The sequence below is a fragment of the Staphylococcus agnetis genome, assembly GCF_002901865.1.
Taxonomy (GTDB): Bacteria; Bacillota; Bacilli; order Staphylococcales; family Staphylococcaceae; genus Staphylococcus; species Staphylococcus agnetis.
Map to the genome: position 1 here is coordinate 1 of NZ_PPQF01000016.1, position 80,894 is coordinate 80,894.

The 80,894-nt window shown below is 36.2% G+C and carries 73 protein-coding genes and 3 pseudogenes; 23 read left to right on the plus strand and 53 right to left on the minus strand.

The features are described from left to right. Together CD172_RS12855 and CD172_RS02830 are read right to left on the minus strand one after the other, a co-directional pair. A pseudogene (locus CD172_RS12855) lies at nt 1-518 on the minus strand (hypothetical protein); the annotation flags it as partial. Between the two features lie 11 nt (nt 519-529). Beyond that, entirely contained in the window at nt 530-1,477 is a 948-nt protein-coding gene (locus CD172_RS02830; protein WP_103345417.1) for a KxYKxGKxW signal peptide domain-containing protein, read from the minus strand. Nucleotides 1,478-2,382: 905 nt separating this feature from the next. On the opposite strand from CD172_RS02830, the gene CD172_RS02835 reads away from it, so the two are divergent. Further along, a complete protein-coding gene (locus CD172_RS02835) occupies nt 2,383-3,975 on the plus strand; it encodes an L-lactate permease (protein WP_103345418.1) in 1,593 nt (530 codons plus the stop codon). A 35-nt stretch (nt 3,976-4,010) separates the two neighbouring features. On the opposite strand, the gene CD172_RS02840 is transcribed toward CD172_RS02835, so the two are convergent. Genes CD172_RS02840 through bioD form a run of 4 tightly spaced genes read right to left on the minus strand, consistent with a single transcriptional unit; the run spans nt 4,011 to nt 7,815 of the window. Then, a complete protein-coding gene (locus CD172_RS02840; protein WP_103345419.1) occupies nt 4,011-4,691 on the minus strand; it encodes a 6-carboxyhexanoate--CoA ligase in 681 nt (226 codons plus the stop codon). Further along, entirely contained in the window at nt 4,684-5,796 is a 1,113-nt protein-coding gene (locus CD172_RS02845) for an aminotransferase class I/II-fold pyridoxal phosphate-dependent enzyme (RefSeq protein WP_103345420.1), read from the minus strand. Before CD172_RS02845 ends, CD172_RS02840 begins: the two co-directional genes overlap by 8 nt. 2 nt (nt 5,797-5,798) lie before the next feature. Then, nucleotides 5,799-7,148, minus strand: a complete 1,350-nt coding sequence (gene bioA / locus CD172_RS02850; protein ID WP_103345421.1) for an adenosylmethionine--8-amino-7-oxononanoate transaminase — start codon at nt 7,146-7,148, stop codon at nt 5,799-5,801. Continuing rightward, a complete protein-coding gene (bioD, locus tag CD172_RS02855) occupies nt 7,123-7,815 on the minus strand; it encodes a dethiobiotin synthase (protein WP_103345422.1) in 693 nt (230 codons plus the stop codon). Before bioD ends, bioA begins: the two co-directional genes overlap by 26 nt. Nucleotides 7,816-8,028: 213 nt before the next feature. On the opposite strand from bioD, the gene CD172_RS02860 reads away from it, so the two are divergent. Both CD172_RS02860 and CD172_RS02865 read left to right on the plus strand, forming a co-directional pair. Next, nucleotides 8,029-8,469: a LytTR family DNA-binding domain-containing protein gene (locus CD172_RS02860; protein WP_103345423.1), complete on the plus strand. Its 441-nt coding sequence runs from the start codon at nt 8,029-8,031 to the stop codon at nt 8,467-8,469. Beyond that, entirely contained in the window at nt 8,466-8,924 is a 459-nt protein-coding gene (locus CD172_RS02865) for a DUF3021 domain-containing protein (RefSeq protein WP_103345424.1), read from the plus strand. Before CD172_RS02860 ends, CD172_RS02865 begins: the two co-directional genes overlap by 4 nt. A 120-nt stretch (nt 8,925-9,044) precedes the next feature. Here the strand turns inward: CD172_RS02865 and uidA are convergent, their stop codons facing one another. The 8 genes from uidA to CD172_RS02905 form a co-directional block, all read right to left on the minus strand. After that, entirely contained in the window at nt 9,045-10,853 is a 1,809-nt protein-coding gene (uidA, locus tag CD172_RS02870; RefSeq protein ID WP_103345425.1) for a beta-glucuronidase, read from the minus strand. A gap of 21 nt (nt 10,854-10,874) precedes the next feature. Further along, nucleotides 10,875-11,714: an SDR family oxidoreductase gene (locus tag CD172_RS02875; protein ID WP_103345426.1), complete on the minus strand. Its 840-nt coding sequence runs from the start codon at nt 11,712-11,714 to the stop codon at nt 10,875-10,877. 12 nt (nt 11,715-11,726) lie between these two features. Continuing rightward, on the minus strand, nt 11,727-12,773 hold the full coding sequence (gene uxuA, locus CD172_RS02880) for a mannonate dehydratase (protein WP_103345427.1): 1,047 nt from the start codon (nt 12,771-12,773) through the stop codon (nt 11,727-11,729). Beyond that, nucleotides 12,739-14,187, minus strand: coding sequence for a glucuronate isomerase (uxaC, locus tag CD172_RS02885; protein ID WP_103345428.1), 1,449 nt, complete (start codon nt 14,185-14,187; stop codon nt 12,739-12,741). The genes uxuA and uxaC overlap by 35 nt, the downstream gene beginning before the upstream one ends. Nucleotides 14,188-14,199: 12 nt before the next feature. After that, complete coding sequence (locus tag CD172_RS02890; RefSeq protein ID WP_103345429.1) at nt 14,200-15,603, minus strand: glycoside-pentoside-hexuronide (GPH):cation symporter; 1,404 nt, start codon at nt 15,601-15,603, stop codon at nt 14,200-14,202. A 15-nt stretch (nt 15,604-15,618) separates the two neighbouring features. Beyond that, nucleotides 15,619-16,632, minus strand: coding sequence for a sugar kinase (locus tag CD172_RS02895; RefSeq protein WP_037565688.1), 1,014 nt, complete (start codon nt 16,630-16,632; stop codon nt 15,619-15,621). 4 nt (nt 16,633-16,636) lie between these two features. Continuing rightward, nucleotides 16,637-17,278: a bifunctional 2-keto-4-hydroxyglutarate aldolase/2-keto-3-deoxy-6-phosphogluconate aldolase gene (locus CD172_RS02900; protein WP_103345430.1), complete on the minus strand. Its 642-nt coding sequence runs from the start codon at nt 17,276-17,278 to the stop codon at nt 16,637-16,639. A 370-nt stretch (nt 17,279-17,648) separates the two neighbouring features. Further along, complete coding sequence (locus CD172_RS02905) at nt 17,649-18,881, minus strand: AraC family transcriptional regulator (protein ID WP_103345431.1); 1,233 nt, start codon at nt 18,879-18,881, stop codon at nt 17,649-17,651. 53 nt (nt 18,882-18,934) lie between these two features. Here CD172_RS02905 and CD172_RS02910 point away from each other — a divergent pair, with 53 nt between their 5' ends. From CD172_RS02910 to CD172_RS02925, 4 genes are all read left to right on the plus strand, one after another. After that, entirely contained in the window at nt 18,935-19,780 is an 846-nt protein-coding gene (locus CD172_RS02910; RefSeq protein ID WP_103345432.1) for an HAD family hydrolase, read from the plus strand. A gap of 2 nt (nt 19,781-19,782) precedes the next feature. After that, entirely contained in the window at nt 19,783-21,507 is a 1,725-nt protein-coding gene (locus tag CD172_RS02915) for a glycoside hydrolase family 3 protein (protein ID WP_103345433.1), read from the plus strand. Between the two features lie 209 nt (nt 21,508-21,716). Further along, nucleotides 21,717-23,039: an Nramp family divalent metal transporter gene (locus CD172_RS02920; RefSeq protein WP_103345434.1), complete on the plus strand. Its 1,323-nt coding sequence runs from the start codon at nt 21,717-21,719 to the stop codon at nt 23,037-23,039. Between the two features lie 173 nt (nt 23,040-23,212). Continuing rightward, nucleotides 23,213-23,635, plus strand: coding sequence for an Hsp20/alpha crystallin family protein (locus CD172_RS02925; protein WP_103345435.1), 423 nt, complete (start codon nt 23,213-23,215; stop codon nt 23,633-23,635). Nucleotides 23,636-23,696: 61 nt separating this feature from the next. On the opposite strand, the gene CD172_RS12675 is transcribed toward CD172_RS02925, so the two are convergent. Then, nucleotides 23,697-23,834, minus strand: coding sequence for a hypothetical protein (locus tag CD172_RS12675; RefSeq protein WP_157950612.1), 138 nt, complete (start codon nt 23,832-23,834; stop codon nt 23,697-23,699). 180 nt (nt 23,835-24,014) lie between these two features. On the opposite strand from CD172_RS12675, the gene CD172_RS02930 reads away from it, so the two are divergent. Next, nucleotides 24,015-25,676 (plus strand): FAD-binding dehydrogenase, encoded by a 1,662-nt coding sequence (locus tag CD172_RS02930; RefSeq protein ID WP_103345436.1) that lies wholly within the window; start codon nt 24,015-24,017, stop codon nt 25,674-25,676. A gap of 423 nt (nt 25,677-26,099) precedes the next feature. On the opposite strand, the gene mbcS is transcribed toward CD172_RS02930, so the two are convergent. Both mbcS and argF (CD172_RS02940) read right to left on the minus strand, forming a co-directional pair. After that, nucleotides 26,100-27,689 carry an acyl-CoA synthetase MbcS gene (gene mbcS / locus CD172_RS02935; protein WP_103345437.1) on the minus strand — a complete coding sequence of 530 codons (1,590 nt, stop codon included), beginning with the start codon at nt 27,687-27,689 and terminating at the stop codon, nt 26,100-26,102. Between the two features lie 506 nt (nt 27,690-28,195). Then, nucleotides 28,196-29,206: an ornithine carbamoyltransferase gene (gene argF, locus CD172_RS02940; protein ID WP_411755712.1), complete on the minus strand. Its 1,011-nt coding sequence runs from the start codon at nt 29,204-29,206 to the stop codon at nt 28,196-28,198. A gap of 393 nt (nt 29,207-29,599) precedes the next feature. On the opposite strand from argF (CD172_RS02940), the pseudogene spn reads away from it, so the two are divergent. Both spn and CD172_RS02950 read left to right on the plus strand, forming a co-directional pair. Beyond that, nucleotides 29,600-29,920, plus strand: a pseudogene (spn, locus tag CD172_RS12915) (SPIN family peroxidase inhibitor). 232 nt (nt 29,921-30,152) lie between these two features. Continuing rightward, nucleotides 30,153-30,779 (plus strand): FMN-dependent NADH-azoreductase, encoded by a 627-nt coding sequence (locus CD172_RS02950; RefSeq protein ID WP_103345439.1) that lies wholly within the window; start codon nt 30,153-30,155, stop codon nt 30,777-30,779. A 182-nt stretch (nt 30,780-30,961) separates the two neighbouring features. Here CD172_RS02950 and CD172_RS02955 read toward each other — a convergent pair whose 3' ends face one another. From CD172_RS02955 to CD172_RS03005, 11 genes are all read right to left on the minus strand, one after another. Then, nucleotides 30,962-32,968 (minus strand): ABC transporter permease, encoded by a 2,007-nt coding sequence (locus CD172_RS02955; RefSeq protein ID WP_103345440.1) that lies wholly within the window; start codon nt 32,966-32,968, stop codon nt 30,962-30,964. Between the two features lies 1 nt (nt 32,969). Then, nucleotides 32,970-33,719: an ABC transporter ATP-binding protein gene (locus CD172_RS02960; RefSeq protein WP_037565677.1), complete on the minus strand. Its 750-nt coding sequence runs from the start codon at nt 33,717-33,719 to the stop codon at nt 32,970-32,972. A gap of 89 nt (nt 33,720-33,808) precedes the next feature. Beyond that, a complete protein-coding gene (locus tag CD172_RS02965; RefSeq protein WP_172616706.1) occupies nt 33,809-34,723 on the minus strand; it encodes a sensor histidine kinase in 915 nt (304 codons plus the stop codon). Between the two features lie 5 nt (nt 34,724-34,728). Further along, entirely contained in the window at nt 34,729-35,394 is a 666-nt protein-coding gene (locus tag CD172_RS02970) for a response regulator transcription factor (protein WP_037565675.1), read from the minus strand. A 185-nt stretch (nt 35,395-35,579) separates the two neighbouring features. Beyond that, nucleotides 35,580-36,497, minus strand: a complete 918-nt coding sequence (locus CD172_RS02975; RefSeq protein WP_103345441.1) for a sensor histidine kinase — start codon at nt 36,495-36,497, stop codon at nt 35,580-35,582. 17 nt (nt 36,498-36,514) lie between these two features. Further along, nucleotides 36,515-37,267, minus strand: coding sequence for a hypothetical protein (locus CD172_RS02980; protein ID WP_103345442.1), 753 nt, complete (start codon nt 37,265-37,267; stop codon nt 36,515-36,517). Then, a complete protein-coding gene (locus CD172_RS02985) occupies nt 37,251-38,174 on the minus strand; it encodes an ABC transporter ATP-binding protein (RefSeq protein WP_103345443.1) in 924 nt (307 codons plus the stop codon). The genes CD172_RS02980 and CD172_RS02985 overlap by 17 nt, the downstream gene beginning before the upstream one ends. A gap of 82 nt (nt 38,175-38,256) precedes the next feature. Further along, the gene (locus tag CD172_RS02990) at nt 38,257-38,925 is read right to left on the minus strand and encodes a response regulator transcription factor (RefSeq protein ID WP_103345444.1); all 669 of its coding nucleotides are present in this window, start codon (nt 38,923-38,925) and stop codon (nt 38,257-38,259) included. Nucleotides 38,926-39,170: 245 nt separating this feature from the next. Then, nucleotides 39,171-39,797, minus strand: coding sequence for a DUF4064 domain-containing protein (locus CD172_RS02995; protein WP_051879696.1), 627 nt, complete (start codon nt 39,795-39,797; stop codon nt 39,171-39,173). Nucleotides 39,798-39,893: 96 nt separating this feature from the next. After that, nucleotides 39,894-40,694 (minus strand): hypothetical protein, encoded by an 801-nt coding sequence (locus CD172_RS03000; RefSeq protein ID WP_103345445.1) that lies wholly within the window; start codon nt 40,692-40,694, stop codon nt 39,894-39,896. Between the two features lie 621 nt (nt 40,695-41,315). Continuing rightward, nucleotides 41,316-42,116 carry a hypothetical protein gene (locus tag CD172_RS03005; RefSeq protein ID WP_103345446.1) on the minus strand — a complete coding sequence of 267 codons (801 nt, stop codon included), beginning with the start codon at nt 42,114-42,116 and terminating at the stop codon, nt 41,316-41,318. Nucleotides 42,117-42,679: 563 nt separating this feature from the next. Here CD172_RS03005 and CD172_RS03010 point away from each other — a divergent pair. Further along, a complete protein-coding gene (locus CD172_RS03010; RefSeq protein ID WP_103345447.1) occupies nt 42,680-44,062 on the plus strand; it encodes an amino acid permease in 1,383 nt (460 codons plus the stop codon). A 113-nt stretch (nt 44,063-44,175) separates the two neighbouring features. On the opposite strand, the gene CD172_RS03015 is transcribed toward CD172_RS03010, so the two are convergent. Further along, nucleotides 44,176-45,369, minus strand: a complete 1,194-nt coding sequence (locus CD172_RS03015; RefSeq protein WP_037565666.1) for a spr1629 family repressor/antitoxin — start codon at nt 45,367-45,369, stop codon at nt 44,176-44,178. Between the two features lie 19 nt (nt 45,370-45,388). Continuing rightward, nucleotides 45,389-46,138 carry a spr1630 family ClpXP-sensitive toxin gene (locus CD172_RS12920; RefSeq protein ID WP_174167405.1) on the minus strand — a complete coding sequence of 250 codons (750 nt, stop codon included), beginning with the start codon at nt 46,136-46,138 and terminating at the stop codon, nt 45,389-45,391. Nucleotides 46,139-46,453: 315 nt separating this feature from the next. Here CD172_RS12920 and CD172_RS03025 point away from each other — a divergent pair, with 315 nt between their 5' ends. From CD172_RS03025 to CD172_RS03035, 3 genes are all read left to right on the plus strand, one after another. Continuing rightward, entirely contained in the window at nt 46,454-46,954 is a 501-nt protein-coding gene (locus CD172_RS03025; RefSeq protein WP_085622616.1) for an isoprenylcysteine carboxyl methyltransferase family protein, read from the plus strand. 160 nt (nt 46,955-47,114) lie between these two features. Beyond that, nucleotides 47,115-48,608 carry an L-lactate dehydrogenase (quinone) gene (gene lqo / locus CD172_RS03030; RefSeq protein WP_037565663.1) on the plus strand — a complete coding sequence of 498 codons (1,494 nt, stop codon included), beginning with the start codon at nt 47,115-47,117 and terminating at the stop codon, nt 48,606-48,608. Between the two features lie 17 nt (nt 48,609-48,625). After that, the gene (locus CD172_RS03035; RefSeq protein WP_081858189.1) at nt 48,626-48,736 is read left to right on the plus strand and encodes an SE2200 family small protein; all 111 of its coding nucleotides are present in this window, start codon (nt 48,626-48,628) and stop codon (nt 48,734-48,736) included. A 111-nt stretch (nt 48,737-48,847) separates the two neighbouring features. On the opposite strand, the gene CD172_RS03040 is transcribed toward CD172_RS03035, so the two are convergent. Further along, entirely contained in the window at nt 48,848-49,981 is a 1,134-nt protein-coding gene (locus CD172_RS03040) for an MFS transporter (protein WP_037565844.1), read from the minus strand. Between the two features lie 339 nt (nt 49,982-50,320). Here CD172_RS03040 and CD172_RS03045 point away from each other — a divergent pair, with 339 nt between their 5' ends. The 6 genes from CD172_RS03045 (at nt 50,321) to CD172_RS03070 (ending at nt 56,467) form a co-directional block, all read left to right on the plus strand. Beyond that, the gene (locus CD172_RS03045) at nt 50,321-50,779 is read left to right on the plus strand and encodes an arginine repressor (protein WP_103345448.1); all 459 of its coding nucleotides are present in this window, start codon (nt 50,321-50,323) and stop codon (nt 50,777-50,779) included. Nucleotides 50,780-51,021: 242 nt separating this feature from the next. Continuing rightward, on the plus strand, nt 51,022-52,254 hold the full coding sequence (arcA, locus tag CD172_RS03050) for an arginine deiminase (RefSeq protein WP_037565661.1): 1,233 nt from the start codon (nt 51,022-51,024) through the stop codon (nt 52,252-52,254). Between the two features lie 23 nt (nt 52,255-52,277). Continuing rightward, nucleotides 52,278-53,285: an ornithine carbamoyltransferase gene (gene argF, locus CD172_RS03055; protein WP_103345449.1), complete on the plus strand. Its 1,008-nt coding sequence runs from the start codon at nt 52,278-52,280 to the stop codon at nt 53,283-53,285. A 150-nt stretch (nt 53,286-53,435) separates the two neighbouring features. Further along, a complete protein-coding gene (gene arcD / locus CD172_RS03060) occupies nt 53,436-54,791 on the plus strand; it encodes an arginine-ornithine antiporter (protein ID WP_225906128.1) in 1,356 nt (451 codons plus the stop codon). Between the two features lie 16 nt (nt 54,792-54,807). Beyond that, nucleotides 54,808-55,749 (plus strand): carbamate kinase, encoded by a 942-nt coding sequence (arcC, locus tag CD172_RS03065; protein WP_103345451.1) that lies wholly within the window; start codon nt 54,808-54,810, stop codon nt 55,747-55,749. Nucleotides 55,750-55,771: 22 nt separating this feature from the next. Further along, entirely contained in the window at nt 55,772-56,467 is a 696-nt protein-coding gene (locus CD172_RS03070; protein WP_051879694.1) for a Crp/Fnr family transcriptional regulator, read from the plus strand. A gap of 184 nt (nt 56,468-56,651) precedes the next feature. Here CD172_RS03070 and CD172_RS03075 read toward each other — a convergent pair whose 3' ends face one another. The 10 genes from CD172_RS03075 to CD172_RS13095 form a co-directional block, all read right to left on the minus strand. Further along, nucleotides 56,652-57,998 (minus strand): nucleoside recognition domain-containing protein, encoded by a 1,347-nt coding sequence (locus CD172_RS03075; protein WP_103345452.1) that lies wholly within the window; start codon nt 57,996-57,998, stop codon nt 56,652-56,654. Next, nucleotides 57,992-59,101: an NAD(P)/FAD-dependent oxidoreductase gene (locus tag CD172_RS03080; RefSeq protein WP_103345453.1), complete on the minus strand. Its 1,110-nt coding sequence runs from the start codon at nt 59,099-59,101 to the stop codon at nt 57,992-57,994. The genes CD172_RS03075 and CD172_RS03080 overlap by 7 nt, the downstream gene beginning before the upstream one ends. A gap of 145 nt (nt 59,102-59,246) precedes the next feature. Further along, complete coding sequence (locus CD172_RS03085; RefSeq protein WP_103345454.1) at nt 59,247-60,014, minus strand: alpha/beta hydrolase; 768 nt, start codon at nt 60,012-60,014, stop codon at nt 59,247-59,249. Between the two features lie 15 nt (nt 60,015-60,029). Continuing rightward, entirely contained in the window at nt 60,030-60,707 is a 678-nt protein-coding gene (locus CD172_RS03090) for an ABC transporter permease (RefSeq protein ID WP_103345455.1), read from the minus strand. After that, nucleotides 60,707-61,648 carry an osmoprotectant ABC transporter substrate-binding protein gene (locus CD172_RS03095; RefSeq protein ID WP_037565652.1) on the minus strand — a complete coding sequence of 314 codons (942 nt, stop codon included), beginning with the start codon at nt 61,646-61,648 and terminating at the stop codon, nt 60,707-60,709. Before CD172_RS03095 ends, CD172_RS03090 begins: the two co-directional genes overlap by 1 nt. An 18-nt stretch (nt 61,649-61,666) precedes the next feature. Then, entirely contained in the window at nt 61,667-62,302 is a 636-nt protein-coding gene (locus tag CD172_RS03100; protein ID WP_037565651.1) for an ABC transporter permease, read from the minus strand. Continuing rightward, on the minus strand, nt 62,299-63,480 hold the full coding sequence (locus tag CD172_RS03105) for a betaine/proline/choline family ABC transporter ATP-binding protein (RefSeq protein ID WP_103345456.1): 1,182 nt from the start codon (nt 63,478-63,480) through the stop codon (nt 62,299-62,301). The genes CD172_RS03100 and CD172_RS03105 overlap by 4 nt, the downstream gene beginning before the upstream one ends. Nucleotides 63,481-63,808: 328 nt before the next feature. Beyond that, nucleotides 63,809-64,369 (minus strand): TetR/AcrR family transcriptional regulator, encoded by a 561-nt coding sequence (locus CD172_RS03110; protein WP_103345457.1) that lies wholly within the window; start codon nt 64,367-64,369, stop codon nt 63,809-63,811. A gap of 153 nt (nt 64,370-64,522) precedes the next feature. Further along, the gene (locus CD172_RS03115) at nt 64,523-65,488 is read right to left on the minus strand and encodes an MFS transporter (protein ID WP_324826127.1); all 966 of its coding nucleotides are present in this window, start codon (nt 65,486-65,488) and stop codon (nt 64,523-64,525) included. Then, the gene (locus tag CD172_RS13095; protein WP_318838055.1) at nt 65,488-65,862 is read right to left on the minus strand and encodes an MFS transporter; all 375 of its coding nucleotides are present in this window, start codon (nt 65,860-65,862) and stop codon (nt 65,488-65,490) included. Before CD172_RS13095 ends, CD172_RS03115 begins: the two co-directional genes overlap by 1 nt. Before the next feature lie 99 nt (nt 65,863-65,961). Here CD172_RS13095 and CD172_RS12680 point away from each other — a divergent pair, with 99 nt between their 5' ends. Beyond that, nucleotides 65,962-66,129: a hypothetical protein gene (locus tag CD172_RS12680; protein ID WP_157950609.1), complete on the plus strand. Its 168-nt coding sequence runs from the start codon at nt 65,962-65,964 to the stop codon at nt 66,127-66,129. A gap of 502 nt (nt 66,130-66,631) precedes the next feature. Here CD172_RS12680 and CD172_RS12685 read toward each other — a convergent pair. The 4 genes from CD172_RS12685 to CD172_RS03130 all read right to left on the minus strand — a co-directional run bounded on the left by CD172_RS12685 (nt 66,632) and on the right by CD172_RS03130 (nt 69,145). After that, on the minus strand, nt 66,632-66,793 hold the full coding sequence (locus CD172_RS12685) for a hypothetical protein (RefSeq protein WP_157950610.1): 162 nt from the start codon (nt 66,791-66,793) through the stop codon (nt 66,632-66,634). A gap of 115 nt (nt 66,794-66,908) precedes the next feature. Then, the gene (locus CD172_RS03120) at nt 66,909-67,628 is read right to left on the minus strand and encodes a DUF3169 family protein (protein WP_103345458.1); all 720 of its coding nucleotides are present in this window, start codon (nt 67,626-67,628) and stop codon (nt 66,909-66,911) included. Then, on the minus strand, nt 67,625-67,828 hold the full coding sequence (locus CD172_RS03125; RefSeq protein WP_037565645.1) for a helix-turn-helix transcriptional regulator: 204 nt from the start codon (nt 67,826-67,828) through the stop codon (nt 67,625-67,627). Before CD172_RS03125 ends, CD172_RS03120 begins: the two co-directional genes overlap by 4 nt. Before the next feature lie 123 nt (nt 67,829-67,951). Further along, nucleotides 67,952-69,145, minus strand: coding sequence for an NAD(P)/FAD-dependent oxidoreductase (locus tag CD172_RS03130; protein WP_037565644.1), 1,194 nt, complete (start codon nt 69,143-69,145; stop codon nt 67,952-67,954). Between the two features lie 123 nt (nt 69,146-69,268). Between CD172_RS03130 and CD172_RS13115 the strand changes: the two are divergent. Next, nucleotides 69,269-69,655, plus strand: a pseudogene (locus CD172_RS13115) (class I SAM-dependent methyltransferase); the annotation flags it as partial. Between the two features lie 233 nt (nt 69,656-69,888). Here CD172_RS13115 and CD172_RS03140 read toward each other — a convergent pair. From CD172_RS03140 to CD172_RS03165, 6 genes are all read right to left on the minus strand, one after another. Then, on the minus strand, nt 69,889-71,280 hold the full coding sequence (locus tag CD172_RS03140; RefSeq protein WP_103345459.1) for a cryptochrome/photolyase family protein: 1,392 nt from the start codon (nt 71,278-71,280) through the stop codon (nt 69,889-69,891). Nucleotides 71,281-71,313: 33 nt separating this feature from the next. Beyond that, nucleotides 71,314-71,784 (minus strand): TspO/MBR family protein, encoded by a 471-nt coding sequence (locus CD172_RS03145; RefSeq protein WP_103345460.1) that lies wholly within the window; start codon nt 71,782-71,784, stop codon nt 71,314-71,316. Between the two features lie 46 nt (nt 71,785-71,830). Continuing rightward, complete coding sequence (locus CD172_RS03150) at nt 71,831-73,255, minus strand: NAD(P)H-binding protein (protein WP_103345461.1); 1,425 nt, start codon at nt 73,253-73,255, stop codon at nt 71,831-71,833. 183 nt (nt 73,256-73,438) lie between these two features. Continuing rightward, nucleotides 73,439-73,939: a DUF805 domain-containing protein gene (locus CD172_RS03155; protein ID WP_103345462.1), complete on the minus strand. Its 501-nt coding sequence runs from the start codon at nt 73,937-73,939 to the stop codon at nt 73,439-73,441. A gap of 211 nt (nt 73,940-74,150) precedes the next feature. Beyond that, nucleotides 74,151-77,279, minus strand: a complete 3,129-nt coding sequence (locus tag CD172_RS03160) for a DEAD/DEAH box helicase (protein ID WP_103345463.1) — start codon at nt 77,277-77,279, stop codon at nt 74,151-74,153. Nucleotides 77,280-77,475: 196 nt separating this feature from the next. Beyond that, entirely contained in the window at nt 77,476-77,967 is a 492-nt protein-coding gene (locus CD172_RS03165; RefSeq protein ID WP_157950611.1) for a DUF805 domain-containing protein, read from the minus strand. A 158-nt stretch (nt 77,968-78,125) separates the two neighbouring features. Here CD172_RS03165 and CD172_RS03170 point away from each other — a divergent pair, with 158 nt between their 5' ends. After that, a complete protein-coding gene (locus CD172_RS03170; protein WP_103345465.1) occupies nt 78,126-78,866 on the plus strand; it encodes an NAD-dependent protein deacylase in 741 nt (246 codons plus the stop codon). Between the two features lie 16 nt (nt 78,867-78,882). Here CD172_RS03170 and CD172_RS03175 read toward each other — a convergent pair whose 3' ends face one another. Both CD172_RS03175 and deoB read right to left on the minus strand, forming a co-directional pair. Further along, nucleotides 78,883-79,749, minus strand: a complete 867-nt coding sequence (locus CD172_RS03175) for an alpha/beta hydrolase (protein ID WP_037565637.1) — start codon at nt 79,747-79,749, stop codon at nt 78,883-78,885. Between the two features lie 131 nt (nt 79,750-79,880). Beyond that, nucleotides 79,881-80,894 (minus strand): phosphopentomutase (gene deoB / locus CD172_RS03180; protein ID WP_103345468.1); only part of this gene is annotated, 1,014 nt, incomplete at its 5' end.

Consider the following 80,894-nt stretch of genomic DNA (forward strand, 5'->3'; position numbering starts at 1 on the left):
GTTGATGCACTTTGCGAAGCGCTAATCGATGCACTTGTCGACTCACTTAATGATTGGCTCGTTGATGCACTTTGGGATGCGCTAACCGATGCACTTTGGGATGCACTTATTGATTGACTTGTTGATGCACTCTGAGATGCGCTAATCGATGCGCTTTGGGATGCACTTGCAGAGTTACTGATTGAGGCACTTGTATAAGGATCTGTTGCCGTCACAGTATTAGTAAAATAGTTGGATTTTGAAAAGTCTGTTGGTGCCGCATAAGGATTGAATGTCCAGTTCAAATTACCATTTGGATTCGTAATTGGCACTGTAAATGTTGCCATTAATGCGTCACCTTTTTGTGCATTAGTAACATTTAAGAATGGGTTACTATCCCAATAATAACCGCTACCAGTTGGTGTCATCGGTCTAATTTGAGTATTAACACCTGTTTCAGGGATAGTGGTATAACCAGGCTGTGTTACTGTTTGTGTAACTGATGTTGGTTGACCATAACCATTTCCTAAAACTAGCATAGTATATTGACTTAGACCTGTATTTGCAATATTTGGTTTATTCCAGCAGGTGCTTTTTCTATAGTAGTTGTATTCGGATTATCATACGATATATAGTATGTGAAGTTCATCTTCGATCCATCGCTATTAACAATCAACTTATAATAAATAGGTATATTATATTGTGTATCTGTACCTGCACCTGTAAATGTTTGTGTTACTGGAGCTGTTGCAGCTACTGTCGCAAAAGAAGTCGTCGCTGCTCTTAAACTGACTGAGCGTAATGAAGTATTTGTATTCGTACTTGTACTATTTAAAGTAGATAAAGAAGTAGAAGCTGAATTTTCAGACGTTGATGTTTGACTTGTCGTTGATTGACTTGTTGACGTCGCTTCTTGAGATGTTACTTCACTCTTACTATCACTTTTTAAAGTACTTTCTGAAGCTACACTTTCACTCGTAGTAGACTTGTCGTTCGTGCTCGTACTGTCTTTTGTAGATGTGCTCTGACTATCTGCAGATGTGCTTTGACTGTTTTCTGATGTGTTACTTTCACTTGCTGTTAACGTCGACGTTTCGCTAGCTGTTGATGTTGCGCTTTGACTATCAGTCGACGATTGCGATTGTTCGATGACAACAGAAGTTTGATCACCAACAGTTTGACTTTGTGTAGTCAATTCTGATGTGACAGGTGCTTCAGAAGCAGCGAAAGCATTTTGATCATGCAACATATTAACGGAAAACATACCACCTGTTAAGGCAGTTGTTTTCAGAGCATTGCGTTTAATAAATCCACCAATGTTTTGCGGACCTTCAACATCCTTTTCAACTTTTTCAGTTAAAAATGGAAGTCCCATTAAACGTAATAATTGAATTTCTTTAATCCCAGCTTTAACCCAGTTTTTACCGGATTTGTACAATTTCACTCTTGCTTTTTCTTGACCAAAACTTCTTTTAAACTCTCTTAATTTCCTTGTCATTACAAAACTCCCGTTAAATTATTCGGGAAAAACTTTTAACCTTTTATATCTTTCCGAAAAATTCTCCCATTGCTTCAAAATATTGAATATACCCTAATATAATATACATTGTTATTCTGTTGTGCAACTCTAAGTTTATTATTATATATTTAGGTGCGTATTTTTATTGTTGTATAAAATTAGAATCCTTTTTAGAACCTAATTTTTAGCTATTTAAAATTGAGAAATCGCGTATGCACTATATTTTGTAAAAATCGATGAAAGCTTATAATAACAAGGATTTCAGAACTTTTTTAAGAAAGTGGTGTTAAAGTAATTTGATTAATTTCAAGAAATCTGAGTTCTATTTTCATAATTTATTTATTTTTAGGCATTTTGTAATTAATATAAGAATTTTTGATATTTGTCACTTTGCCTAAATGTTTTTCTCATCTTTTCTGTCTCCTTTTTTTGAAATACATTATCACCGTCGTCATCTTTTACAAAATCACCCTTACCACTCAAATCTTTATTTTGATAATGATTGTTTATTCTAAAATTTAGAATTTCTTATAAATAACTTACTTAATAACAATATAAGTTCAGAGATTCTAATTTTATTCTTTTGTTTTATGATGATTAACACAGCTAACTATAAATTGTAGTTTTTATCAATGTCTGCTTTGCCGTCACGATGGGCTGGTTTTCCACATGTTTTCAGCATGAAGCTCCCTACTTTTAAAGTTGAAAACTCCCTATTTTGTTTAAAATAAGTATTTTTTATGAATTCGTTTCATTTAATTACAAAATCCTTTCACCTATGGTTGAATAAATTCAGAAAAACGCTTACAATTTGCATATCAATGTCATCTGGTCATCAGATGTCCATTATAAAAATATAATTATGGGAATTTGAGGTGGAAACCATGTTAATGCTCGTTGCATTAAGTGCAGTTATTGTTCCATTTATTTGTTTAGTTCTATTACGAATGTCAGCATTAGTTGGGATGACCATTAGTGCGGTCGTAGTAACTATTCTAGGAATGGTTGCATGGGGCATAGAAGGTGGCGTTATTGCTGCATCATTTTTACAGGGGATACATAAAACTTTAACGATAATATTAATTCTTTTTGGGGCACTCACTTTATTAAATACATTACGAGAAACATCTGCAGTTGAGCGAATTAATGCAGGCTTTCAAAATGTATCGGGAGATATGCGTGTCCAAGTCATCATCGTAGCGTTTTTATTCGGATCATTAATCGAAGGGGCTTCTGGATTCGGAACGCCAGCTATGGTGACAGCACCTTTAATGGTTGCGTTAGGCTTTAAACCATTAACAAGTGTTGCAACAGCACTCATCGCTGATAGTGTTGCAGTATCTTTCGGGGCTGTAGGTACACCTGTTATTGTAGGTTTAAGTACTTTAAAAGATGCTGATGCTACTCTCTTTTCAGAAACAGCCATTCGCATCACAATGTTAGATTTATTAAGTGGTATTTTAATTCCAATGATCATTGTTGTTACTATGATCGTCTTCTTTGGAAAAGCAAACAAACTTAAATCCATTTTAGAAATTTTACCTTGGACATTCTTAATAGGTGCAATATATGTGATTTCTGCATTAGTTTATGCATTACTAACGGGTCCTGAGTTTGTATCTATTTTAGGTTCTTTAACAACAATTATTGTTGCGGTATTTACTGCTAAAAAAGGTTGGTTGATTCCTAAAAACGAATGGAAAGATGTTTTATCTGAAGTATATGAATCAAAACCACAGGGCGCACACTCTATGAGTTTACTTTCAGCATGGTCGCCATACTTAATTGTGGTTGCGTTATTGTTATTAACACGTGTAGTAAAACCAGTTAAAGATTTTACAACTTCTGTGTTCAACTTATCATGGAACAATATTTTAGGATACGAATCTATTTCATCAAGTTGGGAAGTATTATACTCACCAGGAACAATTTTAGTCGTTGCTGCATTATTTGCAGTTATTATTCAAAGAAAGTCAATTAAAAACTTTACAAAAGCGTGTACGGATTCAATTAAAACCATCCGTATCACTGGTATTACATTAATCGCTACACTTGCCATGGTTCACGTGTTCAGTAACTCTGGCATTAACACGAAAGACTTAATCAGTATGCCTGAGTACATTGCGAACGGTATGGCTGCGACATTTGGTCAAATGTGGTTGTTCGTTGCACCATTCTTAGGCGCTTTAGGCTCATTTATTACAGGTAGTGCCACTGTATCAACACTCACATTCGCACCGGTTCAAGCTAATATTGCAGCTGCAATTGAAGGTAATACTACAACTGTATTAGCTGCTCAAATCATCGGAGCTGCTGCCGGTAACATGATTTGTGTGCACAATGTTGTTGCAGTTTGTGCAGTAGTAAATATGGCTGGTAAAGAAGGTAGCGTTATCCGTAAAACTTTAGGACCTGCACTTCTATACTGTTTACTTGCAGGTATTAGCGCATATATCTTTACCGTTTTCTTCTTATAATATGAAAAGCTCATGCATCGCAGCATGAGCTTTTTTTAATATATGACGCATTTGGGTTGTTGTTGACAAAAATATGTAAACGCGTCGAGATGAAATTGTTGATTTACAAAAAGAACGCGTCCGCCTTCTCGCGATCCTTTTAATTTCAAGTCATATAAACGATGATATCCTTGATGATTGGCAAAATAACCTGTTGTATAGTTCAAATCATCAGAGACACAAAGTTCTCCTACAACCCCCTCATTTGATTGGAAAATCGTCGCAATCGCGAGTGCATCTTTGATACGTTCATTGAGTATTTTATCTTCTCTTTGCTGTTTAAAACAAAAATGTGTTGCACGACAACCGCATTCACCAAACTCATCTATACGTTCACCAGAATATGCATCTAAAATAATGGCACCTCGATAACATGTGTCATTTCTAATATAACGCCAAGCTGCTTCAATGGCGCGTTGTGAAATATGTGAGCATGCTGCGAGTTGTGATAATTTTAATTGTGAATGATCAATGATAGGTAAGGCTTTGATTTGAACGATAGGTAAGTTTACTTTTTCAATTTTAAGATTTAAAAAATCAGGTTCCCCATTTTCATGTTGAAATCCTTTTTGAAAGTATGTTGCAATAATCCGTTCAATATCACTTGCTTCACATATCGTTTCTGCACCACTAATGTGACCTTCATTTTGCGAAGCACGCATTTTAATACTATACAACGCTAACACCCCTATCATGCAACACCGACATTAGATGATGAATATCAGACTTTTCATGACACGAAGACAGTGACATTCTCAACGTGGGTTGTGCAACAGTTGGATATCGAAAAAAGCTCACCCAAATGCCCGCTTCCATTAATTCATGATATATTGCATTCGCTTTATGAACATCATCAATAGCAAATGTTTTAATAGCCGTTGATGTACCCTGATTATCATGAGCATATGCGTTAAAGTACGCAATGTTATCATGCAATAAACGTCGAGCGTCATCTGCTTGTAGCAATGCATCAAATTGACTTTCAATCAAATGTAAATGCATGGTCGGCATACAGTTTGAATAAATGAAAGGTCGCGCAGTATTCACAATCATTTCTTTAACAATCGATGAACATAAGATTAGACCACCATGTGCACCTAAACCTTTAGATAAGCTCGTCGATACAATATCGATGTCTTGGTAGTGGATGTCATAACCTAAACCAAATCCATGTGAATCATCTATGATAAGCATTGTATTCCCGATGGCTTCCTTGAGTTGTCTTAAACGATTTAAATTTGCGGTATGACCATTTGTTGAAAAAACAGAATCCGTAACAATCACTTTATATTGTTGCGGATATTGTTTCATTTCATGTTCTAGAACGTCATAATTTAAATGTGGAAAAATCACTTTTTGAACTTGAGACAACCGAATGCCATCAATAATGCTCGCATGATTCAAAGCATCTGAAAATACAACCACGTTTTCTTGTTTAAAGATTTGAAATATCGCTAAATTCGCATCGTAACCACTCGTCATTAGTAATGCTTCATCAAATTGATAGTGATCACGAATACGCGCTTCTAAATCAGCGTAGTATTTGGAATGACCACTGATGAGTCTGGAACTCGCAAGATGCGCCCCATACTGGTCAAGACGTTCCTGTAATTGCATCACATTAATGTGACGTTGCCCTAAACCTAAGTAATCATTTGATGTGAAGTTAATCCAAGTCTTCCCATCCCTAGAAATCCTTTGTTTATGCGCCGTTGCGACTTCCCTCAATTGACGATATTGTCCTTGTGACTGCAAATCATTTAAATAAGATTCAAATATCATGATTAGGACCCCAAAACATCCGTTAAAACTTGTTTAAAAATAGATGTCATTTTTTTAATTTCACGCTTAGACATGCTCAATACAGGCACGAACGTAATCACGTTTTCTAAATTACGAATCATCAATCCTCGATTTTTACATTCTGCAATGATGTGTTCAACAGTCGGTATAGGCAGTGGCACGTGCTTTTCACAATCTGACACCAATTCAACACCGTACATTAACCCTCTACCACGTATATGTCCTACATGTGGATGCCCTTCTAATTGTCGCAATTGTTTATCGAGCACTTTAGATGTTTTTTGAATGTGTGGTATTAATTTACGTTCTTTCATCAATTGAATATTTTCCAAAGCCAATGCACATACAACTTGATTTCCTGTATATGTATGACCATGGAAAAATGTTTTTAAACCATGTTGGCCACTTAAAAACGCATCATAAATACGTTGAGACGTTAGTGTAGCCGCAAGTGGCATATAACCACCTGTAATCGCTTTTCCTAAACACATGATATCGGGTTCAACATCTTCGTGATGACACGCGAACCATTCACCCGTACGTCCAAACCCTGTCGCAACTTCATCTACAATAAGTAAGACATTGTATTGACGGCACAATTGTTCAACCCCTTTTAGAAACCCTTGAGGATGCACAAATAACCCTGTCGCACCTTGAATTAATGGTTCCATTACAACGCCTACAATTTCATCAGCACGTGTTTGTAATAAATGTTCAATTTGATCGAGTAGCGCCTCTCGCAGTTCTTGTTCTAATTCGTATTGACTGTGATAAAACGAAGGACAACCCACTTGAATATTTTCAAAAATCAAATCATGGAATATATGATGGAAGGTATCGATACCGCCAACGCTCACAGCGCCAATAGTATCACCGTGATATCCATTTTTGAACGTAATAAATTTATTCTTCTTTTTGTACTTCACAGGATCAATATTTTTCCAATATTGATAAGCCATTTTTATCGCAATTTCTACAGCTGCACTACCTGTATCTGAATAAAACACTTTACGTAATGACGTAGGTGTAATATCCACTAATTTTTCAGCCAATAAAATGGAAGGTATGTTAGACGAACCAAGTAAAGTTGAATGTGCGATAGACGATAATTGTTTTTCAACCGCCTTATTTAAACGCTTCTCACCATGTCCATGTACATTGACCCACAAAGATGCATAACCATCTAGATAACGACGCCCTTTCGTATCATAAAGATAACTGCCTTTTCCTTTTTTAATAATGATGGGATCATGTTGACGATAGACGCCCATTTGAGTAAATGGATGCCACACAAATTCTAAATTTTTATCTACAAGCGTTTGATGTTTCATTTAAAATCGCCTCCCTAAAAAGTTTCAAAATATGACCTGGGAAATCCTCAGCACAACCTTGTTCAGGAAAGGTCATTATCCTCTTATTCAAATATTTTTGAAGTGTTTCTAAGTTATCTCGCTCAATGATAGTATCCGTATAACGATTCATTACAATGAGATTCGGTGGACATTGATGTTGTTCAAGGTACGCTTGATGTACAATCGTTTCACTGATTGCTCCAAGTTGCGCTGGTACAACACTTAAAACGGCGTCAGCTGTCTCACGAATTAAATCCGTTGTCATAAAATATGACCCTTTTTCAATGTGAATCGGCACTGCAATGCCGCCCGCACCTTCAATTAGAATGACGTCATATTGTGCTTCTAAAGCTGACAATTTAGCCGTGACGTTTGATAAATCAAACTGCTGTTCAGGCTCTTGTTTAAATGCTAAATGTGGTGAAACAGGCGCATGAAATTTATAAAGTCCTGTGGTCTGATAATCTAAACCACATTCTGTTTTATAAGCTTCTAAATCAGGATAAACACCTTCTGTAATTTCTTCTGTTTGAAAGGGTTTAAAAATCACGGTGGAAATACCTAACTGCGTTAAACGTTGCCATAATCTGGTAATCACATACGTTTTACCTATGTCTGTATTCGTACCAGTTACAAATATTTTCATCATTATCACCTATATGTATAAAATGCGTACACCTAAACATCTTAAATCGTAATACCTCAATTGTAAACCTATTTAAATTATAAGTTTACAATTAGCGTATACACTTGTGATAAACGATTTCTAACCAGTGAGTATTAAAAAGTGACCGTTTAGTCACTTTTTAATTTTTTTAATTCAAAATATGGTTTAATCAAAGTGAAAGGAGCACAAACGATGAAATTGAACCTTATCATTAATGACAAATTCCAAGTTCCCAAAATAACAATCGAAGCCCCTAAATTGAACGACAAAATCAAAACGGTTGTGCAGTGTATTGAAGACCTTGATCATGTTGAACAACTCACTGGCCATCATGATGACACCATATCTTTTATTCAAGTTAAAAATATTTTGAGTATCAAAACTGAAAACAAGGCCGTCGTGGCGATTACTCTTGATGGGCAATATGTCCTTAAATCCAGACTCTATGCGCTTGAAAACACACTTCCTTCACAATTTATACGTATTTCTAAATCAGAAATTATTAATATCAACCAACTCAAAAAATTAGCGATCGAACCAAATGGGTTAATTAGAATGTGTCTACATCATGACTATACGACATACTCATCTCGACGTTATTTAAAAACGATAAAGGAGCGATTGACATTATGAAAAGAATTAAACATAGCTTTGCAGTGGGCGTATTATTTGGCTTAAGCATTTCGATCTTTTTTAGCCTTATCAGTGGTGATGGTCACTATTTTCCATTATCCCCTGAGTCAACGATGGGGGAGTGGTATTTGTCACATTTTAATGAGACTATCACCATGTTGATTTCCATCATCATTTGGGGTTGTATTGGTATTTTATTCGGACAGGTGAATCGTATTTTTGAAGAAACTGATTGGAGCATTACACGTATGACGGTCATACATTTTGTAGTGAGTTATGTTGGTTTTGTGCCTTTATCGATATTAGCTGGGTGGTTTCCACTCCAATTAGGTGCATTTTTCACTTTTACAATTATTTTCATTTTAATCTATCTAATCATGTGGGTTTATCATTATATCCAAAGTAGAAAAATGGTAGATGACATCAATCAAAATATTAATCATAAAACGCACTAAACCATTCACTGTTCTATCTTTTTTAGCACTTATTTCATACCTTAAAACAAAAAAATCGCCTTCAAAATACATTTTCAGGTATTTTGAAGGCGATACTATGTTTAAAAGTAAATGGTTGATTTATGATTTGTAATTAAAATCAGGTATCGCATGCCAACGGTTTCTAAAATAATGTGCGATGGCTTTGGGTGCACGTTCACGTGTGAAAATCCCTTTTTTATTTCCTTTCACGCGAATAATCCCATTACTTGTTTCAAAATCAGCGAAGTTCCATACTTGTTCACCAATGAAACAATCAAAAGTATCGATTACTTCATGATTGGCCTCATAATATTTCACTTGGTATTCTTCTGTAAATAATTGGTCATCTATCGCATGAAATCCTGCTAAAGTATCTGCACCATATTCTGTAAACATCATTGGTTTTCCGGGTTGGCGTTTGGTCCAAGCTTCAAGTTCTTGACGCAACGCAACTTTAGCCGCTTCTAAATCACCCGTTTGCGTATACCACCCGTAATAGCGATTGAGACATAACACATCGACTAAATCTTGAACTTCACAGTTATGTGGTTGTGCCATTAATATCGTCACAATCGTTACAGGGCGCTTTTGCGGATCACATTCACGTGCTAACTGCACTAATGGTTCGAAGTATGCTTTAGCGCCTTTTGCATTGGATTCTGGCTCATTTGCAATCGACCACATGACCACACACGCATGGTTCTTATCACGTTGTATCAAATCACGAATGACCGCTTCATGTGCCGTCTGCGTTTTGATGTCTTTCCACGTATCAACTGGATCAGACACATCTCCCAATGCTGCAAAAAAGTTTAAATGGAGCCCTACAGCGGGCGTTTCATCAATAACAACAATACCTTGTTCATCCGCTAAACGCATCATTTCTTCAGAATATGGGTAATGCGATGTTCTAAATGAATTGGCACCGATCCATTTCATCAGTTCAATATCCATGACATTGGCCACTTCATTCAAACCACGTCCATGATAATACGTATCTTCGTGCTTTCCAAAACCTTTAAAATAAAAGGGTTGATTGTTAATTAAAAACTGTCCCGCTTTCACTTCGACACTACGTACACCAAAGCGTTCGTAATAGACGTCTAAAAGTTCTCCATCGTGAAATAACTCTACTTTCAATTGATAAAGATATGCGTTTAAAGGTTGCCACAAATGCACATCATTGAGTGTCATTGTGCCTGAAAGCGTACTATGTTCAACACACGCACGTTCAGAAGCATCTAATATCGTCACCTTAACATTGTCAATATCGCTATATGCATTGCCGAGTTCAACTTCATAATGAACGGCTGCTTCAGTTTCATCTATCACCTCAGGAACAATGACAATATCTTTAATATATTGTTTAGGTGTGGAATAAATTTTAACCGGACGGTGCAGACCAGCATAGTTAAAGAAATCAAAGTTCGGTGTATTTATTTTTTTAAGCGTCCCATCACTTTGTTTTTCTTCTGAATAATTGCCGACCGGTAATGTAGCATGCGTTAAAATATTGTTCACTTTAACAGTTAAACGGTGTGTGCCAACGGTGGCTTGTGTGCTAATGTCCGCTTCAAAAGGTAAAAATCCTCCTGTATGTTCGACGACTTTTTTACCATCTACATACACTTCCGCATAATGTGTCGCCGAGCCGAATCTTAAAACGATGCGCTCATCTTTTAAATGTTTAGGAATGGTAAATGTGCGTTCATACCATACATCACCTACATGTTGACGTATCTCTTGAACGACACCCTGGTCATTGTACGAACCAGGAACCGCCATTACTTGAGTGGTATTTAGTGGTTCTGTGACATCAATCATACTATCGTGCGTTGCTAATTTAAACTTCCAAATGCCTGATAAATCTAGGACGTGCCTTGTCTCTGTTATGATTGGATATAACATTTTAACGCCTCCTCTTTAACGTTACACACCTGAATAAGCATTAAATCCACCATCTACAGGTAACACAACACCATTCACAAAACTTGATGCCGGCGCATACGCTAAAAAAAGTAACGCGCCAATGAGTTCATTCGGTTCACCAAACCGTTCCATCGGTGTCGCAGCTAATATTTTTTGAGAACGTTCTGTATAATTTCCGTCTTGATCTAATAGTAACGCTTCATTTTGTTGTGTAAGTAAAAACCCAGGCGCAATCGCATTGACACGAATATTTGTTTTTGAAAAGTATACGCTTAGCCATTCAGTAAAGTTACTAACCGCAGATTTCGCACCACTATATGCTGGAATTTTTGTGAGCGGTTTAAATGCATTCATGGATGAAATATTGATGATTGTGGCTTCACTTTTACCAACCATATCTTGCGCGAACACTTGTGTCGGAATAAATGTGCCTAAAAAGTTCAAATCAAAAACAAAACCGACATCTTTTTCGTTGAGATCAAAGAATGTTTTCGACCCATGTTGATTGGAATCATAACGCTCATCATCCGTCGTGCCACCAGGTGCATTGCCACCAGCACCGTTAATTAGAATATCTACGCTGCCGAACGTCTCATGAATGGCTTGTCGTATAGCTTCCATATCTGCTTTTTGTGTGACATCGCCTAAAAATACTTTAACTATACCACCGCCTTCTTCAATCTCTTTCACCAAATCATCCGCAGTATTATTCAAACTCACAATCGCAACGCGTGCACCGCTTTTGGCTAAGGCACGCGACATTTCACTACCTATAACACCTGCGCCACCGGTAATCACGACTACTTTATCTTTCAAATCGACTTGAAGTGGTAATTGCATCCTTCACACCCCCTATTGATTATCTTTCGTAATTGCTTCATACAGACCATTTAAATACACAGCACCGAGCGCACGATCATATAAGCCATATCCCGGTTTACCAGTTTCTCCCCAAATCATTCTGCCATGGTCTGGACGTATTGGGCCCTCATAGCCAAAGCTATGCATTGCTTTTACAACTTCATACATATCGATAGAACCAGCTTCTGATAAGTGTGCAGACTCTTGGAATGATTTGTCACCAACTAATTTGACGTTTCTGGCATGGACAAAGTTCACACGATCTTTTTCACCAAAATACCTTAATATATCAACAAAATCATTGTATTTATCTGCACCGAGTGAACCTGAGCATAACGTTAATCCATTCGATTTAGAATCATAAATGTTAATAAAACGCTCTAAATTCTCTTTATTCGTGATAATGCGCGGTAAGCCAAAAATGTTCCAAGGCGGATCATCCGGGTGAATCGCCATTAACATGTTTTCTTCTTCAGCAACGGGCATGATTTTTTGAATAAAATACGTCAAATTGTCCCATAACGTTTCTTCATCAACAGAAGCATAATCATGAAACAATGATGCCAAATCTTCTTTCGTATAGCTCGAATCCCATCCTGGTAGCGACAACTCACCACTCAATGGATTCATTTTTTCAACATCATTTTCATCATAAATGAGTGCTGTTGACCCATCTTCTAGAACATAATCTAATTGTGAACGTGTCCAATCAAACACAGGCATAAAATTATAACAAACCGTATGAATACCACATTGACTTAAATGTCTTAAAGTCTCACAGTAATTTTCAATATAAGTGTCACGTGAAGGTTTACCTAGTTTAATATCTTCGTGAACTGGTACGCTTTCAATTACAGATAATTCAAGCCCTGCCTGTTCAACGGTTGTTTTTAATGCTTTAATTTTTTCTAATGGCCATACCTCACCTACAGGCACATCATATATCGCACTTACAATTCCTTTCATACCAGGAATTTGTTTAATATATTCGAGTGAAATCGGGTCATCTTTCCCGTACCATCGAAATGTCATTTTCATCGTCCGTCACTCCCCCTAAATTAAAATAATGATAGGCATTGTCATAACATATATTTTCAATCATGCGTTTTAATAACGCGTTATCATTCGGAATTTCACCGTTTTCAACTAATTCTCCAATAAAATTACATAAAATACGTCTAAAATAATCATGACGTGAATAGGAAATAAAACTTCGTGAATCTGTCAACATACCGACAAAATGCATGAGTAGCCCTTGATCAGCGAGTGAAGTCATTTGGTTCAACATGCCGCGTTTTGTATCATTAAACCACCATCCCGCACCATGTTGAATTTTACTTTTTATCCCTGGTTCTGTTTGAAAGTTTGCGATAGTAGCGCCAACAATATCGTTATAAACCGGGTTTAAATTATAAAGAATCGTTTTCGGTAAATGATTGTCCGCTTCCATCATATTGAGCGTCGCATTTAAATGAGCTGCTAAATTTTCTTGATCTCTTATTGAATCAAAACCCGCATCTGGTCCTATTTTTGAAAATGCACGCGTATTATTATTACGGATGGCGCCAAAATGAATTTGCATCACCCATTTTTTTTCACTATACGCTTTACTCAATTCACGCAAGATAAAGGTTTGAAATTGGAAATATTCTTTTTCAGAAATAGGTTCTTGTTCTAACGCTTTTTCAAAGATTGTATTAATCTCAACCGCATCAAACGCTTCAAAACGAATTTCTTCTAAACCATGATCCGCTAAACGGCCACCTTTTTGATGAAAATAATCAATACGTTGTTTTAAAGCCTTTACGAAGTCCCCACTATCTACGATGGGATGCGTTTGGCTTTCTAATTTTTTCACAAAATCAATAAATTGCGATGTGCCCACTTTAAACGCCTCATCAGGACGAAATGCTGAGAGTACAGCTGTTTTAAATCCATCTTGTGCACGAATGGCATCATGATACTCAAGAGTATCTGTCGGATTATCAGTCGTACAAATCAGTGCCACATTGGAATCAGAAATGAGCGATTGTGTTGTCACATGATGTGATTTTAAATAGGCGTTTGCACGGTCATATATGTCTTCTGCATTGGTTGAACTTAAGCGGTCGTCAATATCAAAATACATTTTCAACTCTAGATGAGACCAATGATAAAGTGGATTGCCCACAGCGTTGTCTAACGTTTCCGCCCATTTTTTAAATTTTTCTTTAGGTTCTGCCGCACCAGTGATATAGTATTCATCAATGCCTTGTGCACGCATTGCGCGCCATTTATAATGATCACCGCCTAACCAAAGGTCTGTGATGTTATCAAAATGTGTATTCTCGCTAATCATTTTAGGATCTAAATGACAATGATAGTCATATATCGGCATAGTTTGGGCATAAGTGTGATATAAATGACGTGCCGTTTCATTGGTGAGCATAAAATTTTTATGAATAAAAGTCATGAGTCATCCTCCTTAAACTTCTTCTCTTAACGTAAGTTCCTTAACGATTTGTTTATGTTTTCTATCAGTAAGTGGATAGAAGAATAAAAAGATTAATAATGCGATTAAACTTGCTCCTGCAGGAATGACAAAAAATAGAAATCTCAATCCATGTAACGTTTCTGCAGCTTGTTGTACATTTGGTTGGTAGCCAATCACCGTTAACGCAACACCAGGAACAAAACCTGCCAATGCTTGCGATACTTTTCGCGTAAAACTATAGCTTGAATAAATGATACCTTCCGAGCGAATACCAGATTTCCATTGACCGTATTCGACAACGTCAGCAATAAACGCCCATGTCACAGTATTTGGAATGACTAAAAAGAATGAAGAAATGGTGCTAACGATTAAAAATGATACGAGTTGTTCTCCAAAGAAGGCGTAGTTTAAAAATTCAAAAATAATAAAACCGCCAACACCGATTAAAGCAGTCGCTTTCTTGCCAAACTTTTTACTTAGAATCGTTGTTAAGTAAAGTGCTGGGAACAATACTGCAAAGTTTAATGTGCTCACTAACCCCACAAGATTTGGATAACCCATCACATATTCAAAGTAATAAAGTTGCACAGATTGTTTTAAAAATAGTGCCATAATCGTGAGTAGAGTATAAATTGCTAATACAGCGAATGCTTCATTTTTTAACAGTCCTAAGAACGCTTTTTTATTTGTCCCTTTCACTTCTTCTCTTTGAACAACATAACGCTCTTTTACTCCTTTATAACAAATGAGATGCAACACGACGCCAATCACTGAAAGTACAGCTACAACTATTGGATAACCTACTGTATGATTCGAAAAGCGATCGACCATTGGAATAACGACAATCCCTGCGAAGAAAAGCGCACCTTGAGAGCCCATATTACGAAAAACCGAGAGCTGAGTACGGTCTTCAGAATTCAAAGACATTGAAGCTGAAAGTGACCCATAAGGAATATTAACAACTGAATAAGCCATATTAAATAACATATAGGTCGCAAATGCCCAAACTACTTTTCCAGTGTAGGATAAATCAGGAGAAATAAACGACAGTACAGTAAGCAACGCCAACGGAACCGTTCCGTATAAAATAAATGGTCTAAATTTACCTTTAGGTCCAATGTTACGTCGTGAATCTACAATAGTGCCAACACCTGTATCTACAAATGCATCAAATATTTTTGCGACTAAAAATACTAATCCTCCGTAAAATGCTGAAATACCTAAAATGTCAGTGTAAAATTTCAAAAGATAAATCATACCCATGTCAAACATGAGGCCATTTCCTAAATCGCCAAAACCGTAGGCCAATTTTTCTTTAAATTTCAAAATGGGAGCATCTATTTTTTGAAACTTTTTTAATTTTTTTTGGTCATTTAATGTGATTTGCGATGTCATAGTCTCGCCTTCTTTCTAACGATTTATATCACTGCCGTTGAACTGCATTGATTGAACTTCATCTAAAGCGGCATAACAATAGTCACCGTGTATCGTATGTTTGTAGCACATATTTTTTAACCCAAAATCGACTGTTTCTTGAAGCGACCATTGTTGTATCAAACCATACAAAACCCCCACACTAAAGGCGTCTCCCGAACCGACACGCTCTAAGATGTCAACATCGACACAGGGTGATTTAACTATCTCATGTGTGGTAGAAATAAAACTTTGTAAGCGGTTTCTTTTATGGTTAAAAATTTTTCGTTGTGTAAATGCGATATAGCGAAGATCATAAAGCTCATGGATTTCTTTTAATATTGGACGTAGGTCATCAAGTGATGGATTGCGTGACAACGTATCTTTTTTGTCTTCACCTGTAGCAATATCTATTAAATTGAGTGGCTCATAGCCAAAAATGATATCAACATTTGGCAAAAGTTCTGACATTTTATCACGCGCTGTTTGAAAGTCCCACAATTGAGCGCGATAATTTAAATCACAACTGATTGTCATCCCTTGTTGTTTCGCTATGCGCGTAATCTTCTTCATTAATTTGAATAAAGTGTCATTGAGTGCAGGTGTGATTCCTGTGAAATGAAACCAATCATAGTCGTGCAACATCTGTTCTATGTGTGTATCTTCTAATGTCATCTGATTAAAAACACTATGTTCTCGGTCATATATAATGTTTGGCGCACGTTGACCAAAACCTTCTTCTACAAAATAAAGTCCCAAGCGCCCTTCTTTTTGAAAAACGTTTTTTGTATTTACGTTATATCGATGTAACGTTTGAATGATTGTATCTCCTAATGCATTTTTGGGTATCCCAGTAATCATAGCTGTAGGAACACCAAAACCAGATAATCCTATAGCAACGTTCATTTCAGCACCGCCATAGTGACAGGCTAATGAAGAACATGCTTGAAAACGTTGGTGCTGCGTAGTGGATAAGCGCATTAAAACTTCACCTAATGTAATCACAGACATCGTATCACCCTACAATTTCGCGATATTTTTTGACAAATTGTTCTGTATTGGAAGCTATAATTTCATCATGACTTGATTGAGCACCTTTCGTTAATGCACTTCCAATACCTACTGCAAATGCGCCTTTTTCAATCCATTCATGTAAATTGTTTAATGCTACGCCACCTGATGGCATCATCTCTATGTGCGGAATCGGTCCGTGCACATTTTTTATAAAGTTTGCACCTAATATATCACCAGGAAATAACTTTACTACGTCAACACCATACGTTAATGCTTCTGTGATTTCTGTAACGGAGCCACATCCTGGCAAATAAGGAATACTGTATAAGTTGCACATTTTTGCGATGTCTTTATCAAAATGCGGACTCACGATATATTCCGCGCCATTTAATATAGCTAAACGCGCTGTCATCGGATCGAGCACTGTCCCAGCGCCGACAACAATGTCGTCCTCACTAAATAAACGCTTTACTTCTGCGATAACATCATGTGCTTCAGGTGTCGTGAATGTGATTTCAATGTTGCGTATCCCACCATCTATAATGTGCGTCGTAGTGTGAAGTGCGCCCTCTTTAGATTCACCTCGCACAACTGCTACAAGATAGTGATGATGCATGCGTTCCAATATGCGATATTTTTTCATTTTCTCCCTCCTAAACATTCCGCTTTTCCAACTCACTTTCATTATATTTTTGATTGTTGGACAGTCAATTTCACATCCATAAATCCAGCTTGTCTTTTAATTTTTCAAAACAAAAAAACGTTTCCCTTCAAAGCCTGTAAGCCTTGATATGAAAACGTTTTGTATATCTGATTACATTACTATATCTTTTATCTCAATTTTCTGATAGTTCGTAATTTGCTTTGGAATTTCAGCCTTTAATCCTTTATATTTTTATCAAATTTTTGTCATTATATTTAAAATATTGAGGTATATCCGCAAAAAAATACACAAATTGAAAATTTTTTTATTTTTTGCCCTTATTTTTTCAGCCACACATGATAGTTTTAAATCAACGAAGAAAGCGTTTACTTTTTTCGTTATAAGTTTGCTTATATTGAATCGGTGTACATCCGTACACCTTTTTAAAACAGTGGCTAAAGTAACTTTGCCGTTTGAAACCTACATATTGGGCCACATGCTCAATTGGCATCTCTGTAGTTTCAAGTAAGTCACATGCTTTTTTAAGTCTCAGTTCCATAATATATTGAGGGATCGTTTTCCCGATTTCTTGGCTAAATGTGCGAGAAAGATAGGTCGGGGATAATTTAACGCTTTTAGCCAACTCACTCAAAGTCAAAGTTTGATCTAAATACATCTCAATATATTGAATAACTTTGTTGATTTTTGGACTGTGCTTCAATGCATTTACTTTGAGCGCTGTTTCAGCATACTCACGAATCATATCATGCGTTACGATTTCGAGTATCTCAATATTTTCTGCTTCATCAATTAAAGCCGCATACTTTGCAGACAAGACATCAATTGTAAGCAAATTCACTCGGGCTTTTTCAATCGTTTTACGACATAACGTATTTTGTAAATACGCACGATATTTTAAATTCAGTAAATCATCTTTTAAACGTTTCAACCCTGATACAAATAAATTCATTTGCGTATGAAGTGCTAACGCTTCATCAATATTCCCATTTTGAATTGCTGCTAACATTTTATTTTCTAGCTCATACCTAGCTTTAATGTCCGTCATCATATAATGATGCTGTAATTTTTGTTCAGCATAACTCACAGATTCTGGATGAAAATTAAAATCAATATGCACCACCGGATAATGGGAAAACTTATTTTTTAAAAACCGAACCGCTAAATGTGCCATTTTTAACGCATCATTATAGTGACATACGGGAACCTTTATCAAGTACTGCTTAAGTGTAGTTAAATTAGAAATGGAAATATTCGCATTCAATAACATCTCATGACACATTCGTTCATTAGGTCTTTTTTCTAAAAACGGACCAATAATCACGATTTGATTGTATTTTTTATACTTGAACAACACATATTGAACGCCAAATAGATTCTTATAATGATAAATTTTACGACTTTCTAATTGCGATATGAAACGTTGAAAATCGATTTTAAACTGTTTACGTTTCACATTAGTGAAAGGTGATTTAAAAATATGGCTCATTTGTTTATAATCCGTTAATTCAAACACGTTCATGTCTAATTTTAATAAATCCAATGCATGTGCTTTTACAATTTCTAACGTTTTTACATCAATCATTAGGTGTCACCTCACCTATATTATAGCAATTTTATTTGAAAGGAATGGAGATTATGACATCCGCATTAAGTCAATATACCCCTTCACATACACACCTCATCTGTATTGATTCAGATGGCTGTGGTATGGATACTATGACAATCAAGCATGAGCGTGCGTTCGGGCCTGCGATACTAGACATTTGGGAGTTAGATGCCCATCGTGATCACATTCTAAAAAGATGGAACACGTTTAATCTTTACGAAATCACACGAGGTATTAACCGTTTTAAAGGATTAGAAAAAATGTTAACTGAGCTTCACACCCAAGGTATTACTGTAGAAGATTATGAGGATATTAAACAATGGGTCGATCATACTTCCGTATTTTCAAACCCTCAACTAGAGAAGGATATACTACATAACCCTGAGAAAACAGGACTTAAACGTGCGTTAGCGTGGTCCTTACGCGTGAATGAGAAAATTAAGCAACTTCCTAGTGTTGGACCATTTTCCCATGTCAAAGCCTCTTTAGAAAAAGTCAGTCAGGTCGCTGATGTGGTCATTGTGTCATCTGCCAATCAGTCTGCCGTTGAAAATGAGTGGCAACATCATGGCCTTATGCCTTATATTTCAGGACTGTTCGCCCAAGAAGCTGGAACAAAAGAACATTGTATCAGTAAACTTAAAGCCCACTATCAACCTGAACATATGATCATGATTGGAGATGCTGAAGGCGATTTAAAAGCAGCACAAACCAATAATATCTTTTTTTATCCAATACTTGCCCATCATGAAAATGCATCTTGGAAAAAATTTTATGATGTGTATAGTGATTTATTTATTTCCAATACGTTCGATCAAACAGTTCAAAACGAATTAATTCAAACGTTTTATCAAAACTTTGAAGGAGCGAAATAAACATGCCAAACGTAAACTTAACTGAAAAACCATATTTCTTAAATAATAAACAAATCTCATGGGTGGAGTCGACGATTCAGTCCATGTCAGATGAAGAAAAAATAGGACAACTCTTTTTTAATTTATTTTCACTTGAAAAAGAAGGTGATTTCAATGAAGGTACCTTGTCTAATCATGAGATTTTAGAGCAATACCATATCGGTGGCGCGCGTTATCAAGGAGGGAATAAAAATGAAGTTCAAACCCTTTTAAATGATTTACAATCACATAGTAAAATCCCTTTACTCGTTGCCGCAAACTGTGATGCTGGTGGGAATGGCGCATGTAATGATGGGACTTATATCGCGTCTGCGGCACAATGTGAAGCTACACAACAAACACAAGTAGCATTTAATGCGGGCTTTGTTTCTGGTAAAGAAGCCAAAGCGTTAGGCGTTAATGTGAACTTTGATCCTTGCGTCGATATTGTAGAAAACTGGCGTAATACCATTGTGAACACACGAAGTTATGGTACAAATGCCGAAACAGTGATACGTTATTCTAATGCCTATATAGACGGTTATCGTCAAAATGATGATATGATTACATGCGTGAAACATTTCCCGGGTGATGGCACAGAAGAACGTGATCAGCATTTAGTGTTAGGTGTCAATGAACAAACTGTAGCACAGTGGGATGACTCTTTTAGAAAAGTATACGAAAACCATATTGAACGTGGTGTTGAAATGATTATGGCAGGCCATATCGCTCAACCAGCCTACTCAAAATTGTTAAATCCTAAATTAACAGATGCTGATATTTTACCAGCTTCATTATCAAAAGAGTTAATAACCGATTTATTAAAAACCGACCTCAAATTTAATGGTCTAGTTATTACAGACGCAAGCCATATGTTAGGCATGACCGCTTCAATGCGCCGAGAAGATTACGTGCCCCTTTCTATTGCTGCGGGATGTGACATGTTTTTATTTTTCAATGATATTGAAGAGGATTTTAACTTTATGCTTAACGGTTATCGTAACGGCATCATTACTGAAGTACGTTTACACGATGCCTTACGCCGTATTCTTGGGTTAAAAGCAAAACTCCACCTTCCAGAAAAGCAACAGCAACACACACTTACACACGCACCTTCTGAATTAGATGTCATAGGTGCAACAGCCCACCTAGAAATGCAACATGAAGCTGCAGATTTAGGCATTACATTAGTTAAAAATACGTTGAACGAATTGCCAATCAAACCAGACACACATCCAAATATTCGCCTATACATGATTGAAGGTGAAAAAGATGGTATTTATAAAGCAGACCAGTCTGTAACCCAAAATATTATTGATATTTTAGAACGACGTGGCTTTAACGTCACGCTCAATGACGGCTCTACGCGCATTAAAGGTAAGACATTGGAGTATCGACAACATGTGGATGCTGCACTCGTTTTCGCAAATATCATTGGCTATGCAGCAGAAAATAATTATCGGATTCGATGGTCCACAGCTATGAGTAACGAAATTCCATGGTACGTACACGAAGTGCCAACTGTTTTTGTGTCACTTAACTTTACAACACATCTTCATGATGCCACGATGGTCAAAACTTATATTAACGCCTATCATTCAAACAAAACGAACCTTGAAGCAGTCATCGATAAAATTACTGGTGTAAGTGATTTTAAAGGCCAAGCCAACGACAACGTATGGACTGAAAAATGGGAAGCCAAACGTTAATCAATTACTATGATACAAAACAAAACAACCATCCCCTTGAATCTAATGGAAGGCGGATGGTTGTTTCTTTTTTCGCACTATTTATATCATTTTATCAACCATTTAATATATTTTTAATTTCAACAAGACTTTCAACTTTACACCTTTATGAATTATTGTATAATAACTTTGTTAGGCAAACCTAAACTTATTGTATGGAGGTGCTTAAGATGAGTAAAAGTCTGGAAGAAATCAACAATACAGTCAGTTTTAAAGAACAGGGTTCTTATTTTTCAAGATTATCTAAATTTATAGGACCTGGATTGTTAGTGGCTGTCGGTTACATGGACCCAGGCAATTGGATTACCTCCATGGGTGGTGGCGCAAGTTATGGCTATATCTTATTATTTGTCATCTTAATTTCTAGCTTAAGTGCTATGTTTTTACAATCTATGAGCGCACGCTTAGGAATTGCGAGCGACATGGATTTAGCGCAGGTTACTCGGAAAATGATTTCGAAAAAATATGCGATAGTCGCATGGATCATCGCGGAACTTGCCATCATTGCTACAGACATCGCTGAAGTAATTGGCAGTACAATAGCGTTGAATTTATTATTTCAAATTCCGCTTATTATAGGCGCTACGATTACCATTGTGGATGTATTCTTATTATTACTAATTATGAAATTTGGTTTCCGAAAAATTACGGCTATCGTCGGCGTACTCATATTTACGATTTTCATTATTTTCTTATTTGAAGTGTATATGGCAAAGCCGGATACCGCAGCATTATTACAAGGGTTTATTCCTCACCAAGATATTGTTACTAACAACGGAATACTCTACATGTCATTAGGGATTATTGGCGCAACGATAATGCCACATAATTTGTATTTGCACTCCTCTATTGTGCAGTCAAGAACATACGATAGACAAAATGATGCCTCTAAAAAAGCAGCGATTCATTTTGCACAAATAGACTCCAATATTCAATTGTCTGTGGCCTTTATAGTGAATTGTTTATTGTTAATATTAGGTGCAGCATTATTTTATGGTACGAGCCAGGAACTTGGACGTTTTTATGAATTATATGATGCCTTAAAAACATCACATGTTGCGAATGCCATTGGTGGCGGTGTGACAAGTACATTATTTGCGGTGGCTTTACTTGCGGCAGGACAAAACGCTACCATCACTGGCACATTGTCAGGTCAAATTGTAATGGAAGGCTTTATCCATTTGAAAATGAAACCTTGGGTACGTAGAGTCATTACACGGTTAGTTGCCATTTTGCCAGTTTTTGTATGCTTGCTGATGTATGGCGCTGACACCCAACGTATAGAAGATTTACTTATATTTACACAAGTATTTTTAAGCATTGCTTTACCTCTCAGCATCATCCCACTCATCATAGCAACGAACAACAAGGGCATCATGGGAGCGCCTTTCGTTAATACAAAATTAGTCAACATCATTGGATGGATTTTAACAATCATCTTATGCTTACTAAACATTTATTTAATTATTAGCACCCTCACGGAGATTGTATAATAGCCCCTCGATTAATAAACGAAGGGGTTTCAATTTACACCAAGCACAATACTTTGACCTTGACTATTTTTGACCTTTGTCATATAATAAGATTGTAAAGGATTAGATGTGACCTTTACCATTTCAGTTTCTTGATATTTGTGACATTCTAAAATATGAAGGAGCGATGCTTTATGCCATTCCAATTAAAACCTTTTAATCATTCTATTTTTGATATGACTCCGAGTGATCTTTTCAAAGATTTTGGTCAAGGTTTCATGCAATCTCAAGCTTTTAAAACAGATATTTCTGAACGTGAAGATGCATATGTTGTCAGCGCTGAACTGCCAGGTATGGCAAAATCAGACATTCACGTTGATTTTGATAACAATATTTTAACTATAGCTGCAGCTCACACTGAAAATAATGAAAAAGAAAATGACGATGGCGTTATTGTACATCGTGAACGTCGTACTTCAAGTGTGAAACGTCAATTCACATTCAATAACGTTGAACGAGACACCATTCATGCATCTTATGACAACGGTATGCTTGAAATTACGCTACCTAAAATGCAACATTCTGAGACATCACCGTCTCGAATTCCTATAAATTAATCGAAACTTTTTCGCAGAAGCGCCCCCTCTCGCTTCTGCGTTTTTTTACATCAATATAACTTTAACGCACTTCATGTACTTTATCAGGAACGATATGTACATTTTCAAATGCCCCTACTACGAGCGAACTACCTAAGACAAACAAAGCTGTGCCAACTATCACTTTATGCATCCATTGAACCTGATTCCTTTTTTTCATTTGTAAACTCCTTTTTATTAATCATCGCTATACTACCATTGATGTATGAACACGATGTGATTTTTATTTAAAGTTTTAATGAATTTTGTGAGAATTTTATATTTACGAATGGGGTTAACTTTTGAATCTTATCTTGTTGATATGGGATACTAAAGATAAAACAAAGATCGGGGTGACGTTATGCAAAAACATATTCATATTATTGGTGCTGGGTTAAGCGGACTGGTTGCTGCGACGGAGTTGTTAAAGCGTGGGCACCGTGTCACAATGATTGATCAAGAACCTCCTCAAGCAATGGGAGGACAAGCGTATTGGTCATTTGGTGGCCTTTTCTTAGTGAATTCTAAAGTTCAGCGACGTTTAGGCGTTAAAGATAGTTATGACTTAGCACTCCGTGATTGGTTAGGCTCAGCAGGATTTGATCGCTTACAGGAGGATGATTACTGGGCGTATCAGTGGGCCAAAGCGTATGTACATTTTGCGACTTATGAGAAAGAAGCGTATTTAAAAGACATGGGCATCACATTGACACCGATACTTGGTTGGGCGGAACGTGGTGGACATTCCGCTTCTGGTCACGGTAATTCTGTGCCACGTTTTCACATCACTTGGGGGACAGGACCATGTCTGGTAAACCCTTTTATCGCGTTTGTTAAGAAATATGAAGCGTCGGGTCAGTTTACATTTTTACCGCGACATCAAGTAACCGACATTAAAATTGAAGGTGACGCTATTAAAAGTATTTCTGGCAACATACTCGAACAAAGTGATGTCCCAATTGGCGCGCCGTCTTCACGTAAAGCAGTCGATACTTTTCAATTTGAGGTGTCTTACCTCTTGATTACAACAGGTGGCATTGGCGCAAATGAAGCATTGATTCGACAAAATTGGCCACAACACCTAGGCGCTGCCCCGAAAACAATGATACAAGGTGTGCCTGATTCGACCGATGGTAAGATGCTTGAAATTAGCGAAAATGCTGGTGTTAATCTCGTGAATAAAGATCGTATGTGGCATTATACTGAAGGCATTCAAAACCATAGCCCTATTTGGAATAAACACGGCATTCGTATTATTCCCGGTCCTTCCTCCATGTGGTTTACCGCGACAGGAACACGCATGGAAGCACCGGACTATCCTGGATTTGATACGTTGCACACGCTCGAAACCATTATGAAATCAGGCTATGATTATTCATGGTTTATTCTTACAGAAGATATTGTAAAAAAGGAATTTGTACTCTCCGGTTCAGAACAAAACCCTGATTTAACAAATAAAGCGATTCAACATGTGATTAAAGAACGACTCGGTAAAAAAGCAACCGGTCCTGTTCAGGCTTTTTTAAATAAAGGCGCTGATTTTGTGATGGCCGATGATTTAAAAACGTTAGTTGAAAAAATGAACACTTTAACTGGAGAAAATTTAATCGATTACGATCATGTCAAACATGAAATTGAAGCACGTGACTTACAAATTAAAAATGTATTTAGCAAAGATCCACAAATTACATTTATACGTAATGCTCGACACTTTCTAGGTGATAAGTTGATTCGTACGGCGAAACCACATCCGATATTAAGTGGTAAAAACGGCAAATTAATCGCAGTAAAACTTCATATTATTAGTCGTAAAACATTGGGTGGTATTCAAACCGACTTAGACGGTCAAGCGTTTAATCAACATCGTGAGCGCATCAAAGGTCTTTATGCGGCAGGTGAAGCATCAGGATTTGGTGGTGGCGGTGTTCACGGGTATCGTGCATTAGAAGGCACATTTTTAGGCGGTTGTATTTTTAGTGGTATACGCGCGGCTGAAGGAATTCACAAAAGCATCTCAACATAATATAAATATGTTATAATGAGGCGAAATATATTTTAGGAGTTTACATCATGGGGACATTGTATAAATGTTTGGCCCTCTCATTCACGTTTATATCAACTTGTATGTGTATATGTGCCCTCATTCTACCTACCTTGCTGGCTACATATGCATTATTGATTTGTGCTTGGATTTGCCTTTCATTCATCATTACACTTATTGGAATCATCAAATGCTATAAATATGATGTGCTATATTCGAGTTTAACTATCATTAATGTATGCGCATTAATTTATGCTTTCATATCTTTATTCCTAATATAATACTGTGAGCGATATTAAGATTCACAAAAATCGCCTTCAACGTCTTTTTTATAACGTTGAAGGCTTTTTGAATACAATTTATATTAACGAAACTAACACACTATGATTGTCTCATATCATTATTTTATGCTTCGTCTCTCGCGAATTTTCTTTGTTCAGCTTGACGCAATTCGATGCGACGAATTTTTCCAGAGTTCGTTTTTGGCAAAGTATCTACAAATTCTATAGCTCGTGGATATTTGTACGGTGCGACACTCTCTTTCACAAATTGTTGCATTTGTTGTATGAGGCCATCATCTCCTTCAATCCCTTCTTGTAAAATGACAAATGCTTTTACAATATGTCCTCTTTCAGCATGAGGGCTTGCAACGACGGCACATTCTTTTACAGCTTCATGATGCGTAAGCGCATCTTCAACTTCAAATGGACCAATGGTATAGCCCGAACTAATGATAATGTCATCTTTACGTCCTTCAAACCAAAAATACCCATCTTCGTCTTTCTCTGCCAAATCACCGGTAATATGATATCCCGCTAATCGCGCTTCCTCCGTTCGTTCATGGTCATTATAATAACCCTTGAACAACGCTGGTAATGATAATGGAACAGCAATGTTGCCTTCTTCGTTGCTACCCAATTCATTACCTTCATCATCAACAATCGTGACCCCTGTACCTGGAATAGCTTTACCCATTGCACCAGGGCGTTTAGGTGTATCTTCTAAAAAGCCGATAAGCAATGTACTCTCGGTTTGACCATAGCCATCACGCACCGTTAAATTAAAGTGCGCTTCAAATTGATTCACTACATCTTTATTGAGCGGTTCCCCTGCAGAAACTGCACTTTTTAAATGTGACAAATCATAATCTGTTAAATTTTGTAGTTTTGCCATCATTCGGTATTCGGTTGGTGTACAGCATAATACATTAATTTTGAAGTCTTGTAACAATTCCAAATAACGTGAAGCTTGAAATTTACCATTATATACAAAAGCGGTGGCACCAGATTCCATAATTGAAAGAAATGGACTCCATATCCATTTTTGCCATCCAGGGGCTGCTGTTGCCCATACGAGATCATCTTCCTCTATATTCAACCATTGTTTCGGCGCTAAACGCATATGCGCATAGCCCCATCCATGGGTATGCATCACGGCTTTAGGGTTACCGGTCGTGCCTGATGTATATGATAAAATTGCCAAATCATCACGATGTGTTGCTTGTTTTTCAAAATATGATGGATATTGTTGTTTCTCAGATGCAATAGATATCCATTGTGCATGTTGTCCTGTAACTAGCATTTTGATTAAGGTTTCATATTCCGTCACTTTTTCAAATTCTTTGATATAGTCAGGCATCGTAATCACTGCTTTAACGCTCGCGTGACTAATACGGTATTGCAAGTCTTTAGTACGTAACATTTCAGAACTTGGAATAACGGTTAAACCCATTTTGAGCGCTGCGATGTATACTTCATATGTTTCAATCGCTCTTGGTAGCATGATGAGCACTCGGTCTCCCTTTTGTAACCCATATTGCTGCAGTACATGCGCGACTTGATTCACATGATGCATCAATGTTTCATATGTCACTTTCACTGGTGGATTAAAGCCATTTTCATAAATCAATGCGAGTTTATGCGCTGTTAGTGCATGTTTTTCAATTTCATCAACAATGTTGTAACGTTCTGGTGCAACAAGCTCTGTATTCTTCATATTTTAACTTCCTTTCTACTTCCTGAACTCATGTTATCAAAGGGCTCAGGCCCACCAAAATATTTACACTTATAGCGTAAAAAGAGTTGACACCAGGTACTAATTCATGTCCGATTACGTTGATAGGTCATAACGAAATAAAAAAGTTATTCGAAAAAGTAGAACATACGTTCGTATTATGTTAGTATACATTTAGACAGGTCAATGGCGTAGGATTAAAACAAAACGGGGTGATGCTTATAGAACTTAAACAGAAAAGGGGTAAAATTTAATGACCGATTATCAAATGTTGATGATTGTATTCACCGTCATGAGTCTTGTGCTTGTGACACAGCAAAAAAAATAACCATTCAACAAACGTTGAATGGTACAAACTGAATGGTAAGCCATGAATGGCCTGTCGGGTTGTATGTGACCGCATACAACCTTTTTTCAATTTAAATTCACTGATACTATACCAGTATCGACTGTATAAGTCAAAATATGTGCCATCAGATTTTTAATTTTCATCCTGCTATCGTAGCAATCATCAATGCTTTCAAAGTATGAAGTTTGTTTTCAGTTTGCTCAAAAGATTTACATTGTTTACTTTTAAACACATCATCTGTCACTTCTAAAGCCGTTAGTCCAAATTTTTCATATATCATTTGACCAAATTCTGTTTCCGTATTATGAATCGCAGGTAGGCAATGAAAAAATAATGTGTGACGTTGACCCGTTTTCTCCATTAATTCCTGATTGACTTGGAAATCTTTTAATAACGCAATTCGAGATGCAATTGCGCTTTCTTCCCCTTTAGATGCCCACGTGTCGGTATACAAGATGTCTGCACCTCTTACTGCTTCATCAATATTTGTAGTCACTTCAATCGACCCATTCGACTGCTTAGCACTTGTGATTGCTTGTTTTAAGACGTGAGCATCAGGTTGTAATGTTTCGGGTGCACAAATGCGTATATGTAACCCACATATTGCGCCAGACATCATTAAAGAATGGGCCATATTATTACGACCATCTCCTAAGTACGTTAATGTTATGCCTTCTAAGTGCCCAAAGTGTTCTTTGATTGTCATAAAATCTGCCAACATTTGTGTAGGATGCCAGTCATCCGTCATACCATTCCACACAGGTACCTCCGCATATTGAGCAAATGTTTCTACACGTTGTTGTGATGAATGACGATATTGAATGCCATCGAAATAACGGCTTAATACAATCGCTGTATCTTCAATGGTGTCTTTTTCACCAATTTTAATATCCGAATCACTTAAAAATTCAGCATGCGCGCCAAGTTCTGATGCTGCACATACAAATGCGGCACGTGTACGCATTGAAGGTTTATCAAATAATAATGCGATATTTTTACCTTGAAGTTCATGATGCACGATACCTAACGCTTTATCTTTTTTTAACTTTATTGCACTGTCTATAAGTTCATTAAATAACACTTGCGTAAAGTCTGTATCTTTTATTAAATAACGCCCTTTCAGATCCATCGTTTTCATCTCATTCAAAATATTATATCCCTCCATATTGACATCTTATTAAGAAAGGCAAAATGCCGATATCATCCGTTTTCGACATCTATGCATAAACACATATACCCTATGTCTATAAAGTTAAAGAAACATTACATATTTGTGTAAAAAAACATTGGTATGAATGTCAAAACAGCTGACATTATGTCCCAATAGGCTTGATGAAATCAATGTATTACACGTGCGACAGTCTAACCGCCCTCTCCCTTCAGACTCCCCATCCCTCTTAAACATTTTCGTACCAAAACTATATTAAATCCAGGCTCAATATTTTTAACGCGTACTTAAATCATCTTAAGAATGATTAAATAAAAACAATTTTTAAAAAATTCATGATATAGTTAAGACATCAAATAACTAGGAGTGATTCAAATGAATATTAATAAAGTCATTTTATCTGCAGTTACAACAGGAGTTTTAGCAACAGGCATTTTCGCGGCCGTGCCACATCAACAAGCGGACGCAGCTGTACATTCTAAAGGCGGTATAGTATTACATGACGATTCACGTATTTTGGAACATTAGCTTGATTATGTTGGTATCCTTTTAGATAAAAATGCTGACAAAAAAACAAAAGCTGGCATCAGAGCTTACTTCAAATTATTAGGATACAAATCTGTTAAAGATTTTGTTAAAACTGCAAAAGCACAAGGATTAGATACATCTAAATACGATTATTTACTTAAAAAATAATCCATTTATAACAATATATGTCTAACTTCAAATCTGCGCCATGACCACGTCATGGCGCTCTGTTTTTGTTGATAATTTCCCTTTTTAAAACTGATTACACCCAATCACATCGGCCATTAGTCTGATTTATTACGAATTCGAAATTTATCGTTGATATATTTTGTATACTTGGTACAATAGGGTCTGTAGATAAAAACTCAAAAGATAAAACAGAAAAGGAAGCGAACGAACAATGGCAAAATTATTATTTATTACAGCTCACCCTTTAGACGAGTTGGTCTCTAATTCAATGGCAGCAGGTCAAGCCTTTATTAAATCGTATGAAGCGCATCATCCAGATGATGAAATTGTGCATGTAGACTTATTCAAAGAATATGTACCCTATATTGATGGTGATGTCTTCTCTGCATGGGGTAAGCTACAAAATGGCGACGTTTTAACTGCAGAAGAAGAAACAAAAGTGACACGTTTAAATGAGATATTAGAACAATTTGTGAATGCTGATAAATACGTCTTTGTTACACCAATGTGGAACTTATCATTTCCACCCGTCGTAAAAGCATATATTGATGCTGTGGCTGTTGCTGGCCAAACATTTAAATACACATCTGATGGCCCTGTTGGACTATTAACAGATAAAAAAGCGTTACACATTCAGTCACGTGGCGGTTATTATACAGAAGCACCAGCGAATGCATTGGAACATGGCGACAGCTACATTAAAGCGATGATGGGATTCTTTGGCGTACCATCATATGATACGGTTATTATTGAAGGCCACAATAAAGATCCTGAACGTAGCGAAGAAATTAAAGCAGCTGCCATATTAAAAGCACAATCACTAGGAGAAACATTCTAAAAACATCTAAATTTAAGCCCAGCGATTGGTCAAAAAAGCCTTCAAAACTCAGTATGTTATGAGTTCTGAAGGCTATCGTTATGTTAGCAGTATACAACGTGACCTATTTAATACTTTTACATATCAGCATACGACCATTCATCGTATGACTTGGTTAAAATTAAAGGTGCTTCATCAAGCCGTCACATTGATATTGTAAGTGACGATTTACGAAAAATAATCCTCTTTATTTTCATTTGAACAATTTTGTAATATATTGTGGAAGTAATCCAATACATAAATCCGTAAACAAGCACCACAATGACTGTGACACCGACATAACTACTTAAGAAGAGTGATAAGTCTTTAATACCTAAAATACCTAATAACTTGTAAATAATTTTACCTGCAAAAAGTGTGTGAATCACCGCGACTAGAATAGGTAATACAAAAACCCACATAATTTGTTGTTGAATGGTTTGTTTGATTAAGCGATAATCTAAACCAACTTTTTGCATAATATCAAAATTACGTTTATCCTCATATCCCTCAGATATTTGCTTGTTATATAACATTAAAAACGTTCCCACGAGTAACACAATTGAAACGACAATCCCCATAAAGATAAGGCCACCATTTAACTCATAAAGTGATTTTCTGATGTCGTCTTTACTCATAATAGAGACATCATGTTTCTTTTGTAAATGAGCCATGGCTTTATCAAAACTCTTTTTATTACCTTGGATATTAAAATCGATGTTGGTACTTCCGGTACTGTCTTTTTGCGTAAATAGTTTTGAAATCGTCTTGAATGTTTGATCATCTTTCACAATAATATACGCAGAATCTGTGGCGATTTGATTGCCTATTTCTTTGTTATCAGTTCGAATCACATTGTACGTTTTTCCTCCAACCTTAACATGTTTCATGCCATTAAACATAGCGGAATCGGAATCAATGATGATTTCATTGTCTTTTAAATGGACATGCGTATGACGCGCTTGATTGTGATCTTTTTGAGTAACAACCAACCCATATACAAAATCACTCATATATAAATTAAACCCTTCTTTTGGCACCTTAAAGGCATTATCTTTCAGTTGGAACGAAATAAATTCATTCCCGAATATACGATATTGATCGACTGTCGCTAAGTGATCGATGTCTTTTTTAAGGGCTTCTACGCGTTCTGATGCTTTTTTTGAATAATTATAATTACCATCTAGTGTAATTTGATAATCTTCTTTTAATGAATGTTCCACTTGGTCTTCTAAGCCACGATAGGTTGTGACGGTCATGCCCATCGTCACAATTAAAAACGTACATAACATTGTGATACTTGCTAAACCAACAACATTTACCTTCATTCGTGATAGTAAACCTGCTATTGAAAAGAAATTTTTAGGTTTATAATAAATTTTAGGTATGCGTTGGAGCCATTGTAATAAGAGTAAACTTAATGACATAAATAATGCATAGGTTCCAATCATCACAAAGAAAATCGCTGTAAAGATTGTTTGAAATGAGCTCACAATCGTTTTTGCTGATAGCGCCAAGTAGTATCCATATCCTAAACATAGCGCCCCAACGAGACATAAAGGAATGAGTATCCATTTACGTGTTTTCTTCTCTCCTGCACGACTCTCATTCATTAACTTAATAGGGCTTTTCGTACTTGTATGAATGATATTGATAATTAATAAAACACTAAATAAAACAGCACTGATTGCTAATGTGATAAGCATTGCTTTAATACTAAATGGGTAATGCATTATGGAAATCGACGTTTTACTAATCAATTTGTTTAATAATAAAAAGAGTAAATTTCCAAATAAATATCCGCCAACGATACTCAAAATACTCACGACGATAAACTGTACACTTAATTCTAAAAATGACACAATGTGTAAGTGTTTTTTCTCCAAACCTAACACCATTTGTAGTGCGTACTCTTTTCGACGGCGTTTCATTATAAAGCTATTGGCATAGATAATGAAAATGACTGATAAAATCATAATAATCACATTAATATACATTAACAATCCTGGTAAATATTCATGACGGTGTGCAATGTAGTCATTATTAATGATTGATAACAAAATATATTCTAATCCTAACATCATACTTGCTGTCAAAATAAACGGAATAAATAACGTTTTTAACGCAACAAAGTTTCGTTTAACAAGTTTGATCAAAAGCTTGAGGGTCATGTTAGACACCTCTTCCATTTAATAATGCTAAACTATCTGATATACGTTTTTGAAATGCTTGTTGTGTCTCATCACCACGGTACAGTTCATGATATAACCCACCATCTTTGATGAATAAAATTCGATTTGCAAAAGAGGCATCCTGTATAGAGTGCGTCACCATTAAAATAGTTTGTTTGCGGTCGTTAATGTCTTTAAACATGGTCATAATTTCTTGAGATGTTTTAGAATCAAGTGCACCCGTCGGTTCGTCAGCGAGCAATAGTTGTGGCTTATTAATTAAAGCACGTGCGATTGCCACACGTTGGCGCTGTCCTCCTGACACTTGGTATGGATATTTATCCAGTAGCGTTTGGATGCCAAGTTGTTCTGTTACTTGAATCAGTCGCTTTTGCATCGTATCTACGTTAATATTTGATAACACTAAAGGCATCAAAATATTATCTTTATTACTCATTGTGTCCAAGACATTAAAATCTTGAAATACAAATCCTAATTCATCTCGACGAAAGCGTGAGATGGATTTATTTCGCAATTGAGCTATATCTTCTTGATTAATTGAAATCGACCCTTCAGTAGGACGATCAAATGTTGCAATAAGATTGAGTAATGTTGATTTCCCCGAACCCGACTCTCCCATAATGGCTACAAATTCACCCTCTTGAACGTCAAAGCTCATCTCATTTAATGCTGTAACTTTATTCAGTCCTTTACCATATACTTTTTTAAGATGTCTTACTTTTAGTAACATCGTGATTGCCTCCTTATTTCTTTGACTTCAGTGTAAAGGATAAAGAAAACAGCAACATTTATAATTCCTTACAAAAGTTGCTGCGAATCTTACATATTTGTAAGATGAGATGGTTTTGGAAACTGAATCGTAAATTCTGTAAATGTGCCGGGTTCTGATTGGACAGTTATAGGATGATGCAGTTTCTCTGAAATTTCTTTCACAATAAATAATCCTATTCTACTAGATTTGTCATTCAAACGACCATTCGTCCCGGAATACCCTTTTTCAAATATTTTTGGCAAATCGGCCTTCTTGATACCGATGCCGTTATCTTTAATTGTAAGTGTGTGTTGTTGCGCATCGAATACAATCCAAATATCGCCACCTTTAGCGTATTTGAGCGCATTATTTAAAATTTGTTCAATCATAATCTTGATCCATTGGGCGTCTGTCGTCACCTCACAATGAAGATGCTCTGTATGAATGCGTGTACGATGTTCAATAAAATGTAATGCATACCGTTGGATTAATGGTTTGACGATTTCTTCAAGCGCCACTTTTTGGACGACCATATCGGTTTCATGGCTTAATAATTTTAAGTAATTCAATGCCAAATTAGTATAATTTTCAATTTCTGTGATTTCTTGACGTACGCGATTCACCATCCCCGCTTCATTACGTTCTAATAAAAGTTTGGAGGCAGTAATTGGCGTTTTAATTTGATGTACCCACGTTAAAAAATAATGCTCTAAATCTCGTTGATAGTGACGGTGTTTTGTTTTAACGTCATGCAATTCATCTTCTAAACGCGTATTGATTTGTTTTAATGTTTCTTGCTTCTTAAAATAAACCCACTTTACAGCGATATACAAGCTGAAAACAAATAGCGACACGCTTAAAACCAATATATACGCTTCTACTTCAAGACCATAGATAAATGATATAAATAAAAATAACATTAACATGAGCACGTATATGCATATATCACTTAAAATATGATTATAAAAACGCAAGTGCCTCACCCTCTTTACACTTTGTATCCAACATTCTTTTTCGTTTGTATAAAATCCACTAACCCAATTTGTTTTAATTTTTTACGTAAACGTGACATATTCACTGCTAACGTATTGTCATCGATGAAATTTTCAGATTGCCAACATTGTTCGATTAATGTATTACGACTGACATAATGGTCTTCATTTATAAATAACTGTTGCAAAATTTGGAGCTCTGTAAGTGTTAAAGATAACGTTTGATCCTGATAAGTGAGCATCGCCTTGTCGACGATCAAATCGCATCCTTTAGCATGCAACTGAGATTGTTCTACTTTAAAATCATAAGACCGTCTTAACAACGCTTGTATTTTCATAATGGTTAACTTTAAATTAAACGGTTTTTCTATAAAATCATCCGCTCCCATTTGCATCGCCATCATTTGATTCATATTATCAGATGCCGAACTGATAAACATAATCGGCACTTGTGAAGATTGACGGATTTCCTGACACCAATGAAAACCATTAAGGTGTGGAAGATTGATATCTAAAAGTACAAGGTGTGGCTGAAGCGAGTGGAATTTTTCAGTAATCGCATAATAGTCTTGAACATTGACCGCTTCATGATTCCATTTTTGAAGTTCTTTTACTAAGCTTTCAGCAATAGTAAAATCATCTTCCACAATCATAATTTTCATACAACCACTCTCCTTTTTTATCATAGTACCATAAGTTAACAAATGGATAAGATAACTTTATCAAAAAGATACAAATTTATACCACTATCTGAAATACAGTCCCATGTACATGTCATATATAAAAAGCGCGCCCATCACATCGTATGTGTAATGGCGCACTTAATTTCATCATAATGTACAATGTTTCACGTGACACATGAAGCACCCCGTTGCAATGTTAAGCGTATTTCAAACATCGGTGCATTAAAATGCAACAAGGCATCCCCACTCTGACGTTGCATGAGTGTTTTCACAATGTATAACCCTACACCCGTTTGTTTGTGGGTCCGACTTTCATCAAGCGTATAAGACCGTTCAAACAACTGATGCAACTGCTCTGGCGAAGGTTCATGGTCCGTATCATTTTGAAAGCTTACAGTGACATGCTCACTCTCATCTAGAATACTAATTTTGACACTACTTTTCGCATACCGCAGTGCATTTTGAATCACATTGTCTAAAACTCGTATCATTGATTCTTTATGTAAATAAGCGTAATGTGCTGTTGTTATTTCAAATGTCAGGTCGATATTTTTGAGCGTAAACTGATGATAATATGAAATCAATTGATCTTGTATAAACTCACTGATGTTCACAGAATGTAAATCAAGTTCATAATCGAGTGCATTGATATACGTGAGCTCATGGAAAAGATTCACACTATGAATTAAGTGTGTCGTCTTTTTATCGATAATCTGTGCATAAGATTGCATCTCATTTACGTTTTGTGATTCTTGCATTAATTCTGTATATCCTTTGATTGCTGTTAATGGCGTGCGTAAGTCATGAGACACATTGTTAATTTCTTTATTAAGCATTAATTCTTTTTTTCTAAAAAATTGACGTTGCTCTTTTAAATGATGGATATATCGATTCAATTCGCGTATGACGGGTTGACTTTGTTTCATATGCGACGCCGAACGAATGACTTGATTGGTATCAGTATCTTCATTTAAAATTTTCAACTGTCTTTCGATATTATTAATCTCATTAAGCAATCGCACGTATTGACTTCCTAGCATAACACTGATGATGACCAACACTACAACACAAATAAAGATCATTACGCTTCATCCTTCGTTTAATACTCTAATTTTTTAAATTTAACATACCCTATGATGAGACCGACAATACCAATACACAAACCAACACCCCAATATTGAATGCCTAAACTCACTTTCCCCGTCATATATAGTTCTAATATGTGATCAAATAAATATTGTGGTGTCAGTTTAAACAAAGGCTTGAAACCATCATTTAACAACGTTAAACCATACAAAATGCGATGCACACCGATTTGTAAACATAAAAGTACTGCTATAATGACACCTATCGCATTCATTCGCATACTAAATAATGCATGCGCAACAGCGAGTATCCCTACCACAAGTGGACACATATTAATGATACTCAATGTAAAATCACTGATATACGTTTGTCCATCTTTAAATAGAAGCATTCCAAATACAATCATGATGATATAAGAGACTAAACATATAAATAAGAAATACCCAAAAATCATCATCAATTTTCCAAAATAAATGACTTTCAAAGGCACGTCATATGCGATACTCACTTTGTCATTGTATTGTCGTTCTTTAGAGTGAAAAAATTGCGTAATAATGATTCCTACAAAGATAATTAATCCACTAAATCCAACCACATTGACATAATAAAAACGCGCGTTGTCATAGGGGAAATACGAACCTTGTTTGCCCATAATATAAAGTGTTATCGCGAAGAATATGATGAGGGTAAAACATACCAATGGCAATATATAAAACGCCTTACTTCTAAGCATGAGGTAGCGTTGACTTTTAAGATAATTTATCATATTTGCTGCCCCCTTCCCCTTGTAAGAAGTAGTTTTCTAAATTAAACAGTTCTTCTTGAATCTGAGCGACACGGATACCGTTCTCCCACATTAGCGCATTGAGTTGCGTTGTATCCATATGTGCGGTATGGATAACAATGGTGTTGTCTTCAAGCACTTTATATTGTATAGCGTTGTCCAATTCCTCTATGACTTGAACCGCTTTCGAAGGACGGTCTACTTTTAACGAGATTGCTTTTTGTACTTTATTTAATAATGTATCCTTACTAATAGACTCAATAATGTGACCATTCTCAATAAAGACAAATTGAGTCGCAATTTGTTGTAATTCACTTAAAATGTGACTTGATATTAAAATGGTCATTCCCAATTCTTTATTGAGTTGTGTAATGAATTGACGAAAATCTCTAATGCCTTCTACGTCTAAACCGTTAATAGGTTCATCTAAAATTAAAACATCCGGGTGATTAAGCAATGCTAACGCAATACCAAGTCGTTGTTTCATTCCTAAAGAGAACGCTTTTACTTTCTTTGTTTCATTTTCTAAACCGACTTGCTTTAAAATAGATTGAATATGTTGAATATCGACCTTTCCCGTTTGCATCGCAATATATTCCAAATTTTGACGTGCTGTGAGGTGACGCATGAATACTGTTGTATCAATGAAAAAGCCAATGCGTTTACGCAATTCTTGACTCGAATCATCTAACGTTCCAAACAATTCTAATGTGCCCCCTGAAGGTTGAATATGATTCGCCATCAATTTTATGAGCGTCGATTTACCTGCACCATTTTTCCCAATTAATGCACAAATGTCTCCCTTTTTCAAAGAAAAATCAGTAGGATGTAGCGCATACTGTGTTCCATATTGTTTAAATAATTGATTGGTTTTGATTACATATGACACAAAAAAACCTCCTTCTATGATTTTACTATAGAATCAGAGGTCTCAAATTACTTTAAATAAAAGATAAAGAAAGTATAAAGATTTAAACAAGCATAAATCCAATGCCCCACACCGTTTTTATATAAGGATCGTCAGTATAAAGGCTTAATTTTTTTCTTAAATTCGAGATATGTACGTTAATTGTATTATCATCGCCGATATATAACCCCTGTAATGTTTCATATAATTGACGCTTTGTAAATGGAGTTTCAGGCTGTGTTAACAATAACGCCAAAATATCGAATTCTGTATTTGTTAGTTCCAAATAATGTTCATTTACATAAACTGTACGTTTAGTAGGATTCAACTCAAGTGCTTTCCATTTTAAAACAGTAGGCATGGTGCTAGCCTGAATATTGCGCAATTGTACTTGAACACGTGCCATAAATTCAGCTTTCGAAAACGGTTTGGTGATATAGTCATCCGCACCAGATAATAATAATTCAACTTTTTCATTTACTTCGGATTTTGCCGAAACGACGATAATTTTAGCTGTGATGTTATTTTTTAATTCTTTCATTAGCTCATTGCCAGTCTTTCCAGGAAGCATAAGGTCTAAAATGATTAAATCATAGGGGGACGATAACACTTTGGAAAGTCCCTCATCACCTGTATAAGCGATGGTTGCATGTGTATCTAAACGAGCAAGATTTAAAGAAATAATATGCGCAATTTCAACATCATCTTCTATTATTAATGCTTTATATTTCATAGTCACACCTCTATGATGTTTCGTTTAAACTATATTATATCAAAACTTTATTTTCATGTTTGGCTCATTTCTTTAAATCATCCATCACGACAGCTCTGAGTACTTTAATAGATTGTCCTTGACGTCAAAGGCACCTATCATGACTACTTTCGTTTCAAACGGGTTCAAATGACATGGCACAATCATTTGAACCCATTTTATGAATACAATATAAAAAAGGAACCTCAATGAGGCTCCTATTGTTATTAATATTTATATGGATCTTTTTGAATATCTTTAGAACGTTGTTCCTCTGCTTCAGAACGGAAATGTTCATCGTCATGTTGTTGCGTATGATGTGATGTGTGCGCTTGTTCAGATTGACTGTTTGTTGAACGTTGTTCACTGTGTCTTACAGGGTTATGGTTTTCAACATGTTGCGGCTCACTATGATTCACTGGTTGGTTATTGTTTTGCATTGATTGTGATGCATGTGGTTGCGCATGCGTTGGTGCTGGTTTTCTAACAAGCAACATAATACCTGCGACTAACCATAAAATACCAGAGAGTGAAAAGAAAAAGCTGAGCACACCTGCAATAATAAGTAAAATCCCTGCAAGTTTCGTCTTTTTATTAATGAAAACACCACCGACAATCGCAAGAATTAATGCAACAATGCCGAATATTACAGCAAAATTGATAAAAAAGTTATAAATCATAACTACAAATTGTGCTTCATCTACTGTATATGTACCATCTTCAAGTAATGCTGTTTCAAATTCATTACTGTTTAAGCCAATCACTAATGCCAAAAATCCACAAAATAAAATAGCGATAGTTTGTATTCCAACACCTATCCATGTTAAAACTTTTTCAGCTGTTCGTTTGATCATAATTGTTATCTCCTTATTGTTTTCTATAATGTTAAATGAAATTAATACCTAGTTCAATACAAATATTAAAAAATTATCTCAAAAAGATTTATTATGTTATATATCTTCATCTACGTTCAACGTTTTTGTAGATTGTTGTGCTGCAAACACTAAAATGATGGCTACTAATGAAAATAAAGCACCAATGTTCATTACAAAACTTTGAACAATGAATGTGACGATTGTAATCATCTTCCAATTTTTACTACCTATCTTTTGATATAACATTATAAAACCGAGTACTATCGCAGAAATGTATATAAATAAGGTTATTGGAGAGAACATATAAGTAATGATTTGTGGTGTATCTACGATAAAAAACCATCTTGCCCAAAATGATGGCAGTAATAAACTGTCAAAACTTGATAAATGCGCACTAATAATGGGTTGTTGTATTAAAATCATATATGGCGCGAACATACGTAAAATAGGTGAAACAGCAACTAAGATAACACTCATGATTAACAATCGCTTAACCCATTGCGTCACGTCCAATTGATGATGATACTTAGCGGCAATGATACACCACAAAATGCCTCCTAAAGGATTCGTTATAAAACTTAAAAACCCTAAACCACCCACAAATAGCGCATTCACTGTACCTGTTTTCAAGTACTTAAAAAAGACAAAACACCCAAAAATAAAAATAAGACAATTTAATACAAGACCTACGCTATAAAGGGACATGGAAGCATATACATTCATTGCACGTTCCCAAATATTCCATTTACTAATTTCGTCATAATAGAACATATTATAATCAAGATTGTTTAAATTAAAAAAATTAAAAAGGGCTATAGACAATTGTATGATGAGCGCAAGACCCATCAGTAATTTTATTAAATCTTTCTTTTTCAATATCAACACGCCTCTATATCTATTAGTATTTTTAATTTTGTAAAATCTTTTTAAACTACTTTCCCCTCCCTCTACTTTAAATGAGGGAATCTTTCTCATGCTACTCGTATCCATATCCAAGCTAAAGACCTATTAACGGGGACGTTAAATATAAGGTAAACCTTCAAAATCAATAAACCCTAAATGTTGTAATAAGGATAACACGAAGATGTTGGATGCATTCATGTGTTTTATAGTTGCGTTTATGCAAATGAATACGCGTATCGAATAATAAACTGTAACGATACTTGCATAAAATAAAACAAATGTATGATTAATTGTACACCAAATTATCAACAATTTCGTAATACAATAATACGTGTATCACGCAACATCTTATTAACGATCTCAATAAACTTCGAATTGCTTTATACAAGACGTTTATTGTAAAGCTAAGAAAAGTATCACCATGACGTCACATAAAAAGCCATACAACATCATAATGACACTATTTACACAAAAGACATGTGATACTTTTATGCGTGTTTTATCGACCTGATGCTTTTACATCTGTGTCCCCTTAGTCATTTTAATATATTTTTAACGTTTAATTTTGACAAATATCCGACAAATTCATCTTTTTTACTCCGAATTTGGGATTTTCACACATGCGTTGGGTAATTTTTCCGTTTCTTGATTACGTCTCTTTAGCACCAATGATGTAAATAAAATGGCAGCGATATTAAATAATGCAGCTGAGTAGGACAATGTCATCGTCGCAACACATAAAAACTTAAGACTATCATGACATTTTTGAGTGTTTTGATGTACCATACCCGTACAGATAAAGGCATAAATCGCACCGATAAATGACATTAAAAGTACCAATAATATTAAAAACACGATAGATGCTCCCCCTGCTGAGTTCGCACTTGAAAATATCATGAATAGACCTGGTTCAAGTGCCCCTCCTTGTAAACCATCATGTATACCTAAAATAAATACGATAGGCAATCCTAAGAACAGCCAAGCCAATAATATGATTCCAATGATAATCGTACTGATAACCGTTAAGACATTTAACACTTTTGTCGAAATAAGACGTGCACCTACGTAAATCCAACAAAATCCTGCTATAGGACTGTAATAAAGCACCAATACACCTAAAATCAAATATACAATTCCTACATTTGAGTTAGAGAGACCGAATTTGAAATAAATAATCCCCAAAGCCACCATACAGATATAAAGCGTCAATATGATATATATCGATATATGGGGATCACTAAGCGCGTATCCAAACAGCGTTAGGGGTCCTATATCTGAATGTTTCGATATTGAAGGTAAAGTTGCAGCGATAAATGTATACAACAATATACAAATGACATTGACTATACTGCCGAACAGTAATAATTTTCGCAATTTGCGTTCATCTGACACCATAAACATTGCACCCCTTTATAGTTCATTAATATAAGAATAACATTTTCCGTTATCGATACAACATAATTTTTTAATTTAATATAAAATGTTTTGAGTTGAACGAATCAATAACAAATCTTCCAGACCGATATCCATTGTTGAAAATTGTATTATTTTTTATCTAAAAAACTTTTATAAAAAAGCAAAATACAGCATACATTTTAGTTGAAATGCACTTTCTGTTTATTTTCTTACAATAGCAAACGCGGCAGTCGATAAGCATTATCCCTATAATTTGTAAGCGTTTACAATACTGTGATGTCAATTGTACATTCAGTAATTCTTATATAAACTAAAATCGCGCATAATTAAACATATTATATTTATATATTGTCTCACGTGATTTTAACATTACATCTAAAAACATTTTTGCGAATTGTTGTTATTTTCAGATAATGGGTATAAAATACTCACATACATCAAAGTGTCAAATCAAAAGACATGAATTTTTCTTGTAAAAACAATGGGGAACAATCGCACACAAAGGGAGAATACTTCACTTCAAAGTGATGGGAGAGAACATTATGACAAATGAATTAAAAAGAGAATTGAGCAATCGTCATATTCAATTAATCGCAATCGGTGGCGCTATAGGAACAGGGTTGTTTTTTGGATCTGGTAATACCATTTCCAAGGCTGGTCCTTCCATTCTATTTACGTATATGATTGTAGGATTTTTTCTATTTATGTTTATGCGTGCAATGGGAGAGATTTTACTCGCAAAATCAAAATTCAAATCATTCCCAGAAATCGCGCATGAATATTTAGGACCATTCGCAGGATTTATTGTCGGTTGGTCTTATTGGATGTCTTGGGTGATTACAGTAATGGCAGACGTCACAGCCATCTCGCAATACATTAAATATTTTAACCCGAACATACCCACATGGTTAACTTGTTTTGCGATTATACTTTTATTACTGACACTTAATTTAACAAGTACAAAATTATTTGGTGAATTAGAGTTTTGGTTTGCGATTATTAAAGTGGTGACTATTATCGCATTAATCGTTGTCGGTGCCGTAATGGTATTCTTAGCATTTAAGTCACCGTCAGGCAATACGGCAAGTGTAACAAACTTATGGAATCATGAGGGGATGTTTCCATTTGGTTTAGCCGGCTTTTTAACATCATTCCAAATGGCCGTATTTGCGTTTACAGGTATCGAATTTATTGGTATTACTGCTGGTGAAACGAAAAATCCTGAAAAAACATTACCACGTGCCATTAATAGCGTGCCGTTACGTATTATTATTTTCTATGTTGGTGCACTAGCGGTCATTATGATGATCGTGCCTTGGAATCAAATTAATCCTGAAAATAGTCCATTTGTTGGTTTATTCGCATTAGCTGGGATTCCTTTTGCGGCAGGATTAATCAACTTCGTCGTTTTAACTGCGGCAGCATCATCAGCGAACAGTGGTATTTTCGCGAATAGTCGTGTGCTCTTTTCACTTGCGGATAAAAAACAAGCACCCAAAGCGATGCACCGCCTTTCAAGTCGTGGCGTCCCACGCAATGCATTGCTTGTTACATGTGGATTAATTTCAATTACAGTTATTCTTAACTTAATTATCCCTAATGCGGAAACGGTATTTGTGTATATTACTTCCGTAGCAACTTCAATTACTGTTGTCGTTTGGGCACTCATTGTTGTTGCCTATATTAGTTATCATCGTAAAGACCATGCGTTGCATAAAGCAAGTACCTTCAAATTACCAGGAGGCGTGTTCACTGCGTATGCGGTCCTCGCATTTTTCGCCTTTATATTAGTACTTTTATTAATAGAACCTGATACTCGCATTGGATTTATTTTATCTCCAATTTGGTACGGTGCCCTTACATTTATTTATTGGCGTCACCGCGCAACCATTAAAAAGCATGCAGACATTGCCAAACATGCGTAAAATCAAATAAAACATGTCATATGAAAAAAGCCCTCGAAAGTGTTCAACCACTTTTGAAGGCTTTTACTTTTGTAAAATGTTATTACAACATGCGTACTTAACGCTGTACCGTACTATTTTTTTCTATCAATAGTAACGATTGAATTTAATATTTGATCTTTTTGACTTTGATGATTAATGGTCATAAATTTGTAAAATACATTAGAATTAATTCTTAAAAGATTTTGGAAAAATTCAGGGTTCACTCTGAACATCTCTAAAAGTTCGGCTGGTTGCAAAACGCCTTTTTCAAATAATAAATTGAGTAAACTATTAATTTTAATTGGTCTAGGTAGTTTGATATCTTTATCTAAAGGCTCAAGTTGTTTGTACCCTTTTTTATTGATCAATGCCCAAAAATATCTATATTGGGATTCCGTTAAGCCTCCTAAATAATAAGCTCGCATCGCCATTGCTTGTATGGAAACGTGCCATTTCTCTTTCAACAACATATAATGCTCTGGATTAGACTTCTTGTTTAAATTATTAAAGTCTTCCATAAATGCTTCTTCTGGTAATAAGAAATAAGCTGCAAAACAATCTGCTTCTTTCTCGATATCTTTAAATTCTTCTTTAGATAATAAATCAAACTCTATTTTCCTGTGCAGTAATAAATGACCTAATTCATGAGCGATATCAAAGTTTCGTCTTACAGCGATACCTTTATTATCTCCTAATACAATGAAAGGTAAATTACTGTCAGACCAATAACTAAATGCATCTGTATATTGATCAAGTTGTTGTTCAAATACAATGATGCCAGTTTTTTCAATTTGTAAAAGTAAGTTGGCATTAGTAGAGGAACCGATAATATATTTGCGCGCAATACATGCTATTTCATTAATTTTTTCTTTAGTTAATTTCTCGTGACTCATTAAAGCTTCTACTTGATTTAGAATGTCATAAATGGCCAACGTTGGTTGAGAAATATTTGAAAATAAAAATTCCGTCAAATTGGTCATAAATGTAGCTTGGTAATGTTGTTTGTTTAAAATTTTAATTGACGTATTTTGATTTTTTGATCTGAAAGCGATGCGATGTCTATCAACTGATTCATTAGAAAAGTAACTATGTTGTTCTTTCATAAAAAAATTTGTTTTAACATGAAACGTATTCGCTAAACTATAAATCTTGGATATGTCTGGCATCGCATTTTTAGCTTCATACTGCCATATCGCTTGTTCACTTACATTAAGTTGTATTGCTAATTCATTCCTACTCATTCCATTGAGTTGTCTGATATACGTCAAATTTTTACCGTAAAACATTTTTAAACCACACTCACTCTTATTTTTCAATTTCTTCAGGCAGAATTTCAAACCCAAATGTACTTGGTTCTTCTGTTAAAATATCCTCATCATCAACTTGTTTTAACACTTTCACTTCATTTTCATCAATAGAATACGATTCATCATGACGTGTTAATATATTTAAAGTAGGTGTTAAATCCTTAAGCATGATTGCTTTATTCGTTTTAGGATTTGGCAACCATACTTTTATCGATTTTAATAACTTTGAATAAGTGTCAATCTCATAAGTAATGATATTAAAAGCACCACTTTTTTCATTAGCATTACCTTTATGAGAATCATGTAAATAATGCTCCATTGTCAATTGATAAGGGCGATTTAACTTTTCATTAACATTATCAAAGTCGTAATTCATATTAATCTCAATTAATCTTTTTAAATACTCTTTTTCTTTACCACTTTTAGTATTGATCGGAGTTTTACCTATCGTTACTCTGTCTTCATCAAAATAATTATAATTTCTAATTATAAAAGATAAGCCATGTTCAATGTCTTGTTTGAATTTGAAATTTAAAAATTTCCATGAAGGGCCTGCATTTTGTTTCTTATAATCTACAAAACGCTCCATATGACGTGCGACTTGGTGTTCAATGTGATTTGATTTCACATAGGCATAAGCTTCACTGATGACTAAGTTTTCAAATGCATGTTTTCTAACTTGAATATAGTCTTTATATCCTGAAATAATGCCTTTAACTAATAATTCATCAAAAGTGTTTTCTTTCATACCAATCACCACTTTCATTTCCTTAATAAGGTCATTTTAAATGACTTTTTTTGAAAAATCCACTCATTTCTTAAAGTAAAAAAGACTATTACCATAATATTTTAAAGTAGCTTCGACATACTTTTATATTCCCATGGATTAACTCAAATTAAAGCTAGATTTAAGTTTAATTTAATGGTTTTATTCTGCGTCTCAACATACAATGTAACTACAATGCGATCCCGACGTGATACCCGTAGATGGCAACCAAGATCTCTCACCATTATCACGTTGGATTGCATTTTTTTATTCTAAAAAAGAAAGAGATGACAATTAATGGTTTTAACATTGCTAGCCGCTTTTTTCGTTATCCGTTTGTACAGTTTATACATATCTATCAATAATGCTAAAGCACTCATTGCTGAAGGCGCCAAAGAATATGGTCAAGCAAATTCTAAAGGTTTAGCTGCGACTCATATTCTTATTTATGTTGGAGCCGCTTTTGAAGCATGGATGCATCACACAACATTAGGTGCTATCAACGTGATCGGTCTTATCATACTTATTCTTAGTTACATTGTACTATTTCATGTTATCCGCACGTTAGGACGTATTTGGACATTAAAAATCTTTATTTTACCGCACCACCCTATTGTGAAATCAGGTCTTTATAAAATCACAAAACATCCAAACTATTTCTTAAATATTATTCCAGAACTACTTGGTGTATTATTACTAACAAGTGCGACTTATACATGGATTTTACTTTTACCTTACGCGCATTTTCTAGTTAAACGTATTATACAAGAAGAAAAATTAATGGAATCTTTCAATTAATACCGTATTTATCCCTAACTTTTTTAAGTTTATGCCATACAATTTAAAATTTCTTTATCTGTGCAATTCCATAATAAAAGTAAATGTAATATAATTAGAGCATATCGTTTAAATATAAGCTTATGCTAATGGTTATAACTAAATTTGAAAGGTGATAAATATGTCTAATCAGTCAGAACCTAGAAACATCATTGTAGTTGGTGCTGGTGTGCTTAGTACTACGTTTAGTTCAATGATTAAAGAACTTGAACCAAACTGGAACATCAAGTTATATGAACGCTTAGATCGTCCAGGTCTTGAAAGTTCTAATGAACGTCACAACGCTGGTACAGGTCATGCTGCACTATGTGAATTGAACTATACGGTATTACAACCAGATGGTTCAATCGACATCGAGAAAGCGAAACACATTAACGAGGAGTTTGAAATCTCTAAACAATTCTGGGGCTTCCTAGTAAAAAATAAAAACATTTCAAACCCACGTGAATTTATCAATCCATTACCTCACATTAGTTTCGTACGTGGTGTAAACAATCGTAAGTTCTTAAAAGATCGTTACGAAGCAATGAAACAATCACCAATGTTCGATAACATTGAATATACTGAAGATATCGAAGTAATGCGTAAATGGATGCCATTAATGATGAAAGGCCGCGACGCGAGCGACATTATGGCTGCAAGTAAAATCGATGAAGGTACAGATGTTAACTTCGGTGAATTAACACGTAAAATGACTTCTAATATTGAAGCACATGACAATGCTGAAGTGAAATACAATCATGAAGTAATCGATTTCATGCAACGTGAAGATAAAAAATGGGAAGTTAAAATCCGTAACCGTAACAGCGGTAAAGTCTTCACTGAAATTGCACACCACGTCTTTATTGGCGCAGGCGGTGGCGCAATTCCATTACTTCAAAAAACAGGTATCCCTGAAAGTAAAAACTTAGGTGGATTCCCTATCACAGGTCAATTCTTAACATGTACAAACCCAGAAGTTGTTGAAGAACACGGGGTTAAAGTATATGGTAAAGAGCCACCAGGTACACCACCAATGACAGTACCTCACTTAGATACACGTTATATTAATGGTGAGAAAACGTTATTATTCGGTCCATTCGCAAGTGTAGGTCCTAAGTTCTTGAAAAACGGTTCTAACTTAGACTTATTCCGTTCTGTTAAGCCATACAACATTATGACTTTACTTGCATCAGCAGCGAAAAACTTACCTTTAATCAAATACTCATTCGACCAAATTTTAATGACAAAAGAAGGTTGTATGAATCACTTACGTACATTCTACCCAGAAGCACGTGATGAAGATTGGGAATTATATACTGCTGGTAAACGTGTTCAAGTGATTAAAGATACTGAAGAATACGGTAAAGGTTTCATCCAATTCGGTACAGAAGTGGTTAACTCTCAAGACCATACTGTTATCGCATTATTAGGTGAATCACCCGGAGCATCTACATCTGTATCTGTTGCATTAGAAGTACTTGAAAAGAACTTCCCAGAATTAACTTCTGAATGGACGCCAAAAATTCAAAAAATGATTCCTTCATACGGTAAATCATTAATTGAAGATGAAGCGTTAATGCGTAAAACACGTAAACAAACTTCTAAAGATTTAGAATTACACTATTACGAATAAAAAGGAGTCGTTGCGACATGAAAGCACTCGTTACATTAACAGTCGTAGTTGGCGTCCTTGGCGGCGCGTTTGCTGCTTTAAAACGTTACCAACAACACGTTAACAAAGCACCAAATATCGAATACTAAAGCCCAAAAAAGCACGTATCATGAACCCATGATACGTGCTTTTCATATTGATATAGATAACTTCTTAAAGCGTAGTGGTATAATACGTATTGACCGTAATCAATAACGAAGTTAACCACTAACTTTTTGTCGCTTCTCATACATATAGTTCCCAATATTGAGCACAATACCGAGTAAAATAATGCCTCCTGAGATCATTGTAATGTGCGCATAAGGCAAACCATGTCCGAGCAATCCTGACCCGATCATTGCACCGATAAAATTCGCTAAATTAAATATAGAGCCCACCATGGTGCTGGCGAGTAGCGGGGCCTCACTTGCACCGAAAATGATTTTACTGTTAAGTAACGGCGTTGTTCCAAACGTCCCAAATCCAAACAAAAATACGATGATGAGCGCAAACACCCCTATTGGTAAAGCGTATACGAGTAAAACAATGGTCACAAATAACAACAAATACGAGAAAAATAGCCCCATCGTTAATTTTTCCTCAGTCACATTTCCAGAGACGACGTTACCGATGACCCCACCAAGGCCGAATAAAAATAGACACACTGTAATACCCACTGTGTCGAATGGTGACAACGCTTTTAACATCGGTTCTACAAAAGTATACGTTGTAAACACACCAGAAAATCCAAAAACAATCATCGCAATCGTAATTAAAATTTGTGGTTGTTTAAAGGCTCCAAGTTCTTTACGTAAATTAGGTTCCGCACTCATCTCAACATCAGGTGTACATTTTAAAATACCTATCAATGTAATGATTGCGATGGCAACCATAATACCGAAAACAACACGCCAATTCGCTAAATCTCCTAAAAACGCCCCAAACGGTACACCGATCATAATCGCAATGGTTAACCCAGTTTGTACTAACGCGATGGCTTGCGTACGTTTCGCTGGCGACACAATGTTCGTTGCGACACTCATACTCACCCCAAAGAACGGGGCATGCATTGCTGCTGATAATAACCGTGACAACAATAATACATAAAAATTTGGTGCCAACATGCCTAATACATTACTAAAAATAAAAATACCTACAAAAACAGGCAATAAGATGCGTGCACGATATTTAAACGTTAAAATACGCATCACTGGCCCTATAAATGCGACGCTCAAAGCATACACACTGACAAGCAACCCTGCTGTAGATATCGGGATATGCATATCACCTGCGATTTGCGACAATAATCCAATAACAACATATTCAGACATGCCTATCGCAAAGGTGCCTAACATAAAAAAGAAAATGGTTATTTTAGTTGATTGATACCTCACAATACTCCTCCAAACGCATTTCATATTGTCATACGCATGGTATGTTACCGAAAATGGCATAAAAATGAAAGAGACGTGCTTACCCCTAGACGACTTCTTTTAACCATAAACCGTGTCAAACCTTTGTTGTCACAACTTCGTAAAAATCCTTATGACAAAAGACTTTAGCACAGATTTTTAACATTTTTACACTAAAAATGAATACTAATATTTTTGATTTAATTTGAAGAACTGGTTAATAATATTTATTGATAGTTGATGTAGAAAGCTGTTGAAGGGCTATTTTAGGAGGTGCTAAAAATGAAACGCGAAGAAAGACAAAAATTTATCGAGATCATCGTACAACATAACTGTATAACATCGAAGCAAGATGTAATCGATATTATAGAAGCACGATTTGGCATTCATTTTAGCCTAACGACCATTGCGAACGATTTCTTACAGTTAAATATACATAAAGTCCCTTCTCAACATCACCCCTCACACTATCAACTGATATCCAATGACAAACCAAAATATCGTCACATCTTAAAACGGTTGTATCAAGATGACATTCAACGTATCTCAGTTATTAACCAATGTATTTTAATTCAATCCTCTCCTGGATTTGGTCAAACAATCAATTTTTATATCGATGCATTACAATTGAATGCCATTATCGGTACAGTAAGCGGTAATGATACAACAATGATTATGACACGCTCAAATGATGCAGCGCGACATGTCGTTACAGAACTCTTTCCAGACCATACACTTTAGCATGATTATGCATCATATTGTATCAACGACAAATTACGCCATAACCTATACGTGAATATACACCTAATATCCATTACATGTCGCATAACACCGCGTGTGCCATGCAAGAAAATAAATTTTTTTGTATAGACCTATCTTTAAAATAAGAAATATTCCTCTCTTTATTTGTGAAATAAATCACGATGTAAGCGTTTTATAACCTTTATAGTGAAGACATCATCACATAAAGGAGGAAAATTAAAATGAAACGCACGATTAATGTTAATAGTGAAATTGGCCGTTTAAAAACCGTTTTACTTAAACGACCTGGTAAAGAATTAGAAAACCTTGTTCCTGATTATTTAGACGGCTTACTTTTTGATGACATTCCTTATTTAAAAGTCGCCCAACGCGAACACGACTACTTTGCAGAAGTTTTAAAAAACGAAGGTGTAGAAGTGTTATACCTTGAAAAATTAACTGCAGAAAGTTTAACAGAACCTCAAGTACGCGAACAATTTATCGATGAAATATTGGCAGAATCACGTAAAACCGTGCTTGGCCACGAAGCAGAAATTAAAGCGCTGTTTTCTAAATTAGATAATCAAAGCTTAGTTGATAAAATAATGGCCGGCGTCAGAAAAGAAGAAATCAATTTAAAAACAACACATCTCGTTGAATATATGGATGACAAATATCCGTTTTATCTTGACCCAATGCCGAACCTTTATTTCACGCGTGATCCTCAAGCGTCCGTCGGTAACGGGGTTACAATTAATCGCATGTATTGGCGCGCACGTCGCCGTGAATCGATTTTCATGCAATATATTTTAAAACATCACCCTGACTTTAAAGACAGTGACATTCCAGTTTGGGTGGACCGAGATAGTCCGTTCAATATTGAAGGTGGCGATGAACTCGTCTTATCTAAAGAAGTGCTTGCGATTGGAATTTCAGAACGTACATCAGCACAAGCAATCGAACGTTTGGCACGTAGCATTTTTAGCAATCCTGTATCAACGTTTAAGAAAATCATTGCGATTGAAATCCCTACAAGTCGTACGTTTATGCATTTAGATACGGTATTTACAATGATAGATTACGATAAGTTCACTATGCATGCTGCCATACTGAAATCTGAAGGTCATATGAATATCTTTACGATTGAACCATGTGACGGCGATGACAACATTAAAATTACCCATTCTAACCAGTTGAAACAAACTTTAGAAGACGCGTTAAACATCGATAATATCGAATTCATTCCTACTGGTAATGGCGATACCATCGACGGACCACGTGAACAATGGAATGATGGATCAAACACACTATGTATCCGCCCGGGTGTGGTAGTGACATATGACAGAAACTATGTCTCTAACACCTTATTACGTGAAAAAGGCTTAAAAGTCATCGAAATCCCTGGGGGTGAACTTGTACGCGGTCGTGGAGGCCCACGTTGTATGAGTCAACCTTTATATCGTGAAGACATATAAAAGACATTGAGGAGGAAAAACGCATGATGGAATTACAAAAACCAGTCGCTTTAAAAGGACGTTCATTATTAAAAGAAAACGATTTTACGAAAGCAGAATTTGAAGCATTAATTGATTTCGCAATTACATTAAAATCTTACAAACAAGATGGCATCAAACATCGTTATTTAGACGGTAAAAATATTGCATTACTCTTCGAAAAAACGTCAACACGTACACGTGCCGCATTCACAGTGGCATCTATAGATCTCGGAGCACACCCTGAATTTTTAGGCAAAAATGACATTCAATTGGGTAAAAAAGAATCGGTAGAAGATACCGCAAAAGTACTCGGACGTATGTTTGATGGCATAGAATTCCGAGGTTTCTCTCAAGACGTTGTTGAGCAACTCGCTGAACATTCAGGTGTACCGGTGTGGAACGGTTTGACAGATATTTGGCATCCGACTCAAATGCTTGCGGACTATATGACCGTTAAAGAAAATTTCGGTCACTTAAAAGGCATTAACCTCACATACATTGGTGATGGCCGTAACAATATGGCACACTCTCTTATGGTCGCGGGTGCCATGCTCGGCGTGAATGTGCGTATATGTACGCCTAAAGCCCTCTTCCCGAACGAAACGTATGTTGATATGGCTAAAGCACGTGGTGTGCGTGATGGTGGCTCTGTCGTCGTTACAGATGATATAGAAGAAGCGGTTAAAGGTGCGCACGTAATCTATACAGACGTTTGGGTATCTATGGGTGAAGAAAGTGAATTTGAGGCACGTATCCAATTATTAAAAGATTATCAGGTCAATCGTACATTAATGGAAAAAACAGGCCGTGATGACACGATTTTCTTACATTGTCTGCCAGCATTCCATGATACAAATACGATATATGGTAAAGACATCGAAGAGCAATTTGGCATAAGCGAAATGGAAGTCACTGATGACGTATTTAGAAGTCCGCAATCCAAAGTGTTTGACCAAGCAGAGAACCGTATGCATACGATTAAATCTGTGATGGCTTCAACACTGGCATAACTAAAGTGATGGGCTAGACGTAGCAACAATTTTATATGTATGACCACGCACTAGCCCTTCCCTTTTCATGATAAGGAGATGAAACACGTGGAAAATGAACACCAACAAAAATTAAACAAGTCTTCTCTCATTGGCCTTGTTATAGGATCTATGATTGGAGGCGGTGCTTTTAATATCATCTCTGATATGGGAAGTCAGGCAGGCGGTCTTGCCCTCATGATCGGTTGGGGGATTACTGCTATCGGCATGATTGCATTAGCATTTGTATTTCAAACGTTAACGAATGCACGACCTGATTTAGATGGCGGCATCTACAGTTACGCACAAGCAGGGTTTGGAGATTTTATTGGTTTTTGTAGTGCTTGGGGTTACTGGTTTGCAGCATTTTTAGGCAACGTGGCTTATGCTACATTGCTCATGTCTGCGGTTGGCAATTTCTTCCCGATTTTCCAAAAAGGTAATACGTTACCGAGTATCATTGTCGCCTCTATTTTACTTTGGGGAGTCCATTTCTTAATTTTAAAAGGTGTAGAAACCGCTGCGTTTATCAATAGTATTGTTACCGTCGCGAAATTAATTCCAATCTTTTTGGTCATCGTTTGTATGATGGTGGTGTTTAATTTCGATACGTTTCTCGCAGGGTTTAGCGGTACCGCTTCAAATGAGATCGAATGGTCATCTATTCTGTTACAAGTGAAAAGTATTATGCTTGTGACCGTTTGGATTTTCACAGGTATTGAAGGTGCAGTGGTCTTCTCAAGCCGCGCAAAACGCAAAAAAGATGTCGGAACAGCGACCGTGATAGGCCTTACTTCCGTACTCATTATTTACTTTTTAATGACCGTACTCGCGCAAGGTGTAATTCAACAAAATCATATTTCCGAATTAGGTAACCCTTCAATGTCACATGTGTTAGCACATATTGTTGGACCATGGGGGGCTGTATTTGTAAATATCGGGCTCATTATTTCCGTACTCGGCGCGTGGCTTGGATGGACGTTACTAGCCGGAGAATTACCTTATGTCGTTGCGAAAAACAACCTATTCCCTAAATGGTTTGCGAAAGAAAATCGCAACGGTGCACCGATCAATTCATTACTCATCACGAATATTTTAGTCCAACTCTTTTTAATCAGTATGTTATTTACTGAGAGTGCTTACCAATTTGCATTTTCACTCGCGTCAAGTGCGATTCTAATCCCATATATGTTTAGCGCCTTTTACCTTGTAAAGTACAACTACTTACAACAAAATGCCTCAGTGACAAAATGGGCGATTGGATGTATTGCTTCTATTTATGCACTTTGGTTAATTTATGCAGCAGGTCTAGAATATTTATTACTGACAATGATTCTTTACATTCCAGGTGTCATTGTTTTTATCAAAGTTCAACACAATCTTAATAAAAAACCGAAAGCTATCGAATGGATTGTCATTGGTTTTATTTTAATCTTCGCACTCATTGGCATTGTCAAACTGATGACACACTCCATTACCGTGATATAAGTCAGGAGAGATATGTATGCCTAAAACGATTGTTATCGCCTTAGGGGGTAACGCAATTCAAAATAAAGAAGCAACCGCAATGAGTCAGCAAAGTGCGATTCGACAAACATTGGAAAAACTAAAACCTTTGTTTGCTTCCGATGCATCTATCGTATTTTCACATGGTAACGGACCACAAATAGGCAATTTGTTAATTCAACAAGCAAAAGCCAGCAGTCCTGAAACACCTGCCATGCCTTTAGATGTATGTGGTGCCATGACACAAGGTATGATTGGATACTGGTTAGAAACGGAAACATCACGCGTCCTTCAAAACATAAAGAGTACGAAAAACGTGGCGACTGTCGTTACACGTGTTGAAGTCGATGCACATGATCCACACCTCAGTCGTCCATCAAAACCGATTGGACCGTTTTATACGAAAGAAGAAGCTGAAAAATTACAACGTTTAGATGCAAACAGCGTCTATAAAGAAGATGCTGGTCGCGGTTATCGAAAAGTGGTACCATCCCCTATTCCTGTATCGATTTTAGAACATGAAATGATTAAAACATTACTCGACAACAACAATATCGTCATTGCGTGTGGTGGGGGCGGTATTCCTGTTGTAAAAAAAGAAGATAGTTACGAAGGTATTGAAGCGGTGATTGATAAAGATTTCGCAAGTGAAACACTAGCAGAACTGATTGAAGCGGATACCTTGATGATTTTAACAGCCGTACCAAATGTCTATATCAACTATCAAACACCTAAAGAAACAATGTTAACCTCCGTTGACGTTGCGACTTTAAAAACATACATTGATGAAGGCCAATTCGCAGAAGGCTCCATGTTACCTAAAATTGAAGCCGCGATTAAATTTATTGGCCAACATCCACATAGAGAAGTCATCATAACAGACTTAGACAACGCTTACGAGGCTATTGAGAGGGGAACAGGTACACACATCCATTTATAATTAAGTAAGGACGTTATCTAAAATGAATACGCATTATAAAACGATAGATATCAAAGACTTAAAAGTTGCGATCCAAACATTTGCGCATTATATTCATGTGTCACCCACGCAATTACAAATTTTTGCGGATGATTTTATACTGCGTCATTACGATAAAAATCAAGTTATTTATTACGATACAACTGAAATGACACACATCAAGTTCATCATGCATGGTATCGTGTTAAGAGAAGCCTATACTGATAATGGCGCGCATTACAAATGGCTGAATCAAGCGTATCATTGCTTTCCGCTCAACAAATTGTTTCGCACTCCTGCAATTGATGAATCATGTATCGCTTTAACAGATTGCGACATATTGAGCGTGCCCTTATTTTTAGTTGAAAAGCTATCAAAACATGATGCAGAGGTGCTGTCTCGATTTTACGAATTAGTTATTTTAAGCAAAGATCAACACATTCAGCATAATATGATTTTAAATTGCAAAAATGCACGTGAAAAAGTAATACATTTAATCCGTTTGCTATGCGAAAATGTAGGACTGAATCATGACACTTATTATGAACTGACGAATGCGATTACCATACAATTACTTGCAGATTTAATAGGTATGTCTCGTGAACGCGTGAGTCATATCGTGCATCATTTAATGTTAGAGAACTATATTTTTAAAGATAAACACACATGGATGATATGTAAAAAATTATTTCAGACATAATTCAACATCCTTCATGACATGTTAACACGTATCAAAACTGCTATCTTTGATGATTTAAATGTATACGTGCATAACTAGCTTTACACTGTAATGACAGCTTTTTTGACGCCAATAAGAATAGCCATCAATGTTCATGATGACATGAATGTTGATGGCTTTTTGGCGCAAATAAAGTGTTCATTTTTTAAATAAGCGTAATTAGGACGTACCACAATTTCATCAATCCAAAGAGCACAAAGACAATGCCTACCGATGTCACCATTTGTTTCAGAATCATTTTGCCTGCAAGTTTACCTCCGAGTTGACGTAAAATCATTGTCATCGTCACAGAACATGAGGTGATGGTTGATGCTAAAAAGACAACCATTAATAACTGCATCGGTGTTAAGCTTTGAATCAGTGTACCGTGACCCGTATTCAACAACAGCATACCATCTTTACGTATCATTGAGAAAAAGATGACCGTCGCAAGTTCTGTCGGTAGTTGTAAAAGCTGTAATATCGGGGCGAATACTTTTGCAAGTACATCTAAAAGCATTGTGAATGATAGAAGACTGACCGCAAAGCAAATGCCGAGAAAAATCGGCATCGCTTGTGTCAAAAACATGTGTATACTTGATATCACTTGTTTAACAAACGCGAACGTAAATGGTGAGCGTAAAGATGTTTGTCGATACGGTGGTGCAATATTGAACGTGGTCTCGCTGTGATACCATAATCGGTTATGAATGACGCCCCCTAAAAACACGAGTAGCAAATAAGGGACAAATAACCCACTCACATGCGCAGTATTAAAAACGGATAACGTTGCACCAATTTGATAACTACAAGAGGTACCAAAGCCAATTAAACTCATGCATCGCGCTTTCGTACATTGACTACAATGACTCGCTTGTGACACCGCTGCCGCATTGCAACCAAAGCCTTCAAGTACAGGCACAATATCTGTACCGTTTAATCCGATACGACGCATGGACGGTTCTATAGACCATACGACGTACTGCTTTAAACCTGAATGATCTAACAGCGCCGTGGAAATACTGATGAAGACAACGACAGGCAGTGCCCATACAAACGAATACGTACCAAGAGATAACATACCATAATCTCCAAATAGAATATGTTGAATCCACGCATGTTGCACCCACTGCGCACGACTCAACATATCAATAAAAGGCGAAAACACTGTACTTTCTAACCACCCTGACAAATGATACGCAAGAAAAATGGGAATCGCAAACATAAGTACAATCACGCACCACCCGTAACACATTTGATGCCATTTGGGTGCTCGTTGTTGTTTCTCTTTCACAAAGTGTTGGAGTTGTGCGACGACGTGTTGCGTTGCTTCTGTTGTCGATAGTGTCGGTGTTTTCAAGCCAATTTCTAAACGTTTTGAAATGATAAATTGACGGAGTTTAGCCAGTTCATCACTAGTAAGCCGATGCGTCTGACTTAATTTCAAATGATGGGGTTTATCAGGAATAGATGTCACTTCACCCGTGACAATATTAAACGTCACTTCTAACATGTACAGTCCACTTCACAACATGCATAGTCATCTAAATACATATTATTCTTCTTAAATGATTCAATGATTGTATCGTCTACCGGTATCGCTTCTCGCTTCATTACAATTTCAGCTAAAACAGCAAAACGTGCGCGAAACTTGTAGATATAACATAATATCGCTTCTTCATGACGCACTGTTGCCCCAATTAAAAAGACGTTAGGATAGCGTGTAGATTCATCTAATTGAGACAATTTCACTTCACCTTCTTGAAGCGTAAACAATTGTTGCACAAGTGGATTTTGTGTCACATCAAAGCCTGTCGCGACAATCGGTATGTGAGGTGTTACGACGGTTTCACCATTCGCTAGTAAAATGTGATAACCATCGTCATCCTCTCGTGTATCGATGACTTCATGTCCCACGTGCATTTGAATATCATGCCCCGCTTCTACCACTTCTTTTAAGCGTTGATGCGTATACGGTGATAAACGGACGCTAGGATCCGCATCTTCTTCACCAAACCCAGTCGAAGTCGTGTACATTTCAACATGCGCACCATTTTTGGCAAGCTGAATTGCCGCATCGAAGCCACTTTCATTGCCACCAATGACAACATAATGTTCTCCTGTCAATGCTTTAAAATCTTCTATTTCACTATAATGACGGCCCACAGTGAACGGTTGATTTGGAAAGGCATAATCTCCCGTTGCTACAAAGATATAATCAGCAGTAAACAGGCCTCTAGACGTCTCAATTTCATAAATACCGTCCACCAATTGTACACCTTTAACAGTCGTCTCAGTTTCAACTTGAACGTCATAATGGTCGGCTACAATTTCAAGATATTCTGCATACGTCTCACCTGACACATGCTCTTCATTAAAGGTAAAAGCTGGTGATGTATCTATAGAAATCGCATTCATATCTGGCATGCCAAACCCATTTGATGTGAACGATGGTGTAATTGTTCGCGTTGATTTCGGCCACTGCGTAAACGAATGACCAATTGAATTTTTTTCAATGATACAGACATCTTCCATATTAAGCATCTTGAAAGTGACTGCCATCCCAATTCCCGCTGCACCTGCGCCAATAATCACAACACGGTGATGTTGGGTCATATATAAAACCTCACTTTATAAATCGTAATAATTACGATTTAATATTATAGACCTTCATGCACCGATTTGCAATGTTTATCAATTTGTGAAAAATGAAAATAAAAAATGCGTTCATATACGGAAATCCGCCATGAACGCATATATTTTATTCATCTTCAGTTGTAAACATTTCAATGATTGTTTTTATTGCTTTATCCCAATAGTCATAATTATGTTCACCCGCATTGGCAATCAAACGACTTGGTATATTGTGTTTAGAAATATAGTCAAAAAATTGCGCATTACTTTCATACAATGGGTCTTCTGTCCCACACATCATAACAATCTCCGGAACTGCTTTGCCCTTTTTAATTGCTTCATCTACAAGGTGATAAGGGTCATATTCCGTACCGATAGGCAGATAGTCCTCGCCGGCAATTGCGGCAGGTTTAAAATCAGGGTACACAAATTCGTACACTTGTGATACATCGATGGCAAAAGAAAGCGGTGCTGCTTTAGAAAACCGTTCACCCGCTGTCAATGCATAGCGCAACGTACCATACCCACCCATTGAATGGCCTGCAATAAAATGATCTTTTCTTTCTTGAGACAATGGCAGTACTTGATGCACATAATCCCATACTTCTAACACATAATCATAATAACTATGACCATATTTCATATTGGTATAAAAACTATGATCTGCACTCGGCATAATAATTGCTAATTGATGCGCATTCGCATAACGCTCAATACTTGTATAACGCATATAAGATGCGTGATCGCTCGATATCCCATGTAACAATAACATTGATTTCAATAATTTAGGTTTGTTACTTGGATTAAAATAACTGTCATCTTCTGGCAAAATCACTGTGAATGATTGATGCATGCCAAGCGTTTTAGATTTATAATTCATTTCCATTAACGCCACGAAACGTCACTCCTTTTAACTTGGTGTCATTGTATTTTTCGTACGACGATTCACAGGGTCTAACTTCTTCTCAAGCATACGCAAAAGTACATCAACAATCAATACAATAAGCACAATTGGTAACGCACCCGCTACAATAAAAAGTGTCCCGTCTGTAGCATTCGTTCCACGTATAATTAAATCGCCAAGGGTAGGAGCTCCGATAAAAGACCCTACCGCTACTACGCCAATAGCAACAACAAGTGCAATACGCAAACCACCAATGATAACTGATAATGACAGCGGTAATTCAATCATACGAAGAACTTGATTACGCGTCATACCCATACCTTTACCTGCATCTTTGATATTCGCATCCACCCCTTGTATGCCTGTATACGTATTTTTAATGATCGGTAATAGTGCATATAAAAAGACAGCAAATATCACGGTATTCATTCCCAAGCCGATACCTAACATTAAAATGGCTAACATCGCAATGACAGGGACCGTTTGAATCACATTCGCGAGTGTAATGACCGCAGTCGATAATTTTCCGTAGCGCGCGATGATGATACCTAATGGGATACCTACAAGTGCTGCAAATAACACACCATAAATCGACATTAAAAGATGATTCATAAAAAGTTCCCATAAATAGCCAAAGTTCGTTTGATAATACGTCCAAAGTTGTTGTAAAAGATGACCATTCATTATTTTTGGCCTCCTTTGTCATCATCAAAGTAATGATGTTTTTCTAAAAATTTTTGTGCCACAATGGCAGGTTCTTGACCTTGTCCATCTGCTTGATAATTTAAATGTTGCATTTCTTTAGTAGAAATTTTGCCTTCTAATTTTTTAATAATTGGTTTGAGTTCAGGACGTTCTTTCAATAGTTGGTCGGAAGCTAAAGGGCTTGCATCATAAGGTGGGAAGAAACGTTTATCATCTTTTAAAACCTTTAAATGATATGCCGCAATTCGGCCATCTGTTGAGTACCCTACAGCCACATCTAAACTGCCATTTTGAAGCGCATCATAGACAAGTCCAATTTGCATTGGTCGGCTATCTCCAAATTTAAACCCATATTTACGTTGAAATGCAGGGTAGCCATCTACTTCACGATTTTGCCATGTTGTATCCATACCAAGTCTTAAATCTTTCGCATGTTTTTCAAGGTCAGAGACCGTTTCTAAATGATATTTTTTAGCGGTTTCTTGTGTCACCATTAACGCAAACGTATTATCAAAGCCGTAAGAGTTAAAAAATGTTTGTTGGTATTTGTCTTTAAAACCCTTTTGCGTCGCGGCCATTGCCTTTTTCGAATCTATAATCGGCTTCATTTGGAGCGTCCCAGTTAAATCTGTACCGGTATAACGCGTCCCCGACATGTTCGCCTGACCATTTACGATGGCATTATGTTGAATCGTGCTTGAACCTAAGTTGTTAATAATTGTCGGTTTAATCTTACCTTTTGTATCATGTTCTATCAGTAGTCTCAACATATGAGACATAATTTGAGATTCTGACGTTGAAAGTGCTGTAATTTGAACTTCATCCGGTGCCGATGCATTTTTCAAACCTGGTAAACTGCATCCAGATAACACCATGAGGCACAGCACAACAACTGCTACATACTTGTGATAACGTGTCATCATATCCCCCTCCAATGTTTATCTAGACACCTTTAATCCTTTTGGTACAATCCACTTTTCAATACGTGACAAACAAAAATCTACAAGTAACGCGAGTGCGGTAATTAAGATTGTCGCCGTAATGATCATATTCGCATCATATAAGTTTAATCCGTTGAAAATGTAATCACCGAGACCGCCTGCACCGATAAAACTCGCAAGTGTCGCCCAACTAATCACATAAACTGACGACAAGCGAATACCACTTAAAATCATAGGTAATGCTAGCGGAAGTTCCACGCCTTTCATCAATTGAAACTCTGTCATACCCATACTTTTTCCTGCTTCACGTACATTTTTATCGATACTTTCCACACCGATAATCGTATTATTTAAAATAGGTAATAACACATAGAAAAATAGCGCAACGATGGCTGGCACCTTCCCCACACCAAATAACGGAATCATCAACGCTAACACGGCTAATGTCGGTATCGTTTGAAGTACACTGGCAATCGTTAATGAAACTTTTGCCAAACGTTTTGTACGTGTTAATAAAATACCGAGGGGCACTGAGAAAATGATTGCGAGTATGAGAGCAATGACAGAAATATATAAGTGTTCCATCGTTTTATTGAATAAATCATTCGCATTATTCACGATAAAATCCATCATACGCGCTCAACTCCAGCCTTATCAGAAGATACTGCATCTTCTGTTTCTGTAGTTTCATCGTCAGATTCCCCCCATATGCTGTCGTAAACAATATCAACAAGATTTGCGCGCGTAATGAGTCCTACAATATGATGACCTTCATCAACCACAGGCACATTACGTACATTTCTTTTTAAAATCGTGCGCACAGAATCTTGTAATTTACTATCAAGTGGCACAGTATATACATCGCGTTGAATGACATCAATGAGCTCTGCGCGTGCACGTAACCCTTGATTGATGTCTTCAATGTCTAAAAATCCTAATAATTTATTTTGATGATTGACGACAAATAACGTATCTATACGTTTTTGACGCATTAACTCAACTGCATCATTTAATGAGTGATCCGCCGTTATCGTAATAGGTGTAATCATCGCATCTTCTACAGCACGCACATTAGGACGGTCTTGAATCAAACGGTTTTGACCAATAAAATCACGTACAAAATCATTTGCCGGATGTCTTAAAATATTATCAGGTGTATCGTATTGAATGACTTTCCCATGTGACATAATGCAAATTTTGTCAGCAAGCTTAATTGCTTCATCCATGTCATGTGTCACAAATATAAATGTTTTGCCTAATTGTTGTTGAAGCTTCTTCACTAAGTCTTGCAACGTATCACGTGTAATCGGGTCTAGCGCCCCAAATGGTTCGTCCATCAAAATGATATCTTGTTCTGCAGCGAGCGCTCTAACAACACCGATACGCTGTTGTTGACCCCCAGATAATTCAGACGGATAACGATCTAAATAATCTTCCGGTAAATCCACAAGTTTAATGAGTTCACGCGCTTTCTCATCTTTTTTCTCTTGAGACCACTTCAGTAATTTTGGTACTAATACAATATTTTCTCTAACTGTCATGTGTGGCATGAGCCCGATTTGTTGAATCACATAACCAATACTACGGCGCAATTCTACCGGATTCATTTGACGAACGTCTTTACCATTAATCATAATTTGACCTTCAGTCGCTTCAATCATACGGTTAATCATGCGGAGTGCCGTCGTTTTACCACTCCCACTCGTGCCAATAAAGGCGACAAACTCCCCTTGTTGAATGTCTATCGTCATATTGTCTACAGCCTTTTTACTCCCAGCATAGACTTTTGATAAGTTTTTAATACTTAACATATGTCCATTCCTTTCCCTTAATGAATTTAAAAACACAAAAAGGACCCCTTGTGAATGTCATACAAAGCGTACTAAGTAAAAACAAGGCACAACAAGTCCTCAATCGCTATTATTTACGTTCATTAAATGTGCAGTATAAGTCATCTTAATACTTAGATGAAGGCAACCTGATGTCCATTTGATAACTGTTACGTACCCATCTTATGTAAACAGTTCACCTTTTTACTACACCAATCGGTCAGTTTCAATTCAAATGTTACACAAATATAAAGCCAAATTATGCACATTTGCACAATTTGGCTTTATCAACACATATTTTTTTATCCATTTAGATATTATCGTGATTAAATACTGTCTCACGTTGCGTATAGGCTTTTAAACGATTCAGTACCGCTTCTCGCATCGTTTCATCAATCGCACTAAATTCAAAAATTTCCGAGAGCCATAACCCATCAATGGCTAAACGCATAATGGTTGCATCTACAGGATCAACACCTTCATTAATGATTGTAGATTGCCACTGCGCATAAGATGCCTTTAGCGGCGCAAGGTGATCTTTATTGGTGCCATGTGCGGCTAATAAGCCTGAAGTTATCGGCGCATGTTCAGCACGATGTGTCCGCGTTGCTTCAATGAGTGCATTTAAATAACGCCCTTGAGAAAGCGACATATCTAGTGCATTTTCAACATTATTTTGATACAAATGATTGGCATATTGCACAAGTGCTTCAATTAAGCCATCTTTGGATTTAAAATGGTATAGCAGGCCACCTTTACTGACACCCGCACGTTTACCCACTGCATCAAGTGTTAATGCATCAACACCTTTCTCATACACAATCAATGCTGCCGCTTCTAAAATTTGAACGCGTTTCGACTTTCTCGCCACAGCCGTCACCTGCCTTATCGTTTTATCATTGTGCCTACAGTCTTATTGGTAAGGAAACAGCATTAGTTTAAGTAAAAATATCATAAATCGCAATGAATTCAGTCAGTTTTGTGTAAATTTAATGCCTATTTCAGCTCTAGACGCCCTAACCTCTTAATGATATTCATCATCACCATAGTTTGTATCATCTAAATCTTGCATATTACGCCCTTTTAAAAACATTACCGCGACTAACGAAATCATCGCCGTTACAATGATGTAGAGTGACACTGGTAAACTACTTCCATTGAACGTGGCCATCAAATATTCAGCAATCATAGGGGCCGTCCCTCCAGCAAGTGCTGCACCAATCTGATAGCCTAATGTAACACCCGTAAAGCGAACTTCTTTACTAAATGCTTCAGAAAACATTGTGCCAAGCGTTGCTGTTATCGGTGGCCAAATTAACGCTAATCCAATAAAAGTCGCCAATATAATCAGTAACTCATGATGCGTATTCACTAGAATAAAATATGGAAATGCATAAATTAGCATAATAGCCGTACCTATAAGATACATTTTTTTACGCCCAATTTTATCTGATAAAGCACCCATAAAAGGAATCATTACTGTAGTGACCACAGATACAACCATAATGGCGAGCATCATGAATTGAAATGACACATTTAACGTTGCCGTCGCATAACCAATGATAAAAGTAGTAAAAATATAAAAAGGTCCTGTTTCAACAAACTTTGCACAAATCGTCATGACAACTTCTTTAGGGTGTTGTTTAAACGTTTCAATAATTGGAATACGTTTAGGTTGTGCATCACTTTGGGTTGCTTCTTCTTTTAACTGACGAAACGCTGGTGTATCATTTAAACTTTTACGAATCCATAAACCGAATACTACTAAAAGCAAGCTAAAAATAAAAGGTATGCGCCATCCCCAAGCAAGAAAGACATCTTCTGGTAAAACATGCGTCAGAGTAAAAAAGAAACTATACGCTAATACCAAACCAATCGTGACCCCCATTTGAGGCACACTACCAAAAAATCCACGCTGGTGCCTTGGTGCATATTCGGTTGCTAATAATAAAGAGCCACCAAATTCTCCACCTAAACCTAGCCCTTGAATTAACCGGAATAAAAGTAATAGTAAAGTGCAGCTAACCCTATTTGATCATAAGTAGGTAATAAACCTATCCCAGCCGTTGCAATACCCATTAATGATAATGTTAAAATCAATGTCAACTTTCGTCCTAATACATCCCCAATATGTCCAAAAATGACACCACCTAGTGGCCGAATAAAGAATGATAATGCAAGGCCAAAATAAGCCAAAATTGTTGATAAAAATACGTCATTCGTAACGAAATATTGTGTATTAAATATAATCGTTGCTACAGCTGCATAAAGAAAAAAATCAAACCATTCAATTGAAGCCCCAATCAAACTGGCGACAAGTACTTTTCGCCTTAATCTTTTATCCATTTTTAGTGCTTCTCCCATATATGAAACCCCTTTCATATGTATTATACTTATGGTATTAAAACGTTATTGAAGCGTCAATATGAAGTTGAAGTTTTCAATGATAAGGAGAATCTCATAATGGAAAGACGTATATGGTGGGTCATAAGTTTACTCAGTTTGATTGTTTTTATAATCATTAATCATCAATACCGATTTTACAATTGGATAGAAGCCAGTTGTATCGTAATCCCTGTCGGTATTGTGTCATATATTTTATTAGAAATAAAATTACGGCATAAACGCTAATGCTTAATTGTTATCTATTTCAACTTTCTTAATTAAAGGAGACACCATGAAAAAAATTATCACCTTTCTTATATTTTTGTTAGTAAACTATATCGTGATATACCACTTAGCACCTTATTTTCAGTTTGATAATCAGCCAATAATTATGTTCTTTATCGTATTAACCTTATTTTTAACTGGCATGTGGTTAGGTAAAAGGTTAAGAGATGATGAATGAACTTTAAAGAAAGCGGTGAAGAAAGATGCACAGACTTCGATTTTCATCATTGTTTAATCTAATGATTATTATCATTTCGATCATTTTAACAGCCATATTTATTTATAAAGATTTTGACGTATATCTATGTTTAATCCCATTATCTTTGTTGTTGTGTGGCAGTATCAGTTTGATTGTAGATATAAAGAACAACAAGAAGTAATGATAAGCACATTCGTACCCTATTCATCTTGATGTATGCAATCGGTCACTTTATCACGCATAATTTTATACACCATCTCAAATTCAATGTCTTTTCTTATTTTTAAATATACATTCAATGATGGTGAAAACTAAAATATTACCTATCAATAAAATGATTAAACTGATAATGCGTTCATCGAATATGAAATAAACAGCTAATGATGCTGCGATTAAAAACCATATCAACTTCACCCATAATTCCATCGTAACCACCCTCTGAATTATATTTTATCCTTACACTCAATAGTGATATGTGTCATAGTTTATCTTCTAAATGATTGTAAAGAAATAAAAAGGTGAATTTCAAAATCCACCTTTTTTATTGGTAATATTGTCGCATTCTTAATAAGTAACCAAATGTATTATATGCAAAAAGAAGTATGAGTATGATTAAGCCAAATGTTTGATTCACACCACTTAATATTGAAAATATGCCAAGTAAAAAAATACCAATTATAAGTAAACAAAGGTTAATATAATAGATTTTAAACATTGAAACTAAAGTTATATGACGTTCACCTTCATCCATAGGTACCAACATTTTCTCAGTATAATGTTTTTCTCCTAATTTAGGTAACCGTGGGTCGTATTTACGTATAAAAAAGCTATAAGGTATTGTCCCAATTGATACCGTTAAAAACGCGATAATTGGATATAGGATAAAATCATCACTGACGTTCGCAACAACATAAATCAGTAACACTAAAAATGCAATGAGATACGCTAGATAAATCACCAGTGATACATTAATAAATTTTAACGAAGCTTTCGTTTCAATTGTGTCTGCAATGTCCTCTTCAATGTGTGCATCTAATTGATTTTTATACTTTAACGCTTTCTTTTGTAAAAACAGAATATAAACAATTAATCCTAAAAGACACAAAATCGCACCTATACCTATTGTCTGTATTACGGTGTGAGATTCGAGATGATATTCGGTAATGAACCGTAAACCATTGGTCTCACCTAATAAACCGCCAATGATACCGCCTATTACTCCACCAACGAGTATATATAATAAATATCTTCCTATTTTCATAGGTCTTCCTCCTCAATGATAAAAATATGTTCAACTGGCTCTTTGAATACACGCGCAATGCTTACGGCTGTTTTGATAGATGGTGTAAATTCATTTCGTTCTATGAGTGAAATGGTTTGTCTGGAAACACCTGCTTTTTTAGCTAATTGCGTTTGATTGTACCCATCTCGCGCACGTAATTCTTTAAGTCGATTTCGCATGCTGATCAACTCCTCAACCACAACATACACTATCATTGTCATTTTGACAACTATATTTGTCAAATCACACTTACAAAAGCGCCATCATCTAAGTGATGACAGCGTATATAATGATTTAAAATGTTACATCAATCCTTTTAACATGCCATACCAATACAGTTTAGGTAAAATGTCTTTTTTCAACACATACATACTGCGTCGCGGTTTGGCTTGGTTAAAAGGCATCGTTTCCTTCAGTTCATGATTGTAATCAAATTCTGCTAATATAAGTTGGTTGTACCCTGTTACGATTGGACAAGATGTGTAACCATCATAATGATGTGTTAACATATTACCTTTCATCGCTTGAAGCACATTGGCTGCGACAACGGGGGCTTGTTTTCGAATAGCCGCACCCGTTTTAGATGTTGGCGCATTAGATGCATCACCCAACGCAAAGACGTTGTTAAATTGGGTATGTTGCAATGTCGATGGATTAACATCGATCCAACCCGCTTCATCCGTTAATCCACTTTCTTTCACAAAGTCTAATGGCCCCATTGGTGGCGTCACATGTAACATATCAAAATGGCGTGTATGGCGCGCACCCGTCTTTATATTTTCGAAAGTTGCACGCTTTTCCTCTCCATTAACTTCAACCAAGTTCGATTGATATTCTACATGGATATCACGCTTCTCAACTATATCTTCAAGTACGTTTGAATATGTTTCAACATCAAATAAGACATCTTTTGACGTTTCAAAATACACGTTGGTCTCGGGTCTCACACCATGTTTTCTAAAATAATCTTCAGCTAAAAACATTATTTTCATTGGTGCTCCACCACATTTTATAGGTGTATTGGGATGCGTAAATATAGCCGTACCACCTTTAAATTGAGAAATTTGACGCCATGTTTCATCCACATATTGGGGCGCATAATTGGAACACACGCCATGTTTACCTATGGTTTCAGGTAACCCTTTAACATGAGACCAATTCAATTGCAGTCCAGGACAGACGACTAAATACGTATACGTGATGCTTTCATCATTTTGTAAATACACCATGTTATCATGCGGTGCGATGCGTTTCACGGCTTGTTGTAGCCAGTTCGCTCCTTGTGGTATGACCGTTCCCATCGGTTTACGCGTTGATTCCAATTTAGATACACCCGCGCCCACCAACGTCCATAGCGGTTGATAATAATGATGGCTTGCTGGATCAATAATCGTAATTTTTCCTTTTAAACTCGGGTCTTGTCTGAGAATCTTAGATGTGACCATAATTCCTGCCGTTCCCCCACCGATTACAACGACTTCATAATGTTGGCTCATCATTTCACATCCTTATATAATTAATATCAATTAATATTAATCTTTTACCCTATTTAGAAATGAATGACACGTTAGAAGTCGGGTATATCTTGAATATCAAATGTGAAACTAGGAGGCTACGTAATGAATCATTGGGATGAAAAGTATCAAGAGGAACAATATATTTATGGGAAAGAAGCAAATGCCTATGTTAAATCTATTTTTAAAGATACTACCGATCTACCCAAAAAAATCGTATTATTTGCGGAAGGCGAAGGACGTAACGCGGTATATCTCGCAGAACTTGGTTATGATGTCACTACGTATGATACGTCTAACGTCGGTATTGAAAAACAACGCCGATTAGCGACAGAAAAACATGTTCAAATTAAGCCTTTATACGGAGATATCACCGAAGCGAACGTCATACCTTATAATACATTTGACTATAGTATGAATATCTTTGGCCATGTCCCTAGTGAAGGAAAGCAAATGATGTTTCATAATCTTGTAAACGCGCTTGTTTCAGGTGGACATAGTTATTTTGAATTTTACGCAAAAAAACAACTTCAAATGGGCACAGGTGGTCCTAAAGATGTAGACATGTTATATGATGAGGCTGAAGTGCGCGCAATATTAGCGCAATTACCTGTACGCATCCATTTCTTGGCAGAGCGCAAAGTCATCCGTCATGAAGGTACAAAACATAAAGGCGCAGGCATCGTCATTCAAGGTCATATTGAAAAAACGTAGCACGCCTTGTGCTACGCTTTTTCATCTTCACTCAATGATTTAAATACCGTCATCACACGTTCACGGCTTGCTTTGTGATCAACGATGACATCTGGATAATCTTCCCCAATTTTGATGTGGTACGTTTCATTTAATTCCTCTCGATACGCTGATGGATGATGAATATATTTGGCCGGAACGTCGTCAAATAATGGAAATTCTGATTTGACAAAATAGCCCTGTGCATCAAAACGTTCACTTTGACGTATTGGATTAAACATTCTGAAATACGGTACTGCATCCGTTCCTGTCGATGCAGACCATTGCCAACCATGAACGTTCGATGCATTGTCATAATCGATGAGCTGTTCTCTAAAATAAGCTTCTCCCCATGTCCAATCAATCAAAAGATGTTTTGTTAAAAATTGAGAAACCACCATCCGCAATCGGTTGTGCATGCAACCTGTACGCCGTAACTTCTTCATCGCAGCATCCACAATAGGATAACCCGTTTCACCATTTTTCCACGCTTCAAAAGCCGCTTCATGATTCGACCATGGCAAGTCCCGATATTTTACGTTGAATGATTGATGGGCAGTGTTTGGATAAGCCACCATTAATACGTAATAAAATTCTCTAAATATGAGTTCTCGAATATACGCTTCATATTGCGAAGGTGATGTTTCATAACCTTCTAATAAATCACTTAACACTTCATGAATATCCATCAAACCATACGCTAAAGCCCGACTCATACCACTTACATAGGGTTGAGTAATATCATTGGTCAATTCCTTATATTGCGTGATATCCTCACGTAGAAAATCTTCCCACTTAGCGCGTACCGTTGCTTCAACATCACTTGCTTCATTAAATGTAAGATTTAATTGATTGTCTCCTTTTTGAACGATAGAACTCAGTGTTTCTAATGTGTAATTTGGTGTACGAATATGCGTTATTTTAGAGCGATTTGCTTTATAAAAATGAGTAAATACTTTATATGGCTCACCTTGTTTATTAGTCGTTTGTCGGGGGTTAAAATAATGATTTGCCCGCAAACCAATGACATCAATATTATAATTTTGAAATGCACGTTGAATATGTGGAAAATCATATCGCTCATGGTGATAACTCATCGTATCACTCGTTAACAGAACATGTGATAAACCGAGGGATTTTGATAAATCTCCGAGCGCTTCATATGTTACAATGTGTGGCTCAATATCATATTGTTTTAATTGATTTAAAAACCCTTTTACTACATTCATATAGTCATGATATTTAATTTCTGACGCATCAGTCATCGCTTCGATGGGCACGATAAAATGAATCGTATCATATTGATGATGATGATCACTTACATATTGAAATAAAGGATTCGCTTGCATGCGAAACACGCGATTTAAAATCACACCTAACTTCATAGCTCTCCTCCTTAGATGATACCAACGTTGCGCTTATGCTTTATTTAAGAGATAGTTCCCAGTCGCGAGATACGAAGCAAAGGCACACCAAGCGACATATGGAAACAACAACACGCCCGCCACTTTATGTTTTTTGAAAAACTGCACAGTCGTCACAATCACCGCACCCAATAATAAAAAGCTGTTTATTACCGCTATACCTCGCCATTTAAATTTAAAATAGATGATAGCCCATGCATAATTGAAAGCCAATTGTGTCATATACATTATAGACATGAAACGTGAGGGCTTCTTATTGGACACGCACGCATGTGCGATTCCCATAGAAGTATACAGTACCGACCATACAATCGGAAAGACATATCCTGGCGGTGAATACGGTAGCGTTTTGGTTTCTTTATAATCGTCGCGCGCATGACGTACAATCACTCTGCCAACAACTTGGCCACCTAGCAAAGGGCCTATGGCTCTTACAAATTGTTCAAACTTCTTACGTTTTGACATGGTCTTCTTCCTTTCATCATAAACATTTCCTAGGAAATACACCCCATTATGACGTTTTCATCGCATGACTTTCACGTACTAAGCGCGCTTCTAATCCATAGGAAAATTTCAATTTCAGTTTAAAGGCATTCATGACGGCTTTATGCACTTTCGCTTGTGTAAATTTATAGAACCACCATGGCAATGTAGGTTGGTACTCTTGAAGCGCGATAATACAATCGTCAGAGTCAGGTAACCTTCTAAATTCCAAACGTGCATTCCCACCGTCATCCGCTAACGCAAAATCGCCTCCAACAATATGAAACATCACTTTATCTGCATGAGATATATGTTTATCTTTCTTTAAACGCAACAACGTCTTATTTAGAAACGGCACTTGAATGGTAAATAAATCATCTTCCAGACGACTGTGAACAAGATAAAACGTAATCGTGTTTAAAAACTCTGCATAGGTTGTTGCGAGCGCATTCATGTCTACAGATTGTGGTAATGATACCCTTGAAATGGCGCGCACATCTTTTATTTTCAGCTGATCTGACTGTGATTTTTTGGATTTCGTTTTATGAGCATCTTGTTCCTCATCTAATGCTTTACGGACACTTTCCTTAAAATCAATGGTACCGATTGAAATGCCTTCAACAGTATTGGCATCACTGCGTTTCATATCATGGACAAGACTATCCATTAATGGATACACCATTTCTTTCGGCACACCTGAAATGAGTTTCACCCAAAATTTACTTAACCAAATCGGAATGATAGGTAAATCAAACATTGGCAAGCGCTTGTCTAAGACTTCTGCGGTTTGACTAAACAAATCTTTATACGTCATATGTGAAGGGCCACCGATATCAATCGCCTCATTAGTTTGAGGCTGACGTTTCACAAGGGCTTTTAAACCGTGAATCACGTCATCGATTGCAACAGGTAATGTGGTATGATATGCCCACTTCGGTAAAAGCAACCCTGGTAAACGTTCCACCAACGTTTTCAAAATCGGATACGAACTTCCTTTTGAACCAATAATAAGGCCAGCTCGCAACGTACTTACAGGCACACCATAGGCGCCTAAAATACGCTCACATTCAAGACGACTTCTTAAATGTGGTGATAATTGATCATCTTCTGGAATTAAACCACTCATATAAACGATATGTTTCACACCATTCGTACGTGCTGCTTGCGCAAAATTATCCGCTAACAATGCATCCATATCTTCAAAACTTGCTTGTGTCAGTTTGGCAGAAGGCATCATCGAATGTACTAAATAAATCGCAACATCGACACCTTCCATCACTTCAGTAATTTCTTCAATATCAAATAAATCTGCGGATTTCCAAGTCACATTCGCTTCATTTTCTTTATTCTCAATATGTCGTGAAATGGCTACAATTTCATAATCTTTTTTTAATTGTTTCATTAAATGGCCACCGATATACCCTGAGGCCCCAGTTAATAGCACTTTAGTCATTGCTTTCACCTACTTATATAGAGTAAAAAAAGTGAGTCGGACTTACGTCGTACTCACTTTAATTTTTATAAATCTGTTTATATATATTATTCCGTACCCTTCATTTCAAAATACTAATCCTAGCATATACTAAAAAAGCCCAATGGACACTTTCTCCATTAAGCTTAACTTCAAACCACTTTATTATGCGTGTGGCGTTTCAGTACTTTGTATCATACTTGCTGTACCACCATGGCCATATTCATTTGACGCATCATTCCCTCTTGATGCCATGAGGACAAACGTATAAAATATCAGTCCGATTAATGCGATACCACCAATAAATCCAGTAATAATTAAAATACTTTCTGCAAATGGATTTGTGACAATACCAGTAGGCACTAACGCCACTAAGAATATAAGGAAATAAGCTATATAACTACTCAAATTAAATAAAATCGCAAGAAACATCGTGCGATCAACATCGTGTAAACGACGCGTCATCACTGTTAAATTCGGAATAAAAATCAATAAACCAAAAATATAACTTGCACGCTCTGCTGCAAACAATGTCAACAGCGTCATAATGACTGCATTGATCCATAATGGGTGCCAAAATTCTTTACGCGTCGAACGTCCCCTTATATCAAACAGACGCGTCCAGAACAACGTGTAGCATGATAAAACAGTTTGTGGATGATTCATAATAACACTCCTCACTATATATAATTTTTTTATATATCTTATATATAGATTATCATGTCACGCATCCAGGTCATATTAAGGCTATATTAATTAAAATTAAATCAATCTAAGACGTGTTCATTTTATATTTAAAAGTCTTCAAACACACTTCTAAGGGCGTATTGAAGGCTTAGAAAGCTTGCGTGAGATATGCATGCTACACTATAATCCATTAATGATTTTCATAATATTTAATCGTGTCGTAATACTTTAACTTACTAATGCGTGCTTTATCACCAATAATAATAAATGTTTTTTTAGCCCTTGTAACCGCCACATTGATTAAATTAGGTTTTGCGCAAGACCATTGAATCGCACCATTTTGTTTATCATCCGTGCCAGTAACAAAATAGACTTTATCGGCTTCTTTACCTTGAAACGTATGAACTGTTCCAATACTTTTATCCACCCATTGACTTATATTAAAAGATTGAGGTACCTCATTCTTTAATTCATTTTTCAAACGTGAACTTAATGCGTTTTTAATAGCAGTAAATGGCGTGATTACAAACACATTCGGGGATGTCTCATGTTCGTTTAATGCGCACTGCCAATCTTCTTTTAATAACGCAACAATATGTTCACCTTGTTCACTTACATATTGTCTATGTGTCGCTTTACCTTTGACATCTATCCACTTTACACAACCTGTTTTGCCCTTCTCTTCATTATTTTTCACATAATGCGGTAAAACCATTTTATTTTCATAAGCAATATGATTGCTAATAGAAAACATCGGATTTAAGCAACGTCTGTGCACCCATAAAGGGATTCCAATCCATTGCTTTTCGTGCCCACTACCTTTCCAGTATCCATATTGATTGGCTTCATCCGCTATCGATTGCACCGATGCATTGATATTCACTAATCTTTCAGGCACGTTGTATGCTTTCCTAACCAAATCGTATAAATGACGTTCGAGCGTCACGACTGGCTCAATTTGGATAGGGTCTCCTACCGCAACGACTTTACAAGAGCGGTGTATTGCACCCACTGCCGCTTGTGGCGTAGCTTGCCCCGCTTCATCAATAAAAAGATAATCTATAAAATCTTTTGAAACTTTTGCATACATTGCATTAAAACTTGCAAATGTAGTGCTAATGACAGGGAAAATCAGATGTAAGATGTTCCAAGCGTTTTCAACCTTTGATAATGTCCCTTCTATATAATCAAAACGATTTTTAAAATCATAGAGTCCAGATTGTATCGATTTCGCATTGCCAATTAAAAGATATTTATGTAAAACCATAGCTTTTAAGAATAGCAAACCCCTTTGGAACTGTAGTTCATCCGTTGTGCCTAACACAGACTCTTGACGACGCGCATAATCTTCTTCAGTATCACGCCAAAACTCATCATCACCATACATGAGTCCTTGATGTTTTGATTGGAACATTTCATATTTTTCTATTATGCTTTGGTGATTTTCTATTTTACTTTCATAATTTTTAATGTCAGTGAGAATGCTTTGTTTTTCTTCTCGAATAACGGATATTTTATCTAAATACACTTGTTTGTCTTGCTCTAAATTAATTTTATCTTCCAATAACATTCTTTTCTGCTCTTGGAATTTCGACTTATATTGATGATTTTGACCACCGAATAAATGCGTTAATTTTGTCATGAAGCTTTCATCTCCTCGAGATAACGCTTCATGTTCATTGATGTCATTAATTCTCTCTTTAACACGTTTTATATCTTTATCGATGTCTTTAACTTTTGTATCAAGCTCATCACTATTTTCAACTTTATGCAATTGTTGGTTTAACAGTTGTAATTGGGTATGATAATATGTTAATTTCAAACGGCTTTTTTGAGCTCTTTTGTAATACTTGTGCCCTTTTTTTATCTCTTTTTTAAGTGATTGAATCGTATTTAACGTATCATTAAATGATTGTTTCGCTTCTTTCCATTTTTGAGTCATATTTATCTGTGTTGCTTCATTTAAAAGGATTGTATTTAAAGAATCACTTCCTACTAACATTTTTTTCATAACAGCATCAATATTTTTCTTTTTTCCAAACACTCCTGAAAAGAGTCCCCAGGCGTCTTCTTGAATGAGATCACTGGCAATATTTCTAAACATTTCCAGTTCTTGCGCTACTTTTTGATATTCTTGCTCATATTGTGGGAATTTACTTTCGACATCTTTTCTAATCACTTCAGCTATTTTAGGTAAATCTTTTGAAATATTTTCTACAGCGCCGTTATTACTCGAAGCAACAACCATCTTAAATTTAGTATGAACATCATTTAAAAAGTATGTTGCATATTGATCCGTTTCATGAATTTTAGTTGATGTAAAAGCCGCTTTCGGATGCTCTAAATGAGCAAAAGTTTTTGCACGTTCAACGATGTGATGTGCAAATAAATCTTTTAATAGCGTTGTTTTTCCAGTCCCAGGTGGTCCATTAACGGAGCTGATCGTTTTCGCATCTTTACAGATATGATTTACTGCTACTTGTTGCATTAACGAGAGTCGATGTTCAACTAAAGATGGCCATCGACCATCAGGATAGCAATCTGGTTGTAAATAATTTTCTATGAGTTCTCTATTTTCATCAATATTTATTTTTTGGTGTAAATTCCCCAAAATATATTGATTAAGTGCGGTATTCGGTTGCGCTTTGGCTGTTTCAATATCCTTTAGATAAAAACTATTTAATTCACTATCTATATCTTGAGGTTTCACATATTTGACCCTAACCCAATGTTCAAATATACCAACATTTACACTTTCATATTTTTGAAAGTATTGACTATAGAGGTCATCCATTTTGGCTAATTTAAAAGCATCTAGCGGATTGTTACCTAATACAGCCTCACAATCATACTTAAATTTTTCGAAATGATCATTATGTATTTTTTCAATATTATGATGTTTATCTTTAGAAAGATTTAACATTGCTGTCATAATCATCGGAACATACAACGTATCCAATTCTACGCGTCCCTCATGATCTACAACAAATGTATAGCCATAGCATTTTTTAGAATTAGGATTATATATTTCATCTCCGTTAAACACCCTTCTCAGATGCTCTTCAATCTCGTTAAATGAAAAACATAAACGGTACATTTGAAATTTAATCTTACCGTTTTTGCTTTTTACATCTTTTAATGCATAAGCTTCATTTTCCCAAATCGAATTAAATTCACTAAAATTAAATGTTTTCGTCTTATTTTGATTATCTTTAAACAACGATTTATGTAGATATTCCTGTAACCCTTCTATTTCTCCTGGTTGTAACGTTTCAAGAAACCCCCATGCTGATAGTGTTGCCTTAACTGAATCACACATCACGTTTCCCTCCAACTGGTAAGTTATCTTATGCATTTTCATTTTAACAAAAAATTTATTATAAAGATGTAAATTTACGGCTCAAAATCAATCTAACCCCGTTACAAAAATATGAAGAATAATATTAGGATTACTATAATGCATTAAAAGTTTAACCCCTAAAAGATAACTATATCCATTAGGGGTTTATATAATATTATTGATTATTGTCTTTCTTTAAACGATATGTCCCACCATCACCATACTTGTTTGGCTTTTCGTCACCTTTTATATACATCGCCACAAGTGCATAAAACGCCGTGAGTGAAAAAATAGTATAAATAATAAATACCAATAAAACGATGACAATCATCATTGAGTAATCTTTAACTGACATAATATCAAATACAACCGATAATAAATTTACAACGATTGCCAGTAAACCTATGACATGAATCACAACAGCTGACCACATTTTACGGTTTGTATCGTGTAAACGTCGTGTCATCACCGTTAGTGAAGGTATAATGGTAATTAGCAAAAATATTTCATCTAACACGCCATAAATAAATCTACTCAATAAAAAGTGAATCACTAAATGAAAACTAAAGGGATACCAAAATTCCCCTCGAGTTGAACGTCCATGAACATCAAATGCACGTGTCCAAAAAAGCTTATAACAAGATAATACTGATTGTGTTTGATTCATCAAAGTACCTCTTTCGCGTAACGCAATTATTTTTAAAAATAATAACATAACATTAATAAAATTAACACTGGAATTTATGATGAACTTACACATATTTGATTAATCATTTTAGCACTTCTAAAATGTAAATATAACAGATGTTTACGGAGTGATTGTTGATGAATGATAAAGTAAACCAACTGAAACAAATGATAGATCAATCTCATAAGATTGTATTTTTTACAGGTGCCGGTATTTCTGTCGCAAGTGGTATTCCTGACTTTCGTTCAATCGGAGGTATTAATGATGCCATTGCGCAAAACGGCTATACCCCAGAATATATTTTAAGTGCTGATTATTTAAGAGATGACCCTGCTGGATTTATCGATTTTTGTTACCAATATTTATTATTTGCGGATAAAAAACCGAACCGTGTACATCAATGGATTGCCGAGCTCGAAGCTGAAGGTCGTTCGCTTGGTGTGGTTACACAAAATATTGATGGCCTTCATTCTGACGCTGGGAGTCAACGTGTTGATGAATTACACGGCACGATGAATCGTTTTTATTGCACACATTGTGATGCCTCGTTTACGAAATCTTATGTTTTAGCACATCAACTGCGCCATTGCGACCAATGTGGTGGGCATATTCGACCAGATATTGTGTTATATGGTGAGATGTTAGACCAAAAAACGTTAATGCGTGCCATGTTTAAAATGAACGATGCTGATACGTTGATCGTGCTTGGGTCATCACTCGTTGTTCAACCTGCTGCTGGATTTGTATCTCAATTTAATCACGGCAACTTGATTATCATTAATCGCGAACCCACACCCTATGACCATTTGGCAGACCTTGTCATTCAAGAAGATATGGTCAAAGTGATTGCGGCGCTTGAATCGAAAAAAACGCACTGATTCAATCAGCGCGTTTTTATTTTCCCCATAAAAATGAAATGATTTCGTTGGCAACTTTTGGATTGTCATGAATGTCGCTATGTTCCGCGTCAGCCCCTTCATATTTCGATTCTTTGTAACTTTTAGGGCTATCACCAAGTAAATATTTTAATGATTTTGACGAGCTCATTGACACAATGCCATCTGAGTGTGTGCCGTCTAAAATATCACCATATATATTTAACACTTCGATGTTTTTTCCTTTATACATAGGCTTTAATTTCATAAATCCTTCATACGGTGCGATCATTCGACTTGGTTTTCCTGCGTTATCTACGGATATTTCATTGACGTCTTCATTCATGCCTAATACACCATTGTACGTTCCTGCGATACTAACTTGATGTTTCAATTGTGGTAAAGATGTATCATTTCCATAATTTAGCATGTATTGTGCAAATGATGTGTTGCCCATAGAATGCCCAACAAAATTAAAATGTTTAAAATGTTGTTTTTGGTCAAGTGCCACAATCACATTTTTTATCCATGAGGCATTTTTGTTTAAATCCATATTGTCATTATCTTCTAATTCTATTTGTACAATTGGATTGCGTGCTTGTTGTGTTAGTGCGCCTTCAAACGTTACTGCACCGTCTTTAGACACATGTGCAACGACAACATCTTGTGTGACACCTCGGTCTTCAGCTTCGTTAATAATATATTTGAGTGAATTTAAATTCCCACTTGTTCCGTGTAAAAACAATGTCGGTGTGCGGTCATTGATATAATTTGCATGTGCAACTGTGCTGTGTTTATGTTGCATATACATGATACTTGCCCCAGCAATGATTGCGATTACGATAAATACGACGGCGCTACTTAACCATATTTTCTTCTTTTTCACACACTTACCTCGATTCTATCCCATAACTTAGATTTATTTCTCTTATGTAATACCCATTTTTATAAATATAAAATACACGAGATAAGAAGTCACGACTTTTGAGTCAATTCTTACCTCGTGTATATTTTAGCTTATTTTAAATCGTTTAAATAACTGCGACCATACTCTGGTGCTTTAACCCCAAAGTTATCCGCAATCGTTGCGCCAATAGAACTGAACGTTGTATCGGTTTCTAATGCATGGCCTTCTTTAAATTTCGGACTATACCATAACACTGGAATGTATTCACGTGTGTGATCTGTCCCTTCTGCCGTCGGGTCATTTCCATGGTCCGCTGTAATGATCAGTAAGTCATCGTCACGCATATGTTCAAAGAGTTCTGGTAAACGGTTATCGAAATCTTTTAATGCTTGGGCATAACCTGGTTTGTTACGACGGTGACCGTATAATGCGTCAAAGTCGACAAGGTTTAAGAAACTGATGCCTTTGAAGTCTTTTTGAACGACTTTCATTAATTGGTCCATGCCGTCCATATTGCTTTTTGTACGTACAGCTTCAGTAACGCCTTCGCCATCATAGATGTCGTTAATTTTACCAATCGCAATGACGTCATAACCATCATCTTTCAGTGCAGTCATCACCGTATCACCAAATGGTTTTAATGCGTAGTCATGGCGGTTACTTGTACGCGTGAAGTGACCTGGCTCACCTACGTATGGACGTGCGATGATACGGCCAATTAAATATTTTGGATCTTTCGTCAGTTCACGCACTTTTTCACAAATGTCATACAGCTCTTCTAAAGGAATAATGTCTTCATGCGCTGCGATTTGAAGCACAGGGTCTGCCGATGTATAGACAATCAAGTCTCCCGTCTTCATTTGATGTTCGCCCCACTCATCAATAATTTGTGTTCCTGATGCTGGGCGATTCGCGACGACTTTACGGCCGGTCATCGCTTCGATGTCTCGAATGAGTTCTTCTGGGAAGCCGTTTGGATACACTTTGAACGGCTGCATAATATTTAAGCCCATAATTTCCCAGTGACCAGTCATCGTATCCTTACCGACAGACGCTTCGCTTAATTTATGATAGTACGCCATCGGATGGTCTACCCGGTCGATGACCGGTAAGTCATCAATGTT

Coding starts and splice junctions, on each gene's coding strand:
- CD172_RS02830 (WP_103345417.1), bottom strand. CDS start 1,477: ATGACAAGGAAATTAAGAGAGTTTAAAAGAAGTTTTGGTCAAGAAAAA.
- CD172_RS02835 (WP_103345418.1), top strand. CDS start 2,383: ATGTTAATGCTCGTTGCATTAAGTGCAGTTATTGTTCCATTTATTTGT.
- CD172_RS02845 (WP_103345420.1), bottom strand. CDS start 5,796: ATGATATTTGAATCTTATTTAAATGATTTGCAGTCACAAGGACAATAT.
- bioA (WP_103345421.1), bottom strand. CDS start 7,148: ATGAAACATCAAACGCTTGTAGATAAAAATTTAGAATTTGTGTGGCAT.
- bioD (WP_103345422.1), bottom strand. CDS start 7,815: ATGAAAATATTTGTAACTGGTACGAATACAGACATAGGTAAAACGTAT.
- CD172_RS02860 (WP_103345423.1), top strand. CDS start 8,029: ATGAAATTGAACCTTATCATTAATGACAAATTCCAAGTTCCCAAAATA.
- CD172_RS02865 (WP_103345424.1), top strand. CDS start 8,466: ATGAAAAGAATTAAACATAGCTTTGCAGTGGGCGTATTATTTGGCTTA.
- uidA (WP_103345425.1), bottom strand. CDS start 10,853: ATGTTATATCCAATCATAACAGAGACAAGGCACGTCCTAGATTTATCA.
- CD172_RS02875 (WP_103345426.1), bottom strand. CDS start 11,714: ATGCAATTACCACTTCAAGTCGATTTGAAAGATAAAGTAGTCGTGATT.
- uxuA (WP_103345427.1), bottom strand. CDS start 12,773: ATGAAAATGACATTTCGATGGTACGGGAAAGATGACCCGATTTCACTC.
- uxaC (WP_103345428.1), bottom strand. CDS start 14,187: ATGACTTTTATTCATAAAAATTTTATGCTCACCAATGAAACGGCACGT.
- CD172_RS02890 (WP_103345429.1), bottom strand. CDS start 15,603: ATGACATCGCAAATCACATTAAATGACCAAAAAAAATTAAAAAAGTTT.
- CD172_RS02895 (WP_037565688.1), bottom strand. CDS start 16,632: ATGTCTGTGATTACATTAGGTGAAGTTTTAATGCGCTTATCCACTACG.
- CD172_RS02900 (WP_103345430.1), bottom strand. CDS start 17,278: ATGAAAAAATATCGCATATTGGAACGCATGCATCATCACTATCTTGTA.
- CD172_RS02905 (WP_103345431.1), bottom strand. CDS start 18,881: ATGATTGATGTAAAAACGTTAGAAATTGTAAAAGCACATGCATTGGAT.
- CD172_RS02910 (WP_103345432.1), top strand. CDS start 18,935: ATGACATCCGCATTAAGTCAATATACCCCTTCACATACACACCTCATC.
- CD172_RS02915 (WP_103345433.1), top strand. CDS start 19,783: ATGCCAAACGTAAACTTAACTGAAAAACCATATTTCTTAAATAATAAA.
- CD172_RS02920 (WP_103345434.1), top strand. CDS start 21,717: ATGAGTAAAAGTCTGGAAGAAATCAACAATACAGTCAGTTTTAAAGAA.
- CD172_RS02925 (WP_103345435.1), top strand. CDS start 23,213: ATGCCATTCCAATTAAAACCTTTTAATCATTCTATTTTTGATATGACT.
- CD172_RS12675 (WP_157950612.1), bottom strand. CDS start 23,834: ATGAAAAAAAGGAATCAGGTTCAATGGATGCATAAAGTGATAGTTGGC.
- CD172_RS02930 (WP_103345436.1), top strand. CDS start 24,015: ATGCAAAAACATATTCATATTATTGGTGCTGGGTTAAGCGGACTGGTT.
- mbcS (WP_103345437.1), bottom strand. CDS start 27,689: ATGAAGAATACAGAGCTTGTTGCACCAGAACGTTACAACATTGTTGAT.
- CD172_RS02950 (WP_103345439.1), top strand. CDS start 30,153: ATGGCAAAATTATTATTTATTACAGCTCACCCTTTAGACGAGTTGGTC.
- CD172_RS02955 (WP_103345440.1), bottom strand. CDS start 32,968: ATGACCCTCAAGCTTTTGATCAAACTTGTTAAACGAAACTTTGTTGCG.
- CD172_RS02960 (WP_037565677.1), bottom strand. CDS start 33,719: ATGTTACTAAAAGTAAGACATCTTAAAAAAGTATATGGTAAAGGACTG.
- CD172_RS02970 (WP_037565675.1), bottom strand. CDS start 35,394: ATGAAAATTATGATTGTGGAAGATGATTTTACTATTGCTGAAAGCTTA.
- CD172_RS02975 (WP_103345441.1), bottom strand. CDS start 36,497: ATGATCTTTATTTGTGTTGTAGTGTTGGTCATCATCAGTGTTATGCTA.
- CD172_RS02980 (WP_103345442.1), bottom strand. CDS start 37,267: ATGATAAATTATCTTAAAAGTCAACGCTACCTCATGCTTAGAAGTAAG.
- CD172_RS02990 (WP_103345444.1), bottom strand. CDS start 38,925: ATGAAATATAAAGCATTAATAATAGAAGATGATGTTGAAATTGCGCAT.
- CD172_RS02995 (WP_051879696.1), bottom strand. CDS start 39,797: ATGATCAAACGAACAGCTGAAAAAGTTTTAACATGGATAGGTGTTGGA.
- CD172_RS03005 (WP_103345446.1), bottom strand. CDS start 42,116: ATGGTGTCAGATGAACGCAAATTGCGAAAATTATTACTGTTCGGCAGT.
- CD172_RS03010 (WP_103345447.1), top strand. CDS start 42,680: ATGACAAATGAATTAAAAAGAGAATTGAGCAATCGTCATATTCAATTA.
- CD172_RS03015 (WP_037565666.1), bottom strand. CDS start 45,369: ATGTTTTACGGTAAAAATTTGACGTATATCAGACAACTCAATGGAATG.
- CD172_RS12920 (WP_174167405.1), bottom strand. CDS start 46,138: ATGAAAGAAAACACTTTTGATGAATTATTAGTTAAAGGCATTATTTCA.
- CD172_RS03025 (WP_085622616.1), top strand. CDS start 46,454: ATGGTTTTAACATTGCTAGCCGCTTTTTTCGTTATCCGTTTGTACAGT.
- lqo (WP_037565663.1), top strand. CDS start 47,115: ATGTCTAATCAGTCAGAACCTAGAAACATCATTGTAGTTGGTGCTGGT.
- CD172_RS03035 (WP_081858189.1), top strand. CDS start 48,626: ATGAAAGCACTCGTTACATTAACAGTCGTAGTTGGCGTCCTTGGCGGC.
- CD172_RS03040 (WP_037565844.1), bottom strand. CDS start 49,981: ATGTTAGGCACCTTTGCGATAGGCATGTCTGAATATGTTGTTATTGGA.
- CD172_RS03045 (WP_103345448.1), top strand. CDS start 50,321: ATGAAACGCGAAGAAAGACAAAAATTTATCGAGATCATCGTACAACAT.
- arcA (WP_037565661.1), top strand. CDS start 51,022: ATGAAACGCACGATTAATGTTAATAGTGAAATTGGCCGTTTAAAAACC.
- argF (WP_103345449.1), top strand. CDS start 52,278: ATGATGGAATTACAAAAACCAGTCGCTTTAAAAGGACGTTCATTATTA.
- arcD (WP_225906128.1), top strand. CDS start 53,436: ATGATTGGAGGCGGTGCTTTTAATATCATCTCTGATATGGGAAGTCAG.
- arcC (WP_103345451.1), top strand. CDS start 54,808: ATGCCTAAAACGATTGTTATCGCCTTAGGGGGTAACGCAATTCAAAAT.
- CD172_RS03070 (WP_051879694.1), top strand. CDS start 55,772: ATGAATACGCATTATAAAACGATAGATATCAAAGACTTAAAAGTTGCG.
- CD172_RS03075 (WP_103345452.1), bottom strand. CDS start 57,998: ATGTTAGAAGTGACGTTTAATATTGTCACGGGTGAAGTGACATCTATT.
- CD172_RS03080 (WP_103345453.1), bottom strand. CDS start 59,101: ATGACCCAACATCACCGTGTTGTGATTATTGGCGCAGGTGCAGCGGGA.
- CD172_RS03090 (WP_103345455.1), bottom strand. CDS start 60,707: ATGAATGGTCATCTTTTACAACAACTTTGGACGTATTATCAAACGAAC.
- CD172_RS03095 (WP_037565652.1), bottom strand. CDS start 61,648: ATGACACGTTATCACAAGTATGTAGCAGTTGTTGTGCTGTGCCTCATG.
- CD172_RS03100 (WP_037565651.1), bottom strand. CDS start 62,302: ATGATGGATTTTATCGTGAATAATGCGAATGATTTATTCAATAAAACG.
- CD172_RS03105 (WP_103345456.1), bottom strand. CDS start 63,480: ATGTTAAGTATTAAAAACTTATCAAAAGTCTATGCTGGGAGTAAAAAG.
- CD172_RS13095 (WP_318838055.1), bottom strand. CDS start 65,862: ATGGGAGAAGCACTAAAAATGGATAAAAGATTAAGGCGAAAAGTACTT.
- CD172_RS12680 (WP_157950609.1), top strand. CDS start 65,962: ATGGAAAGACGTATATGGTGGGTCATAAGTTTACTCAGTTTGATTGTT.
- CD172_RS12685 (WP_157950610.1), bottom strand. CDS start 66,793: ATGGAATTATGGGTGAAGTTGATATGGTTTTTAATCGCAGCATCATTA.
- CD172_RS03120 (WP_103345458.1), bottom strand. CDS start 67,628: ATGAAAATAGGAAGATATTTATTATATATACTCGTTGGTGGAGTAATA.
- CD172_RS03125 (WP_037565645.1), bottom strand. CDS start 67,828: ATGCGAAATCGACTTAAAGAATTACGTGCGCGAGATGGGTACAATCAA.
- CD172_RS03130 (WP_037565644.1), bottom strand. CDS start 69,145: ATGAGCCAACATTATGAAGTCGTTGTAATCGGTGGGGGAACGGCAGGA.
- CD172_RS03140 (WP_103345459.1), bottom strand. CDS start 71,280: ATGAAGTTAGGTGTGATTTTAAATCGCGTGTTTCGCATGCAAGCGAAT.
- CD172_RS03145 (WP_103345460.1), bottom strand. CDS start 71,784: ATGTCAAAACGTAAGAAGTTTGAACAATTTGTAAGAGCCATAGGCCCT.
- CD172_RS03150 (WP_103345461.1), bottom strand. CDS start 73,255: ATGACTAAAGTGCTATTAACTGGGGCCTCAGGGTATATCGGTGGCCAT.
- CD172_RS03155 (WP_103345462.1), bottom strand. CDS start 73,939: ATGAATCATCCACAAACTGTTTTATCATGCTACACGTTGTTCTGGACG.
- CD172_RS03160 (WP_103345463.1), bottom strand. CDS start 77,279: ATGTGTGATTCAGTTAAGGCAACACTATCAGCATGGGGGTTTCTTGAA.
- CD172_RS03165 (WP_157950611.1), bottom strand. CDS start 77,967: ATGAATCAAACACAATCAGTATTATCTTGTTATAAGCTTTTTTGGACA.
- CD172_RS03170 (WP_103345465.1), top strand. CDS start 78,126: ATGAATGATAAAGTAAACCAACTGAAACAAATGATAGATCAATCTCAT.